General features: G+C 74.1%; 87 protein-coding genes and 3 pseudogenes (1 of these 90 only partly in view). 32 read left to right on the forward strand and 58 right to left on the reverse strand.

Features of this window, described 5'->3' with window-relative positions; all coding sequences use genetic code 11:
• Window positions 1-185: 185 nt before the first annotated feature.
• Together ACIBEC_RS09480 and ACIBEC_RS09485 are read right to left on the reverse strand one after the other, a co-directional pair.
• Window positions 186-2,402: an RICIN domain-containing protein gene (locus ACIBEC_RS09480; RefSeq protein WP_360494155.1), complete on the reverse strand. Its 2,217-nt coding sequence runs from the start codon at window positions 2,400-2,402 to the stop codon at window positions 186-188.
• 461 nt (window positions 2,403-2,863) lie between these two features.
• The gene (locus ACIBEC_RS09485; RefSeq protein ID WP_360494153.1) at window positions 2,864-2,995 is read right to left on the reverse strand and encodes a hypothetical protein; all 132 of its coding nucleotides are present in this window, start codon (window positions 2,993-2,995) and stop codon (window positions 2,864-2,866) included.
• Window positions 2,996-3,403: 408 nt separating this feature from the next.
• Here ACIBEC_RS09485 and ACIBEC_RS09490 point away from each other — a divergent pair, with 408 nt between their 5' ends.
• Window positions 3,404-5,899, forward strand: coding sequence for a cytochrome P450 (locus ACIBEC_RS09490; RefSeq protein ID WP_360494150.1), 2,496 nt, complete (start codon window positions 3,404-3,406; stop codon window positions 5,897-5,899).
• A gap of 85 nt (window positions 5,900-5,984) precedes the next feature.
• On the opposite strand, the gene ACIBEC_RS09495 is transcribed toward ACIBEC_RS09490, so the two are convergent.
• From ACIBEC_RS09495 to ACIBEC_RS09510, 4 genes are all read right to left on the reverse strand, one after another.
• Window positions 5,985-6,116: a DUF6126 family protein gene (locus ACIBEC_RS09495; protein ID WP_360494147.1), complete on the reverse strand. Its 132-nt coding sequence runs from the start codon at window positions 6,114-6,116 to the stop codon at window positions 5,985-5,987.
• Window positions 6,117-6,160: 44 nt separating this feature from the next.
• The gene (locus tag ACIBEC_RS09500) at window positions 6,161-6,505 is read right to left on the reverse strand and encodes a metalloregulator ArsR/SmtB family transcription factor (RefSeq protein ID WP_360494144.1); all 345 of its coding nucleotides are present in this window, start codon (window positions 6,503-6,505) and stop codon (window positions 6,161-6,163) included.
• Between the two features lie 238 nt (window positions 6,506-6,743).
• Window positions 6,744-7,208: a hypothetical protein gene (locus ACIBEC_RS09505; protein WP_360494141.1), complete on the reverse strand. Its 465-nt coding sequence runs from the start codon at window positions 7,206-7,208 to the stop codon at window positions 6,744-6,746.
• Window positions 7,209-7,464: 256 nt separating this feature from the next.
• Entirely contained in the window at window positions 7,465-8,613 is a 1,149-nt protein-coding gene (locus ACIBEC_RS09510; protein ID WP_360494138.1) for a glycoside hydrolase family 3 N-terminal domain-containing protein, read from the reverse strand.
• Between the two features lie 129 nt (window positions 8,614-8,742).
• On the opposite strand from ACIBEC_RS09510, the gene ACIBEC_RS09515 reads away from it, so the two are divergent.
• Window positions 8,743-9,138: a hypothetical protein gene (locus ACIBEC_RS09515; RefSeq protein WP_360494135.1), complete on the forward strand. Its 396-nt coding sequence runs from the start codon at window positions 8,743-8,745 to the stop codon at window positions 9,136-9,138.
• A gap of 91 nt (window positions 9,139-9,229) precedes the next feature.
• Here ACIBEC_RS09515 and ACIBEC_RS09520 read toward each other — a convergent pair whose 3' ends face one another.
• Window positions 9,230-10,747: a PLP-dependent aminotransferase family protein gene (locus tag ACIBEC_RS09520; RefSeq protein WP_360494132.1), complete on the reverse strand. Its 1,518-nt coding sequence runs from the start codon at window positions 10,745-10,747 to the stop codon at window positions 9,230-9,232.
• Between the two features lie 29 nt (window positions 10,748-10,776).
• On the opposite strand from ACIBEC_RS09520, the gene ACIBEC_RS09525 reads away from it, so the two are divergent.
• Window positions 10,777-11,631: a methyltransferase domain-containing protein gene (locus tag ACIBEC_RS09525; RefSeq protein WP_360494129.1), complete on the forward strand. Its 855-nt coding sequence runs from the start codon at window positions 10,777-10,779 to the stop codon at window positions 11,629-11,631.
• Between the two features lie 49 nt (window positions 11,632-11,680).
• On the opposite strand, the gene ACIBEC_RS09530 is transcribed toward ACIBEC_RS09525, so the two are convergent.
• Entirely contained in the window at window positions 11,681-12,178 is a 498-nt protein-coding gene (locus ACIBEC_RS09530) for a MarR family transcriptional regulator (RefSeq protein WP_360494126.1), read from the reverse strand.
• 134 nt (window positions 12,179-12,312) lie between these two features.
• On the opposite strand from ACIBEC_RS09530, the gene ACIBEC_RS09535 reads away from it, so the two are divergent.
• The 3 genes from ACIBEC_RS09535 (at window position 12,313) to ACIBEC_RS09545 (ending at window position 15,763) form a co-directional block, all read left to right on the forward strand.
• Window positions 12,313-13,233, forward strand: coding sequence for an EamA family transporter (locus ACIBEC_RS09535; protein ID WP_360494123.1), 921 nt, complete (start codon window positions 12,313-12,315; stop codon window positions 13,231-13,233).
• An 88-nt stretch (window positions 13,234-13,321) separates the two neighbouring features.
• A complete protein-coding gene (locus ACIBEC_RS09540) occupies window positions 13,322-13,963 on the forward strand; it encodes an NAD(P)H-binding protein (protein ID WP_360494120.1) in 642 nt (213 codons plus the stop codon).
• Between the two features lie 156 nt (window positions 13,964-14,119).
• Window positions 14,120-15,763, forward strand: coding sequence for an alpha/beta hydrolase (locus ACIBEC_RS09545; protein WP_360494117.1), 1,644 nt, complete (start codon window positions 14,120-14,122; stop codon window positions 15,761-15,763).
• 11 nt (window positions 15,764-15,774) lie between these two features.
• Here the strand turns inward: ACIBEC_RS09545 and ACIBEC_RS09550 are convergent, their stop codons facing one another.
• Window positions 15,775-16,074, reverse strand: a complete 300-nt coding sequence (locus tag ACIBEC_RS09550) for a hypothetical protein (RefSeq protein ID WP_360494114.1) — start codon at window positions 16,072-16,074, stop codon at window positions 15,775-15,777.
• Between the two features lie 18 nt (window positions 16,075-16,092).
• On the reverse strand, window positions 16,093-16,476 hold the full coding sequence (locus ACIBEC_RS09555) for a hypothetical protein (RefSeq protein ID WP_360494111.1): 384 nt from the start codon (window positions 16,474-16,476) through the stop codon (window positions 16,093-16,095).
• 586 nt (window positions 16,477-17,062) lie between these two features.
• Here ACIBEC_RS09555 and ACIBEC_RS09560 point away from each other — a divergent pair.
• Window positions 17,063-18,481, forward strand: coding sequence for a lytic transglycosylase domain-containing protein (locus ACIBEC_RS09560; protein WP_360494108.1), 1,419 nt, complete (start codon window positions 17,063-17,065; stop codon window positions 18,479-18,481).
• Window positions 18,482-18,564: 83 nt separating this feature from the next.
• Here ACIBEC_RS09560 and ACIBEC_RS09565 read toward each other — a convergent pair whose 3' ends face one another.
• The 3 genes from ACIBEC_RS09565 to ACIBEC_RS09575 form a co-directional block, all read right to left on the reverse strand.
• Window positions 18,565-19,152, reverse strand: coding sequence for a TerD family protein (locus ACIBEC_RS09565; RefSeq protein ID WP_360494105.1), 588 nt, complete (start codon window positions 19,150-19,152; stop codon window positions 18,565-18,567).
• Between the two features lie 247 nt (window positions 19,153-19,399).
• The gene (locus ACIBEC_RS09570) at window positions 19,400-20,044 is read right to left on the reverse strand and encodes a hypothetical protein (protein ID WP_360494102.1); all 645 of its coding nucleotides are present in this window, start codon (window positions 20,042-20,044) and stop codon (window positions 19,400-19,402) included.
• The gene (locus ACIBEC_RS09575) at window positions 20,041-20,679 is read right to left on the reverse strand and encodes a class I SAM-dependent methyltransferase (protein ID WP_360494099.1); all 639 of its coding nucleotides are present in this window, start codon (window positions 20,677-20,679) and stop codon (window positions 20,041-20,043) included. Before ACIBEC_RS09575 ends, ACIBEC_RS09570 begins: the two co-directional genes overlap by 4 nt.
• A gap of 324 nt (window positions 20,680-21,003) precedes the next feature.
• Between ACIBEC_RS09575 and ACIBEC_RS09580 the strand changes: the two genes are divergently transcribed.
• Window positions 21,004-22,281 carry a glycoside hydrolase family 18 protein gene (locus ACIBEC_RS09580; RefSeq protein ID WP_360494096.1) on the forward strand — a complete coding sequence of 426 codons (1,278 nt, stop codon included), beginning with the start codon at window positions 21,004-21,006 and terminating at the stop codon, window positions 22,279-22,281.
• Window positions 22,282-22,357: 76 nt separating this feature from the next.
• Here the strand turns inward: ACIBEC_RS09580 and ACIBEC_RS09585 are convergent, their stop codons facing one another.
• The 5 genes from ACIBEC_RS09585 to ACIBEC_RS09605 form a co-directional block, all read right to left on the reverse strand.
• The gene (locus tag ACIBEC_RS09585) at window positions 22,358-23,128 is read right to left on the reverse strand and encodes a hypothetical protein (protein WP_360494093.1); all 771 of its coding nucleotides are present in this window, start codon (window positions 23,126-23,128) and stop codon (window positions 22,358-22,360) included.
• A gap of 1,482 nt (window positions 23,129-24,610) precedes the next feature.
• Entirely contained in the window at window positions 24,611-26,017 is a 1,407-nt protein-coding gene (locus ACIBEC_RS09590; RefSeq protein WP_360494090.1) for a family 2B encapsulin nanocompartment shell protein, read from the reverse strand.
• Between the two features lie 687 nt (window positions 26,018-26,704).
• The gene (locus ACIBEC_RS09595; RefSeq protein ID WP_360494087.1) at window positions 26,705-27,217 is read right to left on the reverse strand and encodes a hypothetical protein; all 513 of its coding nucleotides are present in this window, start codon (window positions 27,215-27,217) and stop codon (window positions 26,705-26,707) included.
• 222 nt (window positions 27,218-27,439) lie between these two features.
• Window positions 27,440-28,894 carry a PLP-dependent aminotransferase family protein gene (locus tag ACIBEC_RS09600; RefSeq protein WP_360494084.1) on the reverse strand — a complete coding sequence of 485 codons (1,455 nt, stop codon included), beginning with the start codon at window positions 28,892-28,894 and terminating at the stop codon, window positions 27,440-27,442.
• A 103-nt stretch (window positions 28,895-28,997) separates the two neighbouring features.
• Window positions 28,998-29,486 (reverse strand): universal stress protein, encoded by a 489-nt coding sequence (locus tag ACIBEC_RS09605; RefSeq protein ID WP_360494179.1) that lies wholly within the window; start codon window positions 29,484-29,486, stop codon window positions 28,998-29,000.
• 558 nt (window positions 29,487-30,044) lie between these two features.
• Between ACIBEC_RS09605 and ACIBEC_RS09610 the strand changes: the two are divergent.
• A pseudogene (locus ACIBEC_RS09610) lies at window positions 30,045-30,437 on the forward strand (transglycosylase family protein); the annotation flags it as partial.
• Between the two features lie 150 nt (window positions 30,438-30,587).
• On the opposite strand, the gene ACIBEC_RS09615 reads toward ACIBEC_RS09610, so the two are convergent.
• Complete coding sequence (locus ACIBEC_RS09615) at window positions 30,588-31,172, reverse strand: pyridoxamine 5'-phosphate oxidase family protein (RefSeq protein ID WP_360494081.1); 585 nt, start codon at window positions 31,170-31,172, stop codon at window positions 30,588-30,590.
• A gap of 132 nt (window positions 31,173-31,304) precedes the next feature.
• On the opposite strand from ACIBEC_RS09615, the gene ACIBEC_RS09620 reads away from it, so the two are divergent.
• Entirely contained in the window at window positions 31,305-32,201 is an 897-nt protein-coding gene (locus ACIBEC_RS09620; protein ID WP_360494078.1) for a helix-turn-helix domain-containing protein, read from the forward strand.
• Between the two features lie 249 nt (window positions 32,202-32,450).
• On the opposite strand, the gene ACIBEC_RS09625 is transcribed toward ACIBEC_RS09620, so the two are convergent.
• The gene (locus ACIBEC_RS09625; RefSeq protein WP_360494075.1) at window positions 32,451-32,885 is read right to left on the reverse strand and encodes a CBS domain-containing protein; all 435 of its coding nucleotides are present in this window, start codon (window positions 32,883-32,885) and stop codon (window positions 32,451-32,453) included.
• A 290-nt stretch (window positions 32,886-33,175) separates the two neighbouring features.
• Between ACIBEC_RS09625 and ACIBEC_RS09630 the strand changes: the two genes are divergently transcribed.
• The 4 genes and pseudogenes from ACIBEC_RS09630 (at window position 33,176) to ACIBEC_RS09645 (ending at window position 35,892) form a co-directional block, all read left to right on the forward strand.
• Complete coding sequence (locus tag ACIBEC_RS09630) at window positions 33,176-33,601, forward strand: VOC family protein (RefSeq protein WP_360494072.1); 426 nt, start codon at window positions 33,176-33,178, stop codon at window positions 33,599-33,601.
• Window positions 33,602-33,605: 4 nt separating this feature from the next.
• Window positions 33,606-33,953, forward strand: coding sequence for an MmcQ/YjbR family DNA-binding protein (locus ACIBEC_RS09635; protein WP_360494069.1), 348 nt, complete (start codon window positions 33,606-33,608; stop codon window positions 33,951-33,953).
• 121 nt (window positions 33,954-34,074) lie between these two features.
• Window positions 34,075-34,944 (forward strand): annotated as a pseudogene (gene ligD / locus ACIBEC_RS09640) (non-homologous end-joining DNA ligase); the annotation flags it as partial.
• 93 nt (window positions 34,945-35,037) lie between these two features.
• The gene (locus ACIBEC_RS09645) at window positions 35,038-35,892 is read left to right on the forward strand and encodes a DNA ligase (RefSeq protein WP_360494176.1); all 855 of its coding nucleotides are present in this window, start codon (window positions 35,038-35,040) and stop codon (window positions 35,890-35,892) included.
• Window positions 35,893-35,937: 45 nt separating this feature from the next.
• Here ACIBEC_RS09645 and ACIBEC_RS09650 read toward each other — a convergent pair whose 3' ends face one another.
• The 8 genes from ACIBEC_RS09650 to ACIBEC_RS09685 form a co-directional block, all read right to left on the reverse strand.
• Complete coding sequence (locus ACIBEC_RS09650) at window positions 35,938-36,522, reverse strand: type 1 glutamine amidotransferase domain-containing protein (protein ID WP_360494066.1); 585 nt, start codon at window positions 36,520-36,522, stop codon at window positions 35,938-35,940.
• A gap of 12 nt (window positions 36,523-36,534) precedes the next feature.
• On the reverse strand, window positions 36,535-36,831 hold the full coding sequence (locus ACIBEC_RS09655) for a PRC-barrel domain containing protein (RefSeq protein ID WP_360494063.1): 297 nt from the start codon (window positions 36,829-36,831) through the stop codon (window positions 36,535-36,537).
• 72 nt (window positions 36,832-36,903) lie between these two features.
• The gene (locus ACIBEC_RS09660) at window positions 36,904-37,311 is read right to left on the reverse strand and encodes a DUF3040 domain-containing protein (RefSeq protein WP_360494060.1); all 408 of its coding nucleotides are present in this window, start codon (window positions 37,309-37,311) and stop codon (window positions 36,904-36,906) included.
• 66 nt (window positions 37,312-37,377) lie between these two features.
• Entirely contained in the window at window positions 37,378-37,821 is a 444-nt protein-coding gene (locus tag ACIBEC_RS09665) for a hypothetical protein (RefSeq protein WP_360494057.1), read from the reverse strand.
• A gap of 115 nt (window positions 37,822-37,936) precedes the next feature.
• Window positions 37,937-38,803, reverse strand: a complete 867-nt coding sequence (locus ACIBEC_RS09670) for an alpha/beta fold hydrolase (RefSeq protein WP_360494054.1) — start codon at window positions 38,801-38,803, stop codon at window positions 37,937-37,939.
• Between the two features lie 70 nt (window positions 38,804-38,873).
• Window positions 38,874-39,506, reverse strand: a complete 633-nt coding sequence (locus ACIBEC_RS09675; RefSeq protein WP_360494052.1) for a GNAT family N-acetyltransferase — start codon at window positions 39,504-39,506, stop codon at window positions 38,874-38,876.
• Window positions 39,507-39,645: 139 nt separating this feature from the next.
• Window positions 39,646-40,332, reverse strand: coding sequence for a TNT domain-containing protein (locus ACIBEC_RS09680; RefSeq protein ID WP_360494049.1), 687 nt, complete (start codon window positions 40,330-40,332; stop codon window positions 39,646-39,648).
• Window positions 40,333-40,534: 202 nt separating this feature from the next.
• Window positions 40,535-41,818 (reverse strand): geranylgeranyl reductase family protein, encoded by a 1,284-nt coding sequence (locus tag ACIBEC_RS09685; RefSeq protein ID WP_360494047.1) that lies wholly within the window; start codon window positions 41,816-41,818, stop codon window positions 40,535-40,537.
• A 454-nt stretch (window positions 41,819-42,272) separates the two neighbouring features.
• Between ACIBEC_RS09685 and ACIBEC_RS09690 the strand changes: the two genes are divergently transcribed.
• Window positions 42,273-43,250: an LPXTG cell wall anchor domain-containing protein gene (locus ACIBEC_RS09690; RefSeq protein WP_360494044.1), complete on the forward strand. Its 978-nt coding sequence runs from the start codon at window positions 42,273-42,275 to the stop codon at window positions 43,248-43,250.
• A 457-nt stretch (window positions 43,251-43,707) separates the two neighbouring features.
• Here the strand turns inward: ACIBEC_RS09690 and ACIBEC_RS09695 are convergent.
• The 3 genes and pseudogenes from ACIBEC_RS09695 to ACIBEC_RS09705 all read right to left on the reverse strand — a co-directional run.
• Window positions 43,708-44,211, reverse strand: a pseudogene (locus ACIBEC_RS09695) (ionic transporter y4hA); the annotation flags it as partial.
• Between the two features lie 97 nt (window positions 44,212-44,308).
• The gene (locus tag ACIBEC_RS09700; RefSeq protein ID WP_360494041.1) at window positions 44,309-45,928 is read right to left on the reverse strand and encodes a serine/threonine-protein kinase; all 1,620 of its coding nucleotides are present in this window, start codon (window positions 45,926-45,928) and stop codon (window positions 44,309-44,311) included.
• Window positions 45,925-46,686, reverse strand: a complete 762-nt coding sequence (locus ACIBEC_RS09705) for a serine/threonine protein kinase (RefSeq protein WP_360494038.1) — start codon at window positions 46,684-46,686, stop codon at window positions 45,925-45,927. Before ACIBEC_RS09705 ends, ACIBEC_RS09700 begins: the two co-directional genes overlap by 4 nt.
• Between ACIBEC_RS09705 and ACIBEC_RS09710 the strand changes: the two genes are divergently transcribed.
• The 3 genes from ACIBEC_RS09710 to ACIBEC_RS09720 all read left to right on the forward strand — a co-directional run bounded on the left by ACIBEC_RS09710 (window position 46,673) and on the right by ACIBEC_RS09720 (window position 48,821).
• Window positions 46,673-47,251, forward strand: a complete 579-nt coding sequence (locus ACIBEC_RS09710; RefSeq protein ID WP_360494035.1) for an SDR family oxidoreductase — start codon at window positions 46,673-46,675, stop codon at window positions 47,249-47,251. The genes ACIBEC_RS09705 and ACIBEC_RS09710 overlap by 14 nt on opposite strands.
• A 172-nt stretch (window positions 47,252-47,423) precedes the next feature.
• Window positions 47,424-47,831 (forward strand): hypothetical protein, encoded by a 408-nt coding sequence (locus ACIBEC_RS09715; RefSeq protein WP_360494032.1) that lies wholly within the window; start codon window positions 47,424-47,426, stop codon window positions 47,829-47,831.
• 207 nt (window positions 47,832-48,038) lie between these two features.
• Window positions 48,039-48,821 (forward strand): glucosamine-6-phosphate deaminase, encoded by a 783-nt coding sequence (locus ACIBEC_RS09720; protein WP_360494029.1) that lies wholly within the window; start codon window positions 48,039-48,041, stop codon window positions 48,819-48,821.
• A gap of 120 nt (window positions 48,822-48,941) precedes the next feature.
• Here ACIBEC_RS09720 and ACIBEC_RS09725 read toward each other — a convergent pair whose 3' ends face one another.
• The 3 genes from ACIBEC_RS09725 to ACIBEC_RS09735 form a co-directional block, all read right to left on the reverse strand.
• Window positions 48,942-50,072 (reverse strand): aminotransferase class I/II-fold pyridoxal phosphate-dependent enzyme, encoded by a 1,131-nt coding sequence (locus ACIBEC_RS09725; RefSeq protein WP_360494026.1) that lies wholly within the window; start codon window positions 50,070-50,072, stop codon window positions 48,942-48,944.
• Window positions 50,073-50,155: 83 nt separating this feature from the next.
• The gene (locus ACIBEC_RS09730) at window positions 50,156-50,791 is read right to left on the reverse strand and encodes a PAS domain-containing protein (protein WP_360494023.1); all 636 of its coding nucleotides are present in this window, start codon (window positions 50,789-50,791) and stop codon (window positions 50,156-50,158) included.
• Window positions 50,792-50,897: 106 nt separating this feature from the next.
• Complete coding sequence (locus tag ACIBEC_RS09735; protein WP_360494020.1) at window positions 50,898-52,508, reverse strand: beta-propeller fold lactonase family protein; 1,611 nt, start codon at window positions 52,506-52,508, stop codon at window positions 50,898-50,900.
• Window positions 52,509-53,039: 531 nt separating this feature from the next.
• On the opposite strand from ACIBEC_RS09735, the gene ACIBEC_RS09740 reads away from it, so the two are divergent.
• Genes ACIBEC_RS09740 through ACIBEC_RS09750 form a run of 3 tightly spaced genes read left to right on the forward strand, consistent with a single transcriptional unit; the run spans window position 53,040 to window position 55,881 of the window.
• Window positions 53,040-53,801 carry a (Fe-S)-binding protein gene (locus ACIBEC_RS09740; protein ID WP_360494017.1) on the forward strand — a complete coding sequence of 254 codons (762 nt, stop codon included), beginning with the start codon at window positions 53,040-53,042 and terminating at the stop codon, window positions 53,799-53,801.
• 17 nt (window positions 53,802-53,818) lie between these two features.
• The gene (locus tag ACIBEC_RS09745) at window positions 53,819-55,213 is read left to right on the forward strand and encodes a lactate utilization protein B (protein ID WP_396287858.1); all 1,395 of its coding nucleotides are present in this window, start codon (window positions 53,819-53,821) and stop codon (window positions 55,211-55,213) included.
• The gene (locus ACIBEC_RS09750) at window positions 55,210-55,881 is read left to right on the forward strand and encodes a lactate utilization protein C (RefSeq protein ID WP_360494011.1); all 672 of its coding nucleotides are present in this window, start codon (window positions 55,210-55,212) and stop codon (window positions 55,879-55,881) included. The genes ACIBEC_RS09745 and ACIBEC_RS09750 overlap by 4 nt, the downstream gene beginning before the upstream one ends.
• On the opposite strand, the gene ddaH is transcribed toward ACIBEC_RS09750, so the two are convergent.
• The gene (gene ddaH / locus ACIBEC_RS09755; RefSeq protein WP_360494008.1) at window positions 55,868-56,695 is read right to left on the reverse strand and encodes a dimethylargininase; all 828 of its coding nucleotides are present in this window, start codon (window positions 56,693-56,695) and stop codon (window positions 55,868-55,870) included. The two genes, ACIBEC_RS09750 and ddaH, sit on opposite strands and share 14 nt — an antisense overlap.
• Before the next feature lie 274 nt (window positions 56,696-56,969).
• Window positions 56,970-57,863 (reverse strand): 4Fe-4S domain-containing protein, encoded by an 894-nt coding sequence (locus ACIBEC_RS09760; RefSeq protein WP_360494005.1) that lies wholly within the window; start codon window positions 57,861-57,863, stop codon window positions 56,970-56,972.
• A 218-nt stretch (window positions 57,864-58,081) separates the two neighbouring features.
• Between ACIBEC_RS09760 and ACIBEC_RS09765 the strand changes: the two genes are divergently transcribed.
• On the forward strand, window positions 58,082-58,864 hold the full coding sequence (locus tag ACIBEC_RS09765; protein ID WP_360494002.1) for an SGNH/GDSL hydrolase family protein: 783 nt from the start codon (window positions 58,082-58,084) through the stop codon (window positions 58,862-58,864).
• Between the two features lie 28 nt (window positions 58,865-58,892).
• Here ACIBEC_RS09765 and ACIBEC_RS09770 read toward each other — a convergent pair whose 3' ends face one another.
• Window positions 58,893-59,306 carry a DUF2809 domain-containing protein gene (locus ACIBEC_RS09770; protein ID WP_360493999.1) on the reverse strand — a complete coding sequence of 138 codons (414 nt, stop codon included), beginning with the start codon at window positions 59,304-59,306 and terminating at the stop codon, window positions 58,893-58,895.
• A 320-nt stretch (window positions 59,307-59,626) separates the two neighbouring features.
• Between ACIBEC_RS09770 and ACIBEC_RS09775 the strand changes: the two genes are divergently transcribed.
• A complete protein-coding gene (locus tag ACIBEC_RS09775) occupies window positions 59,627-61,063 on the forward strand; it encodes a DUF2252 domain-containing protein (protein WP_360493996.1) in 1,437 nt (478 codons plus the stop codon).
• 32 nt (window positions 61,064-61,095) lie between these two features.
• Here ACIBEC_RS09775 and ACIBEC_RS09780 read toward each other — a convergent pair whose 3' ends face one another.
• Window positions 61,096-61,782, reverse strand: coding sequence for an alpha/beta fold hydrolase (locus ACIBEC_RS09780; protein WP_360493993.1), 687 nt, complete (start codon window positions 61,780-61,782; stop codon window positions 61,096-61,098).
• A gap of 28 nt (window positions 61,783-61,810) precedes the next feature.
• Window positions 61,811-62,149 (reverse strand): hypothetical protein, encoded by a 339-nt coding sequence (locus ACIBEC_RS09785; protein ID WP_360494182.1) that lies wholly within the window; start codon window positions 62,147-62,149, stop codon window positions 61,811-61,813.
• Here ACIBEC_RS09785 and ACIBEC_RS09790 point away from each other — a divergent pair.
• Together ACIBEC_RS09790 and ACIBEC_RS09795 are read left to right on the forward strand one after the other, a co-directional pair.
• The gene (locus ACIBEC_RS09790; protein ID WP_360493990.1) at window positions 62,094-63,467 is read left to right on the forward strand and encodes an FAD-dependent oxidoreductase; all 1,374 of its coding nucleotides are present in this window, start codon (window positions 62,094-62,096) and stop codon (window positions 63,465-63,467) included. The genes ACIBEC_RS09785 and ACIBEC_RS09790 overlap by 56 nt on opposite strands.
• Window positions 63,468-63,685: 218 nt before the next feature.
• Window positions 63,686-64,963, forward strand: a complete 1,278-nt coding sequence (locus ACIBEC_RS09795; RefSeq protein WP_360493987.1) for a DUF5685 family protein — start codon at window positions 63,686-63,688, stop codon at window positions 64,961-64,963.
• Between the two features lie 43 nt (window positions 64,964-65,006).
• On the opposite strand, the gene ACIBEC_RS09800 is transcribed toward ACIBEC_RS09795, so the two are convergent.
• The 3 genes from ACIBEC_RS09800 to ACIBEC_RS09810 all read right to left on the reverse strand — a co-directional run bounded on the left by ACIBEC_RS09800 (window position 65,007) and on the right by ACIBEC_RS09810 (window position 66,048).
• On the reverse strand, window positions 65,007-65,198 hold the full coding sequence (locus ACIBEC_RS09800; protein ID WP_360493984.1) for a hypothetical protein: 192 nt from the start codon (window positions 65,196-65,198) through the stop codon (window positions 65,007-65,009).
• Window positions 65,191-65,334: a hypothetical protein gene (locus ACIBEC_RS09805; RefSeq protein WP_360493981.1), complete on the reverse strand. Its 144-nt coding sequence runs from the start codon at window positions 65,332-65,334 to the stop codon at window positions 65,191-65,193. The genes ACIBEC_RS09800 and ACIBEC_RS09805 overlap by 8 nt, the downstream gene beginning before the upstream one ends.
• A 144-nt stretch (window positions 65,335-65,478) precedes the next feature.
• Window positions 65,479-66,048 carry a TetR/AcrR family transcriptional regulator gene (locus ACIBEC_RS09810; protein ID WP_360493978.1) on the reverse strand — a complete coding sequence of 190 codons (570 nt, stop codon included), beginning with the start codon at window positions 66,046-66,048 and terminating at the stop codon, window positions 65,479-65,481.
• Between the two features lie 103 nt (window positions 66,049-66,151).
• Here ACIBEC_RS09810 and ACIBEC_RS09815 point away from each other — a divergent pair, with 103 nt between their 5' ends.
• A complete protein-coding gene (locus ACIBEC_RS09815) occupies window positions 66,152-66,634 on the forward strand; it encodes a nuclear transport factor 2 family protein (protein ID WP_360493975.1) in 483 nt (160 codons plus the stop codon).
• A gap of 164 nt (window positions 66,635-66,798) precedes the next feature.
• Entirely contained in the window at window positions 66,799-67,851 is a 1,053-nt protein-coding gene (locus tag ACIBEC_RS09820) for a hypothetical protein (protein WP_360493972.1), read from the forward strand.
• A 59-nt stretch (window positions 67,852-67,910) separates the two neighbouring features.
• Here the strand turns inward: ACIBEC_RS09820 and ACIBEC_RS09825 are convergent, their stop codons facing one another.
• A complete protein-coding gene (locus tag ACIBEC_RS09825) occupies window positions 67,911-68,438 on the reverse strand; it encodes a hypothetical protein (RefSeq protein ID WP_360493969.1) in 528 nt (175 codons plus the stop codon).
• Between the two features lie 171 nt (window positions 68,439-68,609).
• Window positions 68,610-69,146 (reverse strand): MarR family winged helix-turn-helix transcriptional regulator, encoded by a 537-nt coding sequence (locus ACIBEC_RS09830; RefSeq protein ID WP_360493966.1) that lies wholly within the window; start codon window positions 69,144-69,146, stop codon window positions 68,610-68,612.
• Between the two features lie 80 nt (window positions 69,147-69,226).
• Here ACIBEC_RS09830 and ACIBEC_RS09835 point away from each other — a divergent pair, with 80 nt between their 5' ends.
• Window positions 69,227-70,591, forward strand: coding sequence for an MFS transporter (locus ACIBEC_RS09835; protein ID WP_360493963.1), 1,365 nt, complete (start codon window positions 69,227-69,229; stop codon window positions 70,589-70,591).
• Window positions 70,592-70,601: 10 nt separating this feature from the next.
• On the opposite strand, the gene ACIBEC_RS09840 is transcribed toward ACIBEC_RS09835, so the two are convergent.
• Window positions 70,602-71,498 carry an alkaline phosphatase family protein gene (locus ACIBEC_RS09840; RefSeq protein WP_360493960.1) on the reverse strand — a complete coding sequence of 299 codons (897 nt, stop codon included), beginning with the start codon at window positions 71,496-71,498 and terminating at the stop codon, window positions 70,602-70,604.
• Between the two features lie 136 nt (window positions 71,499-71,634).
• Complete coding sequence (locus tag ACIBEC_RS09845; protein WP_360493956.1) at window positions 71,635-72,630, reverse strand: phospholipase D-like domain-containing protein; 996 nt, start codon at window positions 72,628-72,630, stop codon at window positions 71,635-71,637.
• A gap of 355 nt (window positions 72,631-72,985) precedes the next feature.
• Between ACIBEC_RS09845 and ACIBEC_RS09850 the strand changes: the two genes are divergently transcribed.
• Entirely contained in the window at window positions 72,986-74,263 is a 1,278-nt protein-coding gene (locus ACIBEC_RS09850; protein WP_360493953.1) for a serine hydrolase domain-containing protein, read from the forward strand.
• Window positions 74,264-74,315: 52 nt separating this feature from the next.
• On the opposite strand, the gene ACIBEC_RS09855 is transcribed toward ACIBEC_RS09850, so the two are convergent.
• Together ACIBEC_RS09855 and ACIBEC_RS09860 are read right to left on the reverse strand one after the other, a co-directional pair.
• Window positions 74,316-76,706, reverse strand: a complete 2,391-nt coding sequence (locus tag ACIBEC_RS09855) for a tetratricopeptide repeat protein (RefSeq protein ID WP_360493950.1) — start codon at window positions 76,704-76,706, stop codon at window positions 74,316-74,318.
• A 374-nt stretch (window positions 76,707-77,080) separates the two neighbouring features.
• Complete coding sequence (locus ACIBEC_RS09860) at window positions 77,081-79,801, reverse strand: BTAD domain-containing putative transcriptional regulator (RefSeq protein ID WP_360493947.1); 2,721 nt, start codon at window positions 79,799-79,801, stop codon at window positions 77,081-77,083.
• 371 nt (window positions 79,802-80,172) lie between these two features.
• On the opposite strand from ACIBEC_RS09860, the gene ACIBEC_RS09865 reads away from it, so the two are divergent.
• Complete coding sequence (locus ACIBEC_RS09865; RefSeq protein ID WP_360493944.1) at window positions 80,173-83,004, forward strand: BTAD domain-containing putative transcriptional regulator; 2,832 nt, start codon at window positions 80,173-80,175, stop codon at window positions 83,002-83,004.
• Between the two features lie 52 nt (window positions 83,005-83,056).
• Here ACIBEC_RS09865 and ACIBEC_RS09870 read toward each other — a convergent pair whose 3' ends face one another.
• Both ACIBEC_RS09870 and ACIBEC_RS09875 read right to left on the reverse strand, forming a co-directional pair.
• Window positions 83,057-83,767 (reverse strand): sigma-70 family RNA polymerase sigma factor, encoded by a 711-nt coding sequence (locus ACIBEC_RS09870; RefSeq protein ID WP_360493941.1) that lies wholly within the window; start codon window positions 83,765-83,767, stop codon window positions 83,057-83,059.
• A gap of 231 nt (window positions 83,768-83,998) precedes the next feature.
• Entirely contained in the window at window positions 83,999-84,388 is a 390-nt protein-coding gene (locus tag ACIBEC_RS09875; RefSeq protein WP_360493938.1) for a hypothetical protein, read from the reverse strand.
• Window positions 84,389-84,672: 284 nt separating this feature from the next.
• On the opposite strand from ACIBEC_RS09875, the gene ACIBEC_RS09880 reads away from it, so the two are divergent.
• Window positions 84,673-85,665: a hypothetical protein gene (locus ACIBEC_RS09880; RefSeq protein ID WP_360493935.1), complete on the forward strand. Its 993-nt coding sequence runs from the start codon at window positions 84,673-84,675 to the stop codon at window positions 85,663-85,665.
• Window positions 85,666-86,098: 433 nt separating this feature from the next.
• Here the strand turns inward: ACIBEC_RS09880 and ACIBEC_RS09885 are convergent, their stop codons facing one another.
• The 6 genes from ACIBEC_RS09885 to eccCa all read right to left on the reverse strand — a co-directional run bounded on the left by ACIBEC_RS09885 (window position 86,099) and on the right by eccCa (window position 99,633).
• A complete protein-coding gene (locus tag ACIBEC_RS09885; RefSeq protein ID WP_360493932.1) occupies window positions 86,099-87,361 on the reverse strand; it encodes a S8 family serine peptidase in 1,263 nt (420 codons plus the stop codon).
• An 11-nt stretch (window positions 87,362-87,372) separates the two neighbouring features.
• Window positions 87,373-90,747, reverse strand: coding sequence for a right-handed parallel beta-helix repeat-containing protein (locus ACIBEC_RS09890; RefSeq protein WP_360493929.1), 3,375 nt, complete (start codon window positions 90,745-90,747; stop codon window positions 87,373-87,375).
• 74 nt (window positions 90,748-90,821) lie between these two features.
• Window positions 90,822-92,303, reverse strand: a complete 1,482-nt coding sequence (locus ACIBEC_RS09895; RefSeq protein ID WP_360493927.1) for a hypothetical protein — start codon at window positions 92,301-92,303, stop codon at window positions 90,822-90,824.
• 143 nt (window positions 92,304-92,446) lie between these two features.
• Window positions 92,447-92,884, reverse strand: a complete 438-nt coding sequence (locus ACIBEC_RS09900; RefSeq protein WP_360493924.1) for a hypothetical protein — start codon at window positions 92,882-92,884, stop codon at window positions 92,447-92,449.
• 231 nt (window positions 92,885-93,115) lie between these two features.
• Complete coding sequence (locus ACIBEC_RS09905) at window positions 93,116-95,671, reverse strand: hypothetical protein (protein ID WP_360493921.1); 2,556 nt, start codon at window positions 95,669-95,671, stop codon at window positions 93,116-93,118.
• Complete coding sequence (gene eccCa / locus ACIBEC_RS09910; RefSeq protein ID WP_360493918.1) at window positions 95,668-99,633, reverse strand: type VII secretion protein EccCa; 3,966 nt, start codon at window positions 99,631-99,633, stop codon at window positions 95,668-95,670. The genes ACIBEC_RS09905 and eccCa overlap by 4 nt, the downstream gene beginning before the upstream one ends.
• A gap of 210 nt (window positions 99,634-99,843) precedes the next feature.
• On the opposite strand from eccCa, the gene eccD reads away from it, so the two are divergent.
• Window positions 99,844-101,193, forward strand: coding sequence for a type VII secretion integral membrane protein EccD (gene eccD, locus ACIBEC_RS09915; RefSeq protein ID WP_360493915.1), 1,350 nt, complete (start codon window positions 99,844-99,846; stop codon window positions 101,191-101,193).
• Between the two features lie 82 nt (window positions 101,194-101,275).
• On the opposite strand, the gene ACIBEC_RS09920 is transcribed toward eccD, so the two are convergent.
• Window positions 101,276-101,941, reverse strand: a complete 666-nt coding sequence (locus ACIBEC_RS09920; RefSeq protein ID WP_360493912.1) for a type VII secretion system-associated protein — start codon at window positions 101,939-101,941, stop codon at window positions 101,276-101,278.
• Between the two features lie 43 nt (window positions 101,942-101,984).
• Window positions 101,985-115,343 carry the 3' portion of an ADP-ribosyltransferase gene (locus ACIBEC_RS09925; protein WP_360494173.1) on the reverse strand. It continues 9,663 nt past the right edge of the window, so only the last 13,359 of its 23,022 coding nucleotides appear in the window; the start codon falls outside the window, past its right edge — the gene reads right to left on this strand; it ends in the stop codon at window positions 101,985-101,987.

Genomic DNA, 115,343 nt, shown 5'->3' on the forward strand with positions numbered 1-115,343 from the left:
CTGCGAGGAGCGGGGGGGTTCGCTTGACGGGATTTCCGCGTGGGGGTGTGGGGGAGGGGCGCGGCATGCGGGTGCGCCGGGCGCGGCCGCAGCGGGGGGCGGCCGCGCCCGGCGAACGGGGCGAAACGACTGACGTGCTTCGCGACTACGGGCTTCGCGGCGTGCGGGCTTGTGGAGGGACCGACCTACGAGGTCTTCAGCAGCGACCAGTTCTGGTACGGCCGGCCGTTCGCCTGCTGCAGTTCCAGCAGCCAACCACCGTAGTACCAACGGTCACTGAGCCCCAGCACCAGCGAACCACCGTCCGCCGTGATGGTGAACCCGCCGTCCGCGGCGGTGAGTTGCCACTTCTGCGCGGCCGCGTCGGAGCACGGCTGCTGGGCGACGTACTGACCGGCGACGGGGGTGCCGCCGAGCTGCAGGCACTTGCCGGAGCGCGCGGACTTGATCCGCACCGCGCCGTTCCCGGCGTCATCGAACTGCCACTTCTGGTTGGCGTAGCCGGTGCGCTGGTAGGCGATGGCCACGGTGCCGTCGTTCATCGAGCTGCCCCACAGGTCGGCCGCCTGGCCGGTGAGGCCGTTGACCATGGTGTAGTTCGCGCTCGGCTGCGGGCGTCCGCTGTCGGAGACCGTACGGAAGGTGGCGGCCCGGCCGGGCTTGCCGACCGCACCGGCGGCGTCGCGGACGGCGACGGCCACGGTGTAGGAGGTGCCGGGGGCGAGGCGGACCACTCCGACCACGGTCGAACGGACGGTACCGATCGTCTGGCCGTTCAGCAGGACGTCGTAGCCGGCCGCCGCGGGGGCCGCCTTCCAGCTCAGCATCACGGAATTCTGGGTGATCTGGCTGGTGCTCACATCAGGTCCGGCGTTGCCCGGAGTCGGGGTCGCGGTCGGCGACGGGGAGCCGGTCGGCGTGGCGGTGGGGCTGCCGGTGGGCGTCGGGGACGGCGAGGGCGTGCGGGTCGGGGAAGCCGTCGCAGTCGGGGTCGGGGTCGGCGTGGGCGTCGGCGTCGGCGTGGGGTTCGGGCCGCTGCCGCCGCCGGCGATGAGGAACCGGTTGTTGGCGACGTTCCAGTGCGTGGTGAGGTAACTTCCGGGCGCGGGCGCGGTGTTGTAGTAGTCGTCGTGGTTGCAGTCGAGCCGGTCGTCATGGGCGCGGTCCGGGCAGACGGTCCGCATCTGCGGGTAGTTGGGGGCGTCCGAGTAGCACATGATGTCCCACTCGTCGACGCAGTGCCCGGCCTTGCTGGAGTTCGGCGCGCTGTTGTTCACCGCGCCCAGGTTGTGGCCGAGTTCGTGCGCGGCGGTGCTGCCGCTCCAGCAGCCGGAGTCGGTCCGGCCGTACGAGGGACCGAAGTTGCTGAGGTTGTCCTGGCTGGGGCGCTCGTCCCCGGCGAAGGTGCCGATCCCGCAGTACACCTTGGCGTCGGTGAACATCATGTACTTGCGGTCCTTGCGGTTGAACCCCTGCGCGGCGAGGGCCCGGTTGGTCGCGTTGAAGTCCTGGATCTCGGCGTCGGAGATCTGCACGTTCAGCACCGAGGCGGTGCAGTCGGCTTCGGTGACGAAGCGGACGTGCCGCTCGCCGCCGGTCTCGCCGGCGCTGGCGTTGTAGATGACGTCGACGTCCGCGGCCCACTTCTTGAACGAGGGCAGGTACTGGGCGAAGCGGTCGTTGCCCGGGCTGTGCACGTACACCACCTGGACGCGGTTGCCGCTGCTGCCGTCGCCCTCGCAGACCAGCTTCGATCCGGCGGGCGCGGCCGCCGCCGCGCCCGGGGCGGGCTCCGCGGCGGCGCTGCCGGAGCCGCCGAGCAGCGCCTTCTGCGTGGCGTCCAGGACGGGCGCGGCGCCCTTCAGCAGGTCGGCGGCGGCGGGCGGCTGAGCCCCGGCCGCGGGGGTGAGCGCGGGCGCCTGGGCGGCCGGTGCCGCGACCGGCGCGACGTCCTGGTGGATGTCCACGCCCTTGGGCGGCACGTCCGGACCGTGGCTGCACTGGGTGCTACCGGTGACCTCCAGCGTGCCGCCGCAGCGGTCGCTGCCCGGCAGGCTCAATCCCGCGTAGACCAGGCCGCGGTCGGGCTGGTCCTTGGGTATCGCCTTGAGCGGCACGGCCTTCTCGTCCCGCTTCGGGGCGGGTGCCTGGGTGGCCCCCTCGGCGGTGCCGGTCTCCCCCGGTCCGCCGTCGTCGCCGACCAGTCCGGCCTGCGACCCCGAATTGTCGACCACGTCCGCCGCGGCCGTGACGGCGCTGTGCATGGCCGCCGGCTCCAGCGCGGTGCGGATGCCGAGCGTCCCCGCCACCAACCCTGCCGCCACCGCTGCGGCGACCAGGGCGCTCCTGCGGGTGAGCCTGCGGCGCTTGCGCCGACGAAGCTCGCTGCTCCGGTGTCCCATCGCGTTCCTTTCCTCGTGCGACGACCCGTGCCCTGTGGTGAAAGGGGGCTCGGGCCTTCCGACACTCCGGAGAGCGGACGGGACGGCCGGGAATAACAGAAACCTTTTACGATTTTCTTCGACCCGTTCGATAGGGCGGTCGCGGTCGCCGACTCGCTCGGCCGGATCGAGCGCTCGCGATGTCCGACTCGCTCCGCCGGATCGGGCGGTCGCGGCGGGCGAAGCCGCGGAACGGTTCGGGACAGGAAGAACGTCCGGAACAGGAAGAGCCGGGGAGCGCACTCGGGGGGTGTGCGCTCCCCGGCATGGGGTGGTGGCGGCCACCCGGCCGGAGTCGCGGGGCCTTGCGACTCCGTCGGCCGTGACGGAATGCTAGACCCGTCGGGGGGTGCTGACCAGAGCCCTGGGAAGGTCGCTTTTCACCCCGGACAGGCCGTCTCCATCAGGCATATGACGGTTCATCAGCAAAATGCGGCGGTCAGGCCGTCGGGCAGCGGCAGCAGGTCCGCGACCGCGGCGGGCAGCCACCAGGTGAGGGCGAAGGGGGTGGGCCGGGCCAGGACGCGCAGCAGTGCCCGCTCGGCCGCGGTCATCCGGGCGGTTAGCATGACCTCGTCGCAGTCCGTGGTCCCTGCTCCTGGTCCCCCACAAACGGGTCATCAGGCTCCTCCTTCTCCGCCACCATTGCCGGCCCTCGCGCGGCTCCGCGGCGAGGGTCCGAAGACCCTCCGGCCCGGCCCTGCCGCGGACCTTTCAGCCCGGGACATCCGCGCAGGCCACCCCGGCTCTCGGGGAGGACACGGAAGGGCCGGGGAGATCCGCCGTTGGAGTGATCCCCGCGTATTCGGCGCAACGCCCGTGGGCACGGCGCGTTTGCCATGGCATGCGCCCTCCGGTGGGGGTGCGCGCGGGTCCGCGCTGGCCCGTCCCCCGACTCGCGGCCGGTGTGCCGGTGCCCGCCCGGCACCGCCCGCACCGGCCCTCCCGTGAGAGGTAATGTCATGAACCTGCAGACCGAGACCCGGAAACGGATCGTCGCCCCGAGATCCGCGGCGCACCCGTCCCCCCTGACCCGTGCGGCCGTGCCCCCGCTCGCCCCCGGCGCGCTCCCCGGCCTCGGGCACGCCGCCGCCCTGCTGCGCGACCCGCTCGGCTTCCTCGGCTCCCTCTCCCGCCACGGCGGCGTGGTGCGCATCCGCCTCGGGCCGCGCACCGTCTGCGTCGTCACCGATGCCCGGCTGGTCCACACCCTGCTCGTCGCGCTCGCCTACGACTGCCCGCGCGGCGCCGTCCAGGACACCCTCAAGACGGCGTTCGGCGACGGCCTGCTGATGTCCGAGGGCCAGGCCCACCGCGACCGACGCCGGATCATCCAGCCCGCGTTCGGCCCGGACCGGATGGGTGAATACCTGGCCGTGATGCACCAGGTCACCGAGGAGCGCGCCGGGCGCTGGCGCCCCGGTGAGGTCCTCGACGTCGCCAAGGAAATGAACCACCTGGCACTGGAGATCGTCACCCGCTCACTGTTCGACGCCCGGCTCAGCGAGGACGCCACCCTCGCCTTCCAGCAGGCGCTGCCGGACATGGTGAAGGGCCAGATCGTCCAGTCCCTCTACCCGCACCCGGCGCTCGCCCGGCTGCCGCTGCCCGTCAACCGGCGCTTCGACGCCGCCGTGCGGGTGCTCAACCGGGTCGTCGACCAGGCCGTCAACGGCCGTACCGCGAACACCCGTTCCGACCAGAGTCAGAGTCAGGGCCGGGACCGGGACCGGGACACCCTGCCCGGCCTGCTGCGCGCCGCGACCGACCCGGGCACCGGCCGCCCGCTCACCGAAGCCGACGTCCGGTCCGAGGCCATCACCATGTTCGGCGCGGGCACCGAGACCGTCTCCACCACACTGACCTGGCTGCTCGACGAACTGCTGCGCCACCCCGAGGTGGAGGCCCGCGTCCTGGCCGAACTGGACGAGCACCTGCCCGCCGGCACCATCCCCACCCCCGAGGCACTGGCCCGGCTCACGTACACCCGCAACGTCACCCAGGAGGTGGTGCGGCTGCACGCGCCCAACGCCTTCCTGATGCGCACCGCCCAGGTCCCGGTCGACCTCGGCCCGTACCGGATCCCGGCCGGCACCGAACTGCTGTACAGCCTCACCGCGCTGCACCGCGACCCGGTCCGCTACCCCGAGCCGCTCGGCTTCCGCCCCGAGCGCTGGCAGGACGGCGGCGGCGCCGGGCGGCCGTCCTTCCTGCCCTTCGGAGCGGGCAAGCACAAGTGCATCGGGGAGGCCTTCGCCTGGGCCGAGCTGACGGTCGCGGCAGCCGCGATCCTGCGCCGCTGGCGCCCTGAGGCCGTGCCCGGAGCGCGGGCCCGGGAGGTGGTCTGGACGACGGTCCAGGCGCAGGGGCTGCGCGTCCGGCTGGCGCCGCGCGAGCAGCGGTCGACCGACACGGGGCCGGCGGGCGGCGCGGGCCGGGCCGCGCGCAGCGAGCGGACCGCGCGGGCGAGCGGTGCGGCGCCCTCGCGCGACGAACCGGCGGTACCAGACGGCTGCCCGTTCACCGGCACCCCCACGGCCGCCCTGCCGGCACGCCCGCCCGGCGAGCTGCACGCCGCCGCGGACCGGCACACCGACTGGGCGGTCCGCCACGGCCTGCTCACCCCCGCGGAGCTGCCCGGCTACCGGGCCTACGCCCTGCACGAGCTGATCGGCCGCGCCTTCCCCCTCGCCCGCGGCACCGAACTCGACCTACTGGTCGACATGCTGGGCTGGTTCACCATCCTGGACGACCGCTTCGACGGCACGCCCGGACGCCGCCCGGCCGAGGCACACGCCCTGGTCGACCCGCTGATCGCCGTCCTCGACGGCAGAAGCACCCCTCCGGACAGCCAACTCCTGTGCTCTTGGCGGGAACTGTGGAAACGTCAGACGGCGTCGATGTCCCCCGCCTGGCGCGCCCGCGCCGCCCGCGAATGGCAGGCCTGCCTGGCCACCTTCCCCGCCGAAGCCGACCACCGCGCCCGCGGCACCGTGCCCGCCCTCGGCCTGGCGGACACCATGCGGCTGCGCCGACACGGCAGCTGCCTCTACCCGTTCATGAACATACTGGAACGGGTCCACGGCGCCGACGCCCCCGCCGCCCTCCACGCGGAGCCCGCGCTGCACCGCCTGCGCGCCAACACCGCCGACGCCGCCACGCTGATCAACGACCTCTACTCGCTGGAGCGGGAGGAACGGCAGACCGCGGCCGCCTTCAACACCGTGCTCACCCTGCAACGGGCCCGCCGCTGCACCCGGAGCCGCGCCGTCCGAGCCGTCCGCGACCGGGTGGCGCGACTACGGCAGGAGAGCGAGGACCTGCGCCGCGACCTGCAGCGCCGCCACCCGGCGGGGCGCTGGTACCTGGACGGCACCCGGGAGCTCGTCGCCGGCGTACAGGCCTGGACCAGCACCAGCGACCGCTACCTGGTGCCGAACGGCGGGCGGCAGCGCTGAACGGAGAGCAGCCTTGAACGGAGGGCAGCGCTGAGCCGGCGCACCGATGAGCGGGCGCACCGGACAGCCGCCCGCTCGCGCCCCGCTACTTCCGGCCGCCGAGCGCGAACAGCAGCAGCACGAAGCCGGCGAACAGGTGCGTGGCGAAGATGTAGATGCCCGCGCGGATCAGCATCGCCTTGCGGCGCCTCTTCTCCTCGCTCGTGCCGTCGTTCATGGTGGGTGGTGCTCCTCGGGTCGGGCGGACGGGCCGGGCGCGGCTCAGCGGGACCGCCGACCGCCGGACGCGCGCAGCTCGGTGAGCAGCGCGCCCTGGTCGGTGATCAGCTCGGTCAGGATCCGGCGCGCCGCGCGCAGCAGCTCGGCCACGTCCGGGGTGCTGAGCGCGTACACCACCGTGTTGCCCTCACGGATGGCCGTGACCAGCTGGGTGCGGCGTAGCACCGCGAGCTGCTGGGAGAGGTTGGACGGTTCGACCTCGATCTCCGCCAGCAGCTCGCGCACCGGCCTGGGTCCGTCCTGGAGCAGCTCCAGGACCCGGATCCGCACGGGGTGGCCGAGGGTGCGGAAGAACTCCGCCTTGGCCTGGTACAGCGGGACCGGCATCGTCCGCGCGCCTCCCTCGAATCCGGCTCGGTGGTCGTCCCGGCCGGGCGGGTGCGCGCCACGGCCGGTAGGCATCATCGCGGACAGATGAAGATTTCTTCAAGTCGTCACAGCTCGACGACTCCCGGCCGACGTGCACAGGTGACCCACCTCACACCGGCGCGCCGTGCCCGGACATGCGAACGCCGAGCCCGGGATGCTGCCAACTCCCGGGCTCGGCAGTCACGGTGATGAGCCGTCAGCAGACTACAGGCACATCGACCGTCACCGGGGACGGTCCCCACCACATCGTCTCGACCGAGAAGGATCCGTGCACGGTCGAACCGCACGGCGCGGTCGCCGTGATCCCGTCGACCCGCACGGTGCTGACCGTGAACACGGTGCGACCGTTCACCGCGCCGAGCGAGTTGCCGCCGGCCACGTCGGCCGACACCCGGGTGAGCAGCTCCTGCGGCGCCGGCGGCCACGGGGTACCCGGCGACGGCGGGCCGGCCAGCCCGATCTGCCCGTACAGCACGACGCTGTTGCCGGTGACGTCGGCGCAGACCTTGGTGGACAGCCCGGCCTGCAGGCCGGACCACCCGCAGGTGGTGACGGTGGTGGCAGCGGCAGCCGTCGAGGCCGAGGCGAACGCCGGCACGGGCACCGCGAACAGGGCGACGGCGCCGGCGGCGCCGGCCGCGATCTTGGCGATGCGGTTCATGAGTTCCTCCTGGGAGGGTACGAGGACGGTCAGAGACAGGTGGCGTGGCACATATGACATTTCATAGGCCCACAGACAGATACTTTGTCATGCGATTCCTATGCGGCGAGCCAGTTTTACCCTTGGAACTACCGGCTCGACCGAAACCAGACCTTCGATGGCGCAATCACCCTTGAGTGACCCAACCAGCGCAAGCCCTCAGGCAACGCCCACGTTGCCCCCAGGTGAACCGTCTACGCACCGCCTCCGCGACCGGTCAGCCGAGGGAGGCGCGCAGGGCGTCGACCCGGGCGGCGGCGGCGGCGAAGGCGTCGCGATCGAGCCGGCCGGAGTCGAGGGCATCGGCCAGGGCCTCGGTGGCGTCCTCGGCCTGCTGCGGGTCGCGGACGGAGCAGAGCAGCAGGTCCATGCCGGCCTCGGCGGCGGCCACCGCGCGGTCGCCGGTGTCGCCGTACGGAGCGAGCGCGCCGGCCTCCATCGCGTCGGTGACGGTCACGCCGTCGAAGCCGAGCCGGCCGCGGAGCTCGCCCTGGATGACAGTGGGCGACAGTCCGGCCGGGCGCTCCGGGTCCAGCGCCGGGTAGACCGCCCAGGAGGCCATCACCAGCCGGACGCCCGCCGCGATCGCGGACCGGTAGGGCGCCTCGCCGCGGGTCCGCAGCTGCTCCAGCGGGACGGTGAGGGTGACCGGGCGGTCGTCGGTGTTCTCCTCGCGGGCGGCGGCGCCGAGGCCCGGGAAGTGCTTGGCGGTCGCGGCCACGCCGAGGCTCTGCTGGGCGGTGAGGAAGGCCCTGCCCAACCTCCCGACCGTGGCGGGGTCCTGGCTGTAGGAACGCTCGAAGTGGTCGATGAAGTTGTCCGGGGTGTCGTAGACGTCGAGCACCGGGGCGAGGTTGACGTTCAGCCCGGCGTCCGTCAGGGTCCGGGCGGCGCCGGTGCCGGAGTCCACCGCGGCGGCCGCCGGGTTCGGAGCCGACCCGGTGCGGCGGGCGGAGAGTTCGGGCGCACCGGGCAGCCGACGGATCCTGCCGCCCTCCTGGTCGGTCATCAGCAGCAGCGCGCGCGGGTTCGGCGCCTCGGCGGCCGCCTGCTTCAACTCGGCGACGGCCTCGGCGAGCTGCTCCGGGCCGGTGACGTTCTCGCCGAACAGGATCACCCCGGCCGCCCGGCCCTCCCGGATCGTCCGCAGCACCCCGGGCGGCGGCGTCGGGCCCGCGTACGAGAGGACGATCCGCCGTCCGGCGAGCAGGCGCGACTCCTCCTGGTCCTGGGCGGCCATCGCTACGGTCCTCTCCGGGTGGGTGCTGCGGGGCGCGGACGCCGACCCGATCGGGGCGGGCCCGAACGCGGCCCCCAGGACCGTCAGCACCGCCCCGAACCGGGCGACTCGCCGGAGCGGGGCCATCACGCCTCCTGGGTCAGCAGCGGCTACGGCCCGTCAGCGTACCCAGGACCCAGATCCGCCAGTCCACCCCACACCGGGTCCAGCCGATATTCCGACAGACGATGCACCGCAGGGCCCTAGGCCGGCCGGATGTTCGATCGACTGGAGTTCAGGATCCTGCCGCCCGGCCCGCGCCTCCCCGCCGAGGTACGGGTCTGGGTCAACGGCGAGGACCTGGTGGCCCAGGCGGCCGGGCCCGCCGGCCAGGGCCGGTGGGCCGGCCTGCTGCTCCCCCGCGACCGCCCGAGCCCGCTGCACGCGACCGCCGAGCCGCACCGCGTGGAGCTGGGCGAGCCCGACTGCACCGGCGGCTGCTGCGGCTACCTCTCCGCCGACGTGCAGCGCTTCGGGAGCGTCATCCGCTGGTCGGACTGGGAGGTGCCGTACCTGGAGGCCCGCCCGCCGGAGTTCGACTTCGAAGCCGAGCAGTACGACGCCGAACTCGCCCGCGCCGCGGCCGACCCCTGGTGGCACGGCGCTCTGTAACGGAAGCCGGCCCCGGCGCTCGGGCCCGGCACGCAGGCTCGGCGCTCGGGCCCGGCGCTCGCGCCCGGCCTGGCTTCGGCGGCGCCCGCCCTCACCCCGCGTGGCGGACCAACTGCCCGAGGACGGCGATGCCTTCGGTGATCTCGGGCGGTGAGCCCGCCGCGTAGCCGAGGACCAGGCCGGGTGGGTACGGGAGGCGGGCGTGCCAGGAGAGGGGCTGGACCTTCACGCCCCGGGCCAGTGCGGCGGTGGCCAACTCGGTGTCGGTGCAGCCGAGTTCCGGCGGCAGGGTGAGCATCAGGTGGAGGCCTGCCGCCGCGCCGTGGACGGTGGCGTCCGGGAGGTGGGTGCGGATGGCCGTGATCATGGCGTCCCGGCGGCGGCGGTGGCGGCGGCGCAGCAGCCGTAGGTGGCGGTCGAGTTCGCCGGACTCCATCAGGTGGGCGAGGACGAGCTGGGGCAGGACCGGGTTGCCGAGGTCGGCGAAGCGCTTGGCATCGAGGACGGCGCCGCGGAGGCGGGCGGGTACCAGCAGCCAGCCGGTTCGCAGGGCCGGGGCGAGCAGCTTGGAGATGCTGCCCGCGTAGCAGACCCGGTCCGGCAGGGTGGCGCGCAGCGCCGCGACGGGCGGGCGGTCGTAGCGGTGCTCGGCGTCGTAGTCGTCCTCGATGACCAGGCCACCCTCCGCCGCCCAGCGCAGCACGTCGCGTCGGCGGTCGCCGCCGAGGACGACGCCGGTCGGGAACTGGTGGGCGGGGGTGAGCAGCACGGCCGGCGCGCCGGTGGCACGCAGGGCGTCGACCCGGATGCCGTCGGCGTCGACCGGGACGGGCGGAGTGGCGGCGAGCCAGTGGGCGAGGTGCTGGCGGGCGCCGAGGGAGCCGGGGTCCTCGACCGCGACCTCGGTGATGCCCGTCCGTTCGAGGGCGCGGCCGAGCAGGGCGAGGGCCTGGGCCGTCCCGGCGACGATCAGCACCTCGTCGGGGTCGGCGCGGATGCCCCGGTTGCGGGCGAGCCAGTGGGCGACGGCCCGGCGCAGGGCCGGGGTGCCGCGTACGTCGCCGTAGCCGAGGTCGTGTGCGGCGAGGCCGTCGAGGACGGCGCGTTCGGCGCGCAGCCAGGCGGTGCGGGGGAAGGCGGCGAGGTCGGGTACGCCGGGGGTGAGGTCGATCCGGGCGGGGGTGCCGCGCAGCAGGTCGAACACCTCGGAGTCGGGGTCGTCCCCGAAGAGGGCGGGCGCCGCCGACCGGGGGCGGGGAGGTTCGGGGTCGGGCGCGGCGGGAGGGGTCGGGGCCTCGACCACGACGGTGCCGCCCCGGCCGCGCCCGGCGACCCGCCCCTCCTCGGCGAGGCGACGGTAGGCGTCGGTCACCACCCCACGGGAGACGCCGAGTTCGGCCGCCAGCACCCGGCTGGCGGGCAGCCGGCTGCCGGCCGGGAGCCGCCCGTCGGCGACGGCCTCGCGCAGCCGGCGGGCGAGCCAGTCGGCAAGGCCGCCGGGCGGGGCGTCGGCGGTGTCGAGCTGGAGGAAGTCGGCGCCGAGCTCTTTGGGCCTGTCGGATGCGGCAGCTTTGGACCTGTCGGACGTGGTGGCTTTGGACCTGTTCACCGGACCATAGTGGCGCGAGGGTGGGGGCCATGACCACGGAAACGGCACGGCCCGAGAACACGAACGACGTCCACGGCCATGCGGACTACGTCCACGGCTATTCGGACGCCGAGGCGCAGCGCCTCGGTGACCAGGCGGACACCCTCGCCGAGTTGCTGCACGCGGGCACGGCCTACCCGGCGGGCAGCCGGGTGCTGGAGGCAGGCTGCGGGGTGGGGGCTCAGACGGTGCACCTGCTGGCCGCCGGCCCGGGGGCGCTGCTGACCGCGATGGACCTCTCGGCGGAGTCGCTCGCGCAGGCCCGCGCCCGGGTGGCGGCGCAGATGCCCGACGCGAAGGTCACCTGGCACCACGGCGATCTGCACCGGATGCCGTTCCCGGACGGCGCGTTCGACCACGTCTTCCTCTGCTTCGTGCTGGAGCACCTGCCCGATCCGGCGGACGGGCTCGCGGCGCTGCGGCGGGTGCTGCGGCCGGGCGGGACGATCACGGTGATCGAGGGCGACCACGGCTCGGCCTTCTTCCACCCGCAGAGCCCGGCGGCCGGCCGGACGATCGACCACCTGGTCCGACTCCAGGCCGAGGCGGGCGGCGACGGGCTGATCGGCCGCCGCCTCTACCCGCTGCTGACGGCGGCCGGGTTCACCGAGGTGACGGTCCGGCCGCGGACGGTCTACGCCGACGGCGGCCGCCCGGCGCTGGTGGAGGGCTTCACCCTGCGGACCTTCGTCGCGATGGTCGAGGCCGTGCGGGCGGAGGCGCTGGCCGCCGGGCTGGCCACGGCGGAGGACTTCGACCGGGGCATCGCGGAGCTGCGCCGCGCGGCCGAGCCGGGCGGGACCTTCCACTACACCTTCTTCAAGGCGGTCGCCGTCAATCCCTGAGGCAGAAGGGCCGGGTCCAGGACCGGGGCCGGGGCCGGGGCCGGAGGCGTTACTCGGGGGTGTCTCCGAGGGCCGCCAGCATGGTGCGCATCGCGTCGACCAGCGCGGCGGTCCGGGCGTCGTCCAGTCCCTCGAGGAGGCCGAACTCGGTGGCGAGGTGGTCGGGCAGCGCGCGCTCGATCAGGGCGTGGCCCTCGGGGGTGAGGGCGACCTCGCGGCTGCGGCCGTCCTGGTCGCTGCGGGTCCGGGTGACCAGGCCGCGGGCCTCCAGCCGGTCGAGGCGCTGGGTGATGGCGCCGGAGGTGACCATGGCGGACTGCATCAGGCCGGTGGGGGTGAGGCGGTAGGGCGGGCCGCTGCGTTTCAGGGTGGCGAGGACGTCGAAGGAGGCGGCGTCCAGGCCGTGCTCGGCGAAGGTGCGGTTGAGCGCCGCGTCCACCAGGCGGTAGAGGCGCTTGAGCCGGCCGAACACCTCCATCGGGGAAACGTCCAGGTCGGGGCGCTCGGCGGCCCACTGCGCGACTACGCGGTCCACATGATCTGCCACGGCTCCAGGGTAGGCGATCGGGCTCGGGTTCCTTAGCGGTGAGGTACAGGATTCCTTAGCGGTGAGATAACTGTGAGCCACATCACTGGTCGGCCCCGATGGAAAATACCTTAGCGCTGAGATACATTGGCTTAGTGCTAAGACATCGCCTCGCCGTCGTACTGGTGACGGCCCTCGCCCCCGCCATCTGGGGGACGACCTACCTCGTCACCACCGAGCTGCTCCCGCCCCACCGTCCCCTCCTCGCCGCCGTCATCCGCTGCCTGCCCGCCGGGCTCCTCCTGATCGCCCTCACCCGCCGACTGCCGCAGGGCAGCTGGTGGTGGCGATCGCTGGTCCTCGGCGCGCTCAACATCGGGGCGTTCCAGGCCCTGCTCTTCATCGCCGCCTACCGCCTGCCCGGCGGCATCGCGGCCACCGTCGGCGCCGTCCAGCCGCTGATCACCGCCGGACTCTCCGCCGCCGTCCTCGGCGACCGGCTCACCCTGCGCACCGTGCTGTCCGGCATCGCCGGCGTGGCGGGCGTGAGCCTGCTGGTCCTGCGGGCCAACGCGCAGCTGGACGCGCTCGGGGTAGCCGCCGCGCTCGGCGGCGCGGTGGTCATGGCCGCCGGCGTCGTCCTCTCCAAGCTCTGGGTGTCCCCCGCCCCGCTGCTCGCCACCACCGGCTGGCAACTCACCACCGGCGGACTGCTGTTGGTGCCGCTCACGCTGCTCACCGAGGGCGCGCCGCCGTCCCACTACACGGCCGCCAACGTGCTCGGCTACACCTACCTGTGCCTGATCGGCGCGGCCTTCACCTACGTGCTGTGGTTCCGCGGGATCCAGGCGCTGACGCCGACCTCGGTCTCCTTCCTCGCCCTGCTCAGCCCGGTGGTCGCCACCGCGATCGGCTGGCTGGTGCTCGGACAGGACCTCAGTCCGCTGCAGGCGCTGGGCGCCCTGGTCGTGCTCGGCTCGCTCGTCGTCGCCCAGACCCGGCGACCCGGCGCCGCCACCGGGTCGAAGCCGGTGGCCCGATCGGCCTCCGCGCCACCGGTGCGCGAGAACGCCTGACCCGCCCCGTCCGCACCCCGCGCCCACATCCCACATCCCGAAATCCGCATCCCGCATCCAGTCCAGCCCGGTTCAAGGAGAACTCCCCATGCGTATCACCGTGTTCGGCGCCACCGGCAACGTCGGCAGCCGGGTCGTGACCGAGGCGCTCGCCCGCGGCCACGAGGTCACCGCCGTCGTACGGGACCCGGCCAAGCCGCACGGCCTGCCGTCCGCCGCCGTCATCGCCGTGGGTGACGCCCGCAACCCCGAGGACGTCGCCCGGATAGCGCCCGGGCAGGACGCGGTCATCACCGCCACCCGCCCGGTGCCCGGCAGCGAGCACGAACTGGCCGTCGCCACCAAGGGCCTGCTGGCGGGCATCGCCGGCACCGGCGTCCGGCTGCTGGCCGTCGGCGGCGCGGGCAGCCTCACCGTCCCGGGCACCGACGGGATGACCCTCGTGGAGGACCCCGGCTTCCCCGCCGCGATCCGGCCGATCGCGCTGGCCTGCAACGAGCAGCTCGCGCACTACCGCGCGGCCGACGCCGACATCGACTGGACCTACCTGAGCCCGGCCGCGCTGCTCGAGCCCGGTGTGCGCACCGGCCGGTTCCGGCTCGGACGGGACGAACTGCTGGTCGACGCCGACGGCAACTCGGCGATCTCCATGGAGGACCTCGCCATCGCCCTCCTCGACGAGGTCGAGAGGCCCGCCCACCGCCGCGCGCGGTTCACCGCCGGCTACTGACCGGCCGCGGCGGCCTCGACGGGGGTGAGGCCGCCGCGGTCCACCACAGACCGGAGGCTGGGGCTCCCACCCGGACGGGGGTGTAGCCAGCACCACCCCGAAGACGGGAGCACGGGTGATCGATCGTCAGGGCGGGTTTCGGACAGGATCGTTTCCGTGACCAACACCGCATCGACCGACACCGCGCCGACGAGCACCGCAGCGACGAGCACCGCAGCGACGAGCACCGCAGCGACGAGCACCGCAGCGACCGGCACCGTCCCGGCCATCGCCAAGCCCCGCCTCCGGCGCGCCGCACTGGCCGTGGCCGCCGCCGTCCTCGCCGGCCTCGCCACACCCGCCACCGCCGGCGCCGACACCGCCCGCGACCCGGGCGACGCCGACCCGGCACCCGCCCGCTACACCCACCAGACCCTGAACTGGCAGCCCTGCGCCGGGCAGCCCACCCTGGACTGCGCCACCATGGCCGCCCCGCGCGACTGGCACCACCCCGGCGTCGGGGCCGACCTGAGCATCGCCGTCTCCCGGCACCGCGCCACCGACCCGGCCAAGCGCAGGGGCACCCTGCTGATGGCGGCCGGCGGCCCCGGCGCCTCGGGCCTGCCGCGCCCGGCCGGGCTGGCCGAGGCGGCCCCGGCCGTCGCCGCCGCCTACGACATCGTGGGCTTCGACCAGCGCGGGGTCGGCGCGAGCACCAAGGCCGTGTGCCAGACGCCGGAGGAGTACCAGGAGTTCCTGGCCGGCGACTACCGCGACCAGTCTCCCGCCGCGATCGACGGCGTCATCGCCAACGCCAGGAAGCTGGCCGCCAGTTGCCAGGAGCGCAGCGGCGACCTGATCCCCTACCTGAACACCGAGCAGACCGCCCACGACATCGACCTGTTCCGCGCCCTGCTCGGCGAGCGCAAGCTCAGCTACTTCGGCCCGTCCTACGCCACGATGATCGGCGCCTACTACGGCACGCTCTTCCCGCACCGGGTCGAGCGGATGGTGCTGGACAGCAACGTCGGCTTCGAGGGCACCTGGGAGAAGTTCGAACTGGGCCAGCCGATGAGCTTCCAGCGCCGCTTCGACGAGGACTTCGTCCCCTGGCTCGCGGCCCGGGACGCCACCTACCACTGGGGCTCGACGCCGGAGCAGGTACAGGCGCACTGGGAGCAGCGGCGCGCCGCACTGCACGACTCGCCCATCGTCGAGGGCTCGGTGACGATCGGCCCGAACCAGTTGGACAACGTGGCGATCGGGGCGATCTACGAGGCCGCCAACTTCCCGATCCTCGCCCGGATTCTGACCACCGTCGACAATTGGCAGACCGCCGACCCGGCGGCCAAGGCCATGGCCGCGAAAGCCTTCAGCCACTACCTCAGCCCGGACTTCCTCGCCGAGTACTTCTCGGTGACCTGCTCCGACACCCCGTGGACCAGCGATCTGGACACCTGGATCGCGCGCGGCGCCGAGAACACCGCCCGTTGGCCGCTGGCCGGCTCCCGAACACTCGCCTTCAGCGCGGTCTGCGCCTCCTGGCCGGTCGCCCCGGCGCCCAAGGTCAAGGTCACCGGCGCCCACCTGCCGACCACCCTGATGCTCAACTCGGTGCACGACCCGGCGACTTACTACGAGGCGGCGCTCGGCGCCCACCGGGCGCTGCGCGGCTCGAGGCTGGTCACCGTCACCGGGAACGGCGACCACGGCCAGTACCCCGGTCCCAACGCCTGCGTCACCGACGTGGTCGAGCGCTACCTGCTGGACGACCAGGCGCCCGCGCACGACCTCACCTGCGCTTCCCCGCAGGCGGGTTGACGGCTGCCAGGTCAGCGCCGGGGCCTGGTCCGCAGCCCGGACCCCAGCCTGGAGCGGAGCCAGGTGAGGCCGACGGCCAGCCCGGCGAAGCCGCCGACGGCGAGCTTGATCCCGGCCTTGGCGACGATCCAGCCGATCCCCGGGACGGTCCACCCCAGCCAGTGGAAGACGGCCAGCAGCATCGCCGAACCGCACAGCGCGGCCAGGACGGTGACCGTGACGGCGGCGGCCCGCGAGAGCTCCTGCGGGCCGTCGGCGTCGGCGGTGCTTGCGGTGTCGTTCATCATGTCGTTCGTACCCCCCTCATCCATGGAGGCGATGATACGACCTCAGCGCCGGGAGTGGTGGGTGTCCCCGAGGTGCTCGCCGGTCTCGTCGTCGGGGAAGCTGACGGCCATGGTGACGCGGTACTCGTGGACGTCCTCCCGGTGCCCCGGCACCCGGGCCCAGGCGAGCGAGTGCACCTCGGCCTCGGGGGCGTGCCGGCACCAGGCGGCCGCCTCCTCCAGGGCGCGGGCGGCCGACAGTCCGGTGCACACCACCGCGGTGTACGCGGCGACCGCGACGTCCCCACCGGAGCGACAGTTCCGCGACACCGCCCGGACGGCGGCGGCGGCCTGGGTCAGGTCACGGGCCAGGTCGTCCACGACCCGAGGGGGCGCCGGCAGGACGACCGCTCCCTCGGCGACGGTATCCGGCAGGTTCGCGCTCACGGTCTGGACCTCCATCCGCATCATCACGCGGCACAGCATGCCGGGCGGCGATACCTGGCATGCCCACTTTCACCAGAACGTCACCCGTCCAGGGCCGAGTTGGGGACGCACCCTGGCGCCCGCGGGCTCGTCCTGCTAGGGGAGGCCGCCCCGAGCGCCGGACGTTCCGGCAGGTCAGAGGGGTCGGTCGCGGGCGCCGCCGGGGAGCCCGAATCGCCGCACACGTACCACCCCCGTGCTCCGAACCGCCGGTCCGGCGCCCGGGGCGTCCGTCCCACCGCCGTTGGGGCCTTGGTCAACTCCCCGTACCGGAACCGGAGATGCCGCCGGAAGCGGGCCGGACGACCGCAGGCCACCGGCCTCGCGCGACGCCCCGGGAAGCGGCCGCACCCCCGCTGAAGTGCCGAGTTAACCCCTCGGTGGGCGTCGGGCCGCCTCCCGGTCACCCTGTCCCTGTCAGATCGTCGTGATACTAATCGTCCCGGCGGCGGCTCCCGTTATCAGATGGACGGGCACGATGACGGGCACGATGCCGACAACTCAACCGTTCCGGGATGGTCCGGACGGCGACGGGGAGGGGAAACGGATGACGGCGAGGTTCGGCAGCACCCAGGGCGGGCGCAAGCTCCGGGTCGGCAAGCGGGTCACGGGGACGGCGGCCGCCTTCGCCGCACTGGCCGCACTGACCGGCTCTCAGGTGACGGGTCTCGGGCTCGCGCCGGTCGCGGCCGCCGACACCGGTCCGACGAACGGCACCACCGCCCGGGGCGACGACCGCTACGGGACCGGCACCCCGGACGGCACCCGCTCACCCGGCACCCCCGGCACCGCAGTCCCGGCCGACGGCGGCAGCACCCTCCTGTTCCCGCAGCCGCCCGGCACGCTGCCCGGCGCACCCGACGCCGGCCCGTTCGCGGCCACCGGGCCCGCACTGCCCAGCACGGTGCTCACCGCCTACCACCAGGCCGAGGCCTCGGTGGCACAGCGCTCCCCCGGCTGCCACCTGCCCTGGCAGCTGCTGGCCGCGATCGGCCAGGTCGAGTCCGGGCAGGCCAACGGCGGCCAGGTGGACGCCTTCGGCACGACCCTGACCCCGATCCTCGGCCCGGCACTGGACGGCAACGGCTTCGCCGCGATAGCCGACACCGACGGCGGCCGTTACGACGGCGACGCCCGCTGGGACCGCGCCGTCGGACCGATGCAGTTCATCCCGTCCACCTGGGCCTCCTGGGGCGTGGACGCCAACGGCGACGGCAAGGCCGACCCGAACAACGTCTTCGACGCCGCCGAGGCCGCCGGGCGCTACCTGTGCGCGGGCGGCCGCGACCTCGCCGACCCGGCGCAGCTCGACCGCGCGGTGCTCAGCTACAACAACTCGGGCGAGTACCTGCGGACCGTCCGCAACTGGATGGCCCACTACGGCAGCGGCACGGTGACCACCGTCCCGGACCGCGCGGGGTCCTCGGTCCCGACGTCCTCGCTGCCCTCGCCGTACCTCCCGGTCGTCGGCGACCCGACGGTCGGCGGCGGGACGGGCAGCGGCACGACCGGTGCCGGCACGACGCCGACCGCTCCCCCGGCTCCGACACCGACACCGACTCCGACGCAGGAGCCGACGACGCCGGTGACGCCCACCCCCAACCCGTCGCCGACCGCGCAGCCGACGCCGACCACGACGCCCACGCCCACCGGTTCGCCGTCGCCGACCGGCACGCCGACGACCACCCCGAGCGGCACCCCGACCACGACGCCCACGGGCACCCCGACCGGCACGCCCACGGCCTGCCCGGACCCGACGGCCACGGCCACCCCGACCGGCACGCCCACGGGTACGCCCACCCCGACGGGCTCCCCGTCCCCGACCGCGACGCCCACCGGCACCCCGACGGCGACGCCCACCGGCACCCCCGGCTGCCCGACCCCCGCCCCGACCGGCTCCCCGAGCGCCGCGCCCAGCACCACCCCCAGCGCCTCGTTCTCGCCGTCGGCCGCCCCGAAGAAGTGACCAGGAAGAAGTGACAGGACGGGGGCGCGGTTCCATCTCGTGGAACCGCGCCCCCGCTGCGACCGCCGCCCGTCCGGGCCTGCTCAGAGGTGCTTGACCAACTCCGGCATCAGGTCCTGGAAGGTCCGCCCGCTGGCCGGCTGGCCGATCGCGGCCATCTGCCAACCGGTCGGCGTGCGCTGCACCTTGGCCATGATCTGCGCGGTGTACGGGCCGCCGCCGGTGAGCGTGTAGCGGGCCAGCTCCGCACCGGTGGTCTCGTCCACGAGCCGGCAGAAGGCCGCCTCGACCTCCTGGAAGGTCTGGCCGGTGAAGGAGTTGACGGTGAAGAGGATCTGATCGACCTCGGCCGACACCGTCGTCAGGTTGACCGTGATCGACTCGTCGTCGGTCGCGCCGCCCGAGCCGCCGACCAGGTTGTCCCCGCTGTGCCGCACCGAGCCGTCGTTGCTGGTGAGATGCTGGAAGAACACCACGTCCACCGGCCGCCCCTGGGCGAACAGCACCGCCGAGGCGTCCAGGTCGATCTCCCGGCCGGCGGCGAGCAGCTTGGCGAGGAAGCCCTTGCGCTCCGCCGCCTTCCACCCGAGGCCCATCCGGACCAGGCTCAGCTGCCCACCGCCCGGCTTCTCCAGGCTGATCTGCTGCCCCTTGGCCAGCGAAACGCTCATCGCGTCCTCCTCGTTCTGCCACCGCCGCGTGCCGAGAATCTACAGCACTGTAGAAATTTCCTGATCATCCGACGGGGTCCTGCGAGCACCCCTACCCCGCACTCCCCCTCGCCTCACCCCCGACGACGGTCCGCACACCGACGGAACCGGCGGTCCGACGTCCGGCGTAGCCGTGGAACGGCACCGAACGACCGGGGCAGCACACAGTCCAGGGCCGGCTCTCCTACGCTCTCCCGGCAGGGGCGGATCAGGTGTCGCCGTCCAGCAGGTGCTGCCGCACCTCGTGGAAGGCCCACGGCCCGCGCGCAGGCCGGGAGAACGTCCAGATCGTGTCGAACCGGTCCGGCCAGGCGGCGGGCACGCCGCTGTCGGTGGCGCCGAGCGCTTCGACGATCCGCGGGATCCGCGAGTGCTCCCAGCAGATCAGCACCGGCTGCTCCCCGGCCAGGGCGGAGCCGACCAGCGCGGACTCCTGGGACTCCGCATACCCGGTGTTCACCGTCAGCCCGAGCCTGTCGGCCAGCAGGGTGACGGTCTGACGCATCCGGCGTGCGCCGGCCAGCGGGCCGTCATCGGCGGCTGCGAGGATCCTGGCCGGGGTGCGCAGACCGGGCACGGGCGGGGAGAACAACGTGGGCAGCGCCTTCGCGCGGGCCCAGCCGCGCTCGGTGAGCGACTTGCCGTCCGGCTTGCCTGCCTCGTCCAGGCCCGGGTGGCTGCCGTCGGGCTTCTCACCGTGCCGGATCACCATCACGAAGGCCTCGCGGCCCGGGTCGCTCGGCTCGGGCATCGCGGCGGGCTGCTTCGGCTTCCCTGAGCACCCCGCCAGCGCCAGCGGGGCGACGGCCACCAGCCCGCCGAGCACGGCGCGGCGAGCGGGTCCGTCCGTCACCGCGCGGCCCGTTCCAGCCGTACCAGCGCGTCCACGGCGACGCCGCCCGCGCCCCCGCCCTTGTGCCCGGGCTCGCCACCGACCGTACGGTGCACCCGCTCGGCGCGGACGGTGCGCAGGCCGAGGTCGGCGAGGTCGGCCCGGACGTCCTCCGGGGTGAAGAGCACGGCCGGGTCCTGCGGGCCGCCGACGCCCTCGGTGAGGTTGCTCAGGTCGTGTCCGACGACCAGCAGGGTGCCGCCGGGGGCGAGCGTGTCGGCGGCGCGGCGCAGCGCGGTGCGGCGGTCCTCGGCGGGGAGCTGGAGGTAGGCGACCAGGACGAGGTCGTAGCCGGCGGTGGGGCCTTCAAAGGTGCGGGCGTCGCCGTGGCGCCAGGTGAGGCGGTCGGCGACCTCGTCGGGCAGGTCGGCGGTGAGCCGTTCGGCGCGTTCCAGGGCGACGGCGGAGAAGTCCAGTCCGGTGACCTCCCAGCCCTGGGCGGCCAGCCAGATGGCGTTGCGGCCTTCGCCGGCGGCCAGGTCGAGGGCGTGGCCGGGAGCGTGGCCGGTCAGTTCGCGGACCACCCACTGGTTGGGCTCGGCGCCCCATACCAGCTCGCTCGCGGCGTAGCGGTCGTCCCAGTCCTGGCTGTCCATCGCGGCTCCTCCGTTCGACGGTCGTTCGACGGGCCTGCTCGTGCCGGTCCTGCCGGTTGCACCCGGCCAACCTACCGGGCCGACGAGACCACGACCGGGAACGGTCCAGCGGGCGGACACCCTTGACGGCGAATATTGGTCCAGTCCAATCTGTTCAGTCGTGACGCGAACGGGTCGACCGACCGCCGCGTCCGCGCCCCCCACCGCGCCCGGGCCGGCTCCCTCGGCCCTCCCGGGCCACCGCACCGCCGGAACCCCCACACATCCGGAGGACCCCCCGCATGCACGACCGCGTCATGCCCACACGGCCCGACCGCTCCGGCGATGAGCCCGGACAGGGTGCCGGTCTCGAAGTCGCCGTCAGCGACCAAACTGGACGTCGTCCACTACGCGTTCGCCAACATCGACCCCACCAGGTCCACCTGCTTCCAGGCAGTGAAGGCCTCCGACTCCGCCAACGAGTCCAACCCCAACGCCGGTGACGGCGCGGGCGACGCCTACGCCGACCACCAGGCCGACTACAACTCCGGCACCAGCGTGGACGGCAGCAGCGACACCTGGGAGCAGCCGCTCAAGGGCAACTTCAACCAGCTGCGCCAGCTCAAGGCCGCGTACCCGAACCTGCGGTTCACCATCTCGATCGGCGGCTGGACGTACTCCAAGTACTTCTCCGACGCGGCGGCCACCGACGCCTCCCGAAAGACCTTCGTATCCTCCTGCATCGACATGTTCCTCAAGGGGAACCTGCCGACCGGTGTCGCCGGTGACGCCTCGGGCGGACAGGCCTCGGCCGCGGGCATCTTCGACGGCATCGACCTCGACTGGGAGTACCCGGGCTCGGCCGGCGGCCACACCGGCAACCACTACTCCCCCGCCGACAGGCAGAACTACACGCTGCTGCTGAAGGAGTTCCGCACCCAGCTGGACGCCCTCGGCTCCGCGCAGGGCAAGCGCTACCTGCTGACCGCCGCGCTGCCCAGCGGTCAGGACAAGGTCGCCCAGCTGGAGACCGACAGGATCGGCGCCTACCTGGACTACGCCGATGTGATGTCCTACGACATGCACGGCGCGTGGGACGCCAAGGGCCCGACCAACCACCAGGACCCGCTGCACGACAGCCCGGCCGACCCGACCACGCCGATCACCCCCGGCACCCGCAGGTACAACGTGGACACCACGGTCGCCGCGTACACCACCGGCCTGCCCGAGTACGGCATCCCCGGCGGCTTCCCGGCGAGCAAGCTGGTGCTCGGCATCCCGGTCTACTGGCGCGGCTGGACGGGCGTCCCGGCCGGATCGAACTTCGGCCTCTACCAGAGCGCGACCGGTCCGACGGCCGCCAAGCCGATGAGCCAGGAGGCCGGCCTGGCCGCCTGGAAGGAGCTCAACCCGACCGCGGCGCAGACCCACTCGGACCCGGTCACCGAGAGCAGCTGGGTCTACGACGGCACCGACTTCTGGACCGGTGACACTCCGCAGGCCGTCCAGGCGCGCGGGGCCTACGCCAAGAGCAAGGGGCTGGGCGGCCTGTTCGCCTTCTCCCTGGAGAACGACGACACGGCCGGCACGATGCTCAACTCGATGGACAACAGTCTTCACTGACGTCACATCAGGCGATTGTGAACGGCGACGGCCCGCGCGGGATACCGCCGATTCCGCGCGGACCGTCCGCCGCTGCTCAGCCCTTGAGGTTGAGCGAGGGGAAGAGGTCCTCGAACGGCTGCGTGGTCACCGAGACGCTGCGGGAGAACGGGTTGTCGAAGTCCCAGATCATGAACAGCAGGAAGGCGATCAGCGCGCTGAAGCAGAGTGCCAGGATCAACTCCCGCGGCGTGTTCCGGATCTGCAGCGCGAACAGCATGCCGACCGTCACCACGGCACCGCCGAGCAGTCCGAACCAGACCACGTCCGGCATGGTGGGGCCGGCGTTCTGGCCGCGCGAATTGCGGGCGTCGGAGGCCTGGTCGATCCGGTCCAGGATCGGCTGGTAGGCCTGCGACTCCAGGTCGGAGGCCGGCGGCCGGGTGGCGACATCCGTCTGCAGCTTCTGCAGCAACTGGTCGCCCTTCTCGGTGAGTTCGCCGTGCTCGCGCATGTAGTCCCACTCGGTGTTCACCACGTACGTGACGTAGGCGTCCACGTCGGCGCGGACCTGGTCGCGGAACTCCACCGGGTAGACCACCGCCCGGTCGCTCACCTCGCGCAGCGACTGCGCCTCCCGGAACAGGTCGTCCTGGGCGGCACCGCGCCCCTCCCAGACACCCGCGATGGCGAGACCGAGGACGATCGCGTAGACCACCCCGATCATCATCGTGATGTACTCGATGACGTCCGGCGTCTCGTCGGTGCTCTCCACCGTGCGCACGCGGCGGTGCCTCAACAGCACCACCGCCACCACGACGACACAGGCCGCCGCCATGGCGATGACCAACGCCACCCACTCGGACATGAGAACTCCCTTCTCTGGCTTGGCTTGTGACGGAACAGAAAGATCGGAGGCGGCCCCGGGTCCGGAGCGGTCCCGGGGCCGACCGACGGGCGTCGGGGCCCGCGGTGGGTCAGGACCGGCCCGCGCGGCCTCGACCGCGGCCGCCGCCACCGCCCGGGCGCAGGGCCGCCGCCGCGAGCACGGCGGGGACCATGACCAGCAGCATCGTCTTGGTCATCGAGGCGCCGTGGTGACGCTGCGGCACACTCATCGGCTTCGAAACGGGCACGTGGAACGTCGGCCGCGCCGACGGCACCGGCCACAGCGGGCTCGGGCGCACCGGGCTCGGCGGGGCGGCGCTCAGGGCCGCCGGACTGGGCACGACCGGGCTCGGCACGACCGGGACAGCGGGTGGCGGCGGGACCGGCGCGGGTGCGGGCGGATCCGGAACGGGTGCCGGGGGCGCCGGGGCCGCAGGTACGGGCGGCGGCGGCGCGGGCGGCGACGGGGTGGGAGCCGGCGTCGGGCTGGGCGGTGGCGGGGTCGGCGACGGCGTGGGGGTGGGCGTCGGAGACGGCGTTGGCGTCGGGGTGGGCGTGGGGGTCGGCGTACGCGTGGGGGTCGGGGTCGGCGTGGGGGTGGGCGTAGGTGTAGGCGTGGGGGTGGGCGTATGGGTCGGCGTACGCGTGGGGGTCGGGGTCGGCGTGGGGGTGGGCGTATGGGTCGGCGTAGGTGTAGGCGTGGGCGTCGGACTCGGGCAGGGGTGCGGGTGGTGATGGTGGTGACCCCAGTCGTGCCAGTCGTGCCAGCTGTGCCGCCCGTGCTCGCCGTGCCCGTCCGGCCCCTCGTGCTCGCCGTCCGGCCGCCCGGGCTCCGGCCGGAGTCCCACCGAGGACGAGGGAGCCGCCGGAAGGGGAGTGGCCCGGGGCGTGTGGCACGGGTGGTGGCCTGACGGGGGCCTGTGGCCGTGGTATCCGGTACCGGCGTTGGGGGCGACGCTGACGCCGACCTGGACGTCGACGCCCACCCCGACGCCCACGCTGCCGCCCGGCCCCACCGACACCGACACGTCGGTCTCGGTGCAGACGCAGGTGTCCACGGCCGGGCCGTGCGGATACCCTCCGGCGTGCTCGGCCCCGGACGCGGTCGCGCCAGTGGCCAGCGCGCACATCGCGACCACGCCGACCGCCGCGCCGATCAGCCGTACCCGCCGCCCGGAGACCGCCGACCCGCCGGCGTGCAGCGGTATCCGGCGTAACTGCCGACGCTGGGACATGGGCTCCACACACCTCTCGGGTCGCCGGGGGGAAGGACGGGACAAGACAGGCCCGGCCGGAAGCGGTCGACTCCCGGGCGAGAATCGATCGGACACGACCAAAAGTGGTCAAACGCGCGGAGGACGGCCCACCTCCGGGGTGAGCCGTCCGTCATCAGGTCAAACGATCTTCGTGCCGGCCGGTTACGGCCCGCACGCACTGTTCCGCACGAACGTGTTCCGCGCGCTCAGTGGCGGCGGTGCGCGATCTCGACGTTCTCCAGCACACCGACCGCGTCCGGCACCAGGATCGCGGCCGAGTAGTAGGCGCTGACCAGGTACGAGATGATCGCCTTCTCGTCGATCCCCATGAAGCGGACCGAGAGGGACGGCTGGTACTCGTCCGGGATGCCGGTCTGGTGCAGGCCGATCACGCCCTGGTTGTCCTCACCGGCACGGATCACGAGGATCGAGCTCGTGTTCTCCTTGGTGATCGGGATCTTGTTGCAGGGCAGGATCGGTACCCCGCGCCAGGCCGGCACCTGCTGCCCGCCGAGGTCGACGTGGGTGGGGTACAGGCCCCGCGCGTTGAACTCGCGGCCGATCGCGGCGATGGTCCGCGGGTGGGCCAGCAGGTAGTCGGGGTCGCGGCGGCGGCTGAGCAGCTCGTCCAGGTCGTCCGGGGTGGGCGGGCCGGAGTGGGTCTGGATCCGCTGGTCGAAGTCGGCGTTGTTGAGCAGGCCGAACTCCGGGTTGTTGACGAGCTCGTGCTCCTGGCGCTCGCGCAGGGCCTCGATGGTCAGCCGGAGCTGGTGCTCGATCTGGTTCATCGGCTGGTTGTACAGGTCCGCGACGCGGGTGTGGACCTTGAGGATGGTCTGCGCGACGCTCAGCTCGTACTCACGCGGATTGAGCTCGTAGTCCACGAAGGCGCCGGGGAGCTCGTACTCGCCGTGGTGACCGGCCGACATGGCGATCTCGGCCTCGCCGCGCTCGTTCTGGGCCTGCATCGGCAGGGCCAGGAAGGCCTGCAGGTGCTCCTGCAGGCTGGGCGCGTTGTCCCGGATGGCGGCGAAGTCCGCCCGGGTCAGGGTGAGGGCCACACCGGAGGTGACGGTCTTGGCGGTGCAGTCCCAGACGGCGTCCGGGTTCAACAGGGAGTCGTCACCGAAGCGGTCGCCGTCGGCGGCCACGCCGATCTCGGTCTCGTCGCCGTACTTGCCGGTGCCGAACAGGTTGATCCTGCCGTGCGCGATCAGGAAGATCCGGTCGGCGGCCTCGCCCTGGGTGGCGAGCACCTCACCGGGGCCGAAGTCCCGCTGCTGGCAGCGGTCGGCCAGGGCGGTGAGCACCTCCTCGTCCTCGAAGCCGCGCAGCAGGGCCAACTCACCCAGCTCCGCCGGGATCACCCGGACCTGGGAACCGGTCTTGATGAACTCCACCACGCCGTTGCCCACGGTGTAGGTGAGCCGGCGGTTCACCCGGTAGGCGCCACCGGCGGCCTGCACCCAGGGGAGCACCTTGAGCAGCCAGCGGGAGGTGATCTCCTGCATCTGCGGTGCGGACTTGGTCGTGGTGGCAAGGTTGCGTGCAGCGGCCGTCGCAAGGCTCTGCTGCTTGACCTGCTCTGTCTCCGGGCTCGTGTCCACGGGCATCGGCAGGGGTCTCCATTCCTGTGGTCGGGTCACGCGGCCAGGGCCGTACGAACGAACCGCCCTGGCGCATGCCGTGACGGATCCTCAGATCCGTATATCGGTGGGGGCGTTGGCGAAGTGTCGCGATGCGGCCGTCATCTCCCGGCGGCTCATCCGGAACCCTAGATCACCAGAACCCGACCAAGGCCGTACGGACGCCCAGTACCCCCCGATAGGGTGAATCTCGCGTGGTCCGCCCCCACCGCCCCGAAAACCGGAGGAACATCCGTTCGCACCTGCGATCCCCGTGCTGCCAATGGCTTTCCCACCCGTCCCCGACCCCTTCGGACGGCCCCGGCGGCCACCGGCCTGCGTCAACCCGGCACACCGGTCGGACGGTTCAGGCCACCTCAAGCCCGCGTCGCACCCGGTCGAGCCGCAGACAAGCCAAGTCGTACGACATCGGCAGGCCGGGGAGGCCGACCGGGCCGACCGGGCCGACCGGGCCGACCGGGCCATGGGGCATCGAGGCAGGCGTGCGCCCAGCCTGCCATCCGCTCGCGACACCGCGGACGGCCCGTCAGGTGCCGGAACGGGGGCGGCCGGCACCTGACGGGGGAACGGGGGATGCGCAGTGGGGGCGTGCGCCGGGGACGGTCGCGGGCCCACGCCGGGTCGGGATCGGTTCGAGACCGGGTCGCTCTCGGGTCAGGCGCAGGCGACCTGGGTGCCGGGGACACCGACGATGCCCGCGTTGTTGCTCAGCCCTGCGTTGTACTCGTAGTACAGGTAGGAGTAGAAGTCGATCCGGGTGGCGTCGCCGCAGGCCGAGTCCGGGGCGATGGCGTAGGTCACCGTGAAGGTGCTGCTGGCGCCGGGTCCGAGCGGCACGTTGTACCGGGCGATGCCGCCGTGGACGTTGTCACTGCAGCCGTTGGTCTGGGTGCCGCAGGCGGTCTCGGTGAACTTGAGGCCGGTCTGCAGGCTGGTTCCGTAGGTCTCCTGGACACTCTGGTAGACGAACTGGATCGGGGTGTCGTAAGGGTTGGTGAGCGTCAGCGTGAGCGTGAACTCGCCGCCCCGGACGGTCGTCTGCTTGTCGGAGACGGCCGTGAGGGGCAGCGGGGTGTCGGCCCGGGCGGGAGCGGCGGAGAGGAGCAGACCGACGACGAGGGCCGGGCACGCGACGAGCGCGGCGCGGATCGGATGTGTTCTGCGCATGACCAAGGAGCGTAAGCGGCGGCACCGCTTGGGCTGCTCTCCTCAGCCCGGTTCCGTACCGACGCAGGAGCGGTGCGCGGACGCCGTGGACCGGCAAGTCGCGTTCCGGCCCCACCGGGGCGCCCGGGAGCCTATCCTTCGCCGCTCCCCCGCCCTCGGTCTCCCCCTCGCACCCCGGCCCGAGGCCCCCGCCCTCAGCGCTCAGCCCTCAGCCCTCAGCCCTCAGGCAGACGGCGGCAGGATGTCGCAGAGCGCCTCGACCGCCGCCGTGTAGGCGTGGTCGGGCGGCGTGGCGTAGCCGACCACCAGCCCGTCGACGGCCGGCATGGCCTCGGGGGTGATCGCCGGGTGCCGGAAGTCGGCGAGGCCGTCGACGGCCAGGCCCCGGTAGGCAGCGGCCTTGAGTACCGAGCGCTCGGTGCCGGGCTCCAGTCGCAGCACCGCGTGCAGGCCGGCCGCGATGCCGGACACCTCGATGTGCGGGGCGTTCACCGCGAGTGCGGCCACCAGCTCGTCGCGGCGGTCCCGGTAGTGGCGGCGCATCCGGCGCACGTGCCGGTCGTAGCCGCCGGAGTCGATGAACTCGGCGAGGGTCAGCTGGTCCAACGCGCTGGCCCAGCCCTCGCGTTCGCCCTTGGCGGCGAGCACCCGGTCGACCAGGTGGTCCGGCAGCACCATCCAACCGAGGCGCAGCGCGGGGGTGAGGCTCTTGCTGGCGCTGCCGAGGTAGACCACCCGCTCCGGGTCGAGGCCCTGGACGGCGCCGACCGGCTGGCGGTCGTAGCGGAACTCGCCGTCGTAGTCGTCCTCCAGGACCAGTGCGCCGCGGCCGCGCGCCCAGTCGACCACGGCGGCGCGGCGGCCCGGGTTCAGCGGGCCGCCGGTGGGGAACTGGTGGGCGGGGGTGAGCAGGGCCGTACGGACGGTCCTGTGGTACGCCAACTCGTCGACGAGGGCGCCCTGTTCGTCGATCGGCAGCGGCACGGCGGTGACCCCGGCGGCGGCCAGCAGCCCGTGGTGGAAGCCCAGGCCGTACGCCTCGACGGCCAGCGGCCCGTTCTCGGCGGGCGGCAGGACGGGCCTTGCGCCGTCGAAGAGCAGCCGCAGCGCGTGGGCGAAGCCGGAGCAGACCACGATCCGGTCCGGGTCGGTGCGCACCCCCCGGGCGCGGGCCAGGTAGTCGGCGAGGACGGTGCGCAGCTCGCGCCGGCCCTGCGGATCGCCGGGGCCGAAGGCCTCGTTGGGCGCGGCGGTGAGGGCTCGGCGGGCGGCGGCCAGCCAGGCGGTGCGGGGGAAGGAGGCGCCGTCGGGCTGGCCCTGGCGCAGGTCGTGCCGGGGCCCGGGGCGGCGCGAGGGCCGGCGGGCCCGGGTGGGCGGGACGGGTTCGGCGCGTTCGGCGACGGTGGTGCCGGATCCCTGACGGGCGGTCAGCCAGCCCTCGGCGACGAGTTCGGCGTAGGCCTCGGCGGCGGTGTTGCGGGCCAGGCCGAGGTCGGCGGCGAGCGTCCGGTACGGCGGCAGGCGGGTGCCGGGCGTCAGTCGGCCGCTGCGGATCGCCTCGCGCAGGGCCGTCATCAGTGCGGCGCGGCGGCCGCCGGTGGCGGGGAGGTCGAGATGCAGGTCGTTGCCGGTCGGGTGGGCGGGCTCGGAAAGGTGCGTGCCCCGCGTGTCCGTCATGTTCACGCACCCTACCCGCCGCCCCGTCCCCGCCCGGCGGGCGGTCGGCCCGGGCGGCGGGCGCACCCGGGCCTGCGGACGGACGACAGTCACCGGCCGGCTCTTAGGGGACGACGGTCACCGGCCAGCGGCCCGCCTTCACCAGCCGGACCGCCACCGATCCGATCACCTTGTGCCCGGCCTGCTCGGAGACCCCGACCACCACGGCGTCCGCGCGCAGCTCGTCGGCCAGCTTGGCCAGCCCGCCGTACGGGTCGCCGCGCATGGTCAGGAAGCGCCAGTCCACCTTCCACACCTCGCGCACCCGGTCCTCGGCCTCGCGCAGGGCGGCCAGCAGTTCCTCGGCGATCTCCTGGGTGGTCTCCTCCACGGCGGCCCCGGCCAGGGCGGTCGCGGCGCCGAGGATCGGCTGGACGTAGGCCACCGCGAGGACGGCGCCCTGCCGGCGGGCCAGTCCGGCGGCGTAGGCGGTGGCGCGCCAGGAGGAGTCGGAGCCGTCCAGCCCCGCCAGGATCACCTTGGGCCCGTCGGTCCCGAGCTCGAAGCCCTGTGGTGCGACCGCGACCTCGTGCTCCTCGGCGCCGTCCGGCATCCCGACCGGCACCCCGGCGCCGGCCGCCCCTCCTGTAGTGGCGTCCGCTGCTCCCGCGTCCGCTGCTTCGCTCTCGTTGCTCATGGCCCAGAGGCTATTCCGGGCACCGTGAGTGAGCGCAGCGGACGCTCCGGGTGAGCCCTGTGGTGCGGGCCACCCGGAGCGGCGGCGGGCGCGGCGGATTCGGCACCGGCGGCGGGCGGGCCGTCACGCGCTGTCGACGATGTGCGCGGCCTCACAGGACTTTCGCTGTGGTGCGGGCCACTTCCCGGCGGTATTCGATCTTGGAAATGGGTGCAAAACAGGCGAAATAGGCACAATTACTTGATTCTTACGCCCGGTAACGGCCCCCTGACGTGCCTAAACCTTCAAATCCTTGAATCGGCCCCGGCCACCCCCGTAACTTCGAACCCGTTGCACCGAGCGATCCGCTCCGGACGGGCCTCACCGCCCCCGAGCAGGAACGGTGCCGAACCACGCGAGCGACGTGTCCCCGAAACCAACGGCCTTCCGAGGGCCTGGTTCCGCGTGCTCGCAACCCCCTCCGAAAGGAAATTCATGACCTTCCGTAACGAGACCGCCGCTGCCACCACCACTGCCACTCCGAAGCGCCGCAACCGCGTCCGGATGGCTCTGATGGCCGGGGCGCTCACCGCCCTGCCCGTGGCCGGCCTCGTCACGGCCACCGGTGCCTCCGCTGCGCCGGCCACCGTCTGGGACAAGGTCGCCTCCTGCGAGGCCACCGGCAACTGGGCCATCAACTCCGGCAACGGCTTCTACGGCGGCCTCCAGTTCACCTCCAGCACCTGGGCGGCCTTCGGCGGCACCTCCTTCGCCCCGCGCGCCGACCTGGCCACCAAGGACCAGCAGATCTCCGTCGGCGAGAAGGTCCTCGCGGCCCAGGGCCCGGGCGCCTGGCCGATCTGCTCCGTCAAGGCCGGTCTGAGCAAGTAAGACCCCCACGAAGCCGCCGCACCCCCTGCCGGGTGCGGCGGCTTCGTCATGCCATCAGCCCCGTCCGCGGTCGGTGATCTGCCAAGCCGACGATCCCGTCGGGCCGGCGATCTGCCTGGCCGGTGATCTTCCTGGCCGACGATCCCGTCAGGCGGACCGGGGCGGGAGCGGCAGCGGGACGGCGGGCAGGCCGTCGAGGCTGGTGCCGACGAGCGGCTTGCCCTCGCAGTAGGCGCCGAACCCCTCCTCGCCCTTGCGTTCGAAGTACTGGGCGTGCAGGTCGCGATCGGCGCGGTAGTCCATGAACGGCACCGCGTACCCGCAGGAGTCGCTGACCCGCTCGGCCCTGACCAGCACGATCGCCCGCAGGGCCGACCCGTCCGCAGCGGGGTCGAAGTGGCCGAGCAGCTCGGCGAAGCGCGGGTCGTCACGGAAGATCGCCTCGCCCCGACCGTGCACCCGCACCACGGTCGGCGGTCCCTCGAAGGAGCACCACATCAGGGTGATCCGGCCGTTCTCCCGCAGATGGGCGACGGTCTCGGCCTGCGAACCGCCGAAGTCCAGGTAGGCGAGGGTGAGTTCGTCGATCACCGCAAGCGTTCCCGAGCGACCCTTGGGCGAGAGGTTGACGTGCCCGTCGGCGGCCAGCGGGGCCGTGGCGACGAAGTAGACCGGCTGGCTCTCGATGAACCGGCGCAGCCGACCTTCGATGCGTTCGTACTGCTTTCCCATGGGCGCGAGTATGCCCGCATCTCGACTGGCAAGAAAGGAAGATCCACTCCCCGAGACGCCCCGGAGCTGTCGACGGTGCGCCTAGGATAGCTCGTACACATGTCACCCGCCCGGCCGAGCACGGGAGTTGAGATGGCCCGGAGCACCCTCCCGACAACCCCTCCGGAGACGGTCCTCGGCACGCCCGCCGAGCCCCTGCGCCGGTACGTCCTCGGCTACCGCGGCTACCGGCTGGACCTGCGGCAGCCGCGCCGCCGGCTGGAGGTGCCGACGGACGTCGTCACGGTCGCACTCGCCTTCGAGGGCACCATGCGCCTCGTCGACGCCGTCTCCCCCGCGCCCGCCACCTCCTTCGGATCGGTCGCGGCCGGACTGCGCCGCACCGCGACGATCGCCGAACACACGGGCGTCCTGCACGGGTTGGCCGTCTCGCTCACCCCGCAGGGCGCGTTCCGGGCGTTCGGTCCGCTGGCCGGCGACCTCGGCGGGCAGTGGGCCGAGGCGGGCGATGTCCTGGGCCCGCGGCTGCGGGCGCTCACCGATCGGCTCGCCCACACCCCGAGCTGGCCGGCCCGGTTCGCCATGCTCGACGGGTACTTCGCCGCACTGTTCGCGTACGGCCCGGACTGGGAACCGTCCGTCCGCTGGGCCTGGCACCAACTGCGGCGCTCGCACGGGCAGGTGCCGATCCACACCCTGGTCGAGGGCACCGGCTGGAGCCGCCGCCGGCTGGAACTACGCTTCCGCGAGCACCTCGGCGTGGCCCCCAAGCAGGCCGCCGGGATCCTCCGCCTCCAGCGCACCCTCGGTGCCCTGGCCGCCCGGGAGGGCCGCTCCACCGGCGCCGACCTCGCCGCGCTCTGCGGCTACTACGACCAGTCCCACCTCGACCGCAGCTTCCGCGGCATGGTCGGCTGCTCACCGCGCGAGTTCCTGGCCTCGCGGAGCGGCGCCGCCACCCTGCCGGAGCCCACCGACCGGGTGGCGGGACGGGTGACCAGCGCCGTCCTCGACGTCGGCGCCGCGTAGGGCCGACGCCGCGTAGGCGGACTCAGCGTAGAGCGGACGCCGCGTACGCGGACTCGCTTTCGGACCGCGTGCGCATTCGTACAAGACGCACGGCGGCCCCGACCGGCACCTTCGAATGGCCCGGCCGGTACAGGGGACCGGCCGGTCACGGCGCGCGGACGGGGCCGGGGCTCAGGTCGGAAATCGGCCGAGCCCGGTCACCGCGTCATGTCCTGACGTCAGGACGCTGCGTCAGGTCACCACGTGAGGTCACTGCTTCATGTAGACGCCGTCCATGAATTCGATGATCTGCTGGTCCGTCAGCCGCTGGCCGTTGCGGTGGCCCATCGCCAGGTCGGCCTCGCTGATCATGCCCACCAGCCGCTCGCCGTCGATCACGGGGATGCGCCGGATCTGGTGCTGCTCCATCTTGCGCAGCACCGCGTCCATGCTGTCGTCGGCGCGCACGCAGTGCAGGTGGCCGGACAGGTCCATGGCCGTCATCGTGGCCGGGTCCTTGCCCTCGGCGATACAGCGCAGCACGATGTCGCGGTCGGTGATGATGCCCTTGAGCTTCTGGTCGTCGCCGCAGATCGGCAACGCACCCACGTTCTTGTCGCGCATCATTCTCGCGGCCTCGGCCAGCGTCTGGTGGGCGCCGATGCACTGGGCGCCGGTGTGCATGATGTCTCGGGCAGTGGTCACGGGGACTCCTTCGTCGGTGATTCCCCCCGCTTCCCCCCGGGTGGCGCTCCCCCGCGCGCTCGGCTCGGGCGCGAACGGGGTGACCGCGCCCTCACCATAAGCAACACCGCGCGGGTCCGCGACCGCGCCAGGGGACCGCTTCCACCTGCGGGAGCGGTTCCGGCGCAAGACCGGGCTCACCCGGAGGCGGCGACGTTTCGAGACGTCCAAGGCGGGGCGGGCGGGGCGGCCGCAGAGTGGAGGCGTAGCGGAATCCCGCACCTTCCCTGACCGGTCCCGAGGAGAGAGCCATGGACGCCACCGAGACCCCCGCCCCGCAGGTCTGGCCCAGCCTGCGGGCCACCGACGCCCGGGCGCTGATCCGCTTCCTGGCCGAGGCCTTCGGCTTCCAGGAGGTCGTCGCCTACGGTGAGGGCGATTTCGTCGCCCACGCCGAACTGGCCTGGCCCGAGGGCGGCGGCGTGATGCTCGGCTCGGACCGTGAGACGCCCGACGGCGCCTCGCCCTGGCCCGGCAAGCCCGGCAGCTTCACCGCGTACGTGGTCACCGCCGATCCGGACGCCGTGCACGCCCGCGCGGTGGCCGCCGGCGCCCGGATCACCACCGCGCCGTACGACACGGACTACGGCTCGCGCGACTTCGCCGCCGCCGACCCGGAGGGCAACCGCTGGTACTTCGGCACCTATCCGGGCGCGCCCCGTCCGGCCGTGGGGTGACGCGGTGCCCACGCCGGTGGACCGGCTGCGGGCGCTCTGCCTGGCGCTGCCGGAGGTCGAGGAGCGGGTCAGCCACGGGGAGCCGACCTGGTTCGCGGGCTCCGGCCGCCGGGCCCGGGTGTTCGTGATGCTCTCCGACCACCACCACGACGACCGCCTCGGTTTCTGGTGCGCGGCGCCCGGCGGCGCGCAGGAACGCATGACCGGCGAGGACCCCGACCGCTACTTCCGGCCGCCGTACGTGGGTCACCGGGGCTGGCTGGGCGTGTACCTCGACGGGCCGGCGCCGGACTGGGCCCGGATCGAGGACCTGGTCGCGGACGCCCACGCGCTGGTCGGCCCGGGGCGGTAGCCCCCACCCGCGCGCCCGGGGCCCGCGCACCGCACGGGCCCCGGGCGGGCGCCGCCGAAGCGGGGCAGACTGGCTGCGGGGGCCACCCAACCGGAGGCTTCGGAGCCGCACCGTGCCGCAGATGACGGTGGACGGGCGCACTCTCGCCCTCTCCCACCTCGACAAGGTGTACTACCCGCGCACCGGCACCCTCAAGGGCGAGGTGCTGCGCTACTACGCCGCCGTCCACACCGCCCTGCTCCCCCACCTGCGGGATCGGCCCGTGTCCTTCCTGCGCTGCCCGGACGGCGTCGAGGCGGAGGTCTTCGTCGCCAAGAACCCGCCCCCGGGCACCCCGGACTGGGTGCGCACCGTCGAGGTCCCGAGCAACACCGGCGAGCTGTGGCAGGTGGTGCTGGAGGACGGCGCGGCGCTGTTGTCCGTCGCCAACCTGGGCTGCCTGGAGCTGCACGTCCCGCAGTGGCACGCGGCCGCGCCCGCGCTCGCCGACCGGCTCGTCCTGGACCTCGACCCCGGCGAGGGCGCGGACGTCCTCACCTGCCGGGCGGTCGCGCTGCTGCTGCGCGAACGGCTGGCGGCGGACGACCTCACCGCCTGGGTGAAGACCTCCGGCTCCAAGGGCCTGCACCTGCTGGTCCCGATCGAGCCCACGCCCAGCACCCGGGTCTCCGCCTACGCGAAGGAGCTGGCCGCAGCTCTGGAGGCCGAGCACCCGGAGCTGGCGGTGCACACCATGGCGAAGGCCCGGCGCCGGGGGCGGGTACTGGTCGACTGGTCGCAGAACAACGCCAAGAAGACCACTGCGGCGCCGTACACCCTGCGGGCCCGGCCGCTGCCGACGGTCTCCACCCCGCTGTCCTGGGCCGAGTTGGAGCGGGCGGGCGGCGAGCAGGACCTGACGTTCACGCTCGCCGAGGTCCCCGACCGGCTGGCCGCCCACGGCGACCTATTCGCCCCGCTGCTGGACCCGGACCGGGCCCGCCCGCTGCCGTCCGCTCCCTCGACGGCGGCGCCGCAGCAGCCGCAGGCCCGGGAGTCGTCGCGCCGGCAGGCACGGCAGGTCCTGCAGCCGCCCGTCGAGGTGATGCGCCCCGCCGCCGTCACCGCCGTACCGCCCGCCGACGGGCTGGGCGGCGGTGGCGTGCAGTACGAACTGAAACTGGACGGCTTCCGCTGCATCGCCTTCGCCCGCGGCGATCGGCCGCCGGTCCTGCAGTCCCGCACCGGCCGCGACCTCGCCCCCGAGTTCCCGCCGATCGCCGCCGCCGTCGCCCGGCTGCCCGAGGGGCTGGTCCTGGACGCCGAACTGGTCGCCTGGCGCGGCGGCCGGTTCGCCTTCGGCGAGCTGCTGCGCACCCGCCAGGCCCGCGCCGCCGCCCCGGACGTCGCGCTCGGCCTGATCGCCTTCGACCTGCTGGCCCTGCCCGGCCGCGACGTCCGCCGGCTCCCGCTCACCGACCGCCGCCGCCTGCTGCTCGCCGCCCTGGCCGACGTCCCGCCGCCGATCCAGCCGGTGATGGCGACCACCGACCGGACGGAGGCGCTGGAGTGGATGGAACAGCTCGCCGACACCGGGGTGGAGGGCCTGGTCTGCAAGGCCGCCGGCGCCCCCTACCGACCGCGCGGCGCCGGGCACGCCTGGGTCAAGTACCGCCGCAGCGACACCCTCGACGCGACCGTCCGCGCCGTCACCGGCCCGGCCGCCCGCCCGCACGCGCTGATCCTCCGGCTCGACGACGGCCGCGTCTTCCTGACGACGCCCCGGCTCACCCCCGTCCAGTCCCGCGAGGTCGCCGACGTCGCCCGCCCCCTCCTCGGCCCGGCCACCACCGACCCCGACCACGGCCCGGTCCACCCCCTGACCGGCCCGCTGCACGCCGAAATCACCCTCACCGGCCGCCCGCCCACCGCCACCTTCGTCCGCCTCCGGGGCGACTGACGCCACCCCCGTGCCGACGGTGGCCTCCCGTACGATCCGCACGCGCTACGTGCGCCGCTTCGCCGTCGCGTGGGCGAACTCCGTCACGAACGCGTCCTCGAACTGCGGCAGGTCGCCCGGTTTGCGGCTGGTGACGAGCGGGCCGGGGCCGTCGTGGCAGACGTGGACCGGTTCGTCGACCCAGTGGGCGCCCGCGTTGACCAGGTCGGTGCGCAGGCTGGGCCAGGAGGTCAGGGTGCGGCCGCGGACGGCGTCGGCCTCGATGAGGGTCCAGGCCGCGTGGCAGATCGCCGCGACCGGGCGGCCGGCGGCGCAGAGGGCGTGCACGAAGGCGACCGCCGGGCGGTCGAGCCGCAGGTGGTCGGGGTTGGCGACGCCGCCGGGCAGGATCAGGCCGTCGTAGCCGGCCGGGTCCGCCTCGGCGACCAGGGCGTCCACGGCGAAGGTGTCGCCCGGGGCGCGGTGCCGCACGGCCTGGATCCGCCCCTCGGCGGTGGACAGCAGGCGCGGGATGCCGCCGGACTCGGCGACCGCCTGCCAGGGGGAGGTCAGTTCGGCCTGCTCGACACCGTACGGCGCGACCAGGAAGGCGATCGTCCGGCCGGTGAGCGTGGTGGACGGCCAGCCCATGGGATCGGCCGCTCAGCGCGGGTGGGGGGCGGTCAGGTCGACCGCGGCGGGCGGGGCGGAACTGAGCCTGGCGCGCGGGCAGTCGAGGTGGACGGCGCGTTCGAGGTGGTCGACCCGGGCGGCCAGGCCGACCGGGACGAGCACGCGGGTGCCCGGCACCCACGGCGCGGCGTCGACCAGCAGGTGGTCCCCGGTGTCCTGCTCGACCCGCCCGACCGGGCCGTCGGTGGCCTGCACCTCGTACCCGACCAGGCCGAGGTCGGCGGCGGGATGGGAGCCCGGACGGTGCTCCCACAGGACGGTACTCATGCGCCCACCTCACTCCGCTCACTCATCGCGGCTCACCCATCGGGGCTCACCCATCGCGACTCGCTCATCGCGTCACGCCTCCGGCCGGTCCCAGGGCCGCCGTTCGCGGCGTTCGCGGGGCTCCTCCGGCGCGGCCGTCTCGGCCCGGCCCGCCCGGGAGGCGCTGCGCCGGCGCAGCAGCTCCGAGGTGGCGACCGCGGCCGCCACGGTTGCCGCCCAGACCACCCCGAGCGCGGCCAGCACCGCCGTGGTCGGGGTCCGTACGCCCACGCTGAGGCAGATCGCCGTCATCACCAGAGCGGTCAGCACCACCCCCGCCGTCACCCGGTGCCCGACGGCGCGGAGCACGCGCCGGACCCGGCTGGGCCGCTTGGCGCCCATCGTGCTCAGCTTCCGGTCGAGCCGTGTGTCCTGGCGCAGATCGGACTCGATCTCCTCGAGGAGCCGCCGCTCCCAACCGCTCAAAGCGGGTCCGTCCATCTCGGTCACCTCCGACACTTCCGGTGACGTGCTCGCACCCGGGCGATTTCCCGGTGCGGGCCGGCGCTAACCGTTCCGGGCACCGCCTGTTCCGGCACCCACGGGGCCGAAGGCCCGGGGACGGGCGAGCAGGCTGTCGTCCAGGACGCGCAGCAGGGCGGCGGCATCGCGGTGGACCTCGGCCGCACCCGCCGCCCGCAGCTCCGGACCGGCGTCCCCGCCGGCCTCCAGGGCGACGCACGGCACCCCGACCCGCCGCGCCGCCCGAACCTCGCGCACGCTCCCGGCGACGGCCACGGCGTGCGAGGGGCCGCCGTCCACCAGCTCCAGTGCCGCCCGCAACGGATCGACCCCGGGGGCGGCCACGGTCAGGGCCGGGGCCCCGACGGGCCCGGGCCCGGTCAGCACGACCGTCCAGCCCCGGGCGGCGCACTCGCGCAGCAGCTCGGCACCACCGGGCAGCGCGGGCCGCCAGTCGGTACCGAAGAGAGCCGCCGAGATCACCGTCATGGCCACCGCTTCCGTTTGCAGGCCACGCACCGTACGCGCCCTTCCAGGTTAGGCCGCTCACCCGTCCGGCGCGCTGCCTGCCGGGCGGGAACTTCCCGGCGGCAACCACGAGGGCTCAGCTCGTCGCGGCCACGCCCGCCAGGAAGTCGGTGACGAGCCGGGCGAGTTCGGCGGGGCGCTCCTCGGGGACGAGGTGGCCGCAGCCCGACAGGATGACCCCCTGCGCGTCCGGGGCGAGGCGGCGGACGAAGTCGATCATGTGCTGTCCCAGGGAGCGCTCCCCGGCGACGGCCAGCACGGGGATGTCGAGCGGCACCCGGGCGGCGTCGCGGACCTGTTCGGCACTGACCCAGGTGTTGACGTAGTACTCGCAGCTGGAACGCACCGCGTCGTCGTCGCCGTACGCCTTCAGGTAGACCGCGATGTCGTCCTCGGTGAGCGAGCCGGGGGTCGTCCGGGCCATCTGGGTGAGGATCCAGGTGAAGAAGGTGGTCTGCGCACCGCCGCCGATGAGCTGCTGCGGGAGCCCGGGCGTCGCGAGGAACGGGAAGAACCACAGCGGGTTCCAGGACTGGGAGAAGTTCAGCAGCTCCTCGCCGCCGGCGCCGGGGATGCTCGCCTCCAGCGCGGTGAACGAGCGCACCCGGTCGCGGTCGGTGGCCGCCAGGTGGTAGCCGATCGGGGTGCCCCAGTCGTGTCCGACGACGTGCGCACTGCCGACGCCGAGGCGGTCGAGCAGGCAGCGGACGTCGGCGGCCGCGGTGGCCACGTCGTAGCCGTCGGCGGGGCGCTCGGTCTCGCCCCACCCGCGCAGGTCCGGGGCGATCACCAGGTGCCGCTCCGCCAGCACCGGGATCAGGTGGCGCCACTCGTACCAGGTCTGGGGCCAGCCGTGGAGCAGGACCACCGGGTCCCCGGCGCCGGCGGAGACCCAGTGCATCCGTATCCCGTTGACCTCGCCGTGGTGGTGCTGAAGTGCCATCGACCGTTCCTCACGTTCCGTCAGAAGCCATAGGAGCGCCAGTGATCATAGGCTCTTCCGCCGCTCCCGGTCAGCCGAGATCCGGGTCCGGGTCCGTCGCCAGCCGGGCGTGCAGGTGTTCGTCCTGGTAGTCGCGCCCGTCGAAGCGCCACGAGGCGCGCAGGGTGCCCTCGTACGGGAAGCCGGCGCGCTCCGCGACCCGGCAGGAGCGGTCGTTGCCGACGGCGTGGAACAGCTCGATGCGCCGGGCGTCGGCGGCCTCGACGGCCCAGCGGGTGACGGCGGTGGTGGCGCGGGTGGCCAGGCCGCGGCCCCGGGCGGCGGCAAGCAGCCAGTAGCCGACCATGGCGACGCCGTCGGCCTGGTTGGTCCACCGCAGGAAGGCGTTGCCGAGGAGGGTGCCGTGGGCGGCGTCGGTGACGGCGAAGGCGGCCATGGTGCCGTCCGCCCAGTGGGTGTCGCAGCGGTCGAGGTAGGCCTCGGCGGCGGCGGGATCGGTGACGCCCAACGGGTTCCAGCGGGCGATGTCCGGGTCCGTCGACGCGGCGACGAGTGCGGGGACGACGCCGCCGGACAGGTCGAGGGCGCTTCCCCAGGGGCGCAGCAGGGCGTCGCCGACGTCGAGGACGGCGGGCCGGAAGACGCGCCGGTCGGCGGGGGTTTGGGCCGTGGGGGCGCCGGTGGGGGTGTCGCTGGTGGTCATCCGGCCTTCCTACCCCCGGTCCGCCGCGCCTGCCAGCGAATAATCCGGTGGCGGTGGTGGTGGCGTCCGCTGGCGGTGGCGGCGGCGTCCGGTGACCAGAGGGGCTGGTCACCGGGCGCGGCCGTCCGTGAAGCCGGGGTCAGATTCGGGCGAGGTACCCGTTGTCGACCAGCCACATCACGTTCAGCTTGGTCGGGCCACCGGGCACCAGGGCCGCGTCGAGCTGGTACTGCAGGCCCCAGCCGGGCTGGTTGAACCACGGCGCGATCGGGCCGGCGTGCACCTTGAACGGCTTGACGACCTTGTAGTCGTGGTAGTTGCAGGCGGCCGGCGGGTTGCCGTCCAGGCTCTGCGGCGGGATCGCGCGGTCGGCGTAGGGCAGGCCCTCGGGGGCGAGGAAGGCGCCGTACTCGCTGCCGTAGCGGTCGATGTTCTGGTTGGGGTAGAGCGTGAGGTCGAACTCGACCGGGCTGCCGTCGGGCAGGGTCACGTAGCCGTCGGCGGGCGGGTAGATCCAGCCGCCCTTGCCGCCGTTGGCGGCCGGGTCGTAGTACTTCGCGAGGAAGGCCTGGTCGCTCGCGCCGCCGGTGCGCTGGTAGCCGACGAGCTGGCGGCCGACCGGGCCGGCGGTCGGGAGGTCCTGCGGGCCGAGGCGCGCGTCGTCGTGGAAGAAGGCGGCCGAGCACTGGTCGGACGGGGTGGCCGCCCGCCCGGTGGCGGCGGCCGTGTCTGCGGTGGCCGTGGCGGCGGCGGCCGGGATGCTCGGGGCGAGCACGGCGGCGGCTGCGGCAAGGGGCGTGACGAGCAGGCGAAGGCGAAGGCGCACGGTGTCTCCGTCATGGGGGTCAATGGGTCATGCGGAGAGGCGCTTCAGTCACCCTCCGTGTCCGGACGGGTACCAGGCAAGCGGATCTGCTGATCATTCGTCAACACGACTTGGCGGAAACCGTGCTGGATTCCCCGGTTTCGTCCAAGCCGGGACACGGGACCGCTCACTCGAAAGAATGAGCGGTCCGGCTCGGTTCCGCTCACCGCCCCGGCGCGACCCGCCCGATCAGGTGGAGCAGCCGGTCGAGGGAGTCCTTGGAGTTGGGCTCGGTCAGGTTGACCATGAGCCGGAACGCCACCTTCAGCAGCGCCGGGTGGCCGAGTCCGGTGGCCCCGGCGGCACCGAGCAGCTTGGGACGGCCGAGCAGGTCGGCGGCCAGCCGGCCGAGCGCGAAGTAGCCGGCGTAGGCGGAGCGCAGCGCCTGCGGGTAGGCGCGCAGGGCGAGTTCGCGGCCGCGGTCGGTGCGGCGGGCGAGGGCCTGGACGATGGTCTCGGCGGCGTAGCGGCCGGATTCCATCGCGTAGGCGATGCCCTCGCCGGTGCCCGGGCTGACCGTGCCGCCGGCGTCGCCGATGAGCAACAGGCCGTCCGCGTAGTGCGGTTGGCGGTTGAGGCCCATCGGGAGAGCGGCACCGCGGATCGGCTCGGTGACGCCGTCGGGGGTGTAGCCGTACCCGGGCGGCAGGTCCTCGCACCAGCGGCGCAGCAGTTCCCGCCAGTCCACGTCGGTCTTGGCGGTGTTGAGGACGCCGAGGCCGACGTTGGCGGTGCCGTCGCCCATGCCGAACACCCAGGCGTAGCCGGGCAGCAGGCGTCGGGCCGGGTCGTTGGGGTCGCGCAGGTCGAGCCAGGCCTCCAGGTAGCGGTCCTCGTGGCGCGGGGTGGTGAAGTACGTCCGGTAGGCGACGCCCATCGCGCGGTCGGTGCGACGGTAGCGCTTCATGGCGACGGACAGCCGCGTGGAGTTGCCGTCGGCGGCGACCACGATCGGGGCCCGGTAGGCGACGGGCCGGCGGTCCTCGCCCAGCTTGGCGGTGACGCCGGTGATCCGGCCGGTCCGCTCGTCCACCACGGGGCCCGCGACATTGGCGCGTTCGATCAACCGGGCGCCGCAGGAGGCGGCCTTCTGTGCGAGCAGGTGGTCGAAGTCGGCGCGGCGGCGGACCAGGCCGAACCCGGGGAAGGCGGAGAGCTCGGGCCAGTCGAACTCGATCGAGCGCCGGCCGGAGATCAGCCGCAGGCCCCGGTTGTGCAGCCAGCCGGCTTCCTCGGAGACGTCGATGCCGAGGTCGGTCAGCTGCTTGACGACGCGCGGGGTGAGGCCGTCGCCGCAGACCTTCTCGCGCGGGAAGGCGGACTTCTCCAGCAGCAGGACGTCCAGGCCGGTCCGGGCGAGGTGGGCGGCGGCGGTGGAGCCGGCCGGGCCGGCACCGACCACGATGACGTCGGCACTCTCCTCGGCGGTCTGCTCTGGGCCGGGCATCGCACTCTCCCACGGGTCGGATCGGCTGCACGCGCAACGGAATCAGCGGACTGGGCGGTTCCAGACGGACGATAGAGAAACCTGGAGCCCGCACGCCGCCCCGACACGCAGGCCGGGCCCGAGGACCGGTCAATACCGGCCACCTCGGCATCGCAGGTTCACCCGCCGGGTCGGGGAGCGGAGTTGACCGCCACCGATCGCCGCCGACCACCTGCACCGGCCTGAGCGCACACGAAATCACGACAACCGGGTGATCGGATCGTTGTAACGAACTAGTCGGACTAACCGTCCACAGCGATGCATTTCGGCCAAACCTCCCTTGCGTCACGTTTCTCTCTGCGGGAACTTTTGTGCCCCTCCCGTCGTACGGCACCGGCTCCCGCCGAACGGCCGACCAGAGGCTCCCTCCCACCGCGCAGGCTCGTCCGGCCTGCCGAACCCGATGGAACTAGCCATGCGCATCCGCTCCACCGCCGCACGCTCCCTGGTGGCCGTCCCGACCGCCGCCGCCCTGATGCTGCTCGCCCCCGCCGCCGCGCACGCCACCGCCGGCGGCAAGGGCGGCGCCCCCGGCAACAACGGCACCGTCAAGATCCACGACGCCGCCACCGGCCAGGAGGACGTCCGCAACGAGCCCAAGGTCTGCAGCTTCTACCTGGACTCATTCGGCTTCGACGCCAACCAGGACGTGATCTGGGCGATCACCACCGTCGGCGGCGGCCCCACGGAGAAGCTCGTCGCGTACGGCGACCTCCCGGTCGACGGCCACGGCCACGTCCGCACCGAGGACATCCACCTGCCGGACGGCCACTACAAGCTGTACTGGCAGTCCGTCGAGCTGGTCAACGGCGAGCTGCCGCAGGGCACGAAGCTCAACAACCCCAAGCACAAGGTCTTCAAGGTCGACTGCGGCGGCCAGACCCCGGCCCCGACCGGCAAGCCCTCGCCGACCGTGACGCCGACCCCCACCAAGACCCCGTCCACCGGCCCGACCAGCGTGCCGACCACGCCGTCGCACAGCCCGTCGGCTCCGGCCTCGCCGACCGCGAGCGCCACCCCGAAGCCGTCCGGGACCCCGACCACCCCGGCGCCCACCACGCCTGCGCCCACCGCCCCGGCGACCGGCGCGCCCACCGACGAGCCGACCGGCGCCCCCACCGACATCCCGAGCCCGGGCCCGTCGAACCCGCCGACCGCCACCGTGCCGGTGCACACCCCCACCACCGACACCCCGGTCAACCCGGACGAGCCGCTGACCCTGCCCACCAAGGTCAGCGTCCCCACCCCGATCCCGGGTGCCCCCTCGGACGGCAAGAAGCTGGCCAGCACCGGTAGCGACGGCACCCTGCTGTACGCGGGCGCCGGCACCGTCCTGCTGCTCGCGGGCGCGGGCACGGTGGTCTACACGCGCCGCCGCCGCACCTCCTCCTGAGGCACCGGACTGCCGAGGCACCGGGCCCGCCCGAGGCGCTGACCGCGCCTCGGGCACCCGCCTCGGGCACCCGCCGCGTCTGAGCCGCGGCATCACGGAGCCCCTGGCCCCGCGGGCAGTCGCGGGTCCGGGGGCTCCGTGTCGTACGACGGCACCCGTGTCCCCGGGGGGGCACGGCCGACGGTGCCGTCGCCGACGAGGGCCCCCGGCCACGGGGGTGAAACCGGCGGCCCTCATCCCGGTCTACGGGCGGCCCGCCGTCCCGGGTTCACCACCGGCACCACGAACCTCACCAGAGCTGCCTGACCCACCCGACCCGTCTGACCCGTCTGACCCGCCAGGCCCCGACCCCCGGAACGCCGGAAGCCCCTGGCCGCACGGGGGAACGGGCCAGGGACTTCCACCTGGGACTACGGCTGACCCACCCTCACGGGTTCACCGCCGGCACCACGTACCGCTGGGTGGTGGAGAACTGCGGGCCCGGCGAGCTGGTGGTGAAGGTCGGCAGTACCAGGCTGAGGGTCGCGAGGGTGGCGATGCAGGCGAGCGCGGCGCCGGTGCCCTCGGCGTTGAAGACGGCGGTGCGGTACTTGACCGCGGTGACCAGGATGGACAGGCCGAGGATGCCGTTGCAGGTGATCATCACGGCGGCGAACACGGTGTCCCGGGCCAGGGTGGAGGACTTGTCCCCGCCGTCGGCCATCAGCGTCACGATCAGCGCGACCTCGATCACGGTGACCGCCACCGCGAGCACCAGGGATCCGAACGGCTCCCCCGACCAGTGCGCGATGACCTCGGCGTGGTGCACGGCGGACAGTACGGCGGCCACCAGGAAGCACGCGACCACGCCCACCACCCAGCCGGGCAGGTCCTTGTGCCAGGTCAGGACGAGCACGACGAACGACACCACCGGAACGACGACGGTCCATTGCGCGGCGCCCGCGCGGAGCTTCGTGATCATGCCGCCGAGGATCCCAGACCTGGCGCCCGTCACCCGAGTGCCCGCGCCGGGATACGTGGGGGTGGGGGTATGGCACAACTGATCCCGGTTTGCGCGTTCACCCGCCGTAGTCGGCAAGGTACTGAAGCACCTTGTCGACATGGGCCCGCACCCGGTCCGGGACGCCCCCGGTCGCCTCCACGGTCTTGTCGCTGGTCCGGTAGGCGGCCGTGACCAGGGCCGGCAGGTCGCGGGTGAAGCCGCCGCGCTTGAGCTGCTGGTCGAGCCAGCAGACGTAGTTGCCCATCGCGGCGATCGCGTCGCCCGGGTCGAAGTACGACTTCGGGCCGGGGTGGGTGGCCGCCTTGGCCCAGGCCTCGAAGACGCCGGGCGTCCACATGGCGATGCCGTACTCGCCGGTCTCCGGGCGGGCGGCGTTCGGGTCGAAGCCGCTCTCGGCCTTCAGCATCGCGGCCAGCAGCACCGGGGTGACCTCCGGCTCAGGGCAGCGCCGGGCCGCGTTCAGGATCATGTCCCGGTAGGCGACCGGGACGTCCGAGCCCGCCGGGATCGCGCCGGGCAGCGGGGGCGGGGCCGACAGCGGGGGCGGAGCGGGCAGCCGGGCGCGGTGGGCGCCCGGCCCGGCGGGCTCAGGACCACCGGTCAGCGCGAGGGCGGCGAGCGCGCAGGCCAGCAGGCCCGCCCCGGCCCGTACGGCGGCGCGGCGGTGCCGGGCCGGCGGGGCGGTGGCCCGGGCGACCAGCGCGGCGAGGTCGGCGCGGGCCCGTTCCTCCTGCCCGGGGGCGAGGCAGGCGGTGACCACGGGACGCCATCGCGCGGGCAGTGCCGCGTCCAGCCGGAGCGGCGCCGCGCCGCGCGCGTACGCCTGGGCGGCCAGCGAACGGGCCCGGGCGGTGGCGCCGAGGAAGGGGTGCGGACCGCCGGTGAGCAGTTGGTGGGCGATCACCCCGTAGGCCCAGACGTCGGCGCTGGGGCGCACCGCGACACCGCGCGCGCCGGTGCGCTGGGACCACCACTCGGGCGGGACGTGGTCGGGCGAGCCGAGCGGCGGGGCGTAGGCGTGGGTGCCCTCCAGCTCCGCGGTGAGGCCGAAGTCGGCGATCTTGGCGGTGCCGTCGGGCATCAGGAGGATATTGGCCGGTTTCAGGTCCCCGTGCACCCAGCCGACCCGGTGCATGTGGGTCAGCCCGGCGCAGACCTCGGCGAGGATCCGCTCGGCACCGGGCACCGCGCCGCCGGGACGGGCGACGGCCAGCAGGTCCTGCAGACTGCGGGCGGCGCGCTCCATCACCAGGGCGACGGCACCGTCCAGGCCCGGGTGGTCCGGGTCCTCGACGGTGACCACGGCGAAGGTGCGGATCAGGTGCGGGTGGTCGGCGCGGCGGCTGAAGCGCTGCTCGCTGCGGGCCATCCGGGCCACGGTCCGCCGCTGGCCGGGGCTGAACCGGGCGGCGCCGAGGAGCTTGACGGCGACCGGGGTGCCGTCCGGGCCCTCGGCGGCGTGGACGCTGCCCCAGGCGCCCGCGCCGAGGAAGGCGCCGAGGCGGTAGCCGGCGATCGGGTAGCCGTCCGGGACCTCGAAGGGCGGGCCGTCCGGCGACGGGTCTTGCGGCGACCGGCCTTCCGGCGAAGGGTCGTCCGGTCGGTGGTGGCCGGGGGGCAGTCCCTTCGGCGGCTCCGGATCGGGCCCGGCGTCGGGCCCGGCGTCGGGCGTCACGGCCGGGCGGCCGCGCGCCGGGGCGGGAGCAGGGCCAGGTGCTCCTCCCGGACGAGGTCGAACTTCAGTGCCAGGGCTGCGAGTTCCTCGCGCTTGCCGCCGCCCGGGCCCTCCTCGTACGGCTCGCGCAGCCGCAGCTTGGTCTCCACCAGGTAGTCGATGTGGTAGTTCACCGCCGAGCGGGTCAGCCCGTGGCAGGAGGGCAGGGCGCGCAGCCGGGCCAGCACCTCGGTCACCCCGGGGACGGCGGCGGAGGAGGGCGAGCGCAGCCGGGGCTCGCAGAGCGCGAGCAGCACGAGGAAGTACTTGGCGGTCGGGTCCAGGGCGAAGGGGCTGACGGTGTGTTCGCCGTCGGCGCCGCCGGGACGGCCGTCCAGGTAGGCGTGCTGCGGGGCGAAGACCTTGAAGGAGGCGGGTTCGCCGAGCGCGGGCAGCAGCACGCGGGAGAGCTCGAAGGGCACGGGCGCGCCGAGCCGGCCGGGGGCGACCTTGATGTGCTCCCCCGCGCCCTCCAGGTTCTCCACGACGTAGGTCGCGGAGGCGCTGAAGTTGGACAGCCGCCAGTAGTCCTCGGCCGCGACCACCTCGCCCGCGCGGCGGGAGACGCCCTGGTCGGGCAGCGGGATGGCGACCGGTCGGCCGGGCTCGCCGCGCCCGAACACCGCGGCCTCGCCCGGGCCCATCCGCACCAGCGCGGGCGCTTCGCCGGGCGCCATCTCGGGCCCCGGACCGGGAAGTTGCACGATGACCGTGTCCACGCAGCCACCTCCGTGGGATCGGGTCGATGGTATCCGCCCGATTCGCCCCGTCGGCAATCCGCCACCCGGACGAGTGAAGGGACACCGCCAACGCCGCAACGCCGCCAACGCCCCAACGCCGTCCGGCTCGCCCGGAGTTGCCGTCCGCCCACGGGAGGAGCGCCCTTCTCCTTCCGGTCGGAGGGTCGGGCCGGTCGGCCGAGGCGGGCCCGGCCGAACGGCGCTGCGTACACGGCGAGCAAAAGAGCGATCCAAGGGTTGGTCAAGGCGGCGGCGCCGGCGTACGGCACCATCGGCATCCGGATCAAACGCGGTCCTCCCGGGCACCGCGGACACGGCCTGCGTCCGGCCGCCGGGCATCCCGGACGCGGCCTGGGCGCAGTTCAAGAAGGCCTACGGGCCGTTGAACGTCGGGGGCTTGGAACGGATGGCCGAGCCGGAGGAGATCGCGCGCGCGATCCTGGCGCTGACCTCGGACGATTTCGGGTACCGGACCGGCGCTTCGGTGCCGCTGGACGGCGGGGCCACGGCCGGACGCCGGATGGTGCTGCCGCCCACGAACTGATCGCCCGCCAGGCCGTGGGTCGTCCGGATATCGAACACTCGGCGAAATGATTGCGGTATGTAGTTGAACGGTCACCATGAGTGTGACGCAACGCACACACGCGGCGTTCACAATGTGTGCAACACTCATCCCAAGGAGTGAGATTCCCTTAATTTCCAAGGAGGTTCGCATCATGCGCACTCGGATCGCAGCTGTGATGATGACGGCGGCAGGGATCGCCGGGCTGACGGCAGGACCGGCCATGGCCGCCACGGCAACGTCCGAGACCGACACCGTGGCCTGCACCACGGTGCTCAACCGCCCCTGCATCTCGCACCAGGCCGACGGCGAGGGCGTCGTCGGCGTCGCCCAGGTCACCGCCGACCCGACCCAGTTGACGGTCGTCAGGGTCGAGGTCCGCACCCAGGCCGCCTGGGGCAGCCCATGGGAGACCGCCGCCTCGGCCACCACCGTGCGGATCGGCTCCGCCAAGGCCGTCACCCCGCGCGTCGTCACCACCGACCTGCGCATCATCTGCGCCACCGCCGGCCCGGCGCTGGACGCGGCCAAGCAGGTCACCACCTGTACCAACCCGTTCTGATCACGGGGCCGGCCGCCGGGACCCCCGTTCCCGGCGGCCGCCCTGCCAGTTCGGCCATCCCGGTCGCACCGCCCCTCGGCCCTCGACCCTTCCGGGCACACCGCCCCCGACCAGGCCTCGGGTGGACCTGGGGCACCCGTTCACGGCAAACTGGTCTAGACCTCGGAGGTCTAGACCTCATACGCGCCTCAGAACGGTGGACCCAGTATGGAAATCGTGATCGTCCCAGACGCCCCAGCGGCCGGCGAACTCATCGCCGCGGCGATCACCGATCTGCTGACCGACAAGCCCGACGCCCTGCTCGGCGTGGCGACCGGCTCGACCCCGCTGCCGATCTACCAGGCCCTCGCCGCGCGGGTCGGCGACGGCCGACTGGACGCCTCCCGGGCGCGCATCTGCCAGTTGGACGAGTACGTCGGCCTGCCTGCCGGCCACCCGGAGTCCTACCGCTCGGTGGTGCTGCGCGAGGTCGTGGAGCCGCTCGGCCTGACCGAGGGCTCCTTCCTGGGCCCGGACGGCAACGCGACGGACATCGCCGCGGCGGCCGCCGCCTACGACCGCGCGCTGGCCGAGGCCGGCGGCGTCGACCTCCAGCTTCTCGGCATCGGCACGGACGGCCACATCGGCTTCAACGAGCCCTGCTCCTCGCTGGCCTCCCGGACTCGGATCAAGACCCTGACCCGGCAGACCCGCGAGGACAACGCGCGCTTCTTCGACAGCATCGACGAGGTCCCGCACCACGTCATCACCCAGGGCATCGGCACCATCCTGGAGGCCCGCCACCTGGTGCTGCTCGCCACCGGCGAGGCCAAGGCCGAGGCCGTCGCCCTCTCCGTCGAGGGCCCGCTGTGCGCCGCCGTCCCCGCCTCGGCGCTCCAGCTGCACCCGCACGCCACCGTGGTGGTCGACGAGGCCGCCGCCGCCCGCCTCAAGCTCGCCGACTACTTCCGCGACACCTACGCGGCCAAGCCGGCCTGGCAGAAGCTCTGAGCACTCCCGCGGCGCAGCCGTGACGGCCGGGGCGCCGGCCACCGATCCCCTCGGTGGCCGGCGCCCCGGCCTCGTCGTGTCGGCGGGTGCCGGAGTGCGCCGGGTGCCGGAGTGCGCCGGTCAGCGCTTGCGGAGCCAGGCGGCGAAGGCATCCAGGGCCGGGCCCGGGTCGCGGCGGCCGAGGCCGATGCGGAAGCGGTCGGTCGGGGTGGGGGTCAGCTCGGAGCGGAAGATGCTCGCGGGCAGCAGGATGACACCCGCCTGTTCGACCAGCCCCGTGCAGAAGTCCTCCACGCCGTCCGCCCCGATGTAGCGCGGGAAGGCGACGCAGCCGCCGTCCGGGGCGCGCCACTCGAAGAGGTCGGCGAACTCGGCGAAGAAGGCGTCGAAGAGCGGCAGGTTCTCGGCGATGATGCCGCGGTTGCGCGCCAGGATCCGCTCCCGGGCGGTGATCGCGATCCGGGCCAGCACCTCGCTCGGTGCCGAGTTGCAGATCGTGGTGTAGTGCTTGGCCCGTTCCAGGCGGGCGCGCAGCTCCTTGTCCCGGCAGGCGATCCAGCCGATCCGCAGGCCGGGAAGGCCGAGCGACTTGGACGTGACGTTGAGGGAGAGGGCCCGCTCGGAGAGGTCGGCGGCCTGCGGCAGGGTGCGAGCCGGGTCGCGCTCCAGGCCGCGGTAGACCTCGTCCGAGAAGACCCGGATACCGCGCTCGTCGCAGATGTCGACGAGCCGGGCGAAGTCGGCGGCGTCGATCACCGCGCCGGTGGGGTTGTTGGGGAAGTTGACCGACAGCACCCTGGTGTTGGGGCGCAGCGCCGCCTCGACCGCGTCGAGGTCGAGCGCCCAGTCCTGCCGCTCGTCCAGGGCGACGCCGGTGACCTCGCACAGGGAGAGCGGGATGGTCTCGGCGGACTGGTAGTTGGGGGTCACCACGACCGCGTGGTCGTCCGGTTCGAGCAGCACCCGCATGGCGAGGTTGAGCCCCTCCTGGGCGCCGCCGAAGCAGAGCACGTCGTCCGCGTCGACCCGCTCGTACATCCCGGCGATCGCCCGGCGCAGCCCGGGGTCGCCGAAGGTCTCGGTGTAGCCGAGGGCGAGGGTGTCCCAGGCCTCGCGGTCCTCGGGGCCGGCCAGGGCGAGCAGCTCGGCCATCGTCATGGTCTGGGCGTCGGAGGCGGTGAGGTGGTGGGGGGCGGTGAACTCCCAGCGCGAGAGGTGGGTTTCGAGGCGGAATTCGGGGAGCTGGGGCATGGGGGGCTGTTCCTTCCTGAGGCCCGTGGGGCTGCGGGGCCTACGGGTCCTGCTGTCCTACGGGGCTGCGAGGCCTGTGGGGCTCACGGGCCTGCGGGGTGCTTGAGCTCGGCGAGCAGGCTGTAGGCGGTCGAGCGGGAGATCCGCAGCGCGGTGGCGACGACGGGGACGGCGCGTCGGACGGCGAACACCCCGGCCTGGTCGAGTTCGTGCAGCACGGCGAGCCGGTCCTCGCGGGTGAAGCGCTCCAGCGGGCGGCCCTGCGCGCGGACGTGGGCGCCGATGACGTCGTTCATCCGCTCGGTCCAGTCGCGTTCGAAGAGCGGTTCGGGGCGCGGCGCGGTGGGGGCGGCGAAGCCGGCCAGGAGGGCGGCGGCCTGTTCGAGCGGGCCTCGGTCGAGGTTGACGCAGAGCACCGCCGAGGGCCGTCCGGCGTCGTCGCGCAGTACGGCGCTGACAGAGGAGAGCCGGCGGCCGTCGGGCAGCGACTTCTCGTACGGGCCGTAGACGTCGGGGGCTGAGGGGTCGACCTCGTCGAGCTCGCCGAGCATCGACGGGTCGCCCGGGGCGCGGGGGGTCATCGGGTTCCAGATGGCGAGGACCCGGTCGGTGGCGGGGTCGTGCAGCACCACCTCGGCGTACGGGCCGAGCAGCAGGGCGACCGCACGGCAGACCGGGGCGAAGATCCGGACGCGCGGATCGGTGTTCTCCGAGGGCATGTCTGGACTGTACGTCCAGATCGGACACTTAGTCCAGCACCGCCGACGGCCGAGGCCCTGCCGGAACGTTCCGGCACGGCCTCGGCGCGCAGGTGAGCGGCAGGTCCTACGTGCAGGTGATCGACAGCCCGAGGACGGAGGAGCAGCTGCGGGTGTCCCGGCTGGTGCCGGGCGACGGGTCGGCGGGCGCGCCGGCGGAGCGGGCCACGGTGACGTCCCAGCTGCGGACCAGCGAGAACAGGCCGACCTTGATCGAGAAGTGCCGGGTGGCGGTCGCGCCCTTGGCGAGCGGTGCGGCCAGCGTGCAGGTGAGCTTCCCGGCGGCAATGGCGCAGTCGGTGGAGGTCGCGGTCAGCCCGGCGGGCAGGTCGGCGGCGACGGTGGCCGCGGTGATCGGGTCGGGCCCCTGGTTGGCGAGGGTGATCGTGTAGTCGACCCGGCTGGCGAGCAGCTGGGTCACCGGGGTCGCGGTGAGCGCGACGCCCAGGTGGGCGCTGGGCGCGGTGTAGGTGAACCGGTCGGCGGCGACGGCCGCGCTGGTGCCGCCGGGCGTGGTGACCTGGACGTCCACCGGACCGGTCACGGTGGTGGCGGGGGCGGTCGCGGTGCAGCGGGTCTTGGTGCAGCCGAACGAGGTGGCCGCGCCGGCCGCGCCGAAGGTCACCGCGGTGGCGCCGTTCAGGTCGGTGCCGGTGACGGTCACCGTGGTGCCGCCCGTCCCGGAGCCGCCGTTCGGGGTGATCGCGGTCACGGCCGGTACGGGCAGCGGGAAGTGCAGCAGCTGGACGGCGCTGCCGGTGAAGTCGGCGAGGTAGCCGTCCCGCCCGTCGGCGGCCAGCGCCAGGGTGTACGGGCTCGCGCCCACCGGGACGGTCGCGGTGACGGTCCGGCTCGCGGTGTCCACCACGCTCAGCGTGTTGTCGGCGTAGTTGGACACGTACGCGGCCGAGCCGTCCGGGGCGACGGTGACGGCGTACGGGCCGGCGCCGACCGGGACGGTGCCGAGGACCGTGTTCGCCGCGGTGTCGATCACGGCGGCCGTGCTGTCGTCGCCGTCGGCCACCCAGAGACGGCTGCCGTCCGGGCTGAGCGCGAGGCCGAAGGCGCTGTGGCCGACGGGAACGGTGGCGCTCACCGCGCTGCCCGCGGTGTCGACGACGTTCACCGCCTTGTCGCCGGAGGCCCCGACGTACAGCCGCTTGCCGTCCGCCGAGACGGCCAGCCCGTGCGGCTCGGCGCCGACCGGGACGGTCGCGGTCACCGTGTTGGACGAAGTGTCCAGCACGCTCACGGTGTTGGCGGCGGCGTTGCTCACATAGGCGCGCGAGCCGTCCGGCGAGAGGGCGAGTCCCCAGGGCTGGGTGCCGACCGGGACGGTCGCGGTGACGGTGTGGCTCGCGGTGTCCACGACGCTGACCGTGTTGTCCAGGTGATGCGTCAGGTAGGCGCGGTGCCCGTCAGGCGAGAGGGCGACCGCGTAGGAGCCGGTGCCGGCGGTGAAGCTGCCGCTCACGGTGTTGCTCGCGGTGTCCAGCACGCTGACGGTGCCGCTGCTCTGGCTGGTCACGTAGGCGTGGCGGCCGTCCGGCGCGAGGGCGAGGCCCGCCGGGTAGGGCGCCACCGGCACCTGGGCGGTGACGGTCGGCGGCGGTGCGGCGGCCTGGGCGGTGGCGGGCTGGGACAGCAGTGCGGCCGTGGCCGCGGCTATCGCGGTCACGGCCGTCAGGGTCCGGCGGGGGGCTCGGCATGTTCTCACGGTCTCTCCAAGCGGTAGGCGATACGGGCGGTGCTGCTGGGCCGCTGGGCCGCGGGTCACGTGTGGTACGTCACCTGCGGGTGGGCGATGTGGGCCGCACGGGCACCACGCGAGGGGCGGCCCGGGGCCGCACGAAGCGTAGAAGCCACCCTGACTGCCCGTCAGGGAGTGACAACTAATGTCGCCAACTGTTCAGATTCGACCGGTTCACCGGGGCGACCCCCGGGCCGAACGGTTCAGGATCTGCCCGACGGTGCCCGGCAGATCCGCCAGTACGTGCTCGTAGAAGAGACATCCACTACGAGGTGTTCGGCCCGGACCTGCGGCTCGGCGCCTGACCGGTTGCTCGGGACCTGACCTCCGGTTCCCGCACCCGACTTCGGGCGCAGGAGCGCGAGTTCCCACCACGGCACCGGTCCGCTCGATACGATCACGAGCGGTCCGGTACCCGATCACGAGCGGGCCGGTGCCGTACGACCGGAGGGAGGCCGGATGCGGGTCGCGCTGTTCGCCACCTGCGTCAACGACGCGCTGTATCCCGCCACCGCGATCGCCACCGTGCGGCTGCTGGAACGCCTCGGCGTGACGGTGGACTTCCCCGCCGGGCAGACCTGCTGCGGGCAGCCGCAGTACAACACCGGCTACCGGAAGGGCTGCGAACCGCTGGTGCGGCGCACGGCCCGGGCCTTCGCCGGATACGACCACGTGGTCACGCCCTCGGGTTCCTGCGTGGCGATGGTCCGCGACAACTACCCGCGGATCGGCACCCGGGCCGCCGCCGACGGCCGCGGCACCGAACTGGCAGACCTCGCCGCCGACTTGGCGCCCCGGGTGTACGAGCTCACCGAGTTCCTGACCGACGTGCTCGGCGTCGAGGACGTCGGCGCGTACTTCCCGCACACCGTCACCTACCACCCCTCCTGCCACGGCCTGCGGCTGCTCGGCCTGGGCGAGCGGCCGCGCCGACTGCTGCGCGCCGTCCGGGCGTTGGAGCTGGTCGAGCTGCCCGGCGCCGAGGAGTGCTGCGGCTTCGGCGGCACCTTCGCGGTCAAGAACGCGGCGGTGTCGGCCGCCATGGCCGCCGACAAGGTCGCGAACGCCCTCGGCACCGGCGCCCGGGTGCTGTGCGGCGCCGACAACTCCTGCCTGCTGCACCTCGACGGCACGCTGCGCCGCCGGGGCGAGACGCTGCGCCCGCTGCACCTGGCGGAGGTCCTGGCCAGCACCGAGGAACACCCCTGGAGGCCCGCGTGACGCAAGCGTTCCTCGGCATGCCCGCCTTCCCCGAGGCCGCCGCCCGGGCCGTCCGGGACGAGCGGCTGCGCGCCAACCTGCGGCATGCCACCCACACCATCCGCGACAAGCGGGCCCGGGCGGTCGCCGAACTCGCCGACTGGGCGGAGCTGCGCGAGGCCGGGAAGGCGATCAAGGACCACACGCTGCGCCATCTCGACCGCTACCTGGTGCAGTTGGAGGAGTCCGTCACGGCGGCCGGCGGCACCGTGCACTGGGCCGCCGACGCCGAGGAGGCCAACCGGATCGTCGCCGGCCTCGTCCGGGCCACCGGAGAGACCGAAGTCGTCAAGGTCAAGTCGATGGCCACCCAGGAGATCGGGCTGAACGAGGCGCTCAGCGCCGAGGGCATCACCGCCTACGAGACCGATCTCGCCGAGCTGATCGTGCAGTTGGGCGACGACCGCCCCTCGCACATCCTGGTGCCCGCGATCCACCGCAACCGCGCCGAGATCCGGGAGATCTTCGCCGACCGGATGGCCGCCTGGGGCCGTCCGGCGCCCGAGGGCCTCACCGACTCCCCCGCCGAACTCGCCGAGGCCGCCCGGCTGCACCTGCGGGAGAAGTTCCTGCGCGCCCGGGTGGCCGTCTCCGGCGCCAACTTCATGGTCGCCGAGACCGGCACCCTGGTCGTCGTCGAGTCCGAGGGCAACGGTCGGATGTGCCTCACCCTGCCGCGTACGCTGATCTCCGTGGTCGGGATCGAGAAGGTCGTGCCGACCTGGCGGGACCTGGAGGTCTTCCTCCAACTGCTCCCCCGCTCCTCCACCGCCGAGCGGATGAACCCCTACACCTCGATGTGGACGGGCACGAGCGCGGGCGACGGCCCGTCCGAGTTCCACCTCGTGCTGCTGGACAACGGCCGCACCGCCGCGCTCGCCGACCGGGTCGGCCGCCAGGCGCTGCGCTGCATCCGCTGCTCGGCCTGCCTCAACGTCTGCCCGGTGTACGAGCGGGCCGGCGGGCACGCGTACGGCTCGGTGTACCCGGGCCCGATCGGCGCCATCCTGACGCCCCAACTGCGCGGCACGGCAAGCCCGGTGGACGCCTCACTGCCGTACGCCTCCTCGCTCTGCGGGGCCTGCTACGAGGTGTGCCCGGTGGCGATCGACATCCCGGAGGTGCTGGTGCACCTGCGCGAGCGGGTCGCGGAGCAGGGCGGGCACCCGCTGGAGCGGGCGGCGATGGCCGCCGCCGGGTACGTGCTGGACCACCCGGCGGCACTCGCGGCCGCCGAACGGCTGGCCGGGCGCACCCGCGCGCTGCACCCACGCCGGCTGCCCGGGCCGGGGCGCGCGTGGACCGACACCCGGGACCTGCCGGAGGTGCCCGCCGAACCGTTCCGCGACTGGTGGCGGAGGAACCGCACGTGAAACCGCACACGACCGCACGGGAGTCGATCCTCGCCCGGATCCGGGCGGCGCTCGGCGACGCCGCCGGGGTGGACGAACAGCCGCTGCCGCGAGGCTACCTGGCGGCGCACGTGCCGACGGACGACCCGGCGGCGCTGGTCGACCTGCTGCACCGCAACCTGGCCGAGTACCGGGCGCGGGTGCACCGGTGCCGCGAGGACGAACTGCCGCGGCGGATCGCCGGGTTGCTGGCCGAGCGGGGCAGCCGGACGGTCGCCGTGCCGGCCGGGCTGCCGTCCGGGTGGCTGGCCGCGAGCGCCCCCGCCGTCGAACTCGTGCCGGACGACGGGACGCTCACCGTCGCCCGGCTCGACACCGTGGACAGCGTGGTCACCGGCTGCGCGCTGGCCGTCGCCGAGACCGGGACGATCGTGCTGGACGCGGGGCCGGGCCAGGGGCGTCGGCTGCTCTCGCTCGTCCCGGACCACCACGTGTGCGTCGTCCGGGCGCCGGAGCAGGTCGTCGCCTCGGTGCCGCTCGCGCTGCCGCGCCTGGATCCCCGGCGGCCGCAGACCTGGATCTCGGGGCCGTCCGCGACCAGCGACATCGAACTCGACCGGGTGGAGGGGGTGCATGGGCCGCGCACCCTGGAGGTGCTGCTGGTCGGGCCGGAGCTCAGGCCGGCCTGAGCTCCAGGGTGCAGCACTTGGCCCCGCCGCCGCCCTTCAGCAGCTCCGAGACGTCCACCGGTATCGGCTCGTAGCCGTGTTCGGCGAGGCGGCCCGCCAGGTTCTTGGCCGTCTCCGGCAGCAGCACCCGGCGGCCGTCCGAGACCGCGTTGAGCCCGAACACCTCGGCGTCGGCGCGGTCGGCGAGGATGGCGTCCGGGTAGAGCGCGCGCAGCACGGCGCGGCTGTCGGCGTCGAAGGCCTCCGGGTAGTACATGACGTGGTCGTCCGAGAGCACGGCCAGCGCGGTGTCCAGGTGGTAGAAGCGCGGGTCGACCAGGTTCAGGCTGACCACCGGGACGCCGAACAGCTCGCCCGCCTCGGCGTGCGCCGCGCGCGAACTGCGGAAGCCCGTCCCGGCGAGCACCCGGTGGCCCACCACCAGGTGGTCGCCCTCGCCCTCGTTGACGTGCCCGGCGCGGCGCACCTCGCGATAGCCGCGCCCCCGGAACCAGGCCTGGTAGGCGTCCGACTCGGCGGCGCGCTCCGGGTAGCGGAAGGTCGCCACCAGTGCCCGGCCGTCCAGCACGGTCGCACCGTTCGCGGCGTAGACCATGTCCGGCAGGCCGGGCAGCGGGTCGATCAGCTCGACGGTGTGGCCGAGGCGGCGGTAGGTCCGGTGGAGCCGCTCCCACTGGCGCAGCGCGAGCGCGGTGTCGGTGGGCTGGGCCGGGTCCATCCACGGGTTGATGGCGTAGTCCACGGTGAAGTGCGTCGGCCTGCACATCAGGTAGCGCCGTGGCCGGGCGGTGCGCTCCGGGGTCTGCGTGGGCATAGGTCAACCGTCCTTGGATCGCGGGGTGGCCCGGGTTCCGCCGGTACGGAACACCGCGCTGTTGCAGAGGCGGCTGCCCTGGTGGCACCATTCGCACACCCGCGCGGGCGCCCCCGGTGGACGCACGCCCCCGCGCACCCGGCGCGAGCACCGGCGCACGAACGCTCCGCCACTGTGGGCGCTGTCGGCGTGGTGGCGCTCTCGGCGCTCTCGGCATTGTCGGCGCTGCTGGCGGGCAACCGTGGTGGGCGGGCCGCCGGTCAGGCCCGCGTGGCTACCAGCGGAGCGCGGTGAAATCCACCGGCGCGGGCCGCAGCGTCCGGCAGCGTTCGGCGAGGGAGCGCAGCCGGCGGTCCGCCTCCTCGGCGGGCATCCGGCGCCGCTCCCCGTGGCCGGGCAGCAGCCACTCGAAGCGGAGCACGCCCAGGCTGCGCTCCAGCGAGGCGGCCTGCTCCTCGATCGAGTACCAGGTGATGGCCTCCTGCACCTCCACGTCCTCTGTGGTGCGGGACCAGTACAGGCTGTCGCCGCTGAAGCAGTACCGCTCCTCGGCGACGAACAGCACGCTGCCGCGGGTGTGGCCGGGGAACGGGTGGGCGACCAGGCCGGGCCCGATCTCAACCGGCTCGGTGCCGCGCAGTACCCGGTCCGCGTCGGGCACGGCCTCGAGGTCGCCCTCGTGGATCCAGAGCCGGGCGCCGAGCCGGGCGGCGTACTCCCGGCCGTGCCTGGCGTGGTCGCGGTGGGTGAGCAGGATGTCGGTGACCGGGCCGAGTGCGGCGTAGCGGGCGGCGAGCGCCTCGCTGTAGCGGGGCGTGTCGACCATCACCCAGCCGGTGGGGCGGCGGCAGAGGTAGGAGTTGGCGCCCGCGGTCCAGCGGGAGTTGTGGCCGAGCAGCAGCACGTCGTCGTCGAGCGCGAGCGGGAAGGGGTCGCCGGCCGGGTCGAGCGGGCTGGAGCCGGGGCGGATGGAGCGGGTCGGGCAGGCGTGGGCGGCGGCCCGCAGCTGTCGGCGCTCGGCCTCGTCGCGCGGTTGGCGGACCAGCTCGGACCGGCCGGCGTGCTCGCGGACCAGGTCGGGTGCGAGCTGCCGGGCGACGTCGCAGTTGGTGCAGCGGTCGTCGATGGACCACTTCTCGGGTACGTCAAAGCGCGTGTCGATGGCCATGGCTGTTCTCCCCCGGGAGGACGGCGACCCGGGCGGTCGCTCCCTTCGAGCATCGGCCGGGCGGGCCCAAAAGCGAAAGGGGGTAAGGATCTTGTTCTTTCCGGGGTGCGGCGCTCCGAGCCGCGAGGAGAGCCGACGAGGGTACGTGGTCCATCTCACGTGCGGCCGGGGCGACCTACGGTGGCGTAGGTCACTTGATTGGGTGAACTATCTCTTTCATGCCGTACCTCCAGGAGACCCTTGACCTCAGCTCGTACGCCGCCCTCGGGGACAGCTTCACCGAAGGCCTGAACGACCCCGGTGTCGACGGCAGGTTCGCCGGATGGGCCGACCGCCTGGCCGGGCTGCTCGCCGCCGGGCGCCCGCCGGGCGCGTTCCGCTACGCCAACCTGGCGGTGCGTGGCCGACTGCTGGACCAGATCGCGGCCGAGCAGGTGCCTCAGGTCCGCCGGCTCCAGCCCGACCTGGTCACCTTCTGCGCCGGCGGCAACGACATCCTGCGGCCGGGCAGCGACCCGGACGAGGTGGCCGAGCGCTTCGAGGCCGCCGTCGTCCAACTCGTCGAGTCCGCCGGGACGGTGCTGATCTGCACCGGCTTCGACACCCGCGAGGTGCCGCTGCTCAAGCACCTGCGCGGCAAGATCGCGACCTACAACGGGCACATGCGGGCCGTCGCCGACCGCAATGGCTGCAAGGTGGCCGATCTGTGGTCGCTGCGCGCGGTGCAGGACCGCCGTGCGTGGAGCGAGGACCGTCTGCACCTGTCCGGCGACGGCCACCAGCGGGTCGCCCTACTGGCCGCCCGCTCGCTGGGCCTGGCCACCGAGCAGGACCCGGAGGCGCCGTGGCCGGACGCCCCCGCGCTCACCCCCGCCGACCAGCGGCGCGAAAACCTCCAGTGGGCCCGTGAGTACCTGATCCCCTGGGTCGGCCGACGCCTGCGCGGCGAGTCCTCGGGCGATCATGTCGAGGCCAAGCGGCCCGACCTGATGCCACTCTGACGGAGCGTCACATTGTTCTGACGATCCGTCAGGCCGCTCCGCCGGGTGCTGCGCTGCGAACGGCCCGCAGCACCCGGTGGAGCAGCACGGCAGCGCCCGCGCCGACCAGGTACCAGAACAGGTCCGGCGGGTTGAACGTCGAGCCGAAGACCAGCCGGACGAGCGTACTCCGGCGACCCCAGGCGTCCGGCAGCCCGGTGAGCTGGAACAGCTCCACGGCCCAGCTCAGCGCGGCCGCCAGGGCGGCAGCCCGGGCCGGCCGGATCCTCGGCGCGACCAGCACCACCAGCGCGTACACCAGGACGGTGTAGAGCGCGTCCCCGGCGCACTTGGCGACGTCCCCGCCCGCCACCGCCCGCACACCCAGACCCGCGGCCACCGTCACCACGGCTGCTGCCCCTGCGGCCGTGCGGGCACGCAGGTTCCCCCCAAGATCATCCACGGGCCCACGCTACCCCGCTGCGGTGGCACCCGCGTCGTCCGGGGCGCGTCGGCGGTCAGGGGCAGGGAGCGCGCGGACGGGGCGGACGGGTACGGGTGGGGGCCATCTCACCCGCCCCGCAGGAACCACCGTGCGGCTCCGGACGTCCCTCCCCCCGATGAACCATCCGCGCAGCTCGCGGGCGGGTAAGGACCGGAAGGGACGGGCGGGGCGCGGTGGCGCGGATGACCGAGGCAGTGGACGGAACTGAGCTGGGAGCAGCAGGAGGCCGGGGCGGCCCTGGCGTCGCGGCGCAGCGGAGCATGGCAGCGAAGCGGGGCATGGCAGCGCAGCGGAGCGTCGTGGCGCAGCGGAGCGCGGACGGTGCGGACGACCCGGCCGGGCGGGCCCGGCGCGGGTTCGCGGTGGCCGGGTTCGCGTCGGCGCAGGACGGGCGGGCGCGGGAGCGGGGCAAGGAGCTGCGGGCACGGGTGCCCCGGGAGCGGCACGCGGAGTTCGCCCTCGCCCACGGGCGGCCGACGGCCGTGGAGGCCATCGAGGCGTCGAACGCGGGCCGGCTCGCCGAGTTGGTGCCGATCCGGGTGGGACGGATGGCGGCCACGCCGTTCGCGTTCCTGCGCGGGTCGGCCGGGCTGATGGCGGCCGACCTCGAGGGCACGCCGGTGACCGGGGTCGGCGCGCAGCTGTGCGGCGACGCGCACGCCGCCAACTTCGGCCTGTACGGCGATGCGCGCGGCCAACTCGTCATGGACATCAACGACTTCGACGAGACCGTGCACGGTCCGTGGGAGTGGGACGTCAAGCGGCTCGCCGCCAGCCTGGTACTGGCCGGCCGGGAGACCGGCGCGAGTGAGACCACCGCGCGCGAGGCCGCCGAGCACGTGGCCGGCTCGTACCGCCGGACCATGCGCACGCTCGCCAAGCTGCCCGCGCTGGACGCCTGGAACGCCGTCGCCGACGAGCAGTTGGTGTCCTTCGCCGAGGCGCACGACCTCGCGGACGTGCTGCGCAAGGTCGGCGCCAAGGCGCTCGGCAACACCAGCGCGAAGTTCGCCGCGCGCAGCACCACCCGTACGGCGGACGGCGGTTGGCGCTTCTCCGCCGCTCCTCCGGTGCTCACCGAGGTGACCGACGCGACCGCCCGGGCCGTAGCCCACGCGCTCGGCCCGTACGTGGAGACGGTGCCCGCCGAGGTGCGCACGCTGCTGTCCCGCTACCGGGTGCAGGACGTGGCTTTCCGGGTGGTGGGCACGGGCAGCGTGGGCACCCGCTCGTACGTGGTGCTGCTCACCGACCACCGGGACCAGCCGCTGGTGCTGCAGGTGAAGGAGGCCCGCCCGTCCGCGCTGCTGCCGCACCTGCCGCCGGTGGAGCGGGACAGCCACGAGGGCCGGCGGGTGGTGCTCGGCCAGAAGCACATGCAGGTGGTCAGCGACACCCTGCTGGGCTGGACGACGGTCGACGGACTCCCCTACCAGGTGCGGCAGTTCCGTAACCGCAAGGGCAGCGTCGACCCGGCCGCGCTGCTGCCGACCCAGCTGGACGACTACGCGCGGATCACCGGCGCCCTGCTTGCCCGGGCGCACGCGCACACCGCCGATCCGAGCCTGCTGGCCGGGTACTGCGGCAAGAGCGAGGCGCTGGACGAGGCGGTCGCGGCCTTCGCCGTGGCCTACGCGGACCGCACCGAGGCGGACCACGCCGACCTGCTCACGGCGGTACGCAGCGGGCGACTGCCCGCCGAGCACGGCGTGTAGTCACTCCGGCAGGCACTCCGCACAGCGTGTGGTCACTCCGACAGGAACGGCGCCACCGCGGCGACGAACTCCTCGGGCCGGGCACCGTGCACCAGGTGCCCGGCCTCGATGGTGACGAGGCGGCAGTCCGGGATCAGCCGGGCGAGTTCGGCGATCCGCTCCTGGGGGACGTGGCTGGTCGGACCACCCGCGACCGCCAGGGTGCGGGCGGTGATCCTCGCCAGCCCCTCCCGCCAGGCCGGATCGGGGTTGTCGATCTGGGCCCGGACGGCCCTGACCATCGCCCAGTGGAAGTGGACGGACTCGTCCGGGTCGTCCGGCAGCGCACTCGCGGGGCGCGGGTACAGCGCGGGGATCTCCTCCAGGACCAGCCGGTCGATCCGTTCCGGCGCGGCCTGAGCGAGCAGGTAGGCGACGGCCCCGCCCATGGAGTGGCCGACGAGGTCGACGCGGTCCAGCCCGAGCACGTCGAGGAAGGCCAGCACGTCGTCCCGCATCGCCTGCAGGCTGTAGGCCCCCGCCCGGTCACTGTCGCCGTGGCCGCGCAGGTCGAGCGCGTACACGTGGTGGCCGGGGGCGAGACCGGGCAGCACCACGTCCCAGTCGGAGGCGCGCTCGCCGAGGGCGTGCAGCAGCACCAGCGGCGGGCCGTCGGCGCGGCCGCTCTCGCGGTAGGCGAGCGTCACTCCGGGCAGGTCCACGGTCCGTACGTCGGTCATGCAGGCCACCGTACGGGCCGGGAGCCCGTCAGCGGACCGGAGTTCGCCCTCGGCAGAGCGCGACCGGCTCGTCCTCGCGCCGCTCCAGCGCGGTGGCGCGGCCCGCGAGGACCGAGGCCAGGACGGCGAGTCCGGCCACCGCCGCGCAGACCGCACTCGTGGTGAGGCAGGCGGAGCGGTGCCCGCCGCCGCCGGCGGTCTGCCGCAGGTAGACGCCGGACAGGGCCGAGACCGCGACGGCCGACCCGGCGCTGGGCCGAAGATCACCGAGCAGTAGGATCGATTCGCAACACGACGCGAAGGGGAGCTCAATGGCGCGGGTTGCGGTGGTCGGCGGCGGTATCAGCGGACTGGGGACGGCGCTCATGCTCGGCCGGCGGGGCCATACGGTCACGTTGTTCGAGCAGGACGCGAGACAGGCCGGCGAGGACCTGAACCAGGACTTCTTCGACTGGAACAGACCGCGAGTCCCGCAGGCCAACCAGCCCCACTCGTTCCTCGCGCCCGTGCGCACCGTGCTGCGCGCCGAGGCCCCTGACGTCTACGCGGACCTGCTGGCCCGCGGAGCCCACGAGTACCACGACTTCGACTGGTTCGGTGAGCACCCGCCGCATCGGGCCGGCGACGAGGAACTGGTGACCCTGCGCACCCGCCGCATCGTGCTGGAGGCCGCCCTGACCGCGGCCGTGCAGCGGGAATCCACCGTCGAGGTGCGGCGAGGCTCCCGGGTCAGCGCCCTCGTCTTCGAGGAGGGCGGCCCGGCCCGGGTCACCGGCGTGCGGGTGGGCGAGGAAACGCACCGGGCCGACCTCGTCGTCGACGCCTCCGGTCGTCGCTCGCCGGTACCCGCCTGGCTGATCGCGGCCGGCTGCCGCCCGCCCGTGGTCGACAACCACCGCACCGGGATCACCTACCTGTGCCGCTGGTACCGCCTGCGCGCCGACGGCCCGCGTGACCCCGGGCGGGTGAAGAACGGCTCGACCGCGCCGTACGCACTCGCCGGCATCTTCCCGTCCGACAACGACACCTTCGCGGTGAGCCTGGTGGTCTCCACCGGTGATCCGACCCGCAGCGCGCTCATCGACCCCGCCGTGTTCGAGGCCGTCGTCCGCCGCTTCCCCGCCACCGCCGCCTGGCTCGACCTGGACCCCGAACCGCACTCCGCCGTGCTGGCGATGGCCGGCCTGGACAACCGCTGGACCTCACTCGTCGACGCCGACGGACCCGTCGTCACCGGCCTGGTCAACGCTGGGGACAGCCTCGTCCACACCAACCCCACCCTGGGCCACGGGGTGGCCCTCGGCCTCCGGGCCGCCCAGCACCTCGCCACCCACGTCGACCGGATCGCCGCCGACCCCACCGGCTACCACACCTGGACGGCACAGACCCTCCGCCCGTGGTTCGACGCGCAGGTTGCGGCCGACCGTGCCAACGAGCAACGCCTCACCGACAGTTCTCCGTCCACGGACGTACGGGCCGCCGCCCAGGCCGCCTGCGCCTTCGACGATCCCGTCGTCATGCGCGCCCGGGCCCAGGTGCGCCACCTCGTGCGCACACCCGACGAGGCCTTCGGCAGCGACGAGGTGCGCGAGCGCGTCACCGCCTGGCTGGCCGAGCGCCCGGACTTCTCGCCCCGGCACGACGGCCCGACCCGGGACCAGTGGGACGCGCTCATCCCGGCCTGAGCGCTTCGACCCGGGGCGGCGGCGGCCGGGACTCCCGACCGTCCGGAGGCCTCCCGTCCGTAGGCCTCCGGGTGGCACGCACCCTTGGGGCTTCGGCCGCTTCCACCACGGTCGTCCGCGCTCAGGTCCGTCAAGGGCTCGGCCCAGCCACGCCGCTGATCATATGATGTGCGGCGAATCGTGGCCGGTCAGCGGCCCGAAAGGCGAGGGGGACGATCGTGTTCGGCATCATCAGACCGTGCAGGCACCGGCTGTCCGAAAAGCTGCAGACCTCCTGGATGGCCCACCTGTGCGGGCTCTGCCTCGCACTGCGCGACGACCACGGTCAACTCGCCCGGACCGCCACCAACTACGACGGCCTGATCATCTCCGTCCTGGTCGAAGCCCAGGCCGCCCGGGAGGACACCTCCTGGCGGCGCACCGCCGGGCCGTGCCCGCTGCGCGGCATGCGAACCGCCTCCGTCGCCAAGGGCGAGGGCGCCCGGCTCGCCGCCGCCGTCTCGCTCACCCTCGCCTCGGTGAAGATCCGCGACCACGTCGAGGACCGCGACGGCGTGTTCGCCCGCCGCCCCGTCGCCGCCGGGGCCCGCGCGGTCACCCGGCGCTGGGACCGGCAGAGCGCCGGCAGCGCCTCGACGATCGGCTTCGACACCGCCGTCCTGCTCGAAGCCGCCTCCCGGCAGGGTGAGTTGGAGCGCTCGCTGCTTCCTGGCGGATCCGTCCTGCTGGTCACCGAACCCACCGAGACCGCCACCTCGGCCGCCTTCGCGCACACCGCCGTCATCGCCGGACGCCCCGGCAACGCCGCCCCGCTCGCCGAAGCCGGGCGGCTGTTCGGCCGGCTCGCCCACCTCCTCGACGCCGCCGAGGACCAGGCCGCCGACGCCGCCTCCGGCGCCTGGAACCCGCTCACCGCCACCGGCACCGACCGCGCCGAGGCCGAACGGCTCTGCCGCGACGCCGTCCACGGCATCCGGCTCGCCCTGCGCGAGGTCGACCTGACCGACCGGGCGCTGGTCCACGTCCTGCTCGCGCACGAGACCGAGCGCGCCGTCGACCGGGTCTTCGGAGCCTCGCACACGGCCGACTGCCGCACCACGGGCGGCGCCGCGGGCGCCACGCCGGACGTCACCACGGGCGAGCACCCGCACGACGCGCCGCCGCGCCAGGCGCCGCCCGGACAGGACCCGGGTGCGCCGATCCCGCCGTGGGTGCCGCAGGGCCCCGGCTTCACCCCGCCCGGCGAGAAGCCGCCGCGCCCCCGCAACCTGCTCGCCGGGTGCGCGGTGTGGGCGCTGATGGCCTGCACCTGCCAGCTGCTCTGCTGCGACCACAACGACCCGTTCAGCCGCCGGCGCCGCCAGGGCTTCTGTGAGCGGCACGACTGCTGTGAGTGCCCCGACTGTTGCGACTGCTGCAACGGCTGCTCCGGGTGCGGAGACTGCTGCAACTGCTGTGACAGCTGCGACGGCTGCGACTGCGGATGCGACTGTTGAGGCGACTGCCGAGACGGCTGCCGGGGCACTTGCCGATCCACCGTCAGTCGGCGTCCCCGGCGACCGCCTTCCCCGGCATCCCCGCCTGATCGGCGCCGACCGGCCCGGAGTGCCCCCGCGGCACTCCGGGCCGGTCGGCGTTCCCGTACTCCACGCCCTCGCTCCCGCGCTCGCCCTCACCGCGCCGCCACAGCGGAACCACCGCCACCGGGCACCACCCGGCGAACTCAGGCATCGCGCCCCGCCGCCTCCCGGTCCGCCATCAACGAGTGCTCCAGCCGCGCCAGCAACTGCCGGAACCGCTCGGTGTCCTGCTCCGTCATTCGCCCCTCGGGCACTGCCCCCGGCCGCTCGGCCGTTCTCTCGTCCATGCGCCCGACGGTAGGCGATGACGATCAACGGCCGATAAACGTGCCCTGGAGTCCGGATGTGGTCGGCCCGTGAGCGCGGGCCCGATCCGGCTGTCGGCACCGGCGGTCGGCACCGGCGGTCGGCGAACGGCCGTCCGGCTGCGGTCAGGGCCGGCCCGCCAGGGCGGCGTCCAGCAGCAGCCGGGCGGCTTCCCTGGCGTCGGCGGCGGCCGTCGGGTCGCCGTGGACGGCGGCGGTGGTGATGGCACCCTCGGCGAGCAGGGCCAGGTGGGCGGCGGTGCCGGGCGGGGCGCCGGCGGCCTCGGCCAGGCCGGCGAGGTAGCCGCTGAACTCCTCCTTGTGGTGCCGGGCAGCGGCCGCGACGACGGGCGTGGTGGCACCCAGTTCGCCGAAGGAGTTCACGAACGCGCAGCCGCGGAAGCCGGGTTCGGCGAACCACTGGCCGAGCCAGTCGAAGACCGCGAGCAGCTGGTCCCGAGGGGTGCCGCCGGCACGGGAGACGTGCACGGCGAGGCTCGCCCGCCAGCGGCCGTCGCGGCGCTGCAGGTAGGCCTCCACCAGGTCGTTCTTGGACGGGAAGTGCTGGTACAGGCGGCGCATCGTCACGCCGGAGGCGGTCCGGACGGCGTCCATGCCGACTGCTTGGATGCCCTGCCCGTAGAACAGTTCCTCGGCCGCGTCGAGGATGCGGGTCCGCGGGTCTTCGTGCTCCATCTGCCGTGCCCTTTGCGCGAGAACGATAGTTCTCCTATCGTAGCCACGGAAGTGAGAACGATCGTTCTCGCCAGTGGAATACCCGTTCCCGAGGAGTTCACCCATGGCCGAGCAGCTCGACGGACAGCGACCGCCCCTGCCCCCGTTCACCGAGGAGACCGCCCGGCAGAAGGTCCGGGCCGCCGAGGACGCCTGGAACACCCGCGACCCGCAGCGCGTCGCCCTCGCCTACACGCCCGACAGCCGCTGGCGCAACCGCACCGAGTTCCTCACCGGTCGCGAGCGGATCGCCGAGTTCCTCACCCGCAAGTGGCGCCGCGAGCTCGACTACCGGCTGATCAAGGAGCTCTGGGCGTACGACGGCAACCGCATCGCGGTCCGCTTCGCCTACGAGTGCCACGACGAGGCGGGCCGGTGGTACCGCTCCTACGGCAACGAGAACTGGGAGTTCACCCCGGACGGCCTGATGGCCCGCCGCCACGCCTCCATCAACGACCTGCCGATCACCGCCGAGGAACGTCTGTTCCACTGGCCGCTCGGCCGCCGGCCCGACGACCACCCGGGCCTCACCGAACTCGGCCTCTGAGTGCACTGAAAGCCCTGTCGGGCTGCCACCGGAACACTGCTGACGCCGCATCGGCGCATCGGACCGCGCTGTTCCAGGTCTGTGACACATCGCGAACCGGTCATTGACCTTGCGCTGGGACGCTTCTCCCCAGAAAGCGAACAGCACCATAGGGGGGACCTGGAATGTCCGTGCGCAACAGATTCGGCACCGCCGCCGCGATCGCCCTCATGACCACCGTGGGCGCGGTCCTGCTCTCCGCCTGCGGTCCCAACGGCCCCGACTCCGGTCCCACCGCCGCTCCGACCGGCGCCGCTCCCGCTTCGGCGGCGCCGGGGACGGCCGCACCCGGCGCCCCGTCCCAGTCGGGCAGCCCCGCGCCGGGCGCCAAGGAGGTCAACGGCACCTCCGCCGCCAACCACCTCACCATCAGCACGGGCACCCAGACCGTCGCGATGAACGGCGCCACCGTCGACTTCGGCACCACTGTCCGCGACCTCGCCTGGTCCCCCGACGGCAAGAAGGCCACGTTCGTCAACGGCAGCGGGGACCTGGTGATCGCCAACCCGGACGGCACCGGGAAGGTCACGCTCGCCAAGAACCCGGGCGGGGAGACCTGGTCCCACCCCACCTGGCTGCGGGCCACCGCGATGCCCGGTGACACCTCCGGCGCCGCGGGGCTCGAGCGCTTCAACACGATCGTCTTCGCGTCCGACAAGGGCGGTGTGCTGAAGCTGGAGCGGGTCCCCACCAAGACCCCCGGCGCCACCCCCGAGGTGCTCACCCCGCACAGCTCCGAGGGCGGCGACGACAACCTGCCGCAGCCGCCGCAGACCGGCAACACCTGGGCCAACGCCGGCGGCCACCGCGGCGAGATCGCCTACGCCAACACCCCGGCCAACGAGGTGTACATCTACGACGACTACATCCGGCCCGCGGCCCGGGACATGGGCAAGGGCTCCCAGCCGGCCCTCTCCCCCGACGGCGAGCACCTGGTCTTCGTCCGCTCGGTGAACGGGCACGACCACCTGTTCACCCGCTCCACGCAGTTCGACCAGAAGCCCGAGAAGGACCTCACCCCCTCGGCCACGACCGACTACACCGAGCCCGTCTGGTCCCCCGACGGCAAGACCATCGCGGCCCGCACCCCTGACGGCGTCAGCACCCTGCCCGCCGACGGCTCCGCTGGGCCCGTCCAGGTCTCCACCATCAAGGGCCTGCCCGCCTACCGGCCGTAAACAGCCGCACGGCCGTGAACCGCGGCACGGCCGTGAACCGCGGTACGACGGTGCGCTTACTACTGTCCCCGGCCGGGCTGCTTCGCCAACTCGGCGCGCAGCTCGGCCAGGTGCTCGTCGGCCGACTCGTGCGGCAGGTACTCGACCAGGTCGAGGAAGCGGAACAGCACCCGGGTCTCGGTGACCGCGTACTCGTAGTCACCGAACCCGACCACCGCGCCCAGCCCACCGCGTGCCGCCCCGCGGACGGCGGCCGACGTCAGTGCGTCGGCCGCGTCCTCGGCGGTCACCCGTCGCCGGGCGTTCGGGCGGGCCAGGTACGGGCAGACCATCGACGCGTAGAGCATGCACGCGCGGTGCCCGGGGCCCTCCATGGTCGGCGCGAGGTTGCGGTACGGCCGGCCGGCCGCGAGGGCCTCGGCGATCGCGGCGCTCTCGGCGGGCCCCACGACCCGCCACACCGGTCCGCGCTCCATGAATCCGCCGCACACCGAACAGCGGCGCTCCAGCGCGCAGTCGGCGCTGCGGCCGTGGTCCGTCAGCGCGAACTGCGGCTCCTCCCCGTGCCACGGCGTGATCGCCGGCACCGGGTACCCCCTCCCGTCCCGGGGCCGCGCCCCCACACCGTCCGGCATCGGCACATGTTCGAATCGCACGCCCCTATCGATATCAGGGACGGGACCAGCCGGTCGACCCCGGGCGTGAGACCCCGCTGACCCCGCTGACCCCGGTGGCGCCTGCCCCGGCGCCGACCGCGGTCAGCCCGAGCGACCGTGCTCGGGGGCCTCCTGGACCAGCATCACCTTCCGCAGCAGGTCCGACAGCGTGCGCCGCTCGTCCTCGGAGAGCACTCCGAGCAGTCGGCGTTCCTCCCGCCCGACCACGTCGAGGGCCTCCTGCCACGCGGCGCGTCCGGCGTCCGTGAGGAGGATGTCGACCTTGCGGCGGTCCTCCGTGGAGGGGGTGCGCACGACGAAGCCCCGCCGTTCGAGGGTCTCCAGGCGGCCGGTGATCGAGGCCGGGGCGAGGTTGAGGTCGGCGCGCAGGTCGGAGGGGGCGGCGTGGCCGCCGCGGCCGGCGAGCTCGTGGAGGGTGTCGAACTCGTGCTTCTGCAGGCCGTAGTCGGCGACGCCCTGTTCGCGGACCCGGCGGAAGTGCCGGGTGAGTTTGGACATGCGGGTGACGGCGGCCTCGATGTCCGGGTCGAGGTCGGGCAGCACCGGTTGCCAGCGCTCGACGTGGCCGTCCGTCCAGTCGCGGGGCGGGGTGCGGTCCTGGTGGGGGTGCTCGGCCATGGGAGGAGTCTACAAACCTCAAAGCAACGTCATCAAAATATTCGTTGTCAAAATTTCGCTACCGAAATACAGTGCGGCGCGTGACCCGACACGCCCTGCGCCTACCGGACTTCCGCCTGCTCTTCCTCGGCCGGACCATCTCCACCCTCGGCGACGCCGTCGTCCCCGCCGCCCTCGCGATCGCCATCACCCGGGCCACCGGCTCCTCCGCCGCGCTCGCCCTGGTGCTGGGCTGCGCGATGGTGCCGAAGCTGCTCCTGCTGCCCTTCGGCGGGGTGGTCGGAGACCGCTTCGACCCGCGCCTGGTCGCGCTCACCACCGACCTCGTCCGGGCCGTCGCCCAGGTGCTCGTCGGCCTGGAGCTGCTCGGCGGGCACCCGAGCCTGCCGCACATCGCCCTCGCCTCCGCCGTCGGCGGCATCGCGTCCGCCTTCGCCATGCCGACCGCCTCGCCGCTGGTCGCGGCCACCGTCCCGGTCGAGCTGCGGCTGCGCGCCAACGCCCTGCTGGGCACCGCGAACGGCGCCGCCCGCCTCGGCGGTCCGGCCCTCGCCGGGCTGCTGGTGTACACCGCCGGGCCCGGCTGGGCGTTCGTCCTGGACGGCGCCTCCTTCGTGGTCAGCGCCACGCTGCTGACCCTGCTCACCCGGTTCACCCGACCCGCCGGTGACCGCGCGCCCGGCGCCGACCGCGCCGACCAGGCCCCGGGCGAACCGCGCTCGCTGCGCCGGGACCTCGCCGACGGCTGGGGCGAGGTGCGCTCCCGGGACTGGTACTGGACCAGTCTGATCGCCCACGGGGTATGGAACGGCGCGAGCGCCGTGCTGCTCACCCTCGGCCCGCTCATCGCCGCCACCCGCCTCGGCGGCGACGGCGCCTGGGTGGCGTTCACCCAGGCCGGGGCGGTGGGACTGCTGGTCGGCTCGCTGATCGCCGGGCGGGTCCGCCCCCGCCGTCCGGTGCTGGCGGGCAACCTCGCGCTCGCGCTGTACGGGCTGCCGCTGCTCGCGCTCGCCGCCCCGGCCCCGGCGCCCCTCGCGGTGGCCGCGCAGGCGGTGGCGATGACCGGGCTGGGCTTCCTCAACCCGGTGTGGGCGACGGTGGTGCAGCAGGACTTCCCGGCCGGGGTCCTGGCCCGGGTCACCTCGTACGACTGGCTGCTCTCGCTGGGCGCCGCCCCGCTCGGGTACGTCCTGGCACCGCTGGCCGCCGACGCCTGGGGAAGCCGGGTGCCGCTGCTGACGGCCGCGGCGCTGGTGACACTGGTCTGCGCGGGCACGGCGGCGGTACCCGGGGTGCGCAGGCACGGCGCGCGGCCCGCAGCCGGCACCGGAACCGCGCCCGCCACCGGAGCCGAGCCTGAGCCGGAGCCGGAGCCCGAGCCGATGACCACGCGGCCGCCGGCTCAGGCTCGGCCTCCGGCTCAGGAGAAGGTCAAACCCTGATCGCCGGAGCTCAGTTCCAGATGCCGGTGATGTCGCTCGCGGTGGCCGCGTTGCCCGCGTGGCCGCCGGCGCCGGCCAGGTCCTCCAGGGTGCGCAGCACGTTGTAGTGGTTGTAGGTGGTGGCGGAGCTGCTGCCGGGGGTGACGTGGGCGCCGTAGACCAGGGTCGGGATCCGGTTGCCGGACAGCTTGTTGTCCTCGTCGAAGGTGACGACGAGGAGGCTGTTGTGGGTCTGCGCCCAGGTGGCGTAGGCGCCGAGGTTGTTCTTGATCCAGGTGTCGCCGGTGCTGATCGAGCAGTCGTGCATGTCGCTGCAGAGGTTCGGCACGACGAAGGAGACGTTCGGCAGGGTGGTGTAGTCGGTGGGGAACTGCGCGAAGGTCTTGGCGCTGCTGAGCGGGACGTTGCCGAAGCCGAACCACGGGTTGTGCTTCTGGGCGTAGTTGCCGCTGCTGCACACGGTGCTGCCCTGGCTGGGCAGGGTCTCGTTGTAGCTGGCCCAGGTCTTGCCGGCGGCGATGACCTCGGAGGCCAGGTTGGCGGTCTGGAAGCCGCCGACGGTCACGCAGCTGTCGTCGACGCGGCCCTGGGTGGAGCCGGAGAACAGCGCGTAGTAGTTCGGCTCGCTGGGGTGGGTGATGCCGAAGGACTGGGTGAGGTTGGCGCCGCCCGCCTTCAGGGTGTTGTTGAGGTACGGGGCGCTGCTGCTGCCGATGACCTGGGTGTAGGCGTGGTTCTCCATCACCACGACGATGATGTGGTCGGGCGCGGGCAGGGCGGCCGCCTGCGCGGTGGTGGCGGTGGCCGCCCACAGGCCGGCGGAGGCGGCGACCAGGGCGACGGCGGAGCCGATCGCGGTCGCGGTGCGGCGGGAGCGGGGGTTCTGGGGCTTCGTGGACGAAGTCATGACAAATCCTCGGGTGAGGAGCGGCCCCGGTGAGCCGCTCGGCATGGGGGGAAGGGAGCTTTTCCCGTACGCCGGGTGACGCCCAGTACGCCTCAGCGCTGCGTCAGTACGGCGTCAGTACGGTGTTGGTGCGGCGTCAGTACGGCGTGCCGTTGGCGAAGTCGCCGGCGACGGTCGACTCGATGGCGTCGAGCACCCCGGAGTCGGTGGTGATCAGGCCCAGCTCGCGGTTGTGGTTCAGCGAATTGTCGGAGAAGTTCTCCGAGCCCGCGAACACCTTGGCCGACACCGTGCCGTAGTCGGCGACGATCGCCTTGGCGTGGACGTACAGGCCGGTGGTCGACGAGTAGGTGACGACCTGACCGCCCGCCGCGGTCACCTGGTCGAAGGAGTCGGCGTACGAGCTCGGGTTCATCCCGACCACGCGCACGGTGACGCCGCGCGAGGCCGCCGCGGCGACGGCGTCCACCAGGGCCGCGTCGCCGAACTCCAGTTGCTCCAGGTCAAGGCTGGTCCGCGCGCCGTTGATCAGGGCCAGCAGCCGGGACTGCGAGTCGGTGGGCGACCAGACCAGGTTGTCGCCGTCGGTCGGGGTGACGGCGGTCTTGGCGTAGTCGGCGGCGAAGACCCGCTCGATCGCGGCGACGTCGTTGGCGTCGGTGTCGATGACGCCGTAGTCGCGGTCGTTCGCGTAGTAGGCGGAGTCCAGGTTGCCGGTCATGATCAGCGACGTGGCGCCGTCCACCGTGACGGTCTTCTGGTGGGTGTAGACGAACGCCGTGGAGGAGTACGTCACCCCGACCCCGGCGGCCTTGAGGGCCGAGTAGGCGGAGCCGTTGACCGAGGTGTGCGCGCCGTCCAGGATCACCCGGACCTTGACGCCGGCCCGCTGACGGGCGATCAGGGCATTGACGGCGGTGGTGTCGCGCAGCTCGTACATGGTGACGTCGACGGACCGGGTCGCCGCGTTGATCAGGTTGTAGACGACGGTGTGGTCCTGGTCGGGGAAGACGATCGCGGTGTACATACCGGAGGCCGTGGTGGCGGCCTGGGCGGCGCCGGACAGCGGTATCAGACCGGCGGTGGCGAGCAGCAGGGCGCCGGCGCGGCGCGCCAGGGAGGCCAGGGGCATGGGGAAGCTCCATGGTCGGGTGACGGGGAACCTGGTGGGCGAAGCTGGACGGGCGAAGCTGGTGGCGGGAGGCTGCTGAAGGGATCCGGCGGGAGGGAGCCGGTGCGGGGGAGCATGCCGGAACGCGCGGTGAGCGCCCGAACAGCATGCGGCGCGGCCGTCAACGCGGGTAGACGACAGCAGGTAAAACCTTGGCTCCGGACCGGGAAACGAACGGGGCGGCCGACACGCCGATTCCCACAACGGACGATGCGGGCGAACCCGTTCACATTGCCTTCGACCGCCCCGGCCGGTGATAGTGATCTTCGATCGGCGCGGCCGGACGCCGCGTCAGCTGATGAGAGAGCCGAGGAACATGGCGAAGACCAGCCTCCTGCGTCCCCTCGCGGTGGCCGCCGCCGCTGCCGTCCTGATGGCGACCGGCGCCGTGCACGCTGCGGCCGCCGACCGGGGCGCCGCCGACGCGCCCGCCTCCGACATCCCCGGCGTGCTCGCCGCCCTTCAGGCCACCACCGGCGCAGGCGCCCCGGGCGCCTTCGCGGTGATCCGCGACCACGGCGACAAGGAGAACACCCGATCGGTATCGGTCGGCCGGGCCGACCTGGACGGGACCCCGATGAACTCCTCGTGGAGGTTCCGGGTCGGCAGCAACAGCAAGATGTTCACCGCCGTTCTCGTGATGCAGCTGGCGCAGGAGGGCCGGATCGACCTCGACAAGCCGCTGCGCGACTACCTGCCGGAGGGCACCCTGCCGGAGGGGTGGGCCATGACGGGCCGCCAGGTGATGGAGCACCGGGCGGGCGTCTACGACCACACCAACGACCTGCTGGAGCAGGCCGGCGAGGAGACCACCAGCGCGTTCGAGGCGCGCATCCGCACCAACGTGTACGACCCGCGCGACCTGGTGGCGATGTCGGTCAAGCACGGCGTGCAGTACACCCCCGGCACCCGCTACTCGTACTCCAACACCGACTTCGTGCTGATGGGCCTCGCGGTCGAGCACCTCACCGGCCAGCCGTTCGCGGAGGTGCTGAACGAGCGGATCATCCAGCCGCTCGCCCTGCGCAAGACCTCCTTCGTAGTGCCCGACCAGCAGATCCGGGGTGCTCACGTCACCGGCTACCTCACCAACGACGACCGCAGCAAGCCGCTGCTGGACTCCACCGCGCAGAACGGCTCCTGGGTGTGGAGCGCCGGTGCCGTCATCTCCGACGCCGAGGACCTCGACCGCTTCCTCACCGCGCTGCTGGCCGGCGGCGAGGGCGGGCTGGTCTCGGACGACTCGCTGCGGCAGATGACCGCCGCCCTGCCGACGCCCACCGCGAAGATCTCCTACGGCCTGGGGCTGCGCCGCATCTCGCTGTCCTGCGGGGACGTGTACGGCCACGGCGGCATCGTGCAGGGGTTCCAGACCCAGTCCTTCGTGACCCAGGACGGGCGGCGCAGCGTGGTGGTCTTCGCCAACGCCTCCAACAACGGCGCGGTGACGCAGGGGCTGATGAACACCCTGGAGCCGGCCTTCTGCGGCAAGAAGCCCGCGGTCGCGTCGAAGAAGTCCTTCGCGCCCAGCGCGGACGTCCGGGGCTCGGACCTCACCGACGGGCTGCCCGTGGTGGAGGACACCCGGATCTGACCCTGCGGCGCCCCCGTCCCCTCTCGCCACGGAGAGGGGACGGGCGCTCGTGTCAGTGCCCGGGCGGCCCCTGGAAACCGCCCCCCGGCCGGGGGCCGTTCGCGCTGAGGTCGCTGAGCGCCTCGGTGAGCAGTTCCCGGGCCTCCTCGGCGCGGCCCTGCTCGATCAGCGCGGTGCCGAGTTCGGTCAGCGTCTTGGTCATGCTGTCCGGCCGGCCGACCGCCTCGTAGTGCGCCAGGGCCTGCCGGTAGGCCTTCTCGGCGGCCGACCAGCGCTTCAACGCCGCACGGTCCAGGCCCAGTTCGTGCGCGGTCATGGCCGCGAGCAGGTTCATCAGCGGCGCGGACCAGCGCTCCACCAGCTCCAGCGCGCCGGCCAGGGCCCGCCGGCGGGTGTCCACGGCCTCCTCGGCCCGGCCGGACTCGCGCAGGCAGTTGGCGGCGCCGCGCAGGGTGACCAGCCGGCCGATCATCGCCGAGCGGTTGTCGACCTCGGCGAAGGCGTCCGCCGCCCGTTGGAAGGCGTCGATCGCCTCGCGGTGCCGCCGCAGGTAGCGCAGGCCGGAGGCGAGGTAGGTGAGAGCCCAGCCCTGCTGCTCCCGGTCGCCCAGGGCCTGGGCCAACTCCAGTCCTTCGGCGGCCAGTTCGATGCCGCGCTGGTAGCGGTGCAGACAGGTGACGTACGTCCAGGCCAGGTAGTTGACGTGCACCGCCTCGGCCTGCCGGTCGCCGAGCGCGCGGGCGGCGTCCACCGAGAGCTGGAACACCTCCGCCCAGATCCCCCAGCTGAGCAGCCGGTCGGAGAACCAGTGCATGGCCTCGGCGGTGTCGATCACCTCCCGGTGGCGGCCGGTCCGCTGCGCCTGGTGCAGGGCGGCCAGCCACTCCAGGTGCTCGTATTCCAGCCAGCGTGCGGCCTCGGTGAGGTGCGCGGGCGCGGAACCGGTGACCTCGGCGCCGTCCTTGGCGTGCTCGGGGTCGAACCGCAGCCCGTAGGCGGCGGCTCGGTCGAGGAGCCAGCGCCCGGCCCGGGTGCGGGCCTCGGCCAGGTCCTCGGGGGCCTCGTCGACGGCCAGGCGCTCGCCCGCGTAGAGCCGCACCAGGTCGTGCAGGCGGTAGCGCTCCGAGGTGGCCGGCTGCACCAGTCCGGCGTCGACCAGTTGCTCCAGCACCAGTTCGGTCCGGGCCGCCGACCGGCCCGCGTAGGCGGCGGCGACCACCGCCGTGAAGTCCGGTCCGGCCGTCAACGCGCACCGCCGGAGCACCAGTTGGGACTCGGCGGGCAGGCGGCGGTAGGACAGCTCGAAGGCCGGGCGGACCGCCAGGTCGCCGGTCTCCAGCAGGTCCAGTCGGTACTCCTCGGCGGCCAGCTGGCGCACCAGGTGGGCGACCGGCTGCTGCGGGCGGGCGACCAGCCGCTGCCCGGCGATCCGCAGCGCGAGGGGCAGGTAGCCGCAGAGCCCGGCCAGTTCGGCGGTGGCGTCGGGCGCGGCCTCGATCCGCTCCCGGCCGGCGATCCGGGCCAGCAGGCCGGCCGCCTCGGCCGGAGCGAGCACATCCAGGCTCAGCCGGTGCACCGACTCCAGTCCGGGCAGCGCGTTGCGGCTGGTCACGATGGTCACGGCCGGTCCGGAACCGGGCAGCAGCGGGCGCACCTGGCTCTCGTCGGCGGCGTCGTCCAGCACCAGGACCAGCCGCCGCTCGCGCACCAGGGCCCGGTAGAGGCCGGCCCGTTCCTCCGTCCCGGCGGGCACCGCGGCGTCCGCGACGCCCAGGGCGCGCAGCACCTGGCCGAGGGCGTCACGGGCGGGCAGCGGGTGCGCGGACATGCCGCCGAGGTCGAGGGAGAGCTGGCCGTCCGGGAAGCGCGGGGCCAGGGTGTGGGCGGCGTGCAGGGCGAAGGCGGTCTTGCCGAGGCCGGGCTGACCGCTGACCAGCACCACCCGGGGGTGGGCGGGCCGGTCGTCCGAGGCCAGGCCGGCGAGCGCCGCGAGGGCGCCCTCGCGGGCGGTGAAGTCGGCGATGTCGCGGGGTAGGGCGAGGGCGCTCTGGCCCGCGGTGACGGGCGCTGTCCGGGGCGCTTGCTCCCTGCTCCCCGGGTCCCCGTTCCCCGGGTCCGTGGTCGCCGGATTTTCGGGCGGCGCCGCCTGGGCCCCGACCCGCGCCGGACCCGGCCGGACGCCGCGCGGGCGCCCGGACTGCGCGGCGCGGTCCAGCGCCTCCGTCTGCTCGCCGACCAGGCCCAGCGCGACGGCCAGGGCCCGGACGGTGCGCCGCTGCGGCCCGCGGGTGCGGCCCCGCTCCATGTCCCCGAGGGCGCGCAGGCTGACCCCGGCGGCCGCGGCCAGTTCCTCCTGGGTCAGGCCGGCCGCCACCCGGTGTTCGGCCAGCAGACGGCTGAACTCCCCCACGTCCGTGCCCGTTCCGCCGACCCCAGCCGCCATGCCCCGCCCCCACTCACTCGGTCCTGCCACTTCCGCACTTCTGCCTGGAATCACGCCGGGCGATCGGCACCAGGCAGAAGTATGCCCCGGCGGCGGAATTGCCCGCACCCGATCAATCGTCGACGTCTCTTCCCAGCTCAGGGGTACCGCCCGGGTGTCGGACGGTCCGGCGGCGAAGGCCGTTCCCCACGTCGGAACTGCCGGTAGTTCCGCCTGCGGTTCCGCTCTCTGGTGAACGGCTCGACGGCGGGTCGAGGTTCACATCGGGTTTTCCTCCGGTCTCCTCTCGGGCTTCCCATGGGTTTTCCGGGGGCCGGCGGGACGGTTCCGCCCATCGGGCGGCGGCTGCCCACCGGTCGGCGACCGCCCGTAGGTCAGCGGCCGCCCGTCGCCAGTGTCTCGGCGTGGCGCCGGGCCTCGGCCCCCTCCACGCCGCGGCCCAGCTCGCACAGCAGGTCCGCGAGCAGGCCGTGCGAGCGCGCCTCGAGCGCGGGATCGCCGACGGCACGGCCGAGGGCGACGGCGAGCCGGGCCGAGGACAGCGCGGCGTCGCGACGGCCGAGGGCGTGCAGGGCGCGGGTACGGCTGTGGGTGGCGAGGACGGCCTCGGCGCCGCCGGGGCCGGCGGTGGCTTCCCGGACGGCCTCGTCGGCGTGGGCGAGGGCCGGGCCAGGGTCGCCGGCCAGGACCAGGGCGTCGGCGAGTCCGGTGAGCGAGGGCACCAGCAGGTGTCCGGTGACCGGGGTCCGGGCGGCGGCCACCAGGTCGGTGAGCATGGGCAGGGCCCGCTCGTAGCGGCCGGCCCGCAGCAGCGCGGCGGCCACCCGGCTGCGGCAGTGGTGGCGCAGCGCCGCGTCACCGGCCCGGTCGGCCGCGGCGACGGCGAGGTCCAGCTGCTCGGCGGCGGTGCGGTGGGCCGCGCGGGCGATGTGCAGGACCGCGAGGTCGGTGCCGAGCCGGGCGACGGCCGCCGCGTCGCCGTCCGCGTGCGCGGCGCTCAGCCCGGCTTCGACGACGGCCCGCCAGTGGGTCCGGTCGTGGCCGGTGGCCTCGTACAACAGGGCGATCCGGTGGGCGAGTTGCCAGGACCCGGCGGTCCGTCCGTACTGCTCGGCGCACACCACGACGGCGCGCAGGGCGCTCTCCTCGCGGCCGAACCAGGCCGCCGCCCGCTCGCTGCCGCCGGCCGCAGCCGTGCACTCGGCCGTCCAGCCTGCGGTGACGTCCAGGTAGTGGGCGATCAGCCGGTCGAGGGCGACGAACCGTTCGTCGCAGGTGAGTTCGGCGGCCTGCCGGGCGGCGTAGCGGCGCACCAGCTCGCGCCGGGCGTAGCGGCCCGGGGTTTTCTCCTCCAGCAGGTGGACGGCGTCCAGCCCGGTCAGCAGGGAGCGGGTGGCGGCGGGCGGGAGGTCGGCGAGGGCGGCGGCGGTGTCGGTGTCGATCACCGCGCCGGGGTGCAGGCCGAGCATGGTGAACAGCCGGGCGGCGGCGGGCGGCAGCGTCCGGTACGTCCGGTCCAGGGCGGTGGTGAGGCCGATCGGGCCGCGGGCGGTGCTGGTACCGGTGCCGGACAGGGCGGCCAAGCCGGCCTCCTCGGCCGCGAGTTCGCGGGCGAGGTCGCCCGGGGTCCAGTCGGGTCGGGCGGTCAGCCGGGCGGCGGCCAGGCGCAGCGCGAGCGGCAGACGGTCGCAGCGCTCGGCGAGTTCGGCGAGTTCGGCGACGGTGTCCGGGTCTCCGCCGGTCCGGTCCGGTCCGAGGGTGCGGGCGAGCAGCGCGGCGGCGTCCTCGTGGCCGAGCGCGCCCAGCGGGAGCGGGACGCCGCCCTCGTGGACCAGTAGGTGGCGCAGGCGGCTGCGGCTGGTGACGACGGTGACGGGGGCCGGCCCTGGTTCTTCCCCGCCCTCGGTGTCCGCCGTCGGCGGGTCGGGCAGCAGGGGCCGGAGCTGCTCGTGAGAGGCGGCGTCGTCCAGCAGGATCGCCATCCGCCGGCCGGCGACGAGTTCGCGGTAGCGGCGGGAGCGTTCGGCGGTCGAGGCGGGGTGGGCGTCCGGGGCGACGCCGAGGGCGGTGAGGAACTCGGCCAGGACGTCGGCGGGTTCGCGTGGCCCGTCCGGGTCGAAGCCGCGCAGGTCGGCGCGGAGGAGGCCGTCCGGGAAGTGGCGGGTGCCGTGCCGTGCCGCCCAGTGCTGGACCAGGGCGGTCTTGCCGACCCCCGCCGGGCCGGTGACCAGGATCGGGCGGCCCGCCCGGGCCGCGGGCAGGGCCTCCTCCAGGCGGGCGAGTTCGGCGCCGCGGCCGACGAAGCGGCGGTCGGGTGGGGCGGGCTGCTCGCCGAACTGCTCACCGGCGCGGCGCAGTTCCGGTCCGGGCGGGCCGGGGAGCCGGGCGATCGCGCGCTCGTACCGCTCCCGCGCCTCCGCCCGCCGCCCGTCCTGCTCCAGGCAGCGGACCAGCCGGGCGGTCAGCGTCTGCCGGGACGGGTGGGCGTCGGCCGCCTCGGCCAGTTCGGCGGTCGACTCGCCGCCGCGGCCCACCCGGAGGAGTTCCTCGGCCAGCCGTTCCAGGGCGCGCAGTCGCAGGTCGGTGAGGTGCGGGAGCGCCCGCTCGCGCAGCAGGGCTGAGCCGCAGTCGGTGAGCGCCGGGCCGTGCCACAGGTCCAGCGCGGCGCGCAGCAGCGGCAGCGCGGGGCTCTCCGGGGCCGCATCCCTCGGGGCCGCCTCCCCCAGGGCCGTCTCCCCCGGGGCGACGGGCCCGGGCAGCGGGACGCCCGCCTCCTCGCAGAGGCGCGCGAAGCGCAGCGCGTCGACCCGGTCGGGCTCACCGGCCAGCAGGTAGCCGGAGCCCCGGGTGCCCAGCACCAGCCCCGGCCCGTCCAGCAGTTGGCGCAGCGCCGCGACGTGCCCCTGGAGGGCGGCCCGCGCGGTGGGCGGCGCCGCGCCGTCCCAGACCAGCTCGATCAGCTCCTCGGTGGCCACCGTCTGGTTCAGCCGCACGGCGAGCGCGCTCAGCAGCGCCCGCCGTTTGGGGGCCGAGGGCGTCACCGCCGTCCCGTCCTCCCGCCGCAGGACCACCGGCCCGAGCAGATCGATGTGCACGCGTCCCTCTTCTCCCCCACCCGCGGACTTCCGTCCGAGGATAGGCCCGACCTGCCCGTTCACGCTCTCGCGGACCGGTCGGGCCGCCGCGACCCGCGCTCGAACCGGACGTGGCGGTCGGCGTCGTGTCTCTCCGTCATGGCGGCACGGTATCCGGCGGGTCCGACACGAAGGACCGGGCCCCCTCGGGGATTCCGGCCCGGTGCGGGCCCGGGCGCGGGAGGCAAGGCCCCTCGGCGGTCGACGCAACCCGCACCCGCCCCGACCGCGTCCCCGGGGGCAGGAGCGGCGCGGCGCGGACCGTTTCGCGCATTACACTGCTCCACCCCGGGGACCACCCCGGGTGTGACGTGCGGCGATGGTGGGGGTACGTGGTGCGGATTCGGCTGCTCGGCCCGGTGGAGTTGCGGGTCGGGGCGGACGGCTTCGCCACGTTGGCGGGGGCGCAGCGGCGCGCGATCCTGGCGCTGTTGGCGCTGGGGCTCGGACGCGTGGTCTCCGTCGACCGGTTCTGCGAGGCGCTGTGGGGGGAGCAGCCGCCGGCCAGCGCGCGGGCGGCGGTGCAGGGGCATGTCGCCGCGCTGCGCAAGGTGCTCGCCGGCACGCCGTTCGAGCTGCACACCCGGGCGTCCGGCTACCTGCTGACCGGGCCGGCCGACGAGGTGGACGCGCTGCGGTTCGAGACGCTGACCACCCGGGCCGCCGAGCACGCCGGCACGGCCGGCTGCAGTGGCGGCGCCGAGGCGATCGCCCTGCTGGAGGAGGCCCTGCGGCTGTGGCGCGGCGAGGCCCTGGCCGACCTGCCCGACACCCCGCTGCGCACCGCCGCCGTGGACCACCTTAAACAGTCCCGCACCGCCGCCCTGCTCTGCTGGGCCTCGCTGCGGCTGCGCCAGGGCACCGGCGCGGCGGCGGTGGCCGTGCTGGAGCAGAACGTCCGGACCGACGGGCTGCGCGAGGAACTGGTGGCGCTGCTGATGCGCTGCCTGCGCCAGGCCGGACGGCCCGCGGACGCGCTGACCGCCTACCACCAGGCCCGGCAGCGCCTGGACCGCGAGCTGGGGCTCCGCCCCGGCCCGGCCCTGCAGGCCGCCCTCGCCGAGGTGCTGGCCGACGACCGCCCGGAGCGGGTGCCCGCCGCGCCCCCGGCCCCCGGGCCCGCCGCCCGCGTTCCCCACCGGATCCCCCGCCGGATGGTGGACTTCGTCGGACGGCAGGCCGAACTCGAGCGGCTCGACCACACCTGCGCCCCGGACCGCGCCGCCGACGGCCCGGTCCTGGTGGTCGGCCCCGCCGGGGTCGGCAAGAGCGCGCTGGTCACCGCCTGGGCGCACCGGGCCGCCGCCCGCTTCCCCGACGGCCGGCTGCACGCCGACCTGCGCGGCCTCGCCCCGACCGGCCCGGCGCAGCCCGACGCCGTCCTCGCCGACTTCCTGCACGCCCTCGGCGTCCCGGCCGACACCGTCCCCGCCGACCGCGCCGGACGCGCCGCGCTCTTCCGCGAACGCACCAGGGGCCGACGGCTGTTGGTGGTCCTGGACGACGCCGCCGACCCCGATCAGGTCGCCGACCTGCTGCCCGAAGGGCCCGGCTGCGTTGCGGTCGTCACCAGCCGGGGCTCGCTGGAGGACCTGGTCGCCCTCGACGGGGCCGCCCTGCTGCGGCTGGCCGCCCTGCCCGAGGACGACGCCCTGCTCCTCCTGGAGCGCGCCCTGACGCCCGAACGGGTGCGCGCCGATCCGGAGGCCGCCGCCCGCCTCGTCCTCCTCTGCGACCGGCTGCCGCTCGCCCTGCGGATCGCCGCCGCCCGCCTCGCCGCCCAGCCCGACTGGACGGTCGCCGAGCTGGCCACCGAACTCGCCGACGAACAGACCCGGTTGGCCGTCCTGGACGCCGACGGCACCCTCGGCATCCGCGCGCAGCTGCAACTGACGTACCGTCGACTCTCCGAACCCGCCGCCGACCTGCTCACCGCCCTGGCCGTCCACCCCGGCGGCGAGGTCGACACCCCGACGAGCGCCGCACTGCTCGGCACCGACACCGCCACCACCCACCGGGCGCTCGGCGAACTGGCCGCCCACCACCTGCTCACCGGCACCGCCCCCGGCCGCTACGGCCGCACCGACCTGGTCCGGCTGTTCAGCGCCGGACTGCTCGCCGAACTGCCCGAACGGCGACGACGCCTGCTCCGGGAACGCCTGGCGGACTACTACCTCGCCGCCCTCCAGCACTGCGGCTGCTACCTCGACCCCGGCCAGGAGGACTCCGACTCCCCCACCCACCCGCCGCAGGCCCTTCCGCCCGCCGGTGACATCCGCACCGCGCTCGACTGGTTCCGCGCCGAGGAACCCGCCGTCCACGCACTCGTCGGCGCCACCGCCGACACCGACCCCGAACGCGCCTGGCGGCTCGCCCTGACCAGCGGCTCGCTCTACTACGGCGCCAGCCGCTTCACCGACTGGCTCGCCACCGCCCGGGCAGGCCAGGAGGCGGCCGAACGGTGCGGGGACCCGGTCGCGGTCGCACTGCTGCACAACTGCCGGGCGCAGGCCCTGGTCGCGCTCGAACGCCGGCACGAATCGGCGGAGGCGGCACGAAAGGCGGTGGCCGCCACCGAATCCGTCGACGGGCCGCGGGCCGCGTCCGCGCGCGTCCGGGCGCTCGCCACCCTCGCCTTGGTCACCGCGATGCTCGGCACCACCGCCGAAGCCGAACGGCTGGCCGCCTCCGCCACCACCCTCGCCCTGGCGTCGGGCAACCGCCGACGGCTGGTCGACGCCAAAGTCCACCAGGGCTGGGTCCACCTGGCCGGCGGCGACCGGGAAGGCGCGCAGCGCTGCTCCCGCGAGGCCCGCGAGCTACTGCCGCCCGCTCCCGTCACCCAGGTCCACCTCTGGTCACTGCTGACCGAGGCACAGGCCCTCCCGCCGACCGTCCGCGACGAGACCGCCGACCTCGCCTGGCACCGGCTGCTCGCCGCGTGCGAGGAGGCGGGCCTGCTCTACCTGCACGCGGTCACCGAACAGTCCTACGCCGCCCACCTGCTGGCCCGCGGCCGGGAACCGGAGGTGGGCGGCCGACTGCGCATCGCGCTCGACCGCTTCCGCGCCCACGAGCGGCAGGCCGGCTACCTGAGCGAGTTCACCACCAGCCTGGAGGAGTCGCTCAACCTCCGCTCCACCGGCTGGCCACCGGGCCGCTGAGGCGGGCGAACGGGCAGCGGGCGGCTGAAGCGGGCCGACCGTCAGCGGACGGTCAACGGGCGGCCGAAGCGGGCCGCTGAGCCGGCACGGTCACCGGACCGGCCGCGGCGGCGCCGCCCTCCGCGGCCGCTGCCGCCGTGCGGACGGGCGGGGCGTACCCGTGCTCCGCCGCCAGGACCGGGCGCAGCGCCCGAATGGCGTAGAAGTTGCGGGACTTGACCGTCCCCGGCGGCACCCCCAGCCGGGCCGAGGCCTCCAGCACCGACCGGTCCTTCAGGTGGAGCTCGACCAGCACCTCCCGGTGGTGCTTCTGCACCCGGCGCAGCGCCAGCGCGATGTCCCGGGCGACCACGACCTGTTCGTACGGGTCCTCGGCGAGCGGGCGGTCCTCCAACGGCTCACCGATGACCTCCTTGGCGCGGGCGGCGGCCATCCGGTAGTGGTCGATCGCGATCCGCCGGGCCACCGTGAACAGCCAGGGCCGGCTCTGCTCGGGCCCGGCGCTCAGTGCCTCCGGGTGCTGCCAGGCGCGCAGCAGGGTCTCCTGCAGGATGTCCTCGGCCTTGCCGCGGTCCCCGCCCGTGGCCCGCAGCAGCGCACGCAGCAAGTAGCCGCCGTGCAGCCGGTGGATCTCGGCGAGCGTCTCGGGGTCGAGGGTCGGACGGACCGGGCGGCCCGGGGCAGTGGCAGCCCCCGCCGCGTCCGACGGACCCCCGGAGGGCTGGGCGACGGGCGTGGACTGGGCGACGGACGGCTTCGACACGCGCTACCTCTCAGATCGGGCAGGGGGCACGGCACAGACAGGACACCGCTGGGCAGCCGGCCGGACGTCCCCGGCAGCGGCTACGACAGCACACTGCCGGAGCCCGCCAAGTCCTCACCAACGATCCGCCAACGCCCCGACTCACGGCACCCGGGCCGCCGCCGGATGCCGTGTCAGCCGGCCCCGGCCACGCGCGGCAGGCCCCCGCCGAACCCCTCGATCAGGCGGCGGTCAGCGTCCGTTGAGCTCCCGCACCAGGTCCTCCACCCCGTCCTCGCCCCGGTGCTCGATCAGCATCGCGACCCATCTCGCCAACCGCTCCCGCTCCGCCGCCGACCACCCCGACGCCGACGGATGCTCGTCCACCACCAGCGCCGAGGCCACTCTCAACAACCCCGACGGCGCCGATCCCGGCCGCCACCGCCCCTGCGGCACCGCCCGCAACGCCAACCGGCGGGCGACCGCGATCACCACCTCCGCCGACGCCTCCGGCACCCCCAGCCCGGTCGGCCCCGCCCCACTCGGCGCACCCGCCCGCACCAGCGCGGCGACGAACTCCCGCGCCTCCGGCCCGTCCACATCCATCCCGCGGCCCTCCCCCGTCCCGATCACGGGACTCACGCTCCTTCCACCTCGATGACACTCAGCAGACGCCGGGTGCCACCGAACGACGGTACCGAGCGGTAGCCGGTCGAGCAGGGGAATTAGTGCGTACGACCGGACGGGCGGACGCACGGCACAACCTCCCGGCACGACAAGGGGAGCGAGGCGCGCCCTGCCCCGCTCAACGGTCCCCCCGCCGGGAGTGGTTCAGGTGAACCGGAACGGAACCTTCGACCGTAGTCCCGGCTGTACGGGCCGACCGGAGGCAGGGTCGGGCGCAACACGGACCGGAAGGTCGGACGATGGCTTTCACCGACGGCACCCCCGGTGTCGGCACCGACGTCCCCGCCGCCCCCGACTACTCGCCGGCGGCCTGGCCCGAACCCGTCGCCCTCCTCCCCCGGCAGCCGCTGGACCTGCTCGGAACCGTCCTGATCCCCGCCCCCGAACGGCAGTTGTTCACCCGCGGCCCGGACACCGACCCAGCCACGGCCCCCCAGCCGCCGACCGGCCCCGCCACCCCAGCCGCAGCCGCACCACCCGCCGCGATCGCGGCGGTTGCGGCAGTCGCGGCACCGGACACCCCGGCCCTGCGCCGTGCACCCGCCGGCCCGCGCACCCGCCGCCTCACCCTTCCCGGCAGCGCGGAGACCCGGCGCCGACACCTCCTCGACCGCATCCGCGTACCCCTGCGCGCCTGCCACCGCATCGCCGTCCTCGGCAGCCCCACCGAAGGCATCACCACCGTCCTCGGCGCCCTGCTCGCCGAACACCGCGCCGACCCGGTCCTCGTCCTCGTCCCCGGCGGCCCCGCCCAGGGCGAACACCGCACAGCCGGCCGACTCGTCGTGCACGCCGTCCAACCGGACCCCGCCACCCTCCCCGCCACCCTCACCGAACTCAGCGGCCACTACCCGGTGATCCTCGCCGACACCACCGCCTCCCCCGTCGACCTCCGGCTACCCGCCGTCGAACTCGCCCACCAACTCGTCCTCTGCGAACCCTCCTCGGCCACCGGCGCCCACAACGCCAACACCCTCCTCGACCACCTCACCGCCCTCGGCCACCACGGCCTGGTCCACGGCGCGGCCACCGTCTTCACCCCCGCCCCACCCGCCGACCGCCCCATCGCCGAACGCGACCTCCTCACCCACTTCCGCACCCGCTGCCGCGGCGCCGTCGCCCTCCCACCCCACAACCCGGCCGACCCCACCACCCTCCGTCCCCGCACCCGCGACGGCTACCTCGAACTCGCCGCCCTCATCGGCGACGCCATGGCCGACCGCCAAGGGTGACGCCGCCCCCGCTACCGCCCAGCCCGGAGGGTGACGGCGGTGGGTGGCGACATGGCGGGACGGCTGCGGGGTGCCCCGTTTTCGAGCCTGCCCTCGACCGAACGTCACCGCAACGGGGCCTGCCGCAGCACGCAACCCCCTCACCAACCCGGGTACCTGCCCGAGGCGGAGCGACAATGGTGGCGTGGCTTGGGTGGGGCGTGGCCCGGCCGGCCGGGAGCTACCGCACTTCGCCCCTCCTCCGCCCGCCCCGGGCACGGGCCCGGATGGTGATCGTGGCAAAAGCGGGGGCAAGGGTCGTGGCGCGGGCGGCTCCAGGAGCTGCCGAAGCTCGGACCGCCGCGCACCCCTCGTCCGCTCGTGCGCCCGGCCCGGGCACGGGCCTCACTGCGGGCACGGGGGGGCGATGGCTGCCGAAGGGAGCACCCTTCCCTCAGTTCTCCTCCACGCGGCCCGGGCGCCAGCCTCGGGTGCGGGCGCGGGGGGTGACGGCGGCGGCTGCGGCTACCAGGGCGGCGGTGGCGAGGGAGGCGAGGGCGATGGTGGTGGCTTGGGTGGGGGCGTTGGTGGCGGGGCGGGTGGGGGGCATGGCGAGGGCGGCTGCGGGGGGTGCCGGGGTGGTGGGGGCGGGGTCGGGGAGTTGGGTGACGGCGGTGACGGGGTCGATGGTGCCGTAGCCGTACTGGGGGTCGGTGCTGTGGTAGGCGGTGGTTTCCAGGCGGCGGGTCAGCTGGTCGACAGTGAGGGTCGGGCGGTAGCCGAGGGCGAGGGCGGCGGTGGCGGCGACGAAGGCGGTGGCGAAGCTGGGGCCGACGCCGGTGTAGTAGCCGCCGGGGGTGGGGCCGGGGCCGGTGACGGCGTCGCCGGGGGCGGCGAGGTCGACGCGGCCGCCGACCGGGACGGCTGTGGGGCCGTCCGGGAGTGCGCCGCCGGGGGCGAGGTCGCGGACGGCGAGGACCTCGGGGTAGGCGGCCGGGTAGGCGGGGCCGGGTTTGGCGGTGCCGGACTGGCCGGTGTCGGTCGGGGCGGTGTCGGGGGCGGCGGGGGCGACGATCAGGGCGCCTTTCGCGCGGGCTGCCCGGACGGCGCCGGCGAGGGCGTCGTTGCCGCTGGGGAGGGCGACGGCGACCGCGATGATGCGCGCGCCCCGGTCGGCCGCTGCCGTGATGCCCTGGGCGAGGAGGTCGGCCGAGGCGACCCCGGCCTCGTTGGTGACGGAGACGGCGAGGATTCTGGCGCGTGGCGCGACGCCGGCGAAGCCCGTCCCCCCGCGTTGGTCGGCGGCGATCAGGCCGGCCAGAAAGGTGCCGTGGCCGACGCAGTCCTGGGTCGGGTCGGCGCCGCCCGGGAGCGGGGCGTAGTCGAGGCGGCCGGTGAGCAGGCCGCTGCCGTCCTTGACTCCGGAGCCGAGGACGGCGACGGTGACGCCTTCGCCCCGGCTGAGGGGCCAGACCCGGTCGGCCCGTAGGAAGGTCTGCGGCCAGGGGGTGAGTTGGGTGCCTTTGGTGGATGCCGGGAGGCAGCCGGCCGCTTTGCCGCCGGGGTCGCGGCGCAGTTGGGTGACGCCGGGCAGGGTGTCCGGGGAGTCGGCGGCGGCCGCGCTGCCCGCCGAGGGCAGCAGCAGGCCGGCGGCCAGCAGCGCCGCCGTGCCTCGTACGGCGGGCAGACCCACACCCCTCGCGGAGACCCCCCTCACGGGCACCCGCCTCACGCGAAGCTACCGATCCGCTCGGTCGGGATGTCCTGGGGCAGCAGGAGGCTGAGTTCGTCCAGGTCCGCGATGTCCAGCCGGGACAGCCGCCCCGCCTGGCGGGTGATCATCGCTTCCAGCATCTGCCGCGCGAAGCGTCCGTTGCCGAAGGAACGGTCGCGCGGGACGACCGCGAACAGTGTGGCGAGTGCCGCCAGGGTCTCCGGAGTGCAGCTGTACCCGGCGGTTTCGGCCTGGAGCCGGACGATGGTGACGAGTTCGTCGTCCGCGTAGTGGTCGAAGGTGATCTCGCGGGAGAACCGGGAGGCCAGGCCGGGGTTGGAGGCAAGGAAGCCGCGCATTTCCTCCTGGTAGCCGGCCACGATGACGACGACCTCGTCGCGGTGGTCCTCCATCAGCTTCATGAGGGTGTCGACCGCTTCCTGGCCGAAGTCGCCGCCGGCGCCGTGGCGGGGTGTCAGCGTGTAGGCCTCGTCGATGAAGAGCACGCCGCCGCGGGCGCGTTCGAAGGCGTCCCGGGTGAGCTGGGCGGTGTGGCCGATGTAGCGGCCCACGAGGTCGGCGCGGGCGGTCTCGATGAGCTGGCCGGCGGGCAGCACCCCGAGTTCGGCGAGGAGTTCGCCGTACAGCCGGGCGACGGTGGTCTTGCCGGTGCCGGGCGGACCGGAGAAGACCAGGTGGTGGCTGATGGTGGCGGCGGGCAGGCCCGCCTCGATCCGGCGCCGGGTCTGCTTGGTGAGGTTGACCAGGTCTTCGACCTGTTCCTTGGCGGCGGCGAGGCCGACCATGGAGCGCAGCCGGTCGAGCAGGCCGGGCTCGTCCGGCTTGCTGTCTCCGGCGACGGCCGCGGCGGCCTGCTCGCCGACGTCACCGGGCAGCAGCTGGGTCAGTGCGACGTTGTCGAAGTTCTCCAGTTCGGCGAGCCGGGAGGCCTGCCGGTCGACCATCTCCTCGAACACCTTGCGGGCTGCTCGGCCGTTGCCGAAGTCGGCGCCCTTGGGCATCCGTTCGAAGTGGACGGCGAGCGCTTCGCGGGTGCCCTCGGCGAGTTCGTAGCCGTGGCCGGCGGCGGCGTGTCCGACGATCGTGGTGAGTTCGTCGACGCTGTAGTTCTGGAACTCGACGGTGCGGCTGAACCGGGAGGCCAGGCCGGGGTTGGAGGCGAGGAACTCGCGGATCTCGACCTCGTATCCGGCGACGATGACCACCAGGTCCTCGCGGTGGTCCTCCATCAGCTTGACCAGGGTGTCGATGGCTTCGCGGCCGAAGTCGGGGCCGGTGCCGCCGGAGCCGGCCGACAGGGTGTACGCCTCGTCGATGAAGAGCACGCCGCCGAGGGCCTCCTTGACGACCTCGGTGGTCTTCAGGGCGGTTCCGCCGATGATCGAGGCGACCAGGTCGGCGCGGGCGACCTCGACGAGGTGGCCGCTGCGCAGCACACCGAGTTCGGCGAGGATGGCGCCGTAGAGCCGGGCGACGGTGGTCTTGCCGGTGCCGGGCGGCCCGGCGAAGACCAGGTGGCGGCTCATCGGGAGGGCGGGCAGGCCGGCCTGTTCGCGGCGCCGGGCCAGCTTGTTGAGGTTGACCAGGGTGGCGACCTGCTCCTTGACGCCCTCCAGCCCGACCAGGGTCTGCAGGACGGCCTGCGGACCCTGGGGGCCCTGCGGCCCGGCGTCGGCGGGGCCGGACTGCGGGGTCCCGTCGGCGGGTGCGCTCTCCCCGTCGGTGGTGACGGCGGTGCCGGGCGTGGCGGCGGCGACCGCCGCCGAACCGTGGGCGTCCGGTGACCGGTTGTCCCGGCTGTCGAGGTTCTCGACCGCGAGCCGGTCGGTCGTCTCGGTCTGCCGCAGGCCCGCGCCCTGGTTCTCGGCGGCCAGGCAGTCGGTGAGCCGGACGGGCTCCGCGGACTCGGAGCGCAGCCCGTCCACGGTGTTGTCGATGAGCTGGCAGGAGGTCAGTGTGGCGCGGGCGCCGGCCATCAGGTGGAGTCCGTGGCGGCGGTTGGTCCGCAGCCGGGAGCGGGTGGCGGTCAGTTCGCCGCCGCGCTCGACGCTCGCGCCGTCGAAGGCGTTGTCGGTGGAGTCGACGTCGCGCAGGGTGGCGACGCCCTCGGTGCCCACCGAGATGCCGCAGGACTTGCTGCCGCGCACCTGGCTGCCGCCGAGGTAGGTGTTGGCGCCGTCGGCGATCCGGATGCCGTGGTTGCCGGAGTCGAGCACGGTGGCGTCCTCGATCCGGCCGCGCCCGTCGCGCAGCACCTCGATCCCGTGGCCGCCGGCGGCGGTGACGGTGGTGCGGCGCAGCAGCGGGTTGGCGCCGTCGCGCACCACGATGCCGACGCCGGCCGCGTCGCGGACCTCCAGCCGGTCGAACTCGGCGGCGCTCTCCCCGGTGAGTTCGACGCCGTCGGTCTCGGCGTCGCGCACCACCGCCCGCACCAGGCCGGGGCCGGCCGACTCGCCGACGTGGATGCCGGCCTGGGCGGGGGCGGTGACCTCGCAGTCCTCGAAGGTGCCTCGGGAGCGGCCCGTGATGTGCAGGCCGTGCCCCTGGGGGCGCACTGCGCGGCAGCGGCGCAGCAGCGGGTCGGTGCCGTTGGTGAGCACGTAACCGTGGCCGCGGACGGCGGTGACGGTGCAGTCCTCCAGGACGACCCGGGCGGTGGAGCCGACGAACACGCCCAGCGCGCTGTCGCGGATCTCGGTGCGCAGCAGCCGCGTGGTGCTCTGCTCCTCCAGGGCCACGGCGGGCTTGTCGGTGGCGGAGATCTCGCAGTCCTCGACCACGCCGCGCGCCTCGCCGTTGGCGCAGACGCCGTTGCCGCGGGCGTCGCGCAGCACGCAGCGCCGAACGGTCGGGTTGGCCCGCTCGCCGATCACCAGGGCGGAGGTGCCCAGGTGCTCGATGACGCTGTCCTCGATGACACTGGCGCCGGTGGACGTCTCGACCAGCCCGGCGCCGGCCGGATTGACCACCCGGCAGCCGCGCATGGCGAGTTCGCCCTGCTGGCGGGTGAGCACGGCGGTCCACGCGTTGCCGGCCACCTCGCAGTCCTGGAGGGCGAGTTGACCGCGCGGAACGTCCACGGCGGGCAGCTCGTCGTCCTGCCCCTGCAACACCAGTCCGGTCAACTGGACGGCTTCGGTGAGCACCTGGACCACCGAGCCGCGCCGCGGACTGATCCGCACACTGCCCCGGACGTCCTCGGCGGTGATGCTCACCACCTTGGTGAGCACCAGGTTCTCGTCGTACCGGCCGGGGCGCACCGAGATCACCGCGCCGCTGCGGGCGGCCTGGAGGGCTTCGCCGATCGTGCGGTAGGAGCCGGGCTCCCGCTGCTCCGCGCAGACCGTCAGCACCGGGCGCGACATGCCTGGGGTTCCCTTCGTCGTGGGGCGTGGTGGTTCTTCGGTGGTTCGGGCATGCGGTGTCGGGGCGTGCGGCGTCAGGGCGTGCAGGTGGCACGCACCGCGCTGGCGGCGTGGTGGGCCAACTTGGCGCCGCTGCTCCAGTCGACGCCGCGGCTGTGCAGGGTGAGGGAGATCGGGCCGCGGTAGGGGAACGGCCCCTTCGTCACCCAACTACCCAGACTGGCCGTCTGGTTGATGGTGAACGAGCCGACCGAGCCGCCGCCGCTCTGCACCGTGTAGTAGCTCGGGTTACCGCCGACCTGCTTCACGTTGCTGCTGGCCGGGATGTAGACGGCCAGGGTGCAGCTGGTGACCTTGTCCAGGCTGAAGGTCCAGACCACCGAGTTGCTCTTGTCGTCGTTCGCGTCACCGGACATCGGCATCGAGGCGTAGGTGCCGTTGCAGCCGTCGCCGCTGTAGCCACCGGAGTTGTTGCGCCAGCCCTTGTCGCCGTCGTCGTACCAGCCGTAGGTGCGGTAGTTGCCGCAGTACGGGCCGGCGACCGCGGTGACCGGCGCCGGCTGCTTGGCGACCGGCGGCGGGGCGGGGTTCTGGGCCCCGGCCGGCGGCGGGGCCGGCTGGTTCGCCGGCGGCTGGTTCGGGGCGGGCTGGTTCGGCACGGGCTGCTGGGGCGCGGGCTTGGCAGCACCGGCGCCGCCACCGGCCGGGGCGGGGCCCGAACCGCCCTGGGCCGGGCCGCCCCCGCCGGTCGCGCTGCCGCCGGTCCCCACCGGGTTGGCCGCTCCACCGGGCTGCGCCGCGACGCCGGAACCCCCGCCGCCACCCGTGCCGTTCGGGGCCGACGCCGGCTGGTCACCCGTGGCAAGCGGGACCGATCCGGCGTCCACCGGCGGAACGACCGCCCCGGGCTGCCCGTCCGGGGCGGGACTCCCGCCGCCGACGCCGCCGTGCTCGTCGTAGCCGGGCACGAACCCGCTACCGCCGTCCCCGCCACCCTGCCCGTACCCGGGCGGCGCGTCGGCCTGGGCCGGCCCGTGCTTGGGGTCGTTGCCGCCGAGCTGCGTCACCACCACCGAGGTGCCGACCAGCACCAGACCGACCGCGACGGCCGCCGCGATCATCGGCCGGGACACCCGGCCCGGCCGCGGACCCGGATCCGTACCCGACTCGGTGGACGACTCACCGACCACCGCGGCGGCCAGCGCCTCGGGCGTCCCGGCCGCCGAGGGAGCCGCGACGGCGGGGGCCGCGACGGAGGCGGCAGAGGCGGGAGCGGGCACGGGAGGCGCGGCCGGGGTCACGGCCGGCTTTCCTGCCTGCGCCCCGGCCTTGGGCGCGTTCTCGGACGCGTTCATGGGCGCGTTCTCGGGGGCGTTCTTGGGGGCACGCTCTGCTTCGGCCCCGGCCCCGCCGACGGCTCCCGCCTGCGCGGGCAGCACCGCGGTCGGGGCGCCCGCCGCGGCCTCCGCCGCCGTCCCGGACGCCGCCTCCGCAGACTCCGCTTCCGCGGACTCCGCTTCCGCGGACTCCGCCTCGGCGGCCAAAGCCCAGTTCACCGTCGGAAGTTGGAAACCGGACGGCTTCCGACCCGGCTCGCCGCGCTGCTCCTCGCCCACCATGCATCCCCTGTGTTCGACGACACTCCTGTGGGGAGGTACGGCCAGACCGGCCCGCGCGGTTCAGCCGGTTCCGCCCGCCTTCAGGAGCCGACGGTCCAGACCGGCTCCTCGGCCGCCTCCGGCGGGGTCAGCACGAACGAGACCGCCCGCTCCAGCACCTCCTGCTCCGGCTCCGCCCACGGCCCGTCACCCTGGGCGCGGACGTGCGCGAGCAGCTCCGGGTCGGGCGCCAGCCCGTACTCCTCGAGGTAGTACGTCACCGTGTCGGTCCAGATCCACCGGCCGTCGGTGCGGAAACCCATCGGGACGACACCGCGCAGGCTCGGATCGACCACGTCGTCCATCAGCATCGTGGTCAGCAGCACCGCCGCCCCCGCCCGCAGGTAGCGGGCGACGGCCTCGCGCTCCCCGCCCGCCGCGAGCCGCGGCCGGTCCGGCCCGAAGCCGGGCCCGGTCACCGGGTCCACGACGTCGAACACCGCCGCGAGCCGGAACCCGTCCCGCACCGTCTCGCCCATGCCGCACTCCTCCTGCTGGTCTTTTCCCTACGCTACGTCCCACGGACGGCCGGGCGTCCCCGGTTCACCGGAGCCGGCACGAGCGAGGAGCCGTCCATGGCGGGCCTCCGTGCCGGGCCTCCGTGCCGGGCCTCCGTGCCGGGCCTCCGTGCCGGGCCTCCGTGCCGGGCCTCCGTCCGGGGTCGGCTCCGGAGTCACCTCCGGGGGTCCGGACCGCGTGCCCCGAGGGGCCTATCCCGTCCCCGAGCCGAGATCGAGCGTGTAGCGGGCGAGGTCCGCGGGGCGGGCGCGGTCGGTCGGGGCGACGGCGTCGCGACGGGCGAGCCAGCTGCGGAGGCGCTCGGGGGCCGGGCGGACTCCGCCGATCTCGTGCAGCAGGACCCGCGCCGGGTGACCGGCGTCCGGGTCGGGTGCCTGGACGTCGACCACTTCGAACTCCGTCCCCGGGGCGAAGATCACGGTCGGCTGGTCCCCCAGTTCACCGAAGGCCGAAGTGCGGCGGCCGCCGACGGACCAGATCGCGAACTCGATCCCTAGGTCCTCGCCGAGTTCCGCACCCGGCGCCGCCAGACCGGTCACCGGTGCCCGTTCGGTCAGGACCGTGCCCGGGGTGTACGCGCCGAGGCCGGTCCCCTCGGCCGGGCCCGCGACCAGCACACCGCCGTAGTGGCTCGGCAGCCGGCGCAGGCCGGCGGCGAGGCACCGCAGGTACGGGCCGTAGCGGCCGGGTGCACCGGAGCGGGCCGCCGCGAGGAGCTCGGCGCGGGGAGCCAGGGGGGTGCAGTCGCCGTGCTGCAGCAGCACGGCGACCAGTTCGGGCCTCGGGTCGACCGCCTCCGACCGGGTGCGGAGGCTGGGCAGCCGGGTGGCGACGTCCTCGGCCCGCCGCGCGAGCCGCTGGTAGGCGGGCCCGAGCTGGGACACCAGGGCCGCGCGGTCCTCGGCGGGAGTGCTGGGCGCTCCCGCCGCCGGGGACACGGCCACCGGGGCGGGCACGGGCGGCGCGGGTACGGGTACGGGTTCCGGCTCTCGTTCTGGAACCGGCTCCGGGTCGGGGGTCGGCTCGGGTTCCGGCGCTGGTTCGAGTTCCGGCTCCGGGTCGGCCTCGGGCTCCGGCTCGGGCTCCGGATCCGGCTCGACTGCGCTCGAGGACACCGGACTTGACGCCTCGGGAGCCGGCTCCTGCGGCACTGCCGGGGCTTCCTCTGCCTCGGTCACCGGACGAGGGTCCGGAGGCGTCGCCTCGAACTGCCCCCCGGAGGTCGCCACCGTGACGGCGGGCGTCGGCGCGGCCACGGGTTCGGGTTCCGGTTCAACCTCGGGTTCGATCTCGGGCTCGATCTCGGGCTCGACCTTGGGCTCGACCTTGGGCTCGAGCGTCGGCTTCGGCTCAGGCGTGGGCGCCGGCTCGGCCTCGACCTCACACTCCGGCTCCGGCTCCGGCTCGGGCACCGGCACCGGCACCGGCACCGGCACAGCCGTCAGCTCAGGCTCGGCGGCAGCCCCCGCTTCCGCCCCGGCCCAGTCCAGCCCGTACAGCCGCGCGCAGAACCGCCCGACCGCCGCGGACCCGATGTCCAGCGTCCCCGCGACGGCGAGTGCGAGGCGTACTGTTCCCGGCGGGAGTGCGCCGAGCAGGGAGCCGAGGTGGTCCCACAGGGTCTCGGGGACCGGGCGTCCCGGGGCACCGACGACGAGTACCGGCTGTGCGGGGTCGGGGCGGCGCAGTCGTGGTCCCCGGTCCGGGGTGGCCGCGGGGCGGAGCCAGAGGCCGGCAGCGACTGCCTCCAACTCCCAGCCGGGGAACGCCGGGTAGCGTGCCGGGCCGGGTGCCGGGGGCAGGTCGGGCCGGGTGCGCCAGCCGACGGCGGTGACGGTGCGCTCGCTCGGGCGGGCGACCAGTTCGGTGAGGTACGGTTCCCAGCCCTCGGCGCCGTCCGCGCCTACGTGGACGTGCCGGGTGCCGGCCCCGGCCCCGGCCGGTACCGGCACACCGACGGCCGCCCACACTTCCTGGCGGAGCGAGGCCGCCGACACCGCGGCCAGTTCGATGAGTTGGACCGGCTCGGCCCACGGCGCGCTCAGCGTGAGGCGTTCCGGCCTGCCCGTCGTCGTTTGCAGCAGCGCGGCGGCGTTGGCGAGTTGGGTGCCGCTGGGCAGCGGTCCCTCCGGTTCGCCGAGGACGAGCAGCAGTCCGTCGTCCGCCGTGACGGCCCGGTCGAGTACGGCCGGTCGCTCCGATCCCACGGCGGCCTCGGTGATCCAGTACGCGCCGCCGGCCAGCGGGGTGATGGTCGCGGCGGCCGGCCAGTGGGGACCGAGCGGCACCGTTCCGGCGCCGGGCCGGCACCGCCACCAGGTTCCGTCGACGGCCGGCAGCGTGCCGTCCGTCTCGACGCTGACCACGGAGTCGGGTGCGACGACCGTCAAACCGCAGCGCCTGGCCAGCAGTTCGGCGGGTCGGCGGCCGTCCGGCCCGACCGCCGCCAGGCCGGAGGCGGCGAGCACCAGCGTCTCGGCCCCGCGTTCGCGCGCGACCTGCGCGAGTTCGTCCAGCGAGGCCAGCAGGACGGGTGCCGCGTCCGCGGCGGCGGCGAGCAGCAGCAGCGCCCGCGGTTCGACGGGGACGGCTGCCAGCGCCTCGGCCAGTCCGGCCGCTTCCGCGCCGGGCGGCGCGATGACGTAGTGCGGGCCCAGTGCCCGCAGCGTCGAGCCGCCCGTCCCGGGGGTCACACCCACCGCACCCGCACTCACCACACCCGGCGCGATACCCGTAGCCCCCGTCATCCTTCTTCTCCCAGGTGTCCGGTCTGCACCTGTACGGTGCGCCGCCGGGTGATGTACAGCCCGCGCCCGGTGGGGAACTGCCGCGGCTTGAGGTTGCCGAACAGGTATCCCTCGGAGGGCGGGCAGGACATCAGCAGCGAGGGCGAGTTGACTTCCTGGAGCTTGCGCAGCAGCGGGTCGCCGAGGGCTCGGCCGATGCCGTTGGCGCCGCGTGCGACGACCAGGTGGAGGCCGATCTCGGTGCCCTGGGCGAGGTCTTCGAGCAGGGCGGCGAAGGGGTGGGTGCCGCTGCCGGAGCCCACCAGGTCGTAGTCGTCGACGAGGATGAACAGTTCCGGGCCGGTCCACCAGTCGCGCAGCTTGAGCCGGGAGGGGGTGATGTCGGCGGGCGGGATGCGGTTCTTCATCGCCCTGGACGCCCCGTCGACGATCTGGCGGAGCTTGTCGATGGCCACCGCGTAGCCGAGCCGGTATTCCTCCGGCACGGCGTCGTACAGGCCGCGCCGGTAGTCGACCAGCATGATCCGCGCCTCGGCCGGGGTGTAGGTGGTGGTGATGGCGTTGATCATCAGTCGGAGCAGGTTGGTCTTGCCGGATTCGCTGTCGCCGACGATCAGCAGGTGCGGGTTTTCCTCGAAGTCGTGCCAGAGCGGGGAGACCTCGGTGTCCTCGAGGCCGATGGCGACGCGCAGTCGTCCTTCGGGCGCGGGGAGTCGGGCGGCGTCGAGGGTGAGCGGGAGCATCCGTACCTCGGGGGCGCGCGGCCCGGTCCAGTGTGCGGCGACGGCGTCGACGAGGTCGGCGACGCCTTCGCCGAGGTCGTCGGTGCGGCCGGAGCCGTCGATGCGGGGCAGGGCGGCGAGGAAGTGCAGTTGTTCGTCGGTGAGGCCGCGGCCGGGCAGCTTGGGGACCTTGGCGGCGGCCCGCATGTTGATCATGGAGTCGACGGAGTCGCCGAGGCGCAGCTCGAAGCGGGTCTGCAGCTGGTCGCGCAGGCCGCCGGCGACCTCGCCCCACCTGGTGGTGGCCACCACCAGGTGGACGCCGTAGTTGAGGCCGCGCTGGGAGATCAGGGTGAGCGGCTGGACGAGGTCGTTGAACTCCTGGCGCAGGGTGTTCCAGCCGTCGATGACCAGGAAGACGTCGCCGTGCGGCTCGTCGGACAGTTCGCCGGCGGCCCGGCGGCGGCGGAAGGCGGCGATGGAGTCGAGGCCGAGTTCGGCGAAGTACTGTTCGCGGCGGTTGATGATGGCGTTGATCTCGGCGACGGTGCGCAGCACCCGCTCGCCGTCGTGCCGGCCGGTGACGCCGCCGACGTGCGGCAGGCCACGCAGGGCGGAGAGCGTGCCGCCGCCGAAGTCCAGGCAGTAGAACTGGACTTCGCGCGGGGTGTGGGTGAGCGCGAGGCCGGTGATCAGGCTGCGCAGCAGGGTGCTCTTGCCGCTCTGCGGGGCGCCGGCGATGCCGACGTGGCCGCCCGCGCCGGAGAGGTCGGCGGTGAGCAGGTCGCGCAGTTGCTGGAAGGGGCGGTCGACCACGCCGACGGGCAGTCCGAGGATGCCGTGGCTGCTCGCCTCCTCGGTGGTGAGGCCGCGTTCGGGGTGCGGGACGAGCGGCGGCAGCAGTTCGTCGAGGGTGGGCGGGACGTCCAGCGGCGGCAGCCAGACCCGGTGGGCGGGCGGGCCGGCGTCGCGGAGCTTGCCGGTGGCGACGTCGAGCAGGGATCCGGCGGCGGCCTGCTGCTCCTCGGGTTCGGCCTGGGCGACGGGGAGCCGGCGGGGCACCACGTAGTCGGTGCCGTACGCGACGACCTGCCCGGCGATGGCGGCCTGCTGGGCGGCGCGGCGCTTGGGCCGGTACGGGCCGGAGACGTAGGCGGCCTTGAACCGGGTGAGGGTGGAGATGTCGCTGCGCAGGAAGCCGTTGCCGGGCTGGGAGGGCAGCTGGTAGGCGTCGGGGACGCCGAGGACGCCGCGGCTCTCCATGGCGGAGAAGGTGCGCAGGCCGATCCGGTAGGACAGGTGGGATTCCAGCGCGCTCATCCGGCCTTCGTCGAGGCGCTGCGAGGCGAGCAGCAGGTGGACGCCGAGGGAGCGGCCGAGTCGGCCGATCATCACGAAGAGTTCCATGAAGTCCCGGTGCGCGGACAGCAGTTCGCTGAACTCGTCGACGACGACGAAGAGCGTGGGCAGCGGGCGCAGCACGGCGCCGGCGGCGCGCGCGGTCTCGTAGTCGAGCAGCGAGGCGTAGCCGGCGTCGCGCAACAGCTCCTGGCGGCGGACGAGTTCGCCGTGCAGGGCGTCGCGCATGCGGTCGACCAGGGAGGCCTCGTCGGCCAGGTTGGTGATCACCGCGGAGGTGTGTGGGAGGGTGTCGAGGCCGAGGAAGGTGGCGCCGCCCTTGAAGTCGACCAGGACGAAGTTGAGCACCTCGGAGGAGTGGGTGACGGCGAGGGCGAGCACCAGGGTGCGCAGCAGTTCCGACTTCCCGGAGCCGGTGGCGCCGATCAGCATGCCGTGCGGGCCCATGCCGCCCTGGGCGGACTCCTTGAGGTCGAGGTCGACGGGGCGTCCGTCGGGTCCGAGGCCGAGCGGGACGCGCAGCCGCTGCGGGATGCCGCGCTGGCCCCAGAGCTCCTCGACGTCGAGGGCGTGCAGGTCGGGGATGCCGAGCAGGGCGGTGAGGTCGAAGTCGGTGGCGAGCGGTTCGGCGGCGTCGACGCCGTCGGCGATGCGGTAGCGGGCGAGCAGGGCGGCGAGGCGGGTCGCGGCGGGCAGGGTGAGCGTGTCGGGTCGGCCGAGGTCGGTGACGACGTCCTTGCGGTTGCGGTCGGAGCCGACCATGGTGAGCCGGCCGTCCTCGATCCGCAGCCGCAGGGTGGCGCGGGCGGGGCGCCACTCCACGCTGTCGGAGAGGTCGATCAGGACGGCGTTGCGGTAGCCGGTGAGTGCGGCGCGGCTGCCGGTGTGCGCGCCGGGGCCGTCGAGGACCAGGACGGTGAAGGGCTCGTCGCGGTCGGGTACGGCGTCCGGTTCGAAGCCCGGGCGGCCGGTGAACTCCTCGCCGAGCAGCTGCTCGACCTCGCCGAGGCTGCCCGCGACCAGTCGGACCGGGCCGGCGCCGTCGGTGTCGGTCGGGTGCAGGGCGTGCGGCAGCCACTTGGCCCACTCCCAGTCGGCCCGCCGTTCGGTGTCGGTGACGACGGCGATGCTCAGCTCGTCCGGGCCGTGTACGGCGGCGAGTTGGGCGAGCACTGCCCGCACCAGGGCGCGGGCGGCCTCGGGGTCGTCGGAGCGCAGCAGCAGGTGGGCGAAGCCGCGCAGGTGGATGGCCATCGGCTGGTCGGCGACCGTCCCGTAGGCGTGGATGAAGCGGCGCAGCGCGTGGGCGCAGAGCGGTTCCAGGTCCTCGACGGGCTTGGTGGCGAGCGGTGCGAGCGGGGTGGCCAGGCGCTGGGCGCCGACGCCGATCCGGACGTCGCTGAAGTCGGGGTGGGCAGCCCGGCGCTCCCACAGCCGGCTGGTGCCGACCAGCGACCACAGCTCGTCCGGCGCGGGGTGGCGCCAGGTGAGGGCCTGCCGCTGGGCGTCGATCGAGCGGCGCACCTGGCGGCGCATCTGGGAGAGGTAGCGCAGGTAGTCGCGGCGTTCGGCGCGCAGCTGCTGCTTACGGTCGCTGGAGCCGCGGATCAGCTGGGTGAGCAGCATGCCGACGGCGGACAGCGCCATCATGCCGACCGCGACGTAGCTGAGCGCGCCGCCGCCGCCTTCGCCGCCACCGCCGGGGTGCAGGAACATGAAGACCATCGACAGCGAGCCGAGCGCCATCGGGGCCATGCTGATCACGCTCGCCATGCCGCTCTGCTTCTCCGGCAGACCCGGCGGCTCCTGCAGCTGGATCTCGCCGTCCGGCATCTCGGGCCCCGGACGCCGGGGCGTCCGCTTGACCAGCACCACGCTCACTCAGGGCTCCTCACTGCGACCGGCTCCTCACGCCACGGGCTCCCCATTGCGACGCCGTCCCCTCTGGCTGACGGACGGTACGGCGCCCGGGGTTCAACGGCGGGTTGAACGCGGCGCGCCGGGCGGGCCGTTCATCCGGGCGGAGAAGGCAGCACACCACCGAGCCGGAGGACAGGCGTGAGCAGCAGTGTCGTCGCAGGATTGTGCCGATTGAGGTTCCATGCGCCGGGGGCGGTCTTCGAACTGGCCGTCCCCGCCGACGTACCGCTGGCCGACCTGCTGCCCGCCATCCTCGGCCACGCCGGGCCCGACCTCGCCGAGGAGGGGCTGGAGCACGGCGGCTGGGTGCTGCAGCGGCTCGGCGAGGACCCGCTGGACGAGGAGCGGAGCGCCGAGGCGCTGGGCCTGCACGACGGCGACGCGCTGTACCTGCGGGCACGCCACGAGGCGCTGCCGCCGGTGCACTTCGACGACCTGGTGGACGGCGTCGCCACCGGCATGCACGAGCGCGGCGACACCTGGCGCCCGGGCCTGACCCGGATCCTCTCGCTGGCCCTGGCGGTGACCGCGCTCGCGGCGGGCTGGGTGCTGCTGGCGCTGCCCGGCCCGGCCGCCCCGCGGGAGGCCGCGGCGGCCGCGGTCGCGCTCCTGCTGCTGCTCGGCGCGACCAGCGCCTCCCGGGCGATGGCCGACGCGGGCGCGGGCGCCGCGCTGGGCGCCGCGGCCGTGCCGTACCTGGCGCTGGCCTCGCTGCTGCTGCCGAACGGGCCGAGCGGCGACGACCTGCTCGGTGCCCGGGTGCTGGCGGCGTCCTCGGCCGGGGCCGGGGCGGCGGTGCTGGCCCTGGCGGCGGTCGGCGCGGCGGCGCCGCTGTTCCTCGGGGTGGCGCTGGTCGCGCTGCTCGGGGTGCTGTCGGGGGTGCTGGTGCTCGCCGGGCTGACGCTCGCCAAGCTGGTGGCGGTGCTCGCGGTGGTGGCGGTCCTGGTGGGTGCGTTCGTGCCGTCGACGGCCTTCCGGCTGTCCGGGCTGCGGCTGCCGATGCTGCCGCGCAACGCGGAGGAGCTGCAGGAGAACATCGAGCCGGTCCCGGCCGCCGCGGTGCTGCCCCGCGCGCTGGTCGCCGACGACTACCTGATGGCCCTGCACGCCGCCATCGGTGCGGTCTGCGCGGCCTGCCTGGCCGTCCTGCCCTTCGCGGACGGCTGGGCCGGCCCGGCCGAGGCCGGCACCCTGAGCCTGCTGCTCCTGCTGCACGGCCGGGCCGTCGGCAGCATCCGCCAGCGCCTGACCATCCTGCTGCCCGGCGTGCTCGGGGCGCTCGTCGTGCTCGCCCGGGCCACCGCCGCCGCCTCGGCGACCGGGCGCCTCGCCCTGGTGGGCGGCCTGCTGGCGCTGGCCGTCGCCCTCCTGGTCGCCGCCTGGACGGTGCCCGGCCGCCGCCTGCTCCCCTACTGGGGCCGGATCGCCGACATCCTGCACACCCTGTGCGCGCTCGCGCTGCTGCCGCTGGCCCTCCAGGCCTGCGGCGTCTACCACACGCTGCGCGGCCTGGGGGGCTGACCGGGTTTCAGGGAAACGCCGAGGGCCCGTCACCGTCGTGGTGGCCGGGCCCTTCCGCTGCCGCCCTCCGAGGGGCGGCGGCTCAGTCGAACGGGCGCAGCGGGTGCACCGGCTCCCCCGCGCGCTCGCGGGCGTCGAGGGCGGACCAGAGGGCACCCGGCTCCAGCCGCATGGCCGCCGGGGCACCGGGGTTGACCACGATCCCGAGGCCCGGCGGCAGCCGTTCCAGCAGCATGCCTGGCCCGATCACCGCGTGGTCGGGGTTCCCCGCGGCGTCCAGCCAGGACCGCGCGGAGTACACCACCACCGCCGGCTTCCCGTCCGGGAGCCCGAACCCGCCGACGCCGCCGAACTCGTCCAGCAGCACGGCGAACCGGGCGGCGGCCAGCGCGCGGTAGACGTCCTCGGCCGGCCCGTACCCGGTCACGGCCAGCTGGACGGCCGCGTCCACCGGGTCGGTCGGCGTCGGCCACTCGCGCGCCAGCGGCGAGGGACGGTACTCCCCGTTCTCCGCGAACTCCTCGACGGTGCCGTCCTCCCCCGCGCGCCACCGCCCGATCACCGCCCAGTCCGGCGGCTCCCCCTTGCCCTGCCAGTGCGGGTCGACCAGTCCGATCCACTGCCCGGGCGCGGCCCTGGCCGCGGCCAGGATCCGCTCGGGTACCGGCCCCGGGCCCGCGTCGGGTGCGGGCGGCGCGGGTACGGGCGCGGGCGCGGGCTGCTCGCGGTCCTGGTCGGAAGCGGTCATCGTGTTCCTCTCGGTCGGGTGGGGTCCGGCACTGCGCGTCCCGCTACTCGTAGTCGTCGTCGGAGAGCGGGGGCGGGTCGTCCAGCCTGCCGTAGACGATCCACTGGCTCTCCGGCGGCACCGTCTCCTCCCCGCCGTCCATCGGCTGGTTCCACTGCACGGCCGGCGGGATGATCCTGATGGGCGTCCAGTACATCCCGCTGCCGAAGAGGATCTCCAGTTCCTCCGGGCTCTCCGAGATCGCCGGCAGGAAGGCTCCCCGGGTGTTCTCGGGCACGAGCAGGTGCATCTGGATCAGCCGGCTGTCGAAGGACGGGTGCAGGTGCTCGCCCACCGTGGCGGAGATGTAGGTGGGTTCATGGACGAACTCGCCGACCTGCAGTTCCGACGGGTGCTCCCAGTTGCCCACGAACGGCGCGCCCCGGCTCACCAGGAGCGGCGCCGTCACCGGGCAGAGCCCGATCGCCTCGTCGATGGCCGCGATGTGGTCCAGGATGGCCTGGCCGTTCGGCCGGGCGGCGATGTCCGCGTCCGGGTTCGTGTCCAGTTCCCACTGGGCTTCCTTGATCTGGTAGTACGAGAGCTCGTTGGCCGCGCTGCCGTCGCCGTCCTCGCTGGGCTGCGTGTAGAACTCCAGCGCGGCCTTGAGCTGAGGTTCCAGCTCCGCGACGAAGTCCGTCATCTGCTGCAGCGCGGTGTTCCGGACGGCGACCGCTTGCGGGTGCTGGGAGACCGTCATGTGGAACTCCAGCTGCGCGTACCGCACCTGGAAGTCGCGGGGCATCGCGGCGAAGTGGTTCTGGGCCAGCTGCCAGCCGCCGCTCTGCGCGAAGAAGGCCTCGGCGGCCTGGGTGGCGGTCGCACCGGCCTGCGGCCAGTTCGCCGGGTTGAGCCACCCTGCGGCCGGCGGCATGTGCTGGCCGACCGGCGGCGGAACGGCGCTGTTGTCCGAGTCCGACCCCACCGCGAGGTCGTTCAGCACGTTCGCGATGTCGTCGGCCGAGTGGTCGCTCGCCGAGTCGCCGTCGGTCGAGGAGTCGCTGTCGGTCGAGGAGTCGCTGTCGTCCGAGTGCTCGACCGCGTGCTCGACCGCGTACTCGGCGTCCGTGTGCTCGGCGTCCGCGGGTGTGCCCGCCTCCTCCGCGTCGGCGGCCAGCACCCGCTCCCGCATCCGTTCGACCTGGTCGAAGTACCGGTGGCTGGGCCAGTAGGCCTCGTTCGGGAGGAAGGTGACCTCTTGGGCGTAGACACCGGTCGCCGGGTCCAGGAGGACGTCCTCCACCAGCTCGACCCCCACGATGTACTGCGGGTCGATGCCGCCGGGGAACGCGACCTCGTCCTCCAGCTCGGCGAGGCCCGGGTGCTCCAGCGTGGCCCGGACGTCGATGCCGCCCGGCGCGTCGATCACGTAGCGGCGGTGCGTGCCCCAGTCCACGTGCTGGGCCCGGTCGGAGCGCGTGGTGCTCACGAAGGACGACGCCTCGTTGTTCCCCACGTAGTCCTGCAGGTCGACGTGGCGGTTCGCCTGCCTCGGCGCCAGCCCGTGCTCGAAGACCTGCTCGTAGTCCTCCATGCCCGGCCGCTGCCGCTCCCAGCGGTACAGGAGGCCGAGGTCGTGGCGCCACATCGGCGCGGTGCTCTGCTCGGCCAGCAGTTCGGTCAGGTTGACGTCCCGGCTGGTCGCGATGGGTGGGTTGGGCAGCTCCCGGCCTACCAGCGCGTCCTGTTGCGGTGGCACCGCGTACCGGGGCGGTTCGAGGCCGGGATCCATCCGGACGCCCTGGGCGCCGAGGACCTCGGCCAGCAGGCGGTACTCGGGCTCCTGCGGCTGCCCGTCCTGGTGGTGGACCGCCTGGGGCTGCACCTGGTGGACCAGGTTCCCGTCCACGTCGTAGTGGTACTCCCCGCCGTCCGGGTAGTACTGGATCTCACCTCCGTGAGCGGGGTAGTGGATCTGCGTGTGGTCGGGGAAGACATGGGTCTCCGAACCGTCCGAGTAGCGGTGGACCTCACGGTCCTGGTGCTGCTCGGACGCCACCAGGACGACCTGCTCCTGGCCGTCGGCGTGCCCGGCGTGGTCGCCGTACTCGCCGTTCCACATGTTGTCCAGCGCGTCATCCGGGTGCCGCGGCCCGGCGCCCCGGTCGCCGGGCGGGCGGGCGGACAGGGGTCCGGACGGCGGTGTCGCGCCCGGGCTGTCGCCGGCGGGGTCCGGGTGGAAGGTCCGGAACAGCCCGGCCGATCCGTCCGGGGCGGCCTTGACGTACAGCCTGGCGGTCGACGGACCGTCGGGGCCGGCGGGCCTGCCGCTGACGCCGGTGCGGCCGGTCGGGGCGTGGACGGTCAGTCCGGTCTGCCGGGCGACAGCCTGGGCGTGCTCGGCGGACTCGCAGCTGAGCAGCGTGATCGAGGCCGGCTTGCCGTTGACCGTGTCGGGCGCGTCGGCGGCCTTCCGGGCCAGGTCGGCGAGCTTGCGCTTGAGCAGCCCGCCGACCTCGGTGCCGCTGACGCCGTGGGCCTTGGTGCCGTCGGCCAGCGGGAGGTCGAACCCGTGCGGTCCCGCGTGGGCGGCGAAGAAGTAGGTGTGCTCCCCGTCCCACGGCACCCGCTGGGGCGTACCGGGGACAAGGCCGTCGGCCGCGCGGGGTACGAAGGTTGTGACCTCGCTCAGCTCGGGGTAGAGCTGGGCCCTGGACGCCCAGTCGGCGTCGTCGAACAGGGCCTGTCCGCGTTCCTGACCGGAGGCGTCGGTGATCGGGTGCGTGCGCAGCTGTCCGTCGGGAACGGTCCGGCCGTCGTTCAGCCGTACTCCGCCGGACGGCGGTGCGGGCTGCTCGGTGTGGTCGGTGCCGGCGCCCGGCCGCCGGGCCGGGGCTTCGGTGGCGGTGTTGTCCGACTCCTCGGCGGGCACCTCCCTCGCCCTGAGCCGGACGTAGGTGACGCCGTCGTCCGTCCGGGTGGACGTGCGCTCGATGACCTGCATCCGGGCGCCGGGCAGGAAGAGGACCTCGTCCTCCTCCATGTGCGAGGAGAACGGCGCGATGTCGCGGCCGTTGAGGCCCGTCGCGTCCAGTTCCAGCAGGACCCGGTACTCGTCCTCGCCGTCGTACTTCTTCATGAAGCCCAGCGAGGTGCCCTCGTTGGTGCTGAAGCTCGCGAACGTCCGGTGCCGGATGACGTCGCCGCCGTACTCCGGACCGGGAGGCCGGCCGGTCGGCTTCGACGGGTCCTCCAGCGTGCCGTCGCCGCGGAACAGCTTCCCCTGCGCCGCGGGCAGCAGCTTCAGGGCGTCCGCCAGCAGGTCGCTGTGCAGCATCATCTCCCGCTGGATGACCGCCAGTTGCTCATCGCTCAGGGAGTCGGCGAGGCGCCACGGGTCGGTCCGCTCCTCCATGCCCTCGGCCAGCTGCGTCGTGATCGACCGCGGCAGGGCGGTGCCCTCGTCCCCGTAGCGCTTGGCGATCAGCGCCGCGATCTTTCCCCGGAGCGCGGGCAGGGCAGCGGGGCCCGGGTTCTTCAACAGCACGTTCATCAGTGAGTAGGCCGGCCCGGTGTAGGTGTACAGCGCCACGAAGTGGGCGTGGCCGAGCAGGTCGGTCACGGCCTTGGGGTTCTCGACGCCGTTGCGGGTCATCCAGTCCTGGTAGGCCTTCACGCCGGGCGCGGGGGCGGGCTCAGTCTCCGCCAGCATGTCCCGGCGGTTCGCCGTCTCCTGGAGGACCGCCTCGTCGACCTCCTTCGAGGTCAGGGCCCACTCCAGGTAGGTCCGCTCGTGCGGCAGCCCGACCGTGAGCGTCTCCGGCGCGGGGTGTTCGGACGTCGGCCCGATCGGCCCCTCCCAGCCCTCCACCGGCGGGCGCAGCTCGAACAGCGGCACCCCCGGCAGGTTCCGGTACAGCTCGGCGCCGTCGGCGTATCTGTGGTCGGGGAACGCCCCGGTGAGCCGCATGCCCGCCACCACCTCGTGCAGCGAGTGCTCGCCGCCCGTCAGCAGGGACGCGTACAGGGCCCGCGCGAACGGCTCGTGCCCGGTTCCGCCGAGCCGCAGGTACGCGTGCATGGCGTCGGCCGCGGCCCGGGACACCCCGGAGACCGTCCGGATGCCCCGGCCCGCGAGGTCGGCGTGCCAGGCGGCGTCGGCCTGCGGGACCTCGGGGCGGCCGGCCGTGAACCGCGGGTCGCCGGCGGCCCGCTCCCGGAACGCCTGCATCACCTCGTGCAGGCTCCCGTTGGCGACCAGGTCGGCGTACTCCGCCGTGCCGCTCTCCTCGGCCAGCTTCCGCAGCGCCTCGCGGGCCTCGTGGAGCGCCCGGGGGTCGCTCGCCGTCCACTCCCCGAGCTGCCGCTCGAAGTCCTCCGTGTGGTGCCGGTACCGCGGCTCGTCGAAGACCGCGTGCCGTACGGCCACTGCCGTGGGTGGCGGCTGCGGGTCGAGGTGCAGCGCGGAGAAGGAGGACGCGACGTCGTGGAGCTGCTGCTGGTCGGGGACCGGTCCGCCGGTCTCCGACTCCGCGACGGAATGCTCCCCGGTGGCGTGCTGCTGGTCGGGGACCAAGGTGTCGGCGCCGAACTTCACCGCGCCGGCGAGCGGGCCGCGCACGCGGTGCTCCTGGACGGTCGGGTACTCGGCCCTGCCGTCGTCGCCCGCCAGGTAGGCGCCGAGCAGTTCGGTCGGGGTGTTCCTGGCGATGCGCAGCCAGTTGCCGCCGGGGACGATCACCGGACGGCCGCTCGCCGTCACGCCGACGCCGGAGGAGACCACCAGGTGGCCCGGTCGACCGGTGTCCACGGTGCCGTCCGGATGGCGCGCCTGGGCGAACCAGACCCGGCCGTCGGCGGCGTAGGCCACCGCCTCGGTCAGGCCGCCGTCCCACACGTACTGCATGACCTCGCGAACGTACTCCTGGTCCGGCCGGGAGTTGAGGTCGCAGCCCACGAAGCGCAGCGGCTTCACGCCGTCCCAGGCGTCGTCGGCGCGGAGCTTGAGCAGCCCGCGCGCGATGTCCGCGGGCGCGACGGTGACGTGGTCCAGCACCGGCACGCCGTCGGAGGTGTGCATGGCGAGGGTGAGGTAGTCGTCCGCGTGCGGGAAGTGCGGGAACACCGACTCGGTGAGCGCGCGCCAGTCGTCGCCCCGGGCGCCCACCCAGTAGAAGTCGGGCCGGTCCAGCGGGAGCAGTTCGGAGGCCGGGGCGTTCCCGGGGTCGCGCCAGGCGTGCTCCAGCGCGGCGACGGTCACCGCGTGGCCCGGGCGCTTGAGCCCGTCGACCAGCGTGACCAGGTGTTCCAGGTCGGCCGCCGCGACCTCGTCGCCGTTCGACCCGCGCAGCTTCCGGACGTAGTCCTCCAGGTGCGTCCGGGTGACCGGGTGGCCCGTCGGCACGGACAGGGCCTCGCGGACCAGGTCGGCGGTGCGGCGCACGCGGGTCAGACCGTCCAGGGTGATCCGGTCCGCGCCCCGCAGCTCCTGGGCGAGCTTCGCGGTGTGCCAGGCGTTCGTGCTCGCCTCGCGGCGGGCCGCCTCGCCCGACAGCAGCTCGGTGAACCGGCCGGGGAGCGGGCGCCGGTGGTCCGCGCCGATGTGCTCGGCCAGCGGCCACAGGTCCTCGTGGGTGCGCAGCTTCGGGATGTTGGACAGCTCGGCCAGCGTCTCGTGCAGCCGCAGGTCCTCGGTGGTCGCCTTCGGGAACGCCTCCGGTGCGGACCGCTCGGTGAGGTCGATCCGCTCGTAGCTCTGCCGGGAAGCCGGGTCGTAGACGATCTTCCGGGCGGTGAGGTCGAAGGTGCTGCCCGGGCGGATCAGGACCTCGTCCTCGCCCTGCTTCTCCGAGAACGGCTGGATGTCGAAGGCGCTGCCGCCGCCGTCCACCGCGTAGTGGACCAGGGCGGGGTGGGTGATCGCGAGCTGCTCGCGGGTCTGCATGAAGTTCCGCGCGACCCGTTCGCTGGTGCTGGTGCTGACGAAGTCGCGGTTGCGGTAGGTCGAACCCGCGTAGGTGGGCGACAGCCGGCTGCCGAGCGAGTTCAGCGGGCCCACCACCCGCTCCCCGCGCCAGAGTTCCCCGCTCCACGTGGGCAGCTTGGCCAGCGCCTCGTCCAGCAGCTCGGTGTGCACGAGGAGCTCGCGCTCGATCCTGGGGAGCTGCTGCTTCACGGCGGGCCGCAGGGCCGCCCAGTCCTCGTCGGAGCGGTCGCGTGGCGCCCGGCTGAGCAGCGGCGCGAGCACCGGGTCGTGCCTGAGGATGGACGGCAGGAGGCTCGGGTGCCGGTTGTCCAGCAGCTGGTTGATCTGGTACTCCAGCGCGGTCCGCCGGCTGAGCGGACCGAACCGCAGCATCACGTTGATCAGCGCGTGCGTGGGACCGCTGTAGAACGCCAGCGCGTCGAAGTGTGCGGGGGTCAGCCGGTCGAGCACCTCGTGCGCGGTCAGATGGTTACGGTCCAGCCAGTCGACCACTCGCTGCGAGACCTCGGACTCGCCGTCCCGGACGGCCTCGAACGCGGCCCGGTTCGCGGCCGAGGCCCTCCTCGTCGGCTCGTCGGACCAGCCGCCCTCGGCGCGCGGCTTGGCGAGCAGCTCGTGGTACGCCGCCTCGTGCGGCAGCATGCCGTACTCGCCGAGCTCGGCACGGACCCGGTGCTGCGGGATGCCCGGGACGTGCTGGTACATCGAGGACACGTCGCCCAGCGCGTGCGTCGGGATCGGGGGCAGCTCGCCCACCAGTTGCGCGCCCTTGAGGATCTCGTACAGCGAGTGGTCGCCCAGCGGCAGCATCCAGCCGGTCAGGGCCAGCAGCATGTCCTGCGGTTCGCTGTCCTGGACCTTGAGCAGCCGGAAGCCGTTCAGCATCTTCGCCGTGGTGGCCGAGTTGCCGGTGCTGACCGGCATGTTCTTGCCGAGGTGGGTGTCGCCGTACCAGGCGGACTTCTCGTTGACGGTGTTGAGTGAGCGGCCGGACTTCCAGGCCAGCGGCCCCGCGCCGCCGTCGTGCCCCTGGAACGCCAGTTCCCTGGTGCTCAGCGGCATGCCGCGCTCGGCCAGGTGCGTCGCCGTCAGGTCGTTCAGCGGCACCTCGCGCGGCTGCCGGGCCTTCAGGCTGGCCAGGTACTCCGCGCCGGCCTTGAGCGGCTCCGCGCCCTGCTTGATGACGGTGCCGGTGCCGAAGTGGTCCTTGGTGAACATCGACTCCAGGCCGGGCACCTTCCCGAGGAACGCGCGCAGACCGCCGTTGAGGAAGTCCGCCTGGGTCTTCAGTACGCGCAGGTCCAGGCCCATCGCCTCGGCGCGGGCGGAGTCCCCGGTCTCCAGCAGTGCCTGCAGCACCTTCTTCAGGCCGTGGTCGGAGTCGTTGACGTAGGCCGCGTTGTAGAAGGCGGTCATCAGTTCGCGGGTGTTGCCGGTGCGCATCATCGTCTGGAACTCGGCCAGGGTGAGGTCCACACCGACCTGACCGGCGGAGCTCTTCTCGTCCTTGAGGAAGACCTTGTAGAGCTCGCCCTCGGCGACCGTCGGGTGGGCGGCCCGCAAGGCGTCGTAGAGCCGCTGTACGGCGTTGCGGGCCGCGGCCTGCGCCTTGGGGTGGCCGTAGGCGAGGGCGCCCAGCTTGGCCTCGAAGGCCACCGCCCGCCGCTTGTGCTCCGGGGTGGCGTGGAGCGCGTGCTTGGGACCGGTGCCCAGGGGCTGCAGTCCACGGCGATCGGTGATCGGGTGGTCCGGCGTGACCTCGGCCAGCGGATGCGGGTCGTGCAGCTGCGGGCCGTGGACGGCGACGACCTGGACGACGGGACCGTGCGCGCCAGCGCCGTCGTTCACCGGCGCGGCGTTCTCGTGCGGGGGCGCGGCGTTCTCGTGCTGCGGCCCGGTGGGCGGGGTCTCGCCGTTGCGGGGCACCCGGAGGTGCAGCCATTCGCCGCCCGGTTCCACCCGGGGCCGGCCGCCGGCGTCCCAGCCGACGTCCCGGCTGACCACCAGGTGCGTACGGCCCTGGTGCGAGGCCACCCAGAGCTTGCCGTTGGTGACGAACGCGTCCAGTTCCGCGTCCGGGAGCCGTTCGCGCAGTGAGGTCAGCACCTGCTCGACGTAGGCGCGGGCGTCGCAGGCGGCGAACCGCAGCGGCCGCCCGTCCCACTCCCCACTGCGGTGGAGCTCGGCCAGCCGGTCGGCCAGGGCGTCCGGGTGCAGGGTCCCGCCGTTCCAGCCGGGCGCCCCGTCCTCGGTGACGGCGTGGTAGGCGATGGTGAAGTAACGCGGGTCGTCCTGGATCCGGCGCACGTTCCGCTCGGCCTGCTCGCGCGTGGCGGGACCGGCCGTCGGGTCGTGCAGCACGTGCACGCCGCCGTCGTGGTGCGGGGTCAGCGCGCGGGCCACCTGGACCGCGAGCGGGAGGGCCTGCGGCAGGGCGTGGCCGCCGGGGTGTTCGGGCGTGAACTGCGTCCAGTGATCGGCGGGTGAGAGGCCGAGGGTGGTGTGGGCGTGCGGGATCTCCAGCTCGATCGGCACCAGACCGGCCGCCGACCGGTCGCCGCCGAGCTGCCGCACCACGGTGGTGTCGCCGTTGCGGAGGTCCAGTTCGACCTTGACGTAGCCGGTGTAACGGGCCATCGGGGTGGCCGCCTTGGCGTTGGCCACGGTGCGGCCACCGGCCTCGGTGACCATGCCCAGACGCTGCCGGTGGGTGCCCCCGCCCAGCACCGAGGCGGTGCCCTCGACCTTGCCCCCGAGGTCGCCCTGGGCACCGGCCTGCGCCCGGACGTTCCACTGCCGCCCGGTCAGCTGCGTGCTCCGGTGTCCGCCGCCCGACTCGTTCGCCGGGCTGAGCGCCGCCGCGGCGTTGTCCCCGTGGTACTCCAGCTGGACGAGGGACAGCCGGACGGTCACCTCGGCGTCGTCGACGAACCAGCGCCGGCCGACCGACGGGGTGGCGACCGGCCTCTGCTGTCCGGCCGGCCCGGTCGCCGGGGCCAGCAGCGAGGAGAGCTGGGCGTGGCTCAGGCCCGCGGTGACCATGGGCTCCAGCCGCTTCCAGGTGCCCTCGCCGAAGAACCGCGGGCCCTCGATCCGGAGCAGGCTCCGCAGGCCCGAGGTGTCGCCGGCCCAGCGCAGCACGTCCCCCGGGCGCAGGCCGGAGGTGAACACCTCGGCCGGCGGCACCCGCAGCTCCCGCGCGGCGACCACGCCCTGCCGCCGCCCCCGCAGGGTGGGTCCGTCGGCGGCGCGGTCGCGTTCGGTCAGCACGTCGGCGTGGATGACGGTCTCCGAGACCGTACGGCGCAGCCGCCACTGCGGGACGACGGCGTTCCCGGCCTCGGTCAGGCTGTGGACGGTCGCGCGCAGCCCGGACCGCGGCGGCTGGACGGGGGTCGGCACCGGCCTCCCGTCGCCGGGCAGTTGCAGCGCGGGCCGGCGCTCCATCACCATCGACAGCCGGATGTCGGCCCGGTGCGCCTCGGCCGCGACCTTGGACTTGACGGCCGTTCCGGTCACCAGGACGTCCCGGCGGTGCTCCAGCGTGTCCTGCCGGCGGGTGTGGGTGACGCCGCCGCCGGCCACCACGGCCACGCCGGTGCCCAGCGGGTCGGTCGTCGCCAGCACGGTGACGCCGACCGAGTTCGCGTGCCCGCTGCCGGAGTTGGTGCCGACCTCGGAGCTGGTGAAGGCGGTCTGCGCGCCGGCGCCGATGTTGAACTCGACCTGGGCGGCGTCGCCGGACTTGGTGATCCGGTCCACCGAGGCGGTGATCCGCACGGTGCTGCGGCCGTGCGTCAGGACGATCTCATGGCCGGAGGTCATCGGCTTCAGCAGCGGGTGCAGCCGGTCGAAGTCGAGGGCTTCGAGGAGCTTGGCCTTCATCCCCGTCCAGTCCCGGCCGAGGACCGCCTTGCCCCGGTTCTCCAGGCTCGCGACCACCCGGGAGACCGCGCCCGGCCCGCTGTGCACCAGGCCGTTCCCGGGGTCGAGGAGGACCCGGGTGACGATGTCGGAGGAGCCGATCCGCTGGTCCGGCAGGTGCCGGACGGGCGGGCCGTCGTTCACCGGCGGCCGGACCACCTCGCGGTGCGGCGCGGCGATCACGACGGGTGCCGCAACGGTGGTCCCGGCGAGCGACCGCTGGAGCGGGCCGGGGACGAACCGGATCGTGAACGCGGCGTCGCCGTCGAAGAGTTCGGCTGTCTCGGTGCTCTTGCCGCGGCTGTTGGTGCCGCCGGTGCGCTCGATGGTGAGGCCCCGGACGCTGTCCCGGGTGTGGGCGTACTCGCCGGTGACGCTCACGTGCGGGACGGTGCCCTTGAGCGAGAGGCCGCCGCGCCAGCGGCTCATCCGGTCCCAGCTGTAGCCGATCGTGGTGCGCTGCTGGCTGCCGAGCTCGAACTCGAACCCGTTCACCGTGCGCCGGTGCCGCAGGGCCAGCGGGGCGACGGTGACCTCCACCGTGCCCTTCCAGTTCCCGGTGTCCACGGACAGCTTGATCCCGCCACCCCGGCTGAGCCGGGACAGCGAGGCGGTCAGGCCGGCCGTGTCGAGCTGCGCGGCGAGCCGGGCCGAGGCCCGGGCGCCCACCGGGCCGGCCGTGGCGAGAACACGCTCGACCTCGCCCAGCACGCTCGGGCCACGCCGGCCGACGCTCAGCACCACGTCGGAGTGGCCGAGCCGGTCGGGGACGCGCAGGTGCGCGGGGGGCTGCCCGGTGGCCTGCGGCCGGACCGGCGGCTGCGGCTGCGCCTCGTCCAGGCGCGGGGGCGCCGCCCCGTCGAAGGGGTTGGCGATGACCCGGCTGTTACGGGCCCGGGGCTCGGTGTGCGCCTGCTCCATGCTCAACGAGGCGTCCAGCCGGACCGGGTCGCCGTGCGGCTTCCCGTTCACCGTCAGGTGCAGCTCGAAGGTCGCGTCATAGAGCACCTGGGCGCTGCGGTACTTGCCGTTCGCGTAGCTCTTGGCCGAGTCGCCGCCCCGCCAGCCGTCCCGGTCGCGCACCTCGTGGGTGACCGTGGCGGTGCCCTGGAGCGAGTCCTGGAACGGCTTGCCGTTCTCGTCCAGGACGTTCTCCCGGGTGTGCACCGGCCCCTTGCCGAAGCCCTGCGCCGTGATGTTGCGGCTGTCGGAGTTCAGGAACCGCTGCGACGCGAAGGTGGTGCTCTCCCGGACCGGGTTGAGGTCCGCCGAGTCCTGCTCCCGACGGTAGGTCAGCGTGGTGACGTGCGCGGTGACACCGATGCCCAGCTTGCTCAGCGTGCCGAGCGTGACCGCCGGGGTCCGCAGCGGGACGTCGTGCGTCATGCCGACCAGGTGGGCGCCGACGGCGGCCTGCGAGAACGCCCGCAGGACGTCCTGCCGGACCGCGCGCCAGGCCTTCTCGCCCAGCTGGACACGGCCGATCTCGTCCAGCCGCGCGTGCAGCGGGGCGACGCTGTGCACGTCGCGGACGACCGTGGTGACGGGCAGCCCGGTGTACCCGGCCGCGCCGGGCCAGATGCCGGTCGGCGGGTGCGGGACCGGGGTGCCGGGCGGCAGCGCCGTGGACTCCTGGTGCTCGACGGGACCCGCCTGCCCCTGGCCGGTGTGGTCCTGGCCCGCCTGCTCCTGGCCGGTGTGGACGGGGGCCTGGACGGTCTCCGAGCGGTCGACGACCACCCGGAACCCGAGCCCCGCGTCGACCGAGCGGGCCTGGACCGGCCGCAGCCCGCTGCGGCGGGCGCCGAACCCGATCTCGATCCGCGCCTCGCCCTCGAACACCACCGCCGTGGACTTGACCTTGGTGCCCAGCCCCAGGTCGTCGCCCCCACCGTGCAGCCCGACCTTCTCCCGGCCGGTCCTGGCACCCGCGCCGGCTCCGCCGCCGCCGTTCTTGGCCGAGCCGGTCGCGCTGAGCGGCAGCGGGAACTGCCACCCCGAGCTCCTGGTGTTCTGCTCGACGTGCGTGCGGGAGGTGCCGGTGGCGATGTTGAACTCGGTGGTCGGCAGGTCCGCCGTCTGCCCGATCCGGTGGATCCGGGCGTTCTTCAGGGTGAGGGCGGCCGTGGGACCGAGGGGGCCGTCCAGCTCGATGGTGCGGGTCTCGCCCGACATCAGCGCCTTGAGGTCCTGGTGCAGCGTGCTGAGGTCGACCTCCTCGAGCAGCTTGGCCTTCAGCGCGGGCCAGTCGCCGCCGAAGTGCTCGGCCGCCTGCTCCTCGAAGCCGGCGATGAACTCGGTCATGCCCTTGGCGCCGGGCCGGGGCGCGTTCAGCTCGTTGAGCTGGACCCCGTCCGCGGTCACGACGGGCGCCTCCCGGTGCGGCAGCGCCCAGACGTCGGTGACGACGTGCGGGCCCGCCAGCCGCCCGCCCTCGCGCGAGCCGGGCGGCGGCAGCAGCAGCGGTCCGTCGAGCGGCCGCGGCGCACCGGTCTCCCGGAGCGGGACGGCGACCCGGGCCGTCACGTCCACCGGCCCGATCCGCTGCGGCAGTGCCTCGCGGGGCACCTCGGCGCCGTGATGGGTGAGGCTCAGGAAATCCACCGTCAGGCGGAACTCGGTGTCGTAGAGGACGGCGGTCTCCACCGTCTTGCCGCGGGCCACCATCCGACTGGCCTGCGCGTCGGTCATCCCCTGCTGCCGGCCGTGCTGGTAGCCGGCGGTCTCGGTGAGGTCGGCGGGCTTGCCGAACTTGAACTTGCCCTGGGCGCCGACGTTCAGCTGCCAGAGCCGGTCCTTGGTCACGCCGACCGAGGTCTGCCGCTCCGATCCGTACTCGAACTCGAAGTTCTCGGCCGTCCGGACGAAGGTGCCGTGGCCGAGCCCGGCCGCCATCCGCACGGTGCCGGACCAGCTGCCCACCGAGAACGGCACGTCCCACTGCTCGCCCCGGGACAGCGCCGTCAACTTGGCCTGGAGCGTCTCCGCGCCGAACAGGCTCTCGGCGAGCGTCCTGGCCGCCGGCTCCTCGCCGTGCAGCACCCGGCTGAACCGCCGGGTGAGCCGGTCGAGGATCTGCGTACGGGTGCCGCCGAGCCCGATCAGCACGTCCGAGGCAGCCAGGCCGTGCTCGTCGATCCGCGGCGGACGGACCGGCGTCACCGGGCCCTGCACGACATGCTCGTCGTCCGCGTCCACCACGACGTGCCCGGGCTGCAGCACGTCCTCACCGGTGTGCACGGACGCGTCGTCGTGGTGCGACGCGACGTCCTCGTGCACCACCTCGTTCCCGTCGTGGTGCGGCTGGACGTCGTTGCGGGCGAACTTCAGGTCGCCGGACAGTTCCGTGACGACCTGGTCGTGCTCGACCTGCTGGTAGCCGCTCGCGGACAGGTCGAGCACGTCGTTCTCCCGCGGGAGGTTGGCCCCCGGGGCGTAGGGGTGGATCTCGAGCCACCTGCCGCTCCCCTTGGCGATCACCGGGAATCCGTTGGCGTCGAACCCCACCTTGGC

It is taken from the genome of Kitasatospora sp. NPDC051164 (assembly GCF_044455625.1).
In the GTDB taxonomy this organism is placed as follows: domain Bacteria; phylum Actinomycetota; class Actinomycetes; order Streptomycetales; family Streptomycetaceae; genus Kitasatospora.

Coding starts and splice junctions, on each gene's coding strand:
- ACIBEC_RS09480 (WP_360494155.1), bottom strand. CDS start 2,402: ATGGGACACCGGAGCAGCGAGCTTCGTCGGCGCAAGCGCCGCAGGCTC.
- ACIBEC_RS09485 (WP_360494153.1), bottom strand. CDS start 2,995: ATGACCGCGGCCGAGCGGGCACTGCTGCGCGTCCTGGCCCGGCCCACC.
- ACIBEC_RS09490 (WP_360494150.1), top strand. CDS start 3,404: ATGAACCTGCAGACCGAGACCCGGAAACGGATCGTCGCCCCGAGATCC.
- ACIBEC_RS09495 (WP_360494147.1), bottom strand. CDS start 6,116: ATGAACGACGGCACGAGCGAGGAGAAGAGGCGCCGCAAGGCGATGCTG.
- ACIBEC_RS09500 (WP_360494144.1), bottom strand. CDS start 6,505: ATGCCGGTCCCGCTGTACCAGGCCAAGGCGGAGTTCTTCCGCACCCTC.
- ACIBEC_RS09505 (WP_360494141.1), bottom strand. CDS start 7,208: ATGAACCGCATCGCCAAGATCGCGGCCGGCGCCGCCGGCGCCGTCGCC.
- ACIBEC_RS09510 (WP_360494138.1), bottom strand. CDS start 8,613: ATGGCCCCGCTCCGGCGAGTCGCCCGGTTCGGGGCGGTGCTGACGGTC.
- ACIBEC_RS09515 (WP_360494135.1), top strand. CDS start 8,743: ATGTTCGATCGACTGGAGTTCAGGATCCTGCCGCCCGGCCCGCGCCTC.
- ACIBEC_RS09525 (WP_360494129.1), top strand. CDS start 10,777: ATGACCACGGAAACGGCACGGCCCGAGAACACGAACGACGTCCACGGC.
- ACIBEC_RS09540 (WP_360494120.1), top strand. CDS start 13,322: ATGCGTATCACCGTGTTCGGCGCCACCGGCAACGTCGGCAGCCGGGTC.
- ACIBEC_RS09550 (WP_360494114.1), bottom strand. CDS start 16,074: ATGGATGAGGGGGGTACGAACGACATGATGAACGACACCGCAAGCACC.
- ACIBEC_RS09560 (WP_360494108.1), top strand. CDS start 17,063: ATGACGGCGAGGTTCGGCAGCACCCAGGGCGGGCGCAAGCTCCGGGTC.
- ACIBEC_RS09565 (WP_360494105.1), bottom strand. CDS start 19,152: ATGAGCGTTTCGCTGGCCAAGGGGCAGCAGATCAGCCTGGAGAAGCCG.
- ACIBEC_RS09575 (WP_360494099.1), bottom strand. CDS start 20,679: ATGGACAGCCAGGACTGGGACGACCGCTACGCCGCGAGCGAGCTGGTA.
- ACIBEC_RS09580 (WP_360494096.1), top strand. CDS start 21,004: ATGAGCCCGGACAGGGTGCCGGTCTCGAAGTCGCCGTCAGCGACCAAA.
- ACIBEC_RS09585 (WP_360494093.1), bottom strand. CDS start 23,128: ATGTCCGAGTGGGTGGCGTTGGTCATCGCCATGGCGGCGGCCTGTGTC.
- ACIBEC_RS09590 (WP_360494090.1), bottom strand. CDS start 26,017: ATGCCCGTGGACACGAGCCCGGAGACAGAGCAGGTCAAGCAGCAGAGC.
- ACIBEC_RS09595 (WP_360494087.1), bottom strand. CDS start 27,217: ATGCGCAGAACACATCCGATCCGCGCCGCGCTCGTCGCGTGCCCGGCC.
- ACIBEC_RS09600 (WP_360494084.1), bottom strand. CDS start 28,894: ATGACGGACACGCGGGGCACGCACCTTTCCGAGCCCGCCCACCCGACC.
- ACIBEC_RS09605 (WP_360494179.1), bottom strand. CDS start 29,486: ATGCCGGACGGCGCCGAGGAGCACGAGGTCGCGGTCGCACCACAGGGC.
- ACIBEC_RS09615 (WP_360494081.1), bottom strand. CDS start 31,172: ATGGGAAAGCAGTACGAACGCATCGAAGGTCGGCTGCGCCGGTTCATC.
- ACIBEC_RS09620 (WP_360494078.1), top strand. CDS start 31,305: ATGGCCCGGAGCACCCTCCCGACAACCCCTCCGGAGACGGTCCTCGGC.
- ACIBEC_RS09630 (WP_360494072.1), top strand. CDS start 33,176: ATGGACGCCACCGAGACCCCCGCCCCGCAGGTCTGGCCCAGCCTGCGG.
- ACIBEC_RS09645 (WP_360494176.1), top strand. CDS start 35,038: ATGCGCCCCGCCGCCGTCACCGCCGTACCGCCCGCCGACGGGCTGGGC.
- ACIBEC_RS09650 (WP_360494066.1), bottom strand. CDS start 36,522: ATGGGCTGGCCGTCCACCACGCTCACCGGCCGGACGATCGCCTTCCTG.
- ACIBEC_RS09655 (WP_360494063.1), bottom strand. CDS start 36,831: ATGAGTACCGTCCTGTGGGAGCACCGTCCGGGCTCCCATCCCGCCGCC.
- ACIBEC_RS09660 (WP_360494060.1), bottom strand. CDS start 37,311: ATGGACGGACCCGCTTTGAGCGGTTGGGAGCGGCGGCTCCTCGAGGAG.
- ACIBEC_RS09665 (WP_360494057.1), bottom strand. CDS start 37,821: ATGACGGTGATCTCGGCGGCTCTCTTCGGTACCGACTGGCGGCCCGCG.
- ACIBEC_RS09670 (WP_360494054.1), bottom strand. CDS start 38,803: ATGGCACTTCAGCACCACCACGGCGAGGTCAACGGGATACGGATGCAC.
- ACIBEC_RS09675 (WP_360494052.1), bottom strand. CDS start 39,506: ATGACCACCAGCGACACCCCCACCGGCGCCCCCACGGCCCAAACCCCC.
- ACIBEC_RS09685 (WP_360494047.1), bottom strand. CDS start 41,818: ATGCCCGGCCCAGAGCAGACCGCCGAGGAGAGTGCCGACGTCATCGTG.
- ACIBEC_RS09690 (WP_360494044.1), top strand. CDS start 42,273: ATGCGCATCCGCTCCACCGCCGCACGCTCCCTGGTGGCCGTCCCGACC.
- ACIBEC_RS09710 (WP_360494035.1), top strand. CDS start 46,673: ATGACCGTGTCCACGCAGCCACCTCCGTGGGATCGGGTCGATGGTATC.
- ACIBEC_RS09715 (WP_360494032.1), top strand. CDS start 47,424: ATGCGCACTCGGATCGCAGCTGTGATGATGACGGCGGCAGGGATCGCC.
- ACIBEC_RS09720 (WP_360494029.1), top strand. CDS start 48,039: ATGGAAATCGTGATCGTCCCAGACGCCCCAGCGGCCGGCGAACTCATC.
- ACIBEC_RS09725 (WP_360494026.1), bottom strand. CDS start 50,072: ATGCCCCAGCTCCCCGAATTCCGCCTCGAAACCCACCTCTCGCGCTGG.
- ACIBEC_RS09730 (WP_360494023.1), bottom strand. CDS start 50,791: ATGCCCTCGGAGAACACCGATCCGCGCGTCCGGATCTTCGCCCCGGTC.
- ACIBEC_RS09740 (WP_360494017.1), top strand. CDS start 53,040: ATGCGGGTCGCGCTGTTCGCCACCTGCGTCAACGACGCGCTGTATCCC.
- ACIBEC_RS09745 (WP_396287858.1), top strand. CDS start 53,819: ATGCCCGCCTTCCCCGAGGCCGCCGCCCGGGCCGTCCGGGACGAGCGG.
- ddaH (WP_360494008.1), bottom strand. CDS start 56,695: ATGCCCACGCAGACCCCGGAGCGCACCGCCCGGCCACGGCGCTACCTG.
- ACIBEC_RS09760 (WP_360494005.1), bottom strand. CDS start 57,863: ATGGCCATCGACACGCGCTTTGACGTACCCGAGAAGTGGTCCATCGAC.
- ACIBEC_RS09765 (WP_360494002.1), top strand. CDS start 58,082: ATGCCGTACCTCCAGGAGACCCTTGACCTCAGCTCGTACGCCGCCCTC.
- ACIBEC_RS09775 (WP_360493996.1), top strand. CDS start 59,627: ATGGCAGCGCAGCGGAGCGTCGTGGCGCAGCGGAGCGCGGACGGTGCG.
- ACIBEC_RS09780 (WP_360493993.1), bottom strand. CDS start 61,782: ATGACCGACGTACGGACCGTGGACCTGCCCGGAGTGACGCTCGCCTAC.
- ACIBEC_RS09790 (WP_360493990.1), top strand. CDS start 62,094: ATGGCGCGGGTTGCGGTGGTCGGCGGCGGTATCAGCGGACTGGGGACG.
- ACIBEC_RS09785 (WP_360494182.1), bottom strand. CDS start 62,149: ATGAGCGCCGTCCCCAGTCCGCTGATACCGCCGCCGACCACCGCAACC.
- ACIBEC_RS09800 (WP_360493984.1), bottom strand. CDS start 65,198: ATGCCTGAGTTCGCCGGGTGGTGCCCGGTGGCGGTGGTTCCGCTGTGG.
- ACIBEC_RS09805 (WP_360493981.1), bottom strand. CDS start 65,334: ATGGACGAGAGAACGGCCGAGCGGCCGGGGGCAGTGCCCGAGGGGCGA.
- ACIBEC_RS09810 (WP_360493978.1), bottom strand. CDS start 66,048: ATGGAGCACGAAGACCCGCGGACCCGCATCCTCGACGCGGCCGAGGAA.
- ACIBEC_RS09815 (WP_360493975.1), top strand. CDS start 66,152: ATGGCCGAGCAGCTCGACGGACAGCGACCGCCCCTGCCCCCGTTCACC.
- ACIBEC_RS09820 (WP_360493972.1), top strand. CDS start 66,799: ATGTCCGTGCGCAACAGATTCGGCACCGCCGCCGCGATCGCCCTCATG.
- ACIBEC_RS09830 (WP_360493966.1), bottom strand. CDS start 69,146: ATGGCCGAGCACCCCCACCAGGACCGCACCCCGCCCCGCGACTGGACG.
- ACIBEC_RS09840 (WP_360493960.1), bottom strand. CDS start 71,498: ATGACTTCGTCCACGAAGCCCCAGAACCCCCGCTCCCGCCGCACCGCG.
- ACIBEC_RS09845 (WP_360493956.1), bottom strand. CDS start 72,630: ATGCCCCTGGCCTCCCTGGCGCGCCGCGCCGGCGCCCTGCTGCTCGCC.
- ACIBEC_RS09850 (WP_360493953.1), top strand. CDS start 72,986: ATGGCGAAGACCAGCCTCCTGCGTCCCCTCGCGGTGGCCGCCGCCGCT.
- ACIBEC_RS09855 (WP_360493950.1), bottom strand. CDS start 76,706: ATGGCGGCTGGGGTCGGCGGAACGGGCACGGACGTGGGGGAGTTCAGC.
- ACIBEC_RS09880 (WP_360493935.1), top strand. CDS start 84,673: ATGGCTTTCACCGACGGCACCCCCGGTGTCGGCACCGACGTCCCCGCC.
- ACIBEC_RS09890 (WP_360493929.1), bottom strand. CDS start 90,747: ATGTCGCGCCCGGTGCTGACGGTCTGCGCGGAGCAGCGGGAGCCCGGC.
- ACIBEC_RS09900 (WP_360493924.1), bottom strand. CDS start 92,884: ATGGGCGAGACGGTGCGGGACGGGTTCCGGCTCGCGGCGGTGTTCGAC.
- ACIBEC_RS09905 (WP_360493921.1), bottom strand. CDS start 95,671: ATGACGGGGGCTACGGGTATCGCGCCGGGTGTGGTGAGTGCGGGTGCG.
- ACIBEC_RS09920 (WP_360493912.1), bottom strand. CDS start 101,941: ATGACCGCTTCCGACCAGGACCGCGAGCAGCCCGCGCCCGCGCCCGTA.